The following is a 112,225-nucleotide window of genomic DNA, read 5'->3' on the forward strand; positions in this document are numbered from 1 at the left end:
CGTCGCCTCGCCGAACAAGACGCACGTCCCGGTCGCCACCGCCGCCCTCGAGGCGGGCCTGCCGGTCGTGGTCGACAAACCGGTCGCCGGCACGGCGGCCGAAGCGCGAGCGCTGGCGGCGCTGGCCGAGGAGCGGGGCCTGCTGCTCTCGGTCTTCCAGAACCGCCGCTGGGACAACGACTTCCTGACCCTCCGCAAGCTGCTAGCCGAGGGTGAACTGGGCGACGTCTGGCGCTTCGAGTCCCGTTTCGAGCGCTGGCGCCCGAAGCCCAAGGGCGGCTGGCGGGAGTCCGGCGACCCCGCAGAGATCGGAGGTCTGCTGTACGACCTCGGCAGCCATGTCGTCGACCAGGCGCTGGTCCTCTTCGGCCCCGCCGCCGCGGTGTACGCCGAGTCGGACGTCCGGCGCCCGGGCGCGGAGGCGGACGACGACACGTTCATCGCACTCACACACGCCAGCGGCGTCCGCTCCCACCTGTACGTCTCCGCGACGGCGGCCCAGCTCGGCCCCCGCTTCCGGGTCCTCGGCTCGCGGGCGGGATACGTCAAGTACGGCCTGGACCCGCAGGAGGCGGCCCTGCGCGAGGGCCTGCGCCCCGGCCCGGACTGGGGCCAGGAGCCCGTGTCCCTGTGGGGCCGCGTCGGTTCCGGCGAGTCCCCGCTGACCGGCGGCGGCCGCCTGGAGCCGACCCTGTCCGGCGACTACCCGGCGTACTACGCGGCGATCGCGAAGGCCCTGCGTGAGGGCGGCCCGAACCCGGTGACGGCCCTGGAGGCAGCCGAGGCCCTGGACGTCCTGGAAGCCGCGCGACGCTCGGCCCGCGAGGGCGTGGAGGTGCAGCTGTGACCGCCGTGACCCCGGAGATCCCGGAACTCGAGGAGCAGGAGCGCCGCCTGACGCTCACTCGGTTCACGTACGACGACGCCTGGCGGCTGGGCACGCTGCTGGTGGAGCTGGCGCGGGCCCGCCAGGCCCCGGTGGCCGTCGACATCCGCCGCGGCGGCCAGCAGCTCTTCCACGCGGCACTGCCCGGCTCGGCCCCGGACAACGACGCCTGGATCGACCGCAAGCGCCGCGTGGTCGAACGCTACGGCTGCTCGTCGCTGCTGGTCGGCTCTCGCTTCCGCGCCAAGGGCACGACGTTCGAGGAGTCCTCCCGCCTCGACCCGGACGTGTACGCGGCCCACGGCGGCTCTTTCCCGATCAGGGTGGAGGGAGCCGGGGTGATCGGCACGGTGACGGTGTCGGGCTTGCCGCAGGTCGAGGACCACCGGTTGGTGGTCGAAGCGTTGGAGAGGCTCACAGACCAGGGGTCGGGGAGCGCCCCCTAAAGGGGCGCGGGGAACTGCGCGACCAGCCGACGACGACCCACAGTCGACGAACCGCCGCAGTTCCCCGGCCTTCCAGCGGAGCGTCTACGCGTCCTTCAACTCCTGCCGCTGCCGTCCGAGCCCCTCGATCTCCAGCTCCACGACGTCCCCGGCCCGAAGGAACGGCTTCGGCTCAGGCCGCCCCAGCGCCACCCCCGCCGGCGTACCGGTGTTGATGACGTCACCGGGATACAGGGTCATGAACCGGCTGACGTACCGCACGACTTCGGCGACCGGGAAGATCTGCTCGGCCGTGGTCCCGTCCTGCTTCAGCTCCCCGTTGACCCAGAGCTTCAGGGAAAGGGCCTGCGGGTCCGGCACCTCGTCCGCCGTCACGAGCCAGGGCCCGAGCGGATTGAACGTCTCGCAGTTCTTCCCCTTGTCCCACGTCCCCCCGCGCTCGATCTGGAACTCGCGCTCGGAGACGTCGTGCGCGACGGCGTACCCGGCGACATGCGCCAGCGCCTCCTCATGGGACTCCAGGTAGCGGGCGGTCCGCCCGATGACGACCGCCAGCTCGACCTCCCAGTCGGTCTTGGTGGACCCGCGCGGCACGAGCACGGTGTCGTTGGGCCCGACGACCGTGTCCGCCGCCTTGAAGAAGATCACCGGCTCGGCGGGCGGCTCGGCACCGGTCTCGCGGGCGTGGTCGTGGTAGTTCAGCCCGATGCAGACGATCTTGCCGATCCGGGCGAGCGGCGGCCCGATGCGCAGCCCGGTGGGGTCCAGCGCGGGCAGCTCACCGCTCCCGGCCGCGGCGCGGATCCGGCCGAGCGCCGCGTCGTCGGCGAGCAGCGGTCCGTCGATGTCCGGGACGAGACCGGACAGGTCCCGCAGGGTTCCCTCGGCGTCGAGCAGCGCGGGCCGCTCCGCCCCCGCCGTACCGACTCGCAGCAGCTTCATGGTCACAGTCTCCCTAGATCGCGGGCAGCCGCCGAAGGGTGCGGCCAGATGCGGCCAGGTGCGACCGGGGGGCGCAGCCATCGGAGGACTGGTCGATCCTCCAAGGTCGTCGGTCAGTCCGCAATACCCCGTTCACGGACTGGACCGCCGACGACCGTCCGGCGCGCTCAGCGGTAGAGCACCGCCCGCTCCACCGCGCTCCACGTCGTACTGGTGACCACGTACAGTGCGGCGGCCAGCGGCACCACCGCCACGGTGACGAGGGTGAAGAAGGACAGGAACGGCATGGCCTTGGTGACCGCGCCGAGCCCGGGCACCTGCTCCTCGCCGCTCGCCTGGACCGGGCTCTCGGCCATCGTCCGCTTCGTACGCCGGTAGTTGAAGGTGGCGACGGCCGCGACGAGTGCGAACAGCCCGAGGTAGACGAGCCCGGCCGGCCCGAGCGGCCCGCCGTGGGCGAGGGCGTCGGCCCACCGGTCGCCGAGCGGGGCGGCGAACAGGGCGTGGGCGAGCAGGCCGTTGGCCTCGCCGCCGATCGTCGTGGTCGAGAACAGGTGGTAGAGCAGGAAGAAGGCGGGCAGCTGGAGGAGGCTCGGCAGCAGGCCGGACAGCGGGGAGACCTTCTCCTGCGCGTGCAGGGCGAGCACCGCCTTCTGGAACTTCTCCGGGTCCTTCGCGTGCTTCTTCTTCAGCTCGGCGATCCTCGGCTGCAACCGGGCGCGCGCCTGCTGTCCGCGCGCTGCGGCGCGGGAGAGGGGGTGGACGAGGAGTCGTACGAGCGCGGTGAACAGGACGACCGCGGCGGCCGCGGCGAAGGCGTGGAACAGCGGCTGGAGCAGGTCGGCGAGATGCTCGACCAGGCGGGCGAAAACGGACATGAACGCGGACAAGGCTGAGCCCTCCGGGGTCTCGTCGTGCCGGGGTGGGATGGTGTCGGCATGACGACCCGCGCGGGGTCACGGACGTACGGGACAGACGTACGGGAAGGCCGTACGCAAGAGACGTACGGAACGGCCGTACGGAAGACGTACGAGGAAGACGTGCCCTACGCGGCGGTCGCCGGGAGGGCGCGCCCCGGTGCCCGCGGTCGCCTACGGCCCGGGGCGTCGGGGTCCCGTTGCGGCAGGAACGCCGTACGGTGCTCCCGGTCCCGTATCGCCGTACGCACCCGGGTCGGCGGCACGGCGGGCACGCTGCGGGCGGCGATCAGCGCGCAGACGGCGAGGGCGGAACCGGCCGCGGCGGTCGCGGCGAAGGCGACGGCGGCGTAGAGACTGCCGGTGTCGAGGAGCGCGACCTCGAGCAGCAGGAGCAGCAGCACGGCGGCGGGGCGCAGCTGCGCCCTGGTCCTGATCATCCGCTCCCCTCCCCCAACTCGCTTGCCCCTCGCTGCTTTCACACGGGCTCGCTGCCTTTACAGTCTCCCTGCCCTTTATACAGGCTCGGTCTCGAGCGGCCGCAGCAGCCTCTTCGGCTTCAGCAGCGCCCGGCTGACCGGATCGGCCGGATCGGGATCGAGCCCCGGCCCCGGCAGCATCTCAACGTCCTCGGCGGGCACGATGGTTCCGCAGGCGGGGCATTCGCCGTACGGCCCGAGTTCCTCGTCCGTGCCGCAGGTCGCGTGCCGGAAGATGCGCAGCTGCGTTTCGGAGTAGTGCTCGCGCCCCCACCGGCCGAGCGCGCGCAGGGTGGGCCACAGGGCGATGCCGCGCTCGGTGGGGACGTACTCGTCGCGCGGCGGGGAGTCCTGGTAGCGGCGCTTCTCGAGGATGCCCTCGGCGGTCAGGGTCTGGAGGCGGGCCGCGAGGACGGCGCGCGGGATGCCGAGGTGGGCGAGGAAGTCGTTGTAGCGCCGTACGCCGTAGAGCGCGTCGCGCACGACGAGCAGCGTCCAGCGCTCGCCGATGATCTCCAGCGCGCGGGCGATGGAGCACTCCTGCGTCGCGTAGTCCTTGCCGAGAGCCATGAGCTCACTGTAGCGAGTTTCCGATGCATGAGTTCAATCAGTGAACCGACTTTCCGAAAACTTGGTTCAATGACCGAACCGGTGCTGCTAGCGTCACCTTCCTACCCAAGGTTCAATGACCGAACCTTGCGATCCGACCCCGCCCCGGAAGGGCAGGCCATGCCACAGCTGCCACGCACCGAACCGACCACGGCACCCCGCACCTCCCCCACCGCCCACGAGACCCCGCGAGCGACCGCCACCCTCGCCCTGACCAGCGCGGCCACGGCCGTGGCACTGATGACGTACACCGCGCCCGCGGTCACGCTCCCCGCCACCGTCGCCGCCCTGCACACCCCGCTGTCCGCGCAGGCCTGGCTGCTCAACGGCACTCCGCTCGGCCTCGCCGCCCTGCTCCTGGTGGCCGGCAGCCTCGCCGACGACTACGGCCGCCGGCGGATCTTCGTGGCCGGCACGGTCGCCCTCGGCATCACCACCGTGCTCGGCGCCTTCGCGACCTCGACGTGGCTGTTCACGCTGGCCCGGATCGCGCAGGGAGCGGCGAGCGCGGCGCTCCTCGCCAGCAGCCTCGGCCTGATCGTGCACGCCTTCCCGACCCCGCGCGGCCGGCTGCACGCGACCGGCGTGTGGGGCGCCTTCGTCAGCGGCGGCATCGCGGTGGGACCGCTGGTCGCGGGGGCGCTGCCCGGCTGGCGGCTCGCATACGGGGTGCTGGGCACCGCGGCGCTGATCGTCGCGGCCCTGTCCGCCCGGGCGCTGACGGAGTCCCGCGCGCCCCGGGGCGGGCGGCCGGACCTGGCGGGCGCCCTGGTCTTCAGCCTGGCCCTCGTCTCCCTGGTGGCGGCGCTCACGCTGGGCCGGGACGGCTGGCTGCGCACACCGGTGGCGCTGCTGCTGGCGGCGGCCGTGATCCTGATCGCGGCCTTCGCCCTGATAGAACACCGCACCCGCACCCCGATGATCGACCTGTCCCTGCTGCGCCGCCCGCGCTTCCTCGGCTCCGCGGCGGGCGGTCTGTTCACGGGCCTGGCGGTGATCGGCCTGTTCACCTTCCTGCCGACGCTGCTCCAGCGGACGCTGGGCCTGAGCCCGATCGCCACGGCGTGGCTGTTCCTGCTGTGGTCCGGGCTGTCCTTCGTGGTCGCGCTCCAGGTGAAGCGGCTGCCGGGCCACTTCGCGCCCCGCCACCAGCTGGCCCTCGGTTTCGCGCTGCACGCCGTCGCCGTCCTGACGCTGCTCGGCGCGGTGGGTTCCGGCTCCTGGACGCGCGTGCTGCCCGGCCTGGTGATCGGAGGCGTGGGCAGCGGCCTGCTGAACGCCGCGCTCCCCCTGGTCGCCGTGGAGTCGGTCGCCGCCGAGCGCGCGGCGATGGGCTCGGGCGCCCAGCAGACGTTCCGCTACATCGGCTCCTGCGCGGGCGTGGCCCTCACCATCGCCCTCGCCACATCGGGCGGCCCCGGCTCACTGGCGCACGGGGCGAACGTCGCCGCGGTCGTCTCGGCGGGCCTGGCACTCGTGGGCGCGGTCGCCGTCCTGGTGCTGCGGGAGCGGGCGTGAGGACTTCTTGAACCACCGGGGCTCGGGCTGGGGACTCCCCGACTCACCGGGGCTCGGCGTGAGGGCTTCCCGACTCACCGGGGCCGCATGGACAGGAGCTTGCCCCACACCACCAGCCGGTACCGGGAGGTGTATTCGGGGGTGCACGTGGTGAGGGTGAGGTAGTACCCGGGGTCGCCGTAGCCGTAGGCGGGCTTGACGACGGAACGCGGCACGGGCCGTACGACGCCCGAGTCGCGGGCCGAGGTCTCCGGCAGGACCTGGTCGACCGCGTACGTGTACACGGCCGCCCCGGTCTCCACCTGGACGACGTCCTTGACCCGCAGCCGGTTCAGGTACCGGAACGGCTCCCCGTGCGTGTTCCGGTGCCCGGCGACGGCGAAGTTCCCGGCCTGGCCCGGCTGCTGGGTGCCGGGATAGTGGCCGACGTATCCCTTGTTCAGCACCTCCGCCTTGTCCACGCCCTCGGCGACGGGGACGCGGAGGTGCAGACGCGGGACGACGAGGACGGCGTAGGCCTGGGAGCGGGCCGGACTCAGCTGCCGGAAGCCCTCGTCCTGCGGGCCGCCGCCTCGGCGCCGCATTTCGGAGGCGGCCGGCGCCCCGGAACCGTCCCCGGCCCCGCCGGTGTCCGCTCTCCCGGTCGCCGCCGCCCCCGCGGTCGCCGCCGTGCCCGCACTCGGCGCCGTACCGGTGGTCGGCGCCGTTCCCCACTCCCGCTCCAGGGCCTCCACTTCCCGCTCGGCCCCCTGCCGGGCCTCTCGGTCGGTCCACCACACCTCGTGCACGACGAGCAGCAGAAGCGCGAGGCCGACGGTGACGAGGAGTTCCCCACCGGTCCACAGCACACGCCGGCGGAGGGCACGGCGCCGCCGGGTGCGGTGCACGACGACGGAGGCCCGCAGAGTCGGCAGAGCCCGCATGCGTACGCCTCCTTCGCCGGGAGCCCCGCCACGCGGCCAGGTACGCGCCGCCGGGGCCGCCCGCACGATAGAAGAGGCACCTTCAAGTCACCAGGCCCATACGCCCGGTACTCCCGTCCCCTTCCCCGTCCCTTCCCCGCGCCTCCCTTTCCTCTCCGCTCCCCTGCCCCTGCCACCCCACTTCGTCTACCGGTTTTAGAAAGGGCCGTCACAACCCTCGACAACCCCGTAAGCCACACCCGATCCTTCGTGTTGCATCCAGCGGAACCGGTCGACGCCGGGGGGACGACTCGGCGTTCGAGCGGCACGAAGAGGCGGAGAAGCCCATGATCCGACGCAGAGCTCTGCTGGCCGCCGCGGGCGGCACGTTCCTCGGAAGCGCCCTGGCGACCGGCACCGCGCACGCGGACGCGACCATCGCGGTCAGCCCGGGCACCACATACGGAAGCTGGGAGGGCTGGGGCACGTCCCTCGCCTGGTGGGCGAACGTCTTCGGGGCGCGGGACGACTTCGCCGACATCTTCTTCACCACCAAGTCGGTGTCGTACAACGGCAGGACGCTCCCCGGCCTCGGCCTGAACATCGCCCGCTACAACCTCGGCGCGTGCAGCTGGAACAGCGTGGGCGGCGCATCGATGGTCGCCTCTCCCAACATCCCGTCCTTCAAGCAGATCGAGGGCTACTGGCAGGACTGGAACAACGAGGACCCGACCTCCTCGGCCTGGAAGTGGACGGCGGACGCCACCCAGCGCGCGATGCTGGTCAAGGCGACGCAACGCGGCGCGATCAGCGAGCTGTTCGCCAACTCGCCCATGTGGTGGATGTGCCTGAACCACAACCCCTCGGGCGCCTCCGACGGCGGCAACAACCTCCAGTCCTGGAACTACCGCCAGCACGCCTCCCACCTGGCCTCCGTGGCCCTCTACGCCAAGAACAACTGGGGCGTGAACTTCACGACGGTCGAGGCCTTCAACGAGCCGTCGTCGGGCTGGTGGAAGGCGGACGGCACCCAGGAGGGCTGCCACATGGACGCGACCGTGCAGTCGGCCGTCCTGCCGTACCTGCGCAGTGAGCTGGACAAGCGGGGCCTGACGGGCACGAAGATCTCGGCGTCGGACGAGACGAGCTACGACCTGGCGCGCACGACGTGGGGTTCCTTCAGCTCGACGACGAAGGGCTACGTCAACCGCGTCAACGTCCACGGCTACCAGGGCTCCGGCGGCCGCAGGGACCTCCTCTACACCGACGTGGTGAAGACGTCGGGCAAGGCCCTGTGGAACTCGGAGACGGGCGACGGCGACGCCACCGGCCTCACCCTGGCGAGCAACCTGCTCCTCGACTTCCGCTGGCTGCACCCGACGGCGTGGGTGTACTGGCAGGTGATGGACCCGACGGCGAGCTGGGCGATGATCGCCTACGACGCGAGCACGCTCCAGCCGGGCGCGGTGCAGACGAAGTACTACGTGATGGCGCAGTTCAGCCGCCACATCCGCCCCGGCATGACAATCCTCGACACGGGGGTCGACTACGCGGTCGCGGCCCTGGACAAATCGGCGAAGCGCCTGGTGATCGTGGCGGCGAACAAGTCCACCTCCGCCCAGACCCTGACCTTCGACCTCTCCCGCTTCACGACGGTGACGGGCGGCACGGGCGGCGTGGTCCCGCGCTGGAACACGGTCACCGGCGGTGGCGGCGACCTGTACACGGCACACTCGGACACGTTCCTGAGCGGCAAGACGCTGAGCGTGCCGTTCGCGGCGGGCGCCGTGCAGACGCTGCAGGTGGACGGGGTGGCCGTGTAGACGGCTACCGCTGGAGGGGGGCGGCGAGGGTTCTGTGAACCCTCGCCGCCCCGCCTTTCCCCACCAGGCCACCCTCCGCTCAAATAGCAGTCATGATCACAGGCACACCGCGGGCGGGGGCCCGAAGCAGGCAGCTGCGGCGGATAGCGGACCGCCGAGCGCGAGCGGAACGAGGCAGCGGACAAGGCCCCAGGGCTCCCCTCGGCGCACGCCGCCCGGGCCACCGCCGCGGAGCACCCCAGCGAACGGCCGTCGCCGGCGGGCCCGACCACACCCCACCCCCGGAGACGAGCACCTGGGGCAACCGGCTGGCTGCGACGGCCGCGATGCTCCCGGGCCTCGCCGCGGTCGCCGCACTGGTCTTCACCTGGGTGTCGGTGACCCAGGTGTCCAGGGAACTGGCCATCTCGGAACAGGGACAGATCGCCGACCGGTACGACAGGGCCCTGGAACGCCTGGACAACGACTCCGCGACCATCCGCCGAGGCGCAGTCTTCTCCCTGCAGGGCATCATGGAGGACTCCCCTCGGGATCAACCGAAAATAATCACCACACTGTCCGCGCACATCCGCACCCATGCCACCAAGAAGCTGTCGACACCTGAGAAGGCTCCCGACGTCCAGGCGGCACTGTTCGTACTCGCCCACCGCGATCCGGTCCACGACGGCGCCACACGTCTCGATCTCAGAGATGCCTATCTGATCGGCGCGAGCCTCCAGGGTGCCGACCTGACCAAGGCGGACCTCACCGGTGCGGTGCTGACGAACTCCGACCTCCAGGACGCGGACCTGTCAGGCGCGATCCTGCGCCGCGCCTCGCTGAAACAGGCCAAATTACAGGGCGCCGCCCTCACCGGAGCAGACCTGACCAGCGCAGCCTTGACGGGGGCCAACCTCACAGAGGCAAACCTGGCCGACGCCCGCCTGCACTCGGCCGACCTGAAATCGGCCACCTTGATGCACGCCGACCTGCGCAACGCCTCCCTCAACAAGGCGGGCCTGCGCCAGGCGGATCTGACGGACGCGAACCTCGGTGGAGCATCTCTGGTCGGAGCGGACCTCGCCGAGGCGGAGCTGGGCACCGCACGCCTCGACGACACGGTCCTGACGGACGTCCACCGCCCCGAAGGGGACTTGCCGCCGTCGTCACCGCCGCCCACGTCCCCTCCGTTCACTCCGTCAACCGACCCGCGAACCAGGCATTCGTAACAATGCCCTCCACGCTGCCCACTGACCTGCGGGTATCTGATGTTTGTCGGCCAACGGCAGTACCGTGTCCCCCATGCGCCCCGACACGCCTGCCGAGAACGTCGACCACAACGCCGAAGCAGCACGCCTGGAGCGGACTGCCGGCCTGTATCCGGAGGACGCCGAACACCTGCTGCTGCAGGCCGCGGCCCACCGGGAACTGGCCGGCGACCGCCCCGGCGCGACCGCGCTGTACGACCGCCTGCTGTCCTCCGGCGAACCGCTGGAGAACCCCCACCTGGTACGCGCCCTGAAGGCGTCCAACCTGTGGGAGTACGACCACGAGGCGGAAGCGCGGGCGATCATCGAGGGAATCCGCACGGCCGCCCCGCGGCATCCGGCCCCCTGGGTGATCGTCGCGGAGTCCCTGGAGTCGCACGACGAGCTCGAGGCGGCCGAGAAGACGTTCACGGAGGGCCTACGGCTCCTGGTGGGCGACGGGACGCAACCGCCGCAGTCCACGCACCCCCTCCTCTACGGCCGCCACCGGGTCCGCCGCATGCTGGGCGCGGCCCACGACGAGTGGGACGCCCTGGCGGACACCGTCCACTCCTCCTCCATCACCCTGGACGAGCTGCACGACCCCAAGCGCATCTGGACCCTCGGCTCGAACAACCCGGCGGAACTGAAGGCGGAGATCACCCGCCTCCGAGCAGAACTGGGCGCCTACCGGGAGGCCCTGTCCCGCCCGTTCCCGGTGGCGGTCCTGCACTGGCCGGCGGGCGAGCTGGCGGAGCTGGTGGCGATGTACCCGTCGCTGGCCGCCGAGTACCCGTCGCACGAGGAGCACCTGGCGACGATAGAGGGCTCACTGAGGGAACTGGCGTCCTCCGGGACCGGGAACCTGGGGATCGTGTCCGGGACGGTGCCGTCGTACGAGGCCTTCGCGGCGTCGGAGGGCACGTCACCGGGGGATACGGCACTGCTACCGCAGTACGCGACGATCTTGGCCGCACGGGGGCGGGCTGTGGCTTGGCCTCCGGAGCGGGGGGATGGGTGTTGGTGCGGGTCGGGGGCGGTTTATGAGGGGTGCCACGGGGCTGGGTGACCCCGTGGCCGCTCACCGTACGCCCCAGCCCTACTGTGTCGGGCTGGGGACGGCCGATTCCTCCCACAGTTCACGGTGGTAGCGGATGTAATCCGGGTCCACTTGGTGCCAGCCTTTCCTCCGCAGCTTCGGCAACACATCGGCACCGAACGCACCGGCCCGCACGATGACCGACTCACTTCTGTCAACAGGTAACCGTGACTGACCAGTTACAGCGCATGGAGCTTCTGAGACGCCACCCTGGCCTGAGTGTCGGTGGCGTCTGTTACACATAGGCACCACGAAGATCGGGGGGCGATGTGACTGGACAGCGAGACCTGGCGCACCCTGTCGCGGGTGTCTACGAAGAGCTCATCACGCTGCGGTTCGAGCAGAAGCTGAAGGAGCTCTCCGCGCTTGGGTGGCACCCCGTGAGCGAGCCGGTTGGGCCAGAGTCGGTGCCGCACGTGCTTGCACGACATGTGGCCCGGACGGTACGGCACGTGCTGCACGGCCTGCCGCCAGAGGAGCGGGTCCATGCGGCGAATCACATCTTGGAATCCATCAGCACGCTTCAGGGAGCACGGGAGTGGGTGGATCTGGTAGCCGCCGGACCTCGCCAACTCCTCGCGCTGGCCAAGCAAGAGGCTCCAGGCGTCTTCGCCCTCCGACCCGCCACCCCACTGTCCGACACGGCCCTGCTCACGAACTCCCCGGAAGACCCAAGCCTCGGTTTCGAGCTGCGAGCCGAGTTGGCCACCGCCGACCGAGTCGACCTGCTGTGCGCTTTCGTGAAGTGGCACGGACTGCGGATCATAGAACAGTCCCTGAAGGCCGCCCAGAAGCGAGACGTACCGATACGCGTCATCACCACCACGTACATCGGGGCGACCGAGCGGCGCGCCCTGGACCGGCTGGTGGAAGAGTTCAACGCCCAGGTGAAGGTCAACTACGAGACGCGGTCGACTCGGCTTCACGCCAAGGCTTGGCTGTTCCGGCGCGAGAGCGGTTACGACACGGCGTACGTCGGCAGCTCCAACCTCTCCAAGGCTGCACTGTTGGATGGCCTCGAGTGGAACGTTCGGCTCTCCTCCATTGCTACGCCTGACGTGCTGCGCAAGTTCGAGGCGACCTTCGACGCGTACTGGAGCGACCCGTCCTTTGAGGCCTATGACCCGAAGACTGACGGGAAGCGCCTCCAAGAAGCCCTAGCGATTGCGGGAGGCGCCACCTCAATCACCACAGCGGACCGCGGTATCACCCTGTCCGGCCTCGAGGTGCGCCCATACCCACACCAACGCGACATGCTGGAGCGGCTAGAAGTCGAACGCGAGGTGCATGACCGGCACCGGAACCTGCTGGTGGCTGCGACCGGCACCGGCAAGACGGTGATGGCGGCGCTCGACTACAAACAACTACGCAAGAAGCATGGCCGGGACCTTCGGCTCCTGTTCGTGGCCCATCGCAAGGAGATTTTGCAGCAGTCGCTCCGCACGTACCAAGATGTCTTGGTGGACGCCAACTTCGGCGAGTCCCTGCACAGCGGGGAGATCCCCGAACGCTGGACCCACGTCTTCGCCAGCGTGCAGTCACTGAATGAGCGCGCCTTGGGCCGGCTTGCTCCGGAGCACTTCGATGTGATCGTGATCGACGAGTTCCACCACGGGACGTCACCGACGTATCGCAAGATCCTGGACCACTTCGAGCCGCTAGAGTTGCTGGGACTCACCGCGACCCCGGAGCGCATGGATGGCAAGAACATCCAAGACGAGTTCTTCGACGGACGGATCGCCGCCGAGATGCGCCTGTGGGAGGCCTTGGAGAACGACCTCCTAAGCCCCTTCCACTACTTCGGTATCAGCGACACCACGGATCTGAGCGCGGTCGAGTGGAAGCGGGGCGCGTACGATGCAACTGCTCTGAGCAATGTGCTGACCGGTAACGATGCGCGAGCGCGCCTAGTCATCAAAGCCGTAGAAGAGAAGATCGCCGATCCTGGCGCCATGCGGGCACTGGGCTTCTGCGTCTCGGTTGCGCACGCACACTTCATGGCGCGGTACTTCCGGGCCGCCGGCCTAAACGCCGTGGCACTGGCAGGTGACACTCCGGCCGGTGATCGCAAGCAAGCCCTGGCGGACCTCACATCGGGATCACTCCAGGTGATCTTCTCGGTGGACCTCTTCAACGAGGGCCTTGACATCCCCGACGTGGACACGCTGCTTCTGCTGCGCCCCACGTCCAGCGCGACGGTGTTCTTGCAACAACTCGGCCGCGGACTGCGCCGCAGCGAGAACAAGGCAGTCTTGACCGTCCTGGACTTCATCGGCCAACACCGCAAGGAGTTCCGCTTCGAGAACCAGTTCCGCGCTCTCACCAACCTCACGCGTAAGCGGCTCTTGGACAACATCGAGCACGACTTCCCGCAGCTTCCCTCCGGTTGCCAGATCATCCTGGAGGAGAAGGCGAAGAGAACGATCATAGCCAACATCAAGGAGCAAATCGGGGTCAACGTGACGGCCCTAGCTCGTGAGGTCGCCGCCTACGCCGAACCGAAGTTGAGCCGCTACCTCTCCGAGAGCGGGCGTGAGCTCAAGGAGATCTACCGAGGCAATGGGAACTCATGGACCGGCTTGCTCCGCCGCTCCGGCCTCTTGAAGGACGAGGCACCGGAAGGAGAAGCGGCGCTGCTTAAAAGAGTTTCCGCCTTCCTCCACGTGGACGACCCACTGCGCGTGGCCGCGTACACGAGGATGCTGGAGGATGACGCCCCGCCCTACAGTGCCCTTGACGAGCAACAACAGGCCTACGCCCGCATGCTCTTCTTCCAGCTGTGGCCCTTGGGCGGCGTCACCCGCAAGGGCTTCGCGGACTACGACACCGCCTTTGAATCCCTGCGCAAGCAGCACGCCGTACGGAGCGAGTTGCGACAGGTGCTGGAGTACAACCTCGCCCACACGGAACACGTCCCCATCCCACTCTTTGGAATCGGCGGCACCAACGGTGTCCCTCTGACCGTGCACGCCTCATACAGTCGCGAGGAGATCCTCCCTGCGCTGGGCCAGTCCTCTATCGGTGGCTTCATGCCGGGTGACTTCCGAGAGGGCGTCAAGTGGTGCGAGTCCATCAAGACAGATGCGCTGCTCATCACCTTGGAAAAGGACGAGAAGGACTTCTCCCCGCAGACTCGCTACCACGACTACGCACTCAGTGAGAGCCTCTTCCACTGGGAGTCCCAGAACCAGACGTCGGAGACATCGCCCACTGGACTTCGCTACCAGCATCACGTTGCGGAAGGCAGCCATGTCCTCCTCTTCGTACGCCGCTACAAGAACACTGACATCGGCGGCGCCCAGCCGTGGATGCTGCTCGGTCCCGCTGAGTACGTCGATCACAAGGGGAGCAAGCCGATGGCCATTACATGGCAGCTGAAGCACCCGATCCCAGCGGACGTGTGGGCGTACTCGGCCATCGCGGCCGGCTGACGGCTATACACCGCCTCCAGAGGCGCCAACTTGGGCCTCAAAGCGCATCTGGGCCTGGTCGAGCGCTTCATCCGCGTCTCGGCCATGAGCTTGGAACCAGTGGAGGAGGTCGACGATGACCTGGATCGCCGCTTCCTCCGCCGTGACTCTGCACAACCTGGTCGGACGAGTGGCAGGCGGCTCCCTGACCTCGTCGTAGAAGCCGAGCACAGCTTCGGCACGTGTAACGCGCTGGTCCCCGGGGCGACTGGTGGCTAACTCACACCAAGTGACCTTCTGATCAGCAAAGAGTTGAACACCCCAGCGGTCAGCAAGCGCGTCGACCAGCGTCATGCCGCGCCCGCTCTCCGCCTCGACTCCCGCGTCAACGAGGGTGGGGAGGGCGCGGGGGTCGGGATCGCGCACCTCAATACGCAAGTGAGTGCCGTTGACGGAGACAGCCAAGGTGGTCGGGGTGCCGCGACCGACATGATTGATCACGTTGGCGACGAGTTCGCTGACGCACAGCTCGGCGGCGTCCACTACGTCGTGCAGGCCCCATACGCTCAGGTGCGTTCGCAGGACACGACGCAGACCGGCGACTTCTTCGGGCTCTGCCAGGAAGAGCAGTTCCCAGGGCTTCTTCTGCGTCGATGCGGCGCTTTGCATGCGTCTCCCCTCCACCCCGACCAAGTGCGGAATGCACTCAGTCGCACACTTAGAGTTGCACTGAGACTCTCAAAATGAAACTCTCATCGCAGCTTGGTTGGAGCGAAGCAGCATCTCGCACGCCCCCGGCGTACACCGCCTTGCCGCTGCGGTCGCACACCCAGGACGATCTGTTGGACCGACATGAAGGGCCAAACCATGCCAGTTGGACCCACGACTCGTAGGCGTCAGCTAGGCGCTGACCTGCGCCGCCTCCGCGAGCTGAAAGGCTTGACCCTGGAGGAGGCAGGCGCGCGCGTCGGCATCTCCAAGGCCACTCTCAGCCGCTACGAGACGAAAGAGGGCTCGGTGAAGTGGCCGGCCGTCGACGCTTTATGCCGTGAGTACGGCGCATCCGACGAAGAGCGCTTGGCTCTCGTGGAGTTGGCAAAGGGAGCGAAGATCCAGGGCTGGTGGCGCTCTCTGGCTGATCCCATCCCCGAGTCCATGAACCTCATGCTCACCCTCGAGGACGAGGTCGTGCGCGAGGACCACTACGCCTGCATGTACATCCCTGGCCTCCTGCAGACCCGCAGGTACGCCGAAGCTGTACACCGCGCCTCCGAAGTGCAGTGCCCGGAACGGGAGGTACAGCACATGGTCGACATCCGCATGAAGCGGCAAGAGCTCTTGGAGAGGGACGAACCGCCGCACCTCTGGTGTGTGATTGACGAGGCAGCGATCCGGCGTCGAGTGGGTGGCGGCCAGGTCATGCAGGAACAGCTCAAGCATCTTCTTGCCCTCGCGCAGCGACCCAACGTGACGATGCAGGTGCTGCCCTTTTCAACAGGAGCCCACGCCGCGTCGGTGGGTAGCTTCGCGATCCTGCGTGGTCAGAGCCCCGAGCTGGACGTCGTGTACATGGATCTCCTCGGCGGTGGGCTCTTCATGGAGAAGCCGCAGGAACTGGAGCGTTATAGGTTGGCGTTCGAGTATCTCAGCGCCCAGGCCCTCGACTTGGAGTCCTCGGCTGAGCTCGTCGACCGTATAAGCCAGGAGATCGCGTGACGGCAGCCATAGCGAACCAGTGGTTCAAGTCTTCGTACAGCGGCGGCAGCGGGACCGAGTGCGTGGAGTGTGCGCTTGCCCTCGACGGCATGCTGGTAAGAGACTCAAAACTGTCGGGGGGCCCTGTTATCTCTGTCGGGGGCGGGGCCTGGCGCTTCTTTGTACGTGCGGTGCGCCAGACCGCACTACCTGTCCAGCCTTCACCGCGGCAAGAGCTGTAGGCCACTCCGCGCCATCGTGAGCACTGCCTCAGGATCAACCCAAGGCGTCGATGGCCTTCACGATCAACGCGCGAGCCTCCGCACCATACACGGCCATCCTGCGCAGCTTCTCGAACGCCTTCACGTACAGCGCGACCTCGGACGGCTGGGTGACCTGGACACGCGCCGACAGCAGCTCGACCGAGACGAGGGTGTTGTCGTAGACGTGGAACAGCTCCTGCGGCCACAGGGCCCGTTCCGAGATCGCACTGGGGATGATGCCGAGCGATACCGACGGCAGGGCGCCTGCGGTCAGCAGGTAGCCGAGTTGTGCGGCCATCGCTTCGCTGTCGCCCAGTTGGTAGTAGAGCACCGGCTCCTCGATGACCATCGAGAAGCGGTGGCCCGGCTCGTGGATGATCCGGGACCTTTCGAGGCGCGCGGAGACGGCTTCCGCCACGTCGTCGGGGATGTCGCGGAACCTCGTGATCGAGGACATCAGCCCCATCGCGTAGCCCTCGGTCTGGAGGAGTCCGGGGACCAGGGTGGGTGAGTAGATGCGGAACAACTTCGTGGACTTGAAGAGCGGGACGTAGCTGTTCTGCAGCTGCCTCAGACCCGTGCGGACCTTGCGCCGCCACTCCACGTACAGGGACTCGGCGTTGCGGGACTGGGCGATGATGTCGTCCGCCTGGCCGGAGGCGCCGCACGCCTCGCACCAGCGCCTGATGTCATCAGCGGAGGGCGGCGTGCGGGCCCCTTCGATCCGATAGGTCTTCGGATGGCTCCAGCCGCAGCGCGCGGCCAGCTCAGGCCCGGTGATCCCGGCGTCGGCGCGGAGTTCCCGCAGGCGCTGGGCGACTGCTTCGCGGGCGGCCTGCGCCGAGGAGGACGGGGAGATGGGCATGAGCCGGCCTGGTCACTTTCGCCTAGCTGATCTTGTAGTTCTCGTGCGGGATCGCTCGTGCCCACACCGCCTCGAAGGCGTCGGCGCACAGTTTCGCCGCGGCGGGGTCCTCGCTGATCTCGCCGCCCGCGGAGGCGCCCTCGCCGGTGAAGTGGTTCCACCGGATCAACTGACCGTCGATCAGCCAGAAGTCGTTGCCCGGCAGGGCGATGTCCGAGGCGCGCCGGCGCGGCAGCCAGCGCACCTGTTCACCTGCGGCGACGTTCGTGAAGGTGCCGTCGTAAAGGAAGCGGGTGTACTCGCTGACGGGCTCGGAGACGATCCGGGCCCGGCGAACGACGACCCCACGGCTCACCGTCTCCTGGATCAGGTCGAGCCACGGTCGCCACCACGATGCACGGTCGGCCGGGTCGTGACGGAAGCCCGCTCGCCACTGGGCGAAGGGCCCCTTCTCGTAGTCGACGGCGTAGGAGTCGCGCATCTCCAGGTGGACGGCTGACCGCTGCGCCGCGCCGAGCAGTTCAGGCCACGGGGGGACGCTCGAGGGCATCACACGCCTCCCTGATCATGTGCGCCATCCTGGCCGGAATCCTGATCACCGCTTCGTTCTCCGGGATGCCCACAGCGTGCCCGGGGACCTCGAACGCCGCGCACTCCGCTTCCAGTTCCGGGCTCGGCTTCCAGCCCTGAAGCACGAGTTCGTTCCTCTCCTGGTCGACCCACACCGTGGGGCTTTCGCCATCACCGGTGTTCGGATCGATCCCGATGAACCGTAAGGGCACGATCGCCTCCCGCGCCTTTTGGTGTTCAGCTTCGTACATCACTGTTTTGGGCGGAGGTGCCGCAGGTCAAGACCGCATACAAGGCGCGTGCACATCGCTGCACATTGCTGGAGTCAGTGAACGCCGCGCTCGTACCGTCAGAGGTCATCAAGAACCCCGCGAGGCGGTGAGCCCTCGCGGGGTGCGGCCAACGCTGCCAGGAGCGTCGACATCGTGCATGCCAGAGCCCACCCACCTGCCGGGGCAGAACAACCAACACAGACGGAGCGCGCCGCGCTCGACCGGGCCGCTGAAGCCTTGGCCGCGAAGCCGTCGTACGCGGCCTACAAGGCGCTCATGACCCACTACGAGCACTGTCACGGCTGCGCGTACGCCACCGCCCCATGCGCCGAGGGCCGACAGCTGCGGCGAGCGTGGGTGGCGGTGCGCTGGTCATGAACAACACGACGATGGGCAAGGCCGTTCATCTGTTGCCGCCGCCCGAGTGGCCGAAGCCCGGACCGGGCTGCGGTGTGTGCGCTGCATTGGCCAAGCAGCGAGACGAAGCCGCAAGAGCCGGAGACCGATCGAAGGTATCGGACTGCAACGTCGAGATCCGCGAACACAAGGACGCACACCCCAGGCGGCGACCGTGAACCGCGCAGAACGGGCCGGAGTACGAGGACCACGGGCCCGGCGCTGACCTCAAACTCCCCCTCAGTCACCGGCCCGGCATGCCAGACCTCAATCCACAGCTGTAGACAAGTCGGTGACCTCGGAGTCCAGAGGGTTCCTTCTCGCTTACGCGCAAGCGTGCCGACAGAAGCCACACACGGCCGCTGTGCCGCTCAGTGCGGCCGTCGCAGGAACGCGATGAGCGCCGCCGTCAGTTCCGCGGCGGCGTCCTCCTGGACCAGGTGGCCCGCGCCGGCGATCGGCTCCCACTGCGCGTCCGGGATCAGAGACGCGAGCTCTCGTCCCTTCGCCACGGGAATCCAGGTGTCGTTCTCGCCCCAGCAGATCAGCGTCGGGATGCCGATCTGCGCGTACCGGTCCTGGATCTCGTCGGTCCAGCGCTGGTCGCCCTGGGCGATCTGCCGGTAGAAGGCCGCCTGGCCCGGGTCTCCGAGCCAGGGCTGGACGAGCCGGTCGAGAACCGCGGGGTGCAGGCCAGGGCTGCTGGCGGAGCTGACGTACTCGCGGACGAGGGCCTCGTGCAGTGCGGGCGGCAGCTGCTCGAAGACTTCGGCGTGCTCTTGGACGAGCCGGAAGAAGGGGGAGCCCCACGGAGCCAGCGCCACCGGGTCGACCAGGGCGAGGGCCCGGTAGCGGGCGCCGTGCAGCACGTGTGCCCGCAAGGCGACCGCGCCGCCGAAGTCGTGGGCGACCACGAGCGGTTCCTCCAGCCCCCAGTGGTTCAGCAGCTCGGTGAAGACCCGGCCCTGGGCGGCCAAGGACACGTCCTGGCCTGCGGACTTCTCCGACAGCCCGTATCCCGGCATGTCCCAGACGAACACCTGGTGGTCACGTGCGAGCGAACGCGCTATGGCACGCCATACGTACGAGGAGAACGGGGTCCCGTGGAGAAGGACGACCGGCTGCCGGTCGGAGTGCCCCAGGCGGTCCCAGCGGACGCCACCGGAGGAACTGGTGAACGTCCGGGTCAGCTGCCATTCGGTCATGGATGCCGTTCCTCTCGGTCGGGTCTGTGCGGCAGGCAGGTCACCAACGGGGACGATCCGGCCGACTCCTCTTGCCGTCGGTGGTGTGCGAACGTTTCTGCGGAACGCTCGTGCAGAACGTTCATCCGGCGTTGCGCACCCCGGGCCGAGCCCCGGACGGACGCGCCCGTCCGATGGCCATCCGTGCCCCGCCCTTCGGCACTCACACGCCGTGGCGCGCCTCGGGGCACCCGACCGCCACATGACCGGCCGCATCACCGGGCTTCCCGGAGCCGGCCACCACGGCCGGACCGTCTCGGCACGTTGGCGGCGGTGAGATGGATTCCTCACCGGAGTCACTTCGTCTCGCTCGCCGGAGGTGAGGGAGAAGGGCATGGCCGCGTGTGGGTTAGGGTGTTCGCGACCAAATCGGCTACTGGCCGGTAACAAAACTGCCGATCCGGCACGGGGAATCAGGACCGACGCGCGGTGACAAGCCGCGTGCGCCGGTCAAGGAATGCATGCACCACAACTTCAGATCGAGAATCGCGGCGTTCTTCGTCGCCTTGGCCATCGTGTGCACCGGCTGCGTGGGATCCGCAGCCGGCGCCCAGGCCGCAGAGCAGAGCCGCGTGGAAAGGCTTGCGGAGATCGTCCGCAAGGTGGCCCAGTACGCGAACTGCGACCGTCTGCCGCTCCTGGAGAGGCCGGCGTGCCTGAAGCAGTTTGCGGGCAAGGCCATCGCGCTCGGCGTCGGAGTGGGGGTGTTCCTCTACACCGCACAGGACGCCATGAAGGATCACGGAGCGAGTTTCAAGGCCCTCGACAAGAACATCAAGGACCTCGAAGCCCTCAAGCCGCTGGACCTCGTGGACCCGAACAAGTCGCCGGACCCCGCCCAGCAGGTGAAGCTGCTGCAAAAGGCCGTCGATACCTTTAAGAGCGCCGAGCCGCACCTGGACAAGCTGGGCAAGAACCTGGCAAGGGCGGACTCCCTGCTCGGGGACCAGAACGACTCCCTGCTCGCTCTGACCTTCCTGACCGTCGCGCTGGGCGAGTACTTCCCCGAGCCGAAGAAGTACCCGGAGGCCAAGCCCGTCTTCGACTTCGAGAAGGAGCTGGACGAGCTCAACGACGCGCTCGACCAGATCAACGCAGGCTTCGACAAGATGAACCGCGGCCTGGACACCATGAACTCCGGCGTCCGCGACGTCAACAAGGGCCTGTCGGAAGCCAACAAGGGCATCAACAAGGCCAACAAGGGCATGAAGGAGCTCAACGACGGCATTCGCCAGGCCAACCAGGGAGTGGACGAGGCGAACAAGCACGTACCCGGGATCAAGAAGGGTGCCGAGAAGCTCCGCGACATTTCGGGGCTCGACTTCGACTTCTCCCGCATCGGGGACAGTTGGGCCTCGGGGAAGTCCCTCCTGGACGATGCCGAGCAGCAGCGCAGGATGTCACTGCTGCTGGACCTGCTGCCCGGTGTCGGCGACGGCAAGGGGATAGTCGAAGCACTCGTCGGTAAGGACCTGGTCACCGGCCAGAAGCTGACCACGGAAGAGCGCATGCTGGGCGGGCTGTCCGTTCTGGACTGGTTGCGGGCCGGCGACAGGCTGCTCACTGCGGACGAGGTACGCAAGGCACGCAAGGGCGAACAGGCCGTCACCTGCAACAGCTTCCCCGACGGCACCAAGGTGCTGATGGCGGACGGATCACAACGGCCCATCCAGCAAGTCAGGGAAGGCGACCGCGTCCTGGCCGCCGACCCTGCAACCGGCCGCCAGCAGCAAGAACCGGTCACCGCCCTGATCACCGGTCAGGGCGAGAAGGACCTCGTCGACATCACCGTGCAGACCGACCAGGGCCCCTCCAAGGTCACCGCCACGGACGGGCATCCGTTCTGGGTCGACGACCTCGAAGCCTGGGCGACAGCCGGCCAACTGCAGCCGGGTGCCTGGCTCCGAACCGGCGCGGGCACGCGCGTGCAGGTCAGCGCTGTAAAGGCCTGGACCGCCCCCGAGGTGACTGTCCGTAACCTCACCGTCGGTGACCTGCACACCTTCTATGTCATGGCCGGCAGCACACCGCTGCTCGTTCACAACACCAACGGCTGCGGCCCATGGAAGGCCGAGTACGACGCCCTTCCCAACGGCAAGCAGAAGCACGTCAAAGAGATAGCAACCGCCGCAGAACTGCGAAAGACCTTCGAGCGGTGGACCAAGGGCGCCGAGCGGCTGCCGGCCCGCGGACCAAAGATCCCGGATGTATACAAGCTCCCCGACGGCACGATCATTCAGTGGCGTGCGTCATCCGCCTCGGGTGGGGAGACCATCGACATCTTCCCCGTGACAGGCAAGGGAAAGAAGGTGCACCTGCCCAGTGAACACTGAGTACATCATCGGGGAACTTCTGGAAGAAGGACTGGACGACTGGGTACCTGTCGACCGACTGGTCGGACTGGCGCAGGAGACAGTCGAGCACTCCGGCCGCGACTTCCGCGAGGTGGCCACGGAAACGCTCACCCAACTGGTGAGCGGCGGGCTGATGCAAGTGGGAGACCTCGGCGACAGCGGCTTCGAAGCGTGGAGCGGAACTCCCGACGACATCGTGAGGCGAGTCGTATCCACACTCGAGGAATTCGGCTGGCGGCCGCAGGGCGGCGCCTGCTGGCTCGCCAACACGGCGCACGGCAATAGCCGAGCGCCGCGCTAGAACCGGATTCTCGACTGCGCACACCGCGCCACTCGCACTCGGGGGGTGGCGCGGTGTGCACAGCCGCACGCCCAGGAAGAACACCCGCAGCAGGATGTCGCTGCGGGTGTTCCGCTGTGGTGCGGTCCCGGTCAGCCAGTGCCGCAGCTCGGCCATCCCCTGCTCGGTGACGGCGTACTCCTTGCGGCCTCGCGGTCCCTCGGCGGCGACGGCGATCAGTCCGGCGTCCGCCAGCTTGGTCAGCTCGGTGCAGATCTGGCTCTGCGTCGCCGGCCAGACGGTGGCCAACGAGGTGTCGAACAGCTTCAGCAGGTCATAGCCGCCGGCGGGCCGCTCGGACCTGCCACCGGTCCGATTACCCACCTCTTGTCCGCATCGGTCCCTCCCGGAGGGGCCAGGTGTAACACTTCCGGCCGAGTCGGCTCTTTCAAGACAGTCGACCGACTCGGCGGACCAGCCAGGTCAGGGAGCACGACCACTCGTGCAGTTGACGGACGAAAGCGGCAGAACGTACGGCAGAAATCCGTACGGCTGTGTCCGCTACGACGGCTTCCGGCAGCCCACTCCGCACGAGACGAACGCAGTGGTATTGAGAGACAGGGACCCGAACACATGAGCGGACACCGACGCCGACCGCCGCAGCGCACCATCGGCGGCAGCCGTGCCGCCGGTGACCGCGCCACGGGTCGCCGGGCCTCACCGTCCCAGGGGGCCCCTGGGACAGACGGGTCGCGCCGCGCCCGGAGAGCGGCGCCGCAGCGGAAACGGTGGATCGACTACCCGCGCGGGGGCAGGACGGGTCCGCGCCGCTGGCTGCCGTCGGTGCGTCAGCTGCTGGGGCTGTTCCTGTTCTGCTTCGGCGCCACGGTGGCGGCCGTCGGTTACGCCTACGCCACGGTCACGATCCCCGACCCCAATCCATCGACGCTGCTGCAGAACAACGTCTACTACTGGTCCGACGGCACCGTCCTGGCGACCGACGGCAGCGTCAACCGGCAGAACGTCACCCTCGCGCAGGTCCCCGCGGACGTGCAGTGGGACTTCATCGCCGCGGAGAACGCGTCCTTCTACACCGACCCGGGCATCGACCCGCAGGGCATCCTGCGCGCCGTCGTCCACATGGCCGAGGGCGGGTCCGTTCAGTCCGGATCGACGATCACGCAGCAGTTCGTCAAGAACACCTACCTCGATCAGTCGCAGACGCTCTCGCGCAAGGTCAAGGAACTGCTGATCTCTTCCAAGATCGGCGCGGTCATGAGCAAGCAGCAGATCCTCCAGGGGTATCTGAACACCTGTTTCTTCGGCCGTCAGGCCAACGGCGTCCAGGCCGCCGCCCGCATGTACTACGGCCTCCCGGTCGAGAAGCTCAACGCGAGCCAGGGAGCGTTCCTCGCGGCAGCGGTCAACGAGCCGAGCCTCTTCCAGTACGCCGACTCCGATCCCACGGCCAGGGCGCAGGCCAAGGCCCGCTGGTCCTGGGTGCTCGACCGGATGGTGGCGATCGGCAAGCTGACTCCGCAGCAGCGAGCCCGGTACTCGGCCGCCGGTTTCCCGGCGCCCAGGAAGTGGGCTCCCGGTTCGGGGTTCACCGGCCAGGTCGGCTACCTGGTCCAGCTGGCCAGGTCGTACATCCAGGCGCACGACCCGAACATCACCGAAAGCAGCCTGAGCCGGGGCGGTTACCAGATCCACACCACCTTCGACAGGAAGAAGACGGCGGAACTGTCCCGGGCCGTGGCGAAGGTACGCAAGGACCGCCTCGACCCCGCACACCGGTCGGTCGACCGGGACGTGCAGGTCGGAGCCGCCTCGGTGGATCCCAGGACCGGAAGGATCCTGGCCGTCTACGGCGGTGCCGGTTTCGACCAGGCCCACTACGCGGACAACGCCGACACCTCCGGCGTCCCGGTGGGCTCGACCTTCAAACCGGTCGTGCTGGCCGCCGCGCTCCAGTACGGAGCCGTCCTGCAACCCGGCAAGTTCCCTCAGCCGATCACCCCGGCCAGCAAGTTCGACGGCGACGACGGCATCCAGATCAAGGACCAGCAGGGCAACTACGTCACCGACGACAAGGACCCCACCGGGCTGCTCCACCAGCACAACGACACCGACCAGCGCTGGGGCTACATCTCCCTGCGCAAGGCGATGGAACAGTCCGTCAACACGCCGTACGTGCAGCTCGGGGAGGACGTCGGCTACGGGAACGTGGCGAGCACGGCGGAAGCCCTCGGGCTGCGCTCGAGTAGCCTCGCCGCCCCCAGCGCCGGCTTCTACATCGGCACCTCGACACCGAGCGCCATCCGGATGGCGGGTGTCTACGCGACCTTCGCCGCCGATGGGATGCGGGCCACCCCGTACTCGGTGACCCGGGTGACCCACAACGGCTCGCCGCTGACCGGCTTCACCGCACCCGCCCCCGTACGGGCCCTGCCGGCGGCGGTCGCCGACAACGTGACCGACGTGCTCCGGGGCGTCATCGCCCGGGGTACCGGCACCAAGGCGCAGGCGCTCGGCAGGACCGCTGCCGGCAAGACCGGAACCACCGACGACTACCGGTCGGCCTGGTTCATCGGCTACACCCCGCAACTCGCCACCTCCGTCGTCCTCTTCCGGGAGGATCCGAAGCACCCGCAGTTGCAGTCACTGGTCGGTGTCGGCGGCCTGCAGAAGGTGTTCGGCGGCGACATCCCCACCGAGATCTGGACCCGGTACATGCGCGACGCCCTCGCCGGCCTGCCCGACGCCTCCTTCCCCGCGCCGGCCCCACTCGGCCACGGCGCCGACGAGCTCGGCGCGCCGTCCCCCTCCCCCTCACCCTCCCGCAGCACGCCCCCTGTCAAGCGGGGCGGCAGCACCGGCAAGAAGACGACCGCCCCCCGGAACGCCCCGACGGCCAGCCCCGTCTGCCGCCATCGGAAGTGCCGTTGACCCGTCCTCCCGCTCGCAGGGTGGGAGGCCCCCGGGAAGGGCCGCCGCATCGTCGGCGGACGCCACGCCCTCGACGCCGAGCGGCGGCACGCGGCCGGCTGGGAGTACCGGGCGCTCGGCCGTCCCAGACCCTCTACCCGATCTGGCCGGCCGCCCACTCGGCCCAGTCGCGGCGCATGGCGTTGAACCGCAGGCCGTATTCCAGAACGATCCGGCCGTAGGTCGAGAGGTTGTCGTCGTCCCAGTCGATGGATTCGGCCAGGTGGCGCAGGCTCTCCTCCCCCTGGGCGGACATCTCCACCAGCTCCGTGAGGTAGGCCCGCGCCTGGCCGGGAGTCAGCACGCCCAGGAAGAACACCCGCAGCAGGATGTCGCTGCGGGTGTTCCGCTGCGGTGCGGTCTCGGTCAGCCAGTGCCGCAGCTCGGCCATCCCCTGCTCGGTGACGGCGTACTCCTTGCGGCCTCGCGGTCCCTCGGCGGCGACGCTGATCAGTCCGGCGTCCGCCAGCTTGGTCAGCTCGGTGTAGATCTGGCTCTGCGTCGCCGGCCAGACGGTGGCCAGCGAGGTGTCGAACAGCTTCAGCAGGTCATAGCCGCTGGCGGACCGCTCGGACAGAAGCCCCAGCAAGGCGTGTCGAAGGCTCATGCCCCCACCTTACCTTCCACTGTTGACATGTGACTACGGGAACCTCTAGCTTCGACATGTCAGAAACGGAATGTCAGTGGAATATCGAGAATTTCGAAACGGGGAGCCACCATGTCCTATCTGCGCACCTTCCTCCCGTGGATCGTCTTCGCCGTGCTCCCGTCCGGCCAGTGGCAGTGGGCCGCGCCGGCCGCCCTGGTGGTCGCGGTGGCGGTGATCGTCCAGCAGCGCCGGGCCGGTGCCGGATTCGACGCCCTGATCATCGAGACGGGCTCGGCGGCCTTCTTCGCGGTCCTGGCCGTGATCGCCTTCGCCGACCCGCACTCGGCTGTGCACGACTACTCGGCGGCCGCGTCGTCCGGCACGCTGGCGGTCATCGCCGGGGTTTCGCTCGCCATCGGCAAACCCTTCACTCTGGGCATCGCCAAGCGCACCACACCTCGCGAGCTGTGGGGGCTGAAGCCCTTCATCCGGACCAACGTCGTCATCACCGCCGTGTGGACCGCCGCCTTCGCCGTGACCGCCGTCCTGCTCGCCGTCGTCGCGCACGCCGGGAACGCCCACTCCACCCCGGCCACCCTCATCCAGGTCGCCGGGTTCGTGGTCCCGATGGTGTTCACGGTCCGCTACGTCGCCGCCGTCCAGGCCAGGGCCGGCGCCGCGTGAAACGGATCGGTCGGCCGGCCCTGACCGGCCGGCCCCGGAGGCTACCTCTGGACCCAAAGACAGAAGGGGTGCCCCGCCGGGTCGTACAGGACGCGCACGTCGTCCTGGGGCTGGAAGTCCGCCACCGTGGCGCCGAGGGCCCGGGCGTGCTCGACGGCTGTGGGGAGATCGTTCACCTCGATGTCCAGGTGCATCATCATCTGCTGGTCGGACGGGGTGGAGGGCCAGCACGGGCGTGTGTAGGACGGCTCTGTCTGGAACGACAGGCCGGCTGTGTCGTCGGGTGGCGCGATCTCGACCCAGCCGGGTTCCTCCTTCCGCACCGGCCAGCCGAGCAGGTCCCGGTAGAACCGGGCGAGTTCGTGCGCGTTCGGTGCGTCGAGGGTGGTCGCGGACAGCGTGAAACGCGGTCGGGGCTTCATACGGTACTGGTGCCCCGTTTCCGCGCCAGGAGGCCGTCCGTGCGCCCCAAGCGGGCCGTGGTGCCGTCACTTGGGCGCTCTGGGCCGTGGGCCTGAGTATTCCTACTCAGGCCCACGGCCGCCTTTCACAGGAGTCTGTAGGCATGGACACGCCCTACACAGAGCCCAGGCCCATCGTGCCGCGCGTATCCGGAGCGGCTGTCACCGGCGCGGTATTGGCCTACGGTGCCTGCCGCTTCTTCTCCTGGGTCAGGCACTACAGCAAGCAGGCCTGCGAGACGACGGACGTCCTCTGCATCACCTGGTGGGATCTCGCCGTCGTCCCCCTCACCTTCGCGACAGCGCTGATCACTCTGATCGTCGTCTACAAGCAGCTGGGCATCAGGCCACGGCTCGCGGTCCTCCCGCCGACGATCGTGCTGGCGCCCCTGCCCCTCTCCGCCGCTCAGACGAGCGCCGGCGGGTGGGCCGCCACCGTCACGGGCGGGGCGTGGGCGTGCTTCCTCGCGCTTGCCGCGTGGAGCCGCTACAGAATCCTGGGCCTCTCCGTCGCAGCCGCACTCCTCCTCGGATCGCTTGTGGTGCTGTACGGCTGACCCGGCCTCGCCGCGGCGATCGAAAGCACCCCCAGGTCCTGACGGGTCTCACCGCGCCGACCGATCCGCCCTTCGCCAGGCGACCGTTACGGCCAGAGCACGCAAGCCCCGTGCGGAGGGTGAGCCCGGGTCCGCCGTGATCAGCAAGGGCGATCGGCGCTCGGCCGCCTCAGGCGTCGTGTGAGGGTCGGCAGGCGCCGCTACGGCGGAACAGGGCCGCCCAGAGGAACGGTTCGCCGAAGTGCGGGGAATCCGGTGCCTCGTCGTGCATGCGGCGCAGCTCGATCTCCTCCAGGTCGCAGAAGATCCGGCGCAGGGACTCCGGAGTGTAGGCCAGACCGCCCTTGAGGCCCTCCCCGCGGTAGAAGTCGATGTCGTCGAGTTCGGAGCCCATCGCACCGGCCGCGAAGCACGTGAGGACGAGGTGGCCGCCGGGGGCCAGGGCCCGCTGCAGGAGGGCGAGGTAGCTGATGCGGCGGTGCGGCGGCAGGTGGTGGAAGCAGCCGGAGTCGTAGATCAGGTCGTAGGGGCCGCGCAGTTCGGTGTCCGCGAGGGTGAACGCGTCGCCGCAGAGGAACCTGACCTCGACTCCCTCCTTCTGGGCGCGCTCCTCGGCCCAGGCGACGGCCGTCGGGGACAGGTCGACGGCGTCCACCTCGAAGCCGGCGGTGGCGAGGTGGAGGGCGTTGCGGCCGGGACCGCAGCCCAGGTCGAGGGCGCGGCCCGGGGTGAGCAGGCCGCGTTCGAGATAGGAGACGAGGTTTTCGTCCGGCTTGGCCACGAAGAACGGCACGGGCTTGGAACGGTCGGCGTAGAAGCCGTCCCACCAGGAGGCCGCGCCTGCCGTCCAACGGTCGGCCGCGGGCGCGAACAAGGCGTCCAGAAGCTTGAGTACGTCGTCGACCGTGCGGATGCCGCGGTCCATCCGGTCCCCCTTTCCCGTGCGGCGATCCTAGGGCGGGTCAGCGCTCTTACACAGGTGGGACGTTGGGGGCCGGATGCCCTGGCCGGACTTGTGCGAGGCGCCGGTGAGGAGGGGAAGGGCAGATGTCGGCGGTCGGGGTGGAGCGCCGCACATGACCGGCTCAACGACCGCCACGGGGGCGTTTCCAGCCTCGCCGAGCCGGGTTTCTCACGGAGTCGGGAACGCTGCCGGACACTGCCGCCGAGTTTCCTTGTGGAGTTACGCGTCCTCTTCGCCGTTGAGGCGCCGGAGCAGGCCGAGCAGCGCCTCCCGGTCCGCGTCCGACAGCACGGCGAAGCACCCGGCCAGTACCTCGTCGGCGACCTTGCCTCCCTTCGCCAGGACCTGTTCGCCGACGGGTGTCAGGTGGTGCTCGATGCGGCGGCCGCGGCCCGGGCGGCGCTCGATCAGGCTCTGGGTGGCCAGGCGGGTCGCGAGCGTGCCGAAGGCCTGTTCGGTCTGGAAGGTCGCCGCGGCCAGTTCCCGGGCCGACGCCCCGGGAGAGCGGCCGATCGCCCGCAGGGCGTCCCACTGGGCGAGCGTCGTCCCGACGGCCGCGAGGGCGCTGTCGAGCGCTCGGTGCTGCCGGTACTGGGCTTGTTTGACCGCCCTGCCGAGGGCTTGCAGGTCACCGTGCGTGGAGTGCATGGAAGAAGTCTACGCGCTGACTAAGCTAGCTTAAATAAGCATCCTTAGTTAGTGTGGCGGGCATGCAGACGGACACCACAGCGGTCGTTCACGACGGCCTGACCCTCACCTTGTCGGAAGCCGGCCACGGCAGGCCGGTCCTGATCCTGCACGGCGGCGGAGGGCCGGCCACGGTCGCGGGCCTCGCCGAGCGCCTCTCCCGGGTGGCGCACACCCTCACGCCCGTGCACCCCGGTTGGGACGGCACCAACCGCCCCGGCCGGCTCACCGGCGTCGACGACCTGGCCCTCGCCTATCTGCACCTGCTGGGCGACCGGGCGCTGGACGACGTCCTCGTCGTCGGATCGTCGCTCGGCGGCTGGATCGCCGCGGAGATGGCCGTGCGCGACACCGCCGGGATCATCAGCAGCCTCGTCCTGATCGACGCCGTCGGCGTGCACATCGAGAACGAGCCGATGACCGACTTCTTCGCCCTCGACGCCCGCGGCGTCGCCGAGCACTCCTGGCACGACCCGGACCGCCACTACGTCGACCCGGCCGGCATCCCGTCCGACCAACTCGCCGTCCGGAAGGGCCAACATGGCCACTCTGCGCACCCTGGCCGGCGACCCCTACATGCACGACCCCGAACTGCTGCGCCGGTTGGGCCGCGTCCGGGTTCCCGCCCTCCTGCTCTGGGGCGAGAGCGACCGCATCGTCACCCCCGCCTACGGCGCCGCGTACGCCGCGGCCTTCGGCGACGGCCGGCTCGAGGTCATCCCGGAGGCGGGCCACCTGCCGCAGATCGAACAGCCGGACGCCACCTTCGCGCACATCGCCGCCCACATGGAGGGGCGGGGCGCCGCTCGTCGCGTACGAGTGGCACCCGCCCCTCCGGGCTGCGCCTCCGGGCGTCAGCCGAACATGCCCGGCCGGTAGTCCCCCGCCGGCTGCCGGACGATGACGTTCAGACGGTTGTAGGCGTTGATCAGGGCGATCAGGGACACCAGGGCCGCGAGCTGTTCCTCGTCGTAGTACTTGGCCGCGTTCTCCCACGCCTCGTCAGTGACGCCGCCGGCCGCGTCCGCGATGCGGGTGCCCTGCTCGGTCAGCTCCAGGGCGGCGCGCTCCGCGTCGGTGAAGACCGTGGCCTCCCGCCAGGCGGCGATCAGGTTGAGGCGGACGGAGGTCTCCCCGGCGTGGGCGGCGTCCTTGGTGTGCATGTCGGTGCAGAAGCCGCAGCCGTTGATCTGGCTGGCGCGGATCTTCACCAGTTCCTGGGTGGCGGCCGGGAGCGCCGAGTCCGACACGACCTTGCCCGCGGAGTTGATGTGGCGCAGGAACTTGGCCGCGATCGGGCCGCCGAAGAGGTTGAGACGGGCGTCCATGGTGATCTCCCCTACCTTGCCGTGTCGATGGTTACGCAGCAAGGACGGGACGACCCGGTGCGGATGTGACACGCGGACGGGCGGGAATGGTGTGATGCGCGTCACCCGCCGGTCTTCAGGGCGCGCTGATGGCCGCGTGCAGGCGTTCCGGCTGGTCAGCGCGGTTTCGACACGACGGCGGGGTGGCGGGCGGGCGCGTCGGGAGGAGGTGGTTGCCGCCGCGGGGCGAGGAGCCGGCCGCCCGGGGGCGCCGGTCCTCGCTCCGTGGTCAGGGAGTCGATCTCATCTACGACGGCGGCGGTGCGGTGTCACACCGCCGGAGCCAGCTCAGCCTTTCCGAACAGGAGCGCGTACCCGGAGGGGAGCTGGCGGAGCAGACGAGTCGTCAGGTCGTCGCCCACCAGGGCGGGCAGCGTGCTGAGGACCGCACTGACGTCCCAGCGTGCCGTCGCCGGTGTGGCGCCCTCGATACGGGTCGCCACCGCGTCCACGAACTCGGGCGCCGTCAGCGGCCGTGTCACCGGGATCTGCGACGCGATCAGACGTGCCGCTTCCTCGGGGAGGCGGCGGGCCAGTTCCACGCGCTCGTCGCCGATCACATGTCCGCCGAGGGCGGAGAGCACGATTCGGGTGATGCGCTCGGCCTCCTTGGTGGTCGTGTACTGGCCGGACTCCTGCACCGCGTCGACCAGCCGGGACCAGTCGGGCCGGGTCGTCGCCTCCACCGCGCTCGGCGGGTCCACCATGATCGCCGTATCGATCGCGCCCATCGTCGCCGCTCCGGTCGCCGCCGCCGCTCTCGTCGTGGTCGTACTCATCGTGCGGGTACTCCTCCGTTTCGCTTCCCCACCCGGTCCCCTCCCGGGTACCCGATTGTCGACGCCCGTCCCGTGGGTGTTTTCGGACACGGGACGGGCGCTTTCTTGCCGGCGGACGGTCAGCTGCTGAGCTGCTTGCGCTTGTCGCCGCCCGTGATCTGGATGCGGCGGGGCTTGGCCTCTTCGGCGACGGGGATGCGGAGAGTGAGGACGCCGGCGTCGTACGAGGCGTCGATGCGCTCCGTGTCCAGGGTGTCGCCCAGGAACAGCTGGCGGGTGAAGGTTCCGGTGGGGCGCTCGGCCACGACCATGTCGGCGCCTTCGGGGGCCGCGGAGCGACGCTCGGCGCGGACGTTGAGGACGTGGCGTTCGACGTCCAGGTCGATCGACTCGGGGTCGACGCCGGGGAGGTCGAAGTGGACGACGAGTTCGTCACCGGAACGGTAGGCGTCCATCTGCATCGCCGCGGGGCGGGCGGTGGTGCCGAAGACCTGCTGCGTGAGCCGGTCGAGCTCGCGGAACGGGTCGGTGCGCATGAGCATCACAGGTCACTCCCTTCGTGAGGCACTGCTGTGCGATGCCCTTTACGACTTCTTATATAGCGCGGAGGCAGAAAGTTGACAAGCTCCGACTCAAGTTGCTGGGAGGGCAGTGTTTGCGCAGGTCATGACGGGGGTGCGGGGTCGGGGGTGACCGCGCGTGCGGGAGCGCGGTTGCGGCGCGCCGGGCGCGCACCCCGCGCCGTGGCGCGTCCGCGCGCGGGGCTAGCCTCGACAACCGAAGGTTCCCACAGCTCTGGTCGCCGCGAGCGGGCTCGTCGGCGGGTACGGGGTCGCCCGCTGGACCAGGAAGCGGCAGTTGGGCGGGGCCGTGCTGGCCGTCGCGGGCGCCGCGGCCGCGCAGCAGTGGCGGCGGCAGGCCGGGGGTGTGGCGGCCGGGGCGCTGACCGCCGCATACGTCGCCGCGTTCGCCGGGTCGCACCCGCTGGCCAAGAAGGTGGGGGCGTGGCCGTCGGTGTTCGGGGTGGCCGGAGCCGTCGCGCTGGCGTCCTGGGCCGTGGCCGACCGGCGCGGCTAGGAGAGGCCGACGGGCCCGCTCGGCTCGGCTGAAAGGCACTGTTCCGCGCAGCCGCCCTGATCCGGAGGACAGGCCCTGGCCAAGTCCCGGACCTTCCCGAAGGACAGGCCCTGGCCAAGCCCCGACCTCACAAGGGGTTCGTGAGCGTGAGCTCCTCCCCTTCCTTCGCCCACTCCCCCCGGAACGCCCGCGCCACCCCCGCCGCGACCAGTACCCCGGCCGCGATCAGCAGCGTGAAGAAACCCCAGGCCAGGGGCCACAGGGAGGCGTCCGGGCCCGGGTGGGCGCGAAGGGAGACGTGCATCAGCGTGGCGGGGGGTGCCGCCACGAGCAGCAGGGGCCAGCCGAGGCCGTCCCAGTGGCCGAAGTAGGCCGCGAGGAGCAGCAGGGTCAGCGCGAGGGACAGGACGCCGACGACCGTCACGGGCGTCGTCTCCTCGGTGACCCCGGCGGCCGTGGCGCGGTTGCGCAGGTCCCACGGGAGGCACAGGAGGTACGCCCCGGCCGCGAGCGCGGCGCCGAGCAGGCGGATCAGCCAGCGCTCGGGCCAGGGGCGCGCTCGCATGGGGCGGAACAGCTTCTCGGTCATACGTACGAGGGTGGCCGCGGAGCGGCGGGGTCGGGAGAGTACGGATACTCAGATCCTCACCGCTGCGCGGCCACCGGGGCCGCCTCTTACGGCGTCGCCTGTGCGGCCCCTTACGGCGTCGCCTGCGCCCCTCGCGTCGTCGTCGCCGCCGTCAGCGGCCGGGCGATGTCCTCCAGCGAGCGCCGTTCCGCGCGTACCGCGAGCAGGGCCGCGACCAGGCCCGCCGCGCACATCACGGCCGCGCCGATCTGGAAGGCGAGGACCGTGTCGGCGACCTTGCCGGTGCCGGTGAGGTCCGCGAACAGGATCGGGCCGCTGACACCGCCGGCCGCGGTGCCGATCGCGTAGAAGAAGGCGATGGACATGGCCCTGGTCTCCATCGGGAACACCTCGGAGACGGTCAGGTAGGCGCTGGAGGCGCCCGCCGAGGCGAAGAACAGCACCGCGCACCAGCAGGCCGTCAGCGTGCCCGCCCCCAGCGAGCCCTGGCCGAACAGCCACGCCGTGCCGAACAGCAGTACGCCGGAGATCAGGTACGTCGAGGAGATCATCACCCGGCGGCCGACCGTGTCGAACAGCTTGCCGAGCAGCAGCGGGCCCATGAAGTTGCCGATCGCGATGACGGCGAAGTAGTAGCCGGTGTGGTCGGCGGGCACGTCGAAGAACTTGGTCAGGATCGCGCCGAAGCCGAACGTGATCGCGTTGTAGAGGAACGCCTGGCCGATGAAGAGGGAGAAGCCCAGCACGGAGCGCCTGCGGTAGTCGCGGAAGACCGTGCGGGCGATGACGCCGAAGCCGATGCTCTCGCGCTGGTGGATGGTGATCGTGCCCTCGGGCTCCGGAAGCCGCTCCCCCCGCTCCTCCTCGATCCGCTGTTCGATGCCGGAGACCACCTGTTCCGCTTCCTGTTCCCGGCCGTGGATCAGCAGCCAGCGCGGGCTCTCGGGGACGTGCCGCCGTACCAGCAGGATGACCAGGCCGAGGACGACGCCGAGGGCGAAGGTCAGCCGCCAGCCCACGTCCTTGGGCAAAATAGCGGTGTTCAGGGCGACGATCGAGAGCAGCGCGCCGCCGACCGCTCCCACCCAGAAGCTGCCGTTGATGATCAGGTCGACCCGGCCGCGGTACTGCGCCGGGATCAGTTCGTCGATCGCGGAGTTGATGGCCGCGTACTCACCGCCGATGCCGAAGCCGGTCAGGAAGCGGAAGAGGAAGAACCACCAGGAGTTGAAGGACACCGCGGTCAGGGCGGTGGCGCCGAGATAGACCGCGAGAGTGATCATGAAGAGCTTCTTGCGGCCGAACCGGTCGGTCAGTCGGCCCCAGAACAGGGCTCCTGAGCAGGCGCCCGCCACATACAGGGCGGCCGCCAGACCGGTGACCTGGCTCGAGCTGATCGCGAGGCCGCTGCCGGGCTCGGACAGACGGCTGGCGATGTTGCCGACGACCGTGACCTCCAGGCCGTCGAGGATCCACACCGTGCCCAGGCCGATCACGATCGTCCAGTGCCAGCGTGACCAGGGCAGACGGTCGAGACGGGCGGGTATGGCGGTGGTGACCGTGCCAGGGCGTGGCGCGGTGATCGACATGGCTCCCTCCTCACGGGCGCCGGGGGTGACGCCGCATGCGCCCCGGGTTCCCGCGCCGGCGCCGGTTACGCCCCCAGCGCCCGCGACACCGTGTAGATCAGCAGCCCGGCGAGCGAGCCCACCACCGTGCCGTTGATCCGGATGAACTGCAGGTCGCGGCCGATGTGCGCCTCGATCTTGCGGGTGGTGTGGCCGGCGTCCCAGCTCGCGACCGTGTCGGTGATCAGGGAGGTGATCTCCTTGCGGTAGGTGGTCACGACGTGCACCGCGGCGCCCTCCACCCAGGAGTTCACCTTGCCCTGCGTCCTCGGCTCGGTGGCCATGCGGGCGCCCAGGGACAGCAGCGAGGCACGTACCCGGAGCCGCAGTTCGCTGCGCTCGTCCTCCGCCGCCGAGACGATCATGGAGCGGACGGCCGTCCAGGCGGAGGCGATCAGGTCCTGCACCTCGCCGCGGCCCAGCACCTCGCCCTTGAGCCGCTCCACGCGTGCCCGGGTGTCGGTGTCGGACTGCAGGTCGGAGGCGAAGTCGGCGAGGAACCGGTCGAGGGCGCCGCGCGCCGGGTGCGTGGGCGCGTCCCGCATCTCGGTGACGAAGCGGAGCAGCTCCTTGTAGACCCGCTCGCCGACCTTCTTGTCCACGAAGCGGGGTGTCCAGCCGGGGGCGCCGCCCTGGACCGCGGCCATCACCTGGTCGTCGTGCAGGACGAGCCAGTCGTGGGCGCGGGCGCAGACCAGGTCGACGATCCGTCTGTGGCCGCCGTCCGCGACGACGCGCTCCAGCAGCTTGCCGAGCCCGGGCGCGATCTCCTGGGCGTCGGCGCGGCGGGTGATGGCCTCGCCCACCACCGCCTGCACGTCGGAGTCGCGCAGCACGGTCAGGGCACCGCGCAGGGCCGTGGCCAGCTCCGCCGTCACCCGGTCGGCGTGCTCCGGATCGGCGAGCCAGGCACCCAGACGGCTCGCTATGCCGACGGCGCGCAGCCGCTGCCGTACGACCTCCTGGGACAGGAAGTTCTCCCCGACGAACTCACCGAGGGAGACGCCGAGCTGGTCCTTCTTGTTCGGGATGATCGCCGTGTGCGGGATCGGCAGGCCGAGCGGGTGACGGAAGAGGGCCGTGACCGCGAACCAGTCGGCGAGCGCGCCGACCATGCCCGCCTCGGCGGCCGCCGCCACATAACCCGCCCAGGGCCCCGCGCCCGCGTTCTGCGCCCATCTGGCCAGCGCGTACACGACCGCGACGAGCAGCAGCAGCCCGGTCGCCGTGCCCTTCATCCGGCGCACGCCCCGGCGCTTCTCCTCGTCGGCCGGGCTGAAGGACGTCATCGCCCGGCCGGCGGCGACGCCCGGGCCGGACGGCTGCCGCACCGTCACCTCGTCGTCCGTCTTCGTCCGTTCCATCCACTCCACCCGTCCGCGTCCCCCGTACACATTGTCCCTTCCCGGCCGACTCATGGAACGGAACAGGAGTTCCCGACGTCTTGTCCGGAGAGGGAAGATTCGGGGGCTTTCCATGGTTACGTCGGGGGTTTCCCCAGGGGGCCGGCCCAGGGCCGCGCCGGTTCCCTTCCGCCCCATGACGCATCATGGGAATGATCAATACGGAGCCCGGGGCTCCGCTCGCCCTAGGAGACAACGCACCGCATGACCAGGAAACACGGTTATGCCCTGCTGGCGGCTGTCCTGACGATCGTTCTGGCCGTCTCGGCCGCCATATACACAGCCGTCGCGGCCGGTGACGGCAGCCGCCGCAGCACTCCGGCCGCCGGCCGGCCGACCCCGCCGAACGCCGCCGAACCCGCCTCCACCGGCATCTGGGTGGGCGCATGGGCGGCCTCGCCGTCCGGCGCCGAGCCCGGGACGCGGACGACGGGCATGGCGGGCAGGTCCGTCCGCAACGTCGTACACGTCGGCGTCGGCGGGACGAGTGCCCGCATCACGCTGTCCAATCTCTACGGCGGACAGCCGCTGAGCGTCACGCACGCCTCGATCGGCCTCGCCGCCACGGACGACACCGCCCGGGTGGCCGCCGGCACCATGCGCCGGCTCACCTTCGGCGGCCTCCCCTCGGTCGTCATCGCCCCCGGCGGACAGGTGGTCAGCGACGCCGTACGGATCGTCGTCCCGCGCGACGCGGACGTGCTGGTGACCACCTACTCCCCCACGCCGTCCGGCCCGGTCACCTACCACCGGCACGCCCGGCAGGTCTCCTACGCGGCCCAGGGCGACCGCACCGAGGACACCAGCGGCGCCCCCTTCACCGCCCCCACCCTCTCCTGGCGCTATCTGACCGCGCTCGACCTGCTCAGCAACGAGGCGACGGGCGCCGTCGTCGCGCTCGGCGACTCGATCACCGACGGCATCACCTCCACCGTGGGCGCCGACCGCCGCTGGACGGACGTGCTGTCCGAGCGGCTGCGCGAGGCGGCCGGATCGGGTGACGTGCCCCGCTACAGCGTGGTCAACGAGGGCATCAGCGGCAACGAGGTCCTGGTGAGCGGCGGAGGCCGGCCGGCCGACAACCCGAGCGGTCTGAGCCGCTTCGGCCGCGACGTGCTGGAGCGCACGAACGTCAAGGCCGTCGTCATCGACCTCGGCGTCAACGACATCATCCACAACCCCGGCCAGGCCGACCCGGACCGGATCACCGCGGGGCTGCGCACCCTCGTCCACGAGGCCCACGCACGCGGCCTGAAGGTCGTCGGCGCGACGCTGATGCCGTTCAAGGGCCACCGCGTCTACCGGGCCGACCGCGAGCAGGTGCGCCAGGCCGTCAACGCGCAGATCCGCTCCGGGACCGTGTTCGACGCGGTCGTCGACTTCGACCGGGCGCTGCGCGACCCCTACGACCCGCACCGCCTGCGCTCCGACTACGACTCGGGCGACCACCTCCACCCCAGCGACAAGGGGTTCCGGAGGATGGCGGAGGCCGTCGACCTGGCCTCGCTCAAGGGCGCCGCGCCCGCCGAGCTGTAACCCGGCTCACCGAGCCGCGATCCCGCTCACCAGCCGCCGTGACGGCGCCGGTCGCGCTCCTCGCGCCGCGCCTCACGGCGCTCGCGGTGCTCCTCCCGCCGCTCCTCGCGGCGTTCGCGTGTCCAGTCGCGGTGCTCCTCGAGCGCCTTGTGGACGTCGAGCAGGCGCTCCACGCCCTCACGGGGGGAGTCCTCCAGTTCCCGGCGACCGGCCTTGCGCTCCAGCTTCTCCTGGCGCCGCTGCTCCTTCAGCCGCTGCCGCTCGGCCTTGGTCAGCTTGCGCTCGACACCGACCCCGCCCCAGAACGCGAACCCGGTGATGACCACGCGCGGCGCGCCCGGCTCCCCCGGCACGCCCTCCTCACGGTGGTCGAAGCCGCCCATGATGCCGATGCCGCGCACGACCACCTCGACGCCGGGCGGCACGATGACGTTCATCCCGCCCATGATCGCGACGCAGTTGATCACGACCTCGCGGTCCGCGAAGTCCGCCTCCCTGAGGTCGATCTCACCGCCGCCCCAGAAGGCGAAGCAGTTGAACCGCCTGGGCACCCGCCAGCGGCCCTTGCGCTGGAACCCGGACATCACGGCGACCGCCCACGTGGACGACCCCTCGCCACCGGTGATCCGCTCGGACCAACGGCCGCTCTGCACGGGCTCCTTGGTCAGGGACACGGCCGGCGGCGTGACGCCCGCGGCCGGCAGGTCCCGGGTGATCGGCGCCAGTTCGCGGTACGTCCGCGCCTTGTACGTCGACTCCAGCCGCTCCTCGAACTCCTCCATGTCGAGACGGCCCTCCGCGAGGGCGTCCCTGAGGACCTCGGCGACTCGTTCGCGATCGGCGTCGGAGGCGCGCAGATCCGGATCCGGGACCGGGGTGTGCGGCGCCGGCCGCTGCTCGTCGCTTCCCCCGTGAGACACAGCGTCGGTCATGGGCGCCAGCCTACGAGTTCGCGGCGCCCCGGACCACGCCGCGGACCTCCCCGGCCGCGTGCACCTCCGTGCGCTACTCCGCGGGCACCTCCGTGCGCTCCTCCGCAGGCACCTCCGTGCGGTTCCCCGCAGGCACCTCCGAGGGCACCTCCGTGTGCTTCTCCGCGTACATCTTCGCGATCACCGCCTCGATGTCCGGCTCCCGCACCGACAGGTCCACCAGCGGATACTCCGCCGCGACCCGCGCCACCAGCGGCGCCGCCGACTGCGACGCCGGGAACGCGAGCCACTGCCGCGGCCCCTCCACCCGCACCACGCGCGCGGGCGGCGCCTGGATCGGCGGCAGCTCCCGCTCCAGGTCGACCACCAGGGTGCGTTCGCTGTCGCCGACCTCGTGCAGCCCGGCGAGCGGGCCGTCGTACATCAGGCGGCCGTGGTCGATGACCATCACGCGGGAGCACAACTGCTCGATGTCCTGGAGGTCGTGCGTGGTCAACAGCACCGTCGTACCGCGCTCGGTGTTCACCTCCCGCAGGAACTCCCGCACCTTCGCCTTGGAGATGACGTCCAGCCCGATCGTCGGCTCGTCCAGGTACAACACCTCGGGGTCGTGCAGCAGCGCCGCCGCGATGTCGCCGCGCATCCGCTGTCCCAGCGACAGCTGCCGCACCGGCACGTCCAACAGGGCGCCCAGCTCCAGCAGTTCGACCAGGCGGTCGAGGTTCTCGCGGTAACGGGCGTCCGGGATGCGGTACATGCGGTGCATCAGGTGGTAGGAGTCGATCAGCGGCAGGTCCCACCACAGGGTCGTACGCTGCCCGAACACCACGCCGATGCGCTGCGCGAGCCGGGTCCGTTCCCGTGAGGGGTCGATGCCGGCGACCCGCAGCCGGCCGCCGCTCGGGGTCAGGATCCCGGTCAGCATCTTGATCGTGGTGGACTTCCCGGCGCCGTTCGGCCCGATGTAGCCGACCATCTCGCCGCGCGCCACGGTGAAGGAGATCGAGTCCACGGCCCGCACCTGCCGCCGCTCGCTCTTCAGGAACCCGGTCCTCTTGCGCACGTCGAAGACCTTCTCGACGCGGTCGAGTTCGATGAAGCCGCCGCTCATGAATCCCTCTCAGTTCCCCGTGCTCTGGTACGAACGCAGTCCGACCCGCCACGCCAGCCCCGAGAGCGCACAGCAGCCCGCCGCCACCAGCGGCGGGGCGAAGGCGGCCCAGGACGGCAGGTCGAGCGGATAGGGCCGCCCCAGCACGTACAGCGCGGGCAGCCAGTTGACGAAGGCGAGCGGCAGCACGAACGTCACCCCGCGCAGCAAGTCCTTCGCGAACACCGTGGGCGGGTACTGCAACAGCGTCTGCCCGCCGTACGTGAAGGAGTTCTGCACCTCGGAGGCGTCCTGCGCGACGAACTGGAACGCCGCGCCCGCCACGAACACCGCGCAGAAGATCCCGGCGCCGCTCGCCAGCGCCAGCGGGACCATCAGCACCTTCAGCGGGGTCCAGGAGACGTCCAGGGCGGCGACGGCGTACCCGAGGACCAGCACGCCCTGGGTGACCCGGCCGAGGCGGCGCAGCCCGAAGCGGTCCGCGGCGACCTGCGCCAGCACCGGCACCGGGCGCACCAGCAGCGTGTCCAGCGTGCCGTCGCGCACCCGCCGCCCCAGCCGGTCCATCGAGCCGAGCGCGAGGTCGGCGAGACCGAAGGCGGTCGCGGACAGGCCGTACAGGAACGCGACCTCCGGCAGGCTGTAGCCGCCGAGCGTGTCGATCCGCGAGAACATCAGCATGATCGCGACGAAGTCCAGCGCGGTGCCGGCGAAGTTGCCGAGCGTGGTCATCGCGAAGGAGGCGCGGTAGGCCATGGTGGAGCGGATCCACATGGCGGTGATCAGACGGTAGGCGCGCAGACCCTCGCGCACCCGGCCGTAGGCCTCCGCGCGCGCCGGGCCGTACGGCTCCGTGCCCCTGGACGTGGTGTCAGCCACGCTGGACTCAGCCACCCTGGACTCAGCCACCCTGGACCACCACCCGCCGGGTCGCCGCCGACTGCACCAGCCGCCCCACGGCCAGCAGCACCACCGCCCACGCGCCCTGGAAGGCGTACGTCGACAGGGGGTCCGCCGTGCCGAGCAGCACGTCCAGAGGGGCCTGGAGCAGCGCCGACCAGGGCAGCACGCGGACGATCTCGCCGAGCGCGCCGGGGAAGACGTTCAGCGGCAGCAGCATGCCCGAGCAGAAGACCGCCAGCAGCCAGGACAGCTGGGCCACCCCCGCCCCGTCCAGCAGCCAGAACGCGCAGAGCGCCACGACGAACCGGACCGCGAAGCTCACCACCACCCCGAACCCGACCGCGACCAGGAAGGCCAGCCAGGTCAGCGGGCTCGTGGGCAGCGCGAGCGGGAACAGCAGCGCGCCCACCACCAGCGGCACCACGCCCCGGCCGAGCAGGTGGAACAGCGCCCGCCCCGCGTCCGCGGACAGCCACCACAGCTGGAGGTCGGCGGGCCGGTACAGGTCGATCGCGATGTCACCGGTGCGGATGCGCTCGATCAGCTCGTCCTCGAAGCCACCGCCCATCGCCGAGACCGTCATCAGCAGCGCCTGCCCCGTCCACACGTACGTCAGCGCCTGACCCTCGTCGTAACCCCCCAGGTGCGGCCGTTCGTGCCACAGGGCCATATAGGTGTATGCCAAGATCAATCCGAAGACTGTGTTGGTGAACACCCCCGCCGCGGTCGCGGTCCGGTAGGTCGCGTACCTCCGGAAACCACCGGCGGCTACAGCGGCGTACAACCGCCCTGCCCCCACGGGAGTCCTCCCTTCGACGCGTTCCGGGCGAAGCGCAGGAGCCTAGCGCGCGGACGAAGTGGTGTACCACACGTTTTCCCGCGCGGAACGTCCCTCGTGCCGGGAACTGGAACGCAAGGTGCGACAGTCTTCATCAGGGGATGCAGATGGCGTACGAGGACGTACGGGAACGTACGACGCGAAACGGGAGTCCGGCACCACGATGAGCGACGAGCCACAGCCGCAGAAGAGCAGCCAGGTCGTGGCGACCGGAGAACCGCGGACGGCACCTGTCGCCGCGCTCCCCGGCGGCGGCCCCAAGCGGCCGAAGCGCACGGGATGGCGCCGGCTGGTCCCCACCTGGAAGACGGTGCTCGGCACCCTCGTGGTGGGCCTGCTGCTCCTGGTGGGACTGTTCGCCCTCGGCTACTACACGGTCAAGATCCCGGCGGCGAACGCGGCGGCCACCAAGCAGAGCAACGTCTACCTGTACGCGGACGGCAGCGAGCTGGCCCGCGACGGCACCGTCAACCGTGAGAACGTCAAGCTCGCGCAGATCTCCAAGGCCGCCCAGCACGCCGCGCTCGCCGCCGAGGACCGCGACTTCTACACCGAGTCCGCCGTCGATCCCAAGGCGATGGTCCGCGCGGCCTGGAACACCGCCACCGGCAAGGGCAAGCAGTCCGGCTCGACGATCACCCAGCAGTACGTGAAGAACTACTACCTGGAGCAGCAGCAGACCGTCACCCGCAAGGTGAAGGAGTTCTTCATCGCGATCAAGCTGGACCGCGAGAAGAGCAAGGACAGCATCCTCGAGGGCTACCTCAACACGAGCTACTTCGGCCGCAACGCCTACGGCATCCAGGCCGCCGCCCAGGCCTACTACGGCGTGGACGCCAAGGACCTCGACGCCGGCCAGGCCGCCTACCTCGCCGCCCTGCTCAACGCACCCAGCGAGTACGACGTGATCGCGCACCCCGAGAACAAGGGCGCGGCGCTGGCCCGCTGGAACTACGTCCTCGACGGCATGGTCAAGAAGAACTGGCTGAGCGCCGCGGAACGCGGAAAGGTCACCTTCCCCACGCCCCGCCAGCAGGTCCACGCCTCCGGCATGTCCGGGCAGCGCGGCTACCTGGTCGAGGCGATCAAGGACTACCTCACCGGCAACAAGATCATCGACGAGGACACCCTGGGCCGCGGCGGCTACCGCATCACCACCACGCTGGAGAAGTCCAAGCAGGACGCGTTCGTCAAGGCCGTCAACGACCAGGTGATGAGCAAGCTCGACAAGAAGAACAACAAGGTCGACCGGTACGTCCGCGCAGGCGGCGCCGCCATCGACCCGGCCACCGGCAAGGTCCTCGCGATGTACGGCGGCATCGACTACACCAAGCAGTACGTCAACAACGCGACCCGCCGCGACTACCAGGTCGGCTCCACGTTCAAGCCGTTCGTGTTCACCTCGGCGGTGCAGAACGGCTCCCGCACCCAGGACGGCGTCACCATCACCCCGAACACGGTGTACGACGGCACCGACAAGCGGCCCGTGCAGGGCTGGTCCGGCGGGGCGTACGCGCCGGAGAACGAGGACAACGTCTCCTACGGCCCGATCACCGTCCGCAAGGCCACGGACAAGTCCGTGAACGCCGTGTACGCGCAGATGGCGGTGGACGTCGGCCCGTCCAGGGTCAAGCAGACCGCGATCGACCTGGGCGTGCCCGCGAAGACGCCCGACCTGCAGCCGTACCCGTCGATCGCGCTCGGCACGGCCACCGCGAGCGTCCTGGACATGACGCAGGCGTACGCGACGCTCGCCAACCACGGCAAGCACGGCTCGTACACGCTGGTCGAGAAGGTCACCAACGGCACGCAGAACATCGCGCTGCCGCAGCAGTCCACGAAGCAGGCGGTCAGCCGGGAGGCGGCGGACACCACCACGTCGGTCCTGCAGAGCGTGGTCGACAACGGCACCGCGACCGCCGCACAGGGCGCCGGCCGACCCGCCGCCGGCAAGACCGGCACCGCGGAGGAGGACCAGGCGGCCTGGTTCGCGGGCTACACCCCGCAGCTGGCCACCGTGGTCGCGGTGATGGGCCAGGACCCGGACACCGGCAAGCACAAGTCGCTCTACGGCGCGATGGGCCTGCCCCGTATCAACGGCGGCGGCGCGCCCGCGCAGATCTGGGCGCAGTTCACCAAGGACGCGCTGCAAGGGCAGCCGGTGAAGGACTTCGACCTGCAACTCCAGGCGGGCGCGGACCAGACGCTGGAGCCCCCGAGCACCGGGCCGACGGACCAGCAGCCCGGCACCACGGGCGACCAGTCGAACGGCGGCACGACGGGCGACCAGTCCACCACCCCGGGCCAGGACCAGGGCCAGACCCAGGGCCAGACGACGGGCGGGACCCCGGGCACGGGCGGTACGACGACGGGCGGCACACCCGGCACCGGAGGCACGACGACCGGCGGCGGCGCGACGGGGACGGGCGGCACCACGGGCGACGGCGGCACGACCGGCACCGGAGGCACCACCGGCGACGGCGGCACGACCGGCACCGGAGGCACGACGGGCTCGGGCGGCGCAACCGGCACCGGCGGGACCACCGGGGACGGCGGCACGACGGGGAGCGGCGGGACGACGACCGGGGCGGGGCGCTGAGCACACAGGGCTGGAGGCCGTAGCGGCAGGGTCCTCGCCGTACGAGACGGCCCGCACCGGATCAGAAGTCAGACCGGTGCGGGCCGTTCGCATGCGTGGGAGGCGGGACGGTCAGAGGCCCAGATCCTTGATGATCTTCGCCACGTGGCCCGTCGCCTTCACGTTGTACAGGGCGCGCTCGACCTTGCCGTCCTCGTCCACGATCACCGTGGAGCGGATGACGCCGACGACCGTCTTGCCGTACAGCTTCTTCTCGCCGAAGGCGCCGTACGCCTCCAGTACCTTCTTGTCGGGGTCGGCGAGGAGGGTGACCTTCAGGGACTCCTTCTCGCGGAACTTCGCGAGCTTCTCCGGCTTGTCCGGGGAGATGCCGATGACCTCGTAGCCGGCGCCCGCCAGCAGCTGGAGGTTGTCCGTGAAGTCGCACGCCTGCTTGGTGCAGCCGGGGGTGAGCGCCGCCGGGTAGAAGTACACGATGACCTTGCGGCCCTTGTGGTCGGCCAGGGAGACCTCGTTGCCGTCGGCGTCCGGCAGGGTGAAGGCGGGGGCGGTGTCGCCGGGCTGGAGTCGCTCGCTCATCGGTACCTCACGGGGCAAGGGGCGGATCACGCCGATCACGCGGTCAGCGGTTTACCCGACGAGCCTAATCTCCTTCGGGCCCTCCACGGGGGTGCCGATGGGTGCCTTCGGCATGAAGCTGACAGACTGTCCAGCACAGAATCAGGAAATTGCGCGGAACACGTCGCACACGACCACGGAGGAAGCGCGGTGACGGACACGTCGAGCACACCGGACACCAGGACTCCGGCCGAGATCGAGGCGGACATCAAGCGCCGCCGCGAAACGCTGGCCGAGACGCTCGACGAGATCGGCGTCCGGGTGCACCCGAAGACGATCGTCGGGGACGCCAAGGCCAAGGTCATCTCCAACATCGACCACACGTTCGGGCGGGCCTATGTGGGCGTCAACCGGGTCGTCAGCGACGTCAAGGGCCAGTTGGTCACCGAGGAGGGCGCGCCGCGGCTGGAGCGCATCGTGCCCGTGGCGCTGGTCGTGGTCGGCGTCGTGGGACTGTTCGCGCTGGGCTCCCGGCGGCGCAGGGCCTGACCCGGCCGCGCGCGAAGCCGACGAAGGCAGGTAGGTTCAGGGCGTGAGCGAGAAGACCCACCACGACAAGTTGCCCATCCGGATGCTGCACGACCGTGTGCTGGTGCGGCAGGAGACCGGCGAGGGCGAGCGCCGCTCCGGCGGCGGCATCCTCATCCCCGCGACCGCGGCCGTGGGCCGGCGCCTCGCCTGGGCCGAGGTGGTCGCGGTCGGGCAGAACGTACGGACCGTGGAGCCGGGCGACCGGGTCCTGTTCGACCCGGAGGACCGGGCCGAGGTGGAGGTGCGCGGCATCGCGTACGTCCTGATGCGCGAACGCGACCTGCACGCCGTGGCGGCGGACCGCTTCGAGGGGGCGGAGGACTCCACGGGGCTGTACCTGTAGATCAACGGCGTTCACCCGAAAGGGGCTGGTGACCATCGTCACCAGCCCCTTTTGCCGTGGCTTTCCGTGACTGTCCGATGAGCGGTTCGTTACTCCGTACGAGATCACGAACGCGTGGTCGAGAACGGAGGGGGCATGGCCACGACGGACAAGTACCAACGGAACACGCTCGCGGAGGCAGTCGCCGAGTCCCATACCTGGAATGACCTCATGCGCCGTCTGGGGCTCAAGCCGAGCGGCGGACAGCGGCGCGTGCTGCAGCGGCAAGTCGCCGCCCATGGGATTGACACCGCCCACTTCAAGCAGCGGAGCCCCTGGCGCAGATATCCGGACGCCGCGATCGCCGCAGCGGCGGCATCGTCCACAACGTTGCGTGAGGTCGCATTGAAACTCGGGGCCACACCGGCAACCGGAACCCTCGCGCACATCCGACGCCGTATCGCCGCTGCGGGGATCGACATCAGCCACTTCCCAGGCATCGACCGCGCGCATCCGGACCTGCCGTTCACCGACGAGGAACTGCGGGCAGCGGCCGCATCCGTCCACAGCCTGCGGGGAGCGGCCGCGGTTCTGGGAGTCCCCGACGACAGCCGGTCACGCAGCGTACTAGGGCGCATGTTCCGAGAGCGGGGCATTGACACGTCCCACTTCAGGAACGCCCGCTTGGCGATCCCTGAGCAGGAGCTGCGCTTGGCGGTACCCGCAGCCACGAGCTACGCCGATCTCATGCGCGCCCTGAAACTCGACGTGAACGACACGAATCACAGACGCATCCGCCGTAAGGTCGCCGAGCTCGGCCTGGACACAAGCCACTTCACTCGACGCCCCTGGGGCTCAGTGCAGACAAGCCCGCGCACGGCCATGAGGGAGAAGGTACTTGTGGTCCTTCCGCCCGGATCCGCGCGTCCGAACCGGGCACGGCTGCATGCGGCCTTGCAAGATTCAGGGATTCCCTGTCAGTGCGCCACCTGCGGAAACCCGGGCCAGTGGCTGGGGCAACCGATCACACTCCAGATCGACCATATCAACGGTGACTGGCTGGACAATCGCGTCGAGAACCTGAGGTATCTGTGCCCGAACTGCCATGCTCTGACAGCCACATGGTGTCGCCGGAAAGTCGGGCGCCGTACAAAGCATCCGGACCCACCCGTACACTGAGCAACGCGAAACGACACAGGAAGATAAAGTGTCCGTTTTATCGCGGTCGTGGCGAAATGGCAGACGCGCGGGCCTTAGGAGCCCGTGGGAGAAATCCCGTGTGGGTTCGAGTCCCACCGACCGCACACAGACGTGGCATGACGAAAGGCCCGGTCCGGGCAAGGGACCGGGCCTTTCGCGCAGCCTGTGTCAGCCCAGCAGTTCCCGCACCACCGGTACCAGCGCGCGGAACGCCTTGCCGCGGTGGCTGATCGCGTTCTTCTCCTCGGGGGTCAGTTCGGCGCAGGTGCGGCTCTCGCCCTCCGGCTGGAGGATCGGGTCGTAGCCGAAGCCGTTCGTGCCGGTGGGCTCGTGGCGGAGGGTGCCGCGGAGTTGGCCCTCGACCACCCGTTCCGTGCCGTCGGGGAGGGCCAGGGCGGCCGCGCAGGCGAAGTGGGCGCCGCGGTGGATGTCGTCGATGTCCGCGAGCTGGGCCAGCAGCAGGTCCAGGTTCGCCTTGTCGTCGCCGTGCCGGCCCGCCCAGCGCGCGGAGAAGATGCCGGGCGCGCCGCCCAGGACGTCGACACACAGGCCGGAGTCGTCCGCGACCGCGGGCAGTCCCGTGGCCTCGGCCAGGGCGTGGGCCTTGAGGAGGGCGTTCTCGGCGAAGGTGACGCCGGTCTCCCTGACGTCGGGGATGTCGGGGTAGGCGTCGGCTCCGACCAGGTCGTGCGGGAGGCCCGCTTCGGCGAGGATCGCCCGGAGTTCGGTGATCTTTCCGGCGTTGCGTGTGGCGAGGATCAGGCGGGTCATGGGACCAGTATCCGTGGGCGGTCCGTGGCCGCGGCGCCCGCCTGCGGGCTAGGACGAGGTGCAGACCTTCGTCAGTTCGCCCGCCGCGTTCGTCACCGGCGCCACGTCGGGGGTCTTGTCGCCGTTCTTCATCGCGTCCCGGACGCCCGTGACCGCCTTGCGCAGGTCATCGACCGCCTTGTTGACGTCGACGTCGTCCGTCCTGTCGCCGATCTTGTCGAGGTTCTTCTCGATGGAGTCGAGGGCCTCGTCCGTCTGCGTCGGGTCGTTCGCCGCGTTCTCGACGGCCTGCTGGAGGCCGGTGACGCTGTCGGCTATGGCGTCGGCTGTCTGGACGCAGTCGATGGCCTTGTTCACGGCGTCGCAGCCCGCGCTCGCGCCGACGGCGGCGAGGACGGCGACGGCCGCGAGGGCGGCGGTGGCGATGCGTCGGCGGTGGCGCGCGGCCATGGAGCGGTTCCCTCTCCGTGGGTGGTGACGGTGGGGCGCGCGGTGTCGTCCGTGCGCCCCACCGGGGTCACTCCTGAAAACGCCGGATCGCGCTACGCGGTTGCCTCCAACGCCGCCCGCTGGATCGCCGTGAGCTGTTCGCAGCCCGCCATCGCGAGGTCGAGGAGGGCGTTCAGTTCTCCGCGGTCGAAGGGTGTCGCCTCCGCCGTGCCCTGGACCTCGACGAAGCGGCCGTCGCCGGTGCAGACGACGTTCATGTCTGTCTCCGCGCGGACGTCCTCCTCGTAGCAGAGGTCGAGGAGCGGCACGCCGGCCACGATGCCCACGGAGACGGCCGAGACGGTGCCGGTCAGCGGCTGCCGGGTGGCCTTGATGAGCTTCCTGCGCTGCGCCCAGGCGACGGCGTCGGCGAGTGCCACGTATGCGCCGGTGATCGCGGCGGTGCGGGTGCCGCCGTCGGCCTGGAGGACGTCGCAGTCGAGGACGACGGTGTTCTCGCCGAGTGACTTGGTGTCGACGACGGCGCGCAGGGAGCGGCCGATGAGGCGGCTGATCTCGTGCGTACGGCCGCCGATCCTGCCCTTGACCGACTCGCGGTCGCCGCGGGTGTTGGTGGAGCGGGGCAGCATGGCGTACTCCGCGGTGACCCAGCCCTCTCCGCTGCCCTTGCGCCAGCGCGGCACGCCTTCGGTGAGGGAGGCGGTGCAGAGGACCTTCGTGTCGCCGAAGGAGACGAGGACGGAGCCCTCGGCGTGCTTGCTCCAGCCGCGCTCGATGGTGACCGGGCGGAGCTGTTCGGGGGTGCGGCCGTCGATTCGAGACATGGCGCCGAGCCTATCCGCAACTGCGTCAGGGGCTTCTCCCACGGTGGGAGAAGCCCCTGGCCATCTGCGTCCGCGTACTGGTGTGTGAGCCGGCGGGCTCACATCATGTCTTCGATCTCCGCGGCGATCGGGTCGGCGTCGGTGCCGATGACGACCTGGATGGCGGTGCCCATCTTGACAACGCCGTGCGCGCCGGCGGCCTTCAGGGCGGCCTCGTCGACCAGCGAGGCGTCGTGGACCTCGGTGCGGAGCCGGGTGATGCAGCCCTCGATCTCGTCGATGTTGTCGATGCCGCCGAGCCCGGCAACGATCTTCTCAGCCTTGCTGGCCATGTCCTTACTCCCTGAGCCGAACCGCTGTGTCGAAAGCTGGTCTACACCACCCCGGGAACGCCCGCAAAGCGCCGGGCCAGAAGACAGCGCCCGGCTACGTGGCCTTTATCACGAGTGCGGCATTTGCTCCCCGTCTGTCCGAGGCCACAGAATTCATGGGTTCCTTATCCCGCCTTCACCGTGCTACAACAGGTCTACACCACAGGTGGTGTAGACCACACGGGGCTGTTTCCCCCGTTCCACTCCCCCTTCCCGTCCCCCGGCAGCCCCGGCACATGGAGGAAGTATGAGCACCGCCACCGAGACAACGGCGGCCCCCGCGAAGAAGCGGGGTTCCGGTCTGTTCCAGGGCCTGCAGAAGGTCGGCCGCAGCCTGCAGCTCCCGATCGCCGTACTGCCGGCGGCGGGCATCCTGCTCCGGCTGGGGCAGCCCGACGTGTTCGGTGACGACGGACTCGGCTGGCACAAGGTCGCCTCCGTCTTCGCGACCGCGGGCGGAGCCGTGTTCGACAACCTGCCCCTGCTCTTCTGCGTCGGCGTCGCCATCGGCTTCGCCAAGAAGTCGGACGGCTCCACCGCGCTCGCGGCCCTGGTCGGCTTCCTCGTCTACAGCAACGTCCTCAAGGCGTTCCCGCTGTCCGAGCAGCACATCGAGAACGGCAAGATAGTCGAGGCGACGTACAACAACCCGGGCGTCCTCGGCGGCATCCTCCTGGGTCTGCTGTCCGCTGTGCTGTGGCAGCGGTTCCACCGCACCAAGCTGGTGGACTGGCTCGGCTTCTTCAACGGCCGCCGGCTCGTCCCGATCATCATGGCGTTCGTCGGCACGGTCTTCGGCGTCTTCTTCGGCCTGGTCTGGGAGCCGATCGGCAACGGCATCTCCGACGTCGGCAAGTGGATCACCGGTCTCGGCGCCGTGGGCGCGGGTCTGTTCGGCCTGATCAACCGCGCGCTCATCCCGGTCGGCATGCACCAGTTCGTGAACGCCGTCTCCTGGTTCCAGATCGGCGACTACAAGAACTCCGCGGGCGTCATCGTGCACGGCGACCTGAACCGCTTCTTCGCCGGTGACCCGACCGCCGGACAGTTCATGTCGGGCTTCTTCCCGATCATGATGTTCGGTCTGCCGGCCGCCGCGCTCGCCATCGCGCACACCGCCCGCCCCGAGCGCCGCAAGGCCGTCATGGGCCTGATGCTCTCGGTCGCGCTGACGTCCTTCGTCACCGGTGTCACCGAGCCCATCGAGTTCTCGTTCATGTTCATCGCCCCGGTGCTGTACGGGATCCACGCGGTCCTCACCGCGCTGTCCATGGCGATCACCTGGGCGCTCGGCGTCCACGCCGGTTTCACGTTCTCGGCCGGTGCGATCGACTACCTGCTGAACTGGAACCTCGCCACCAAGCCCTGGCTGATCATCCCGATCGGCCTGGTGTTCGGAGCGATCTACTACTTCGTCTTCCGGTTCGCCATCGTCAAGTTCAACCTCACCACCCCGGGCCGGGAGCCCGAGGAGGAGGTCGAGGACCTGACGAAGGCGTAACAGCCCCGGACGCGGGAGGGCCCCGGAACCTCGACGGTTCCGGGGCCTTCGTGCGTCTGCGTACGCAGGTCGGGTCGTTCGGGGCCTCTGGTGTGGCGTTCGAGCTCTTCGGACGGACGGGTCAGATCTCGTACGTCGTCCGTGGCGCCGCCAGTTCGACCGGCCCCGGGTAGACCGCGCGGGCGTCCGTCAGGTTGACCTGGGGGTCCGTCCACGGCGGGATGTGGGTGAGGACGAGGCGGCGGGCCCGGGCGCGGGTGGCGGTCTCGCCCGCCTCACGGCCGTTCAGGTGGAGGTTCGGAATGTCCTCCTTGCCGTGGGTGAACGCGGCCTCGCACAGGAACAGGTCGGCGTCGCGCGCGAGTTCGTCCAGCGCCTCGCTCACACCGGTGTCGCCCGAGTAGGTGAGCGAGCTGCCGCCGTGCTCGATCCGGATGCCGTACGCCTCCACCGGGTGGCGTACGCGTTCCGTGTGCACGGTGAACGGGCCGATCTCGAACGTGCCCGGTTTGACCGTGTGGAAGTCGAAGACCTCGCTCATCGAGGAGGCCGAGGGCGTGTCGCCGTAGGCGGTGGTCAGGCGCTGTTCGGTGCCCTCAGGGCCGTAGACCGGGATGGGGGCGCAGCGGCCGCCGTCGTGCCGGTAGTAGCGCGCGACGAAGTACGCGAGCATGTCGATGCAGTGGTCGGCATGCAGGTGGCTCAGGAAGATGGCGTCAAGGTCGTAGAGACCGCAGTGGCGCTGCAACTCGCCCAGGGCGCCGTTGCCCATGTCGAGCAGCAGCCGGAAGCCGTCGGCCTCGACGAGGTAGCTCGAGCAGGCCGATTCCGCGGACGGAAACGACCCCGAGCAGCCGACGACGGTGAGCTTCATAGAGCTGGAACCTCCGTGGCGGGACGTGCGCAAGGCAGGGGCGGGGAACGGTGACGGGGGTCGTGCGGTCCGTCGAGCGTAAGGCGCAAAAGGGCGGGTCGCTCCTCCGCCAGGGGCCGTTGTGGGGGAACTCACCTGTGGTGTCACCGGTTCGGCTGGAACAAGGGCGCGCGCGGCGCACGATACGGCGCACTTGAGTTGCAGAAGGCGGGCAGTGAGGCCAACGCGCCGGTACCGTCATCCATATGGACACGTCGTGGTGGCTCGCGCTGGCGGCAGTGGTGCTGCTCGCGCTGGTCGCGACGCTGGTGGACGGATGGGGGCGCGGGCGGCGTCACCGTGCCGCGGCCGCGCGTCCGCCGGGGCGTGCCCGGGTGCATCCGCGGCCGGCCGAGATCTGGTGGGCGAGCGTGCCCCACGGGGACCGGCCTGGCGGCAAGGAGCGGCCGTGCCTGGTGCTGACGGTGCGCGGGGACAGCGCGACGGTCGCGCGGATCACCAGCCGGTACCACGACGGGCGGACGGGCGTGATCCCGCTCCCGCCGGGATCGGTCGGCGACGCCCAGGGGAGGCCCAGCTTCCTGGAGACGGACGAGCTGCGGGACGTGCCGCTGTGGGACTTCCGGCGCCGGGTGGGGGTGGTGGACCCCGCGCTGTGGGACCAGGTGCGGTACCTGGCCGGGTGAGCGTGTTCATGGCGGGCCTCATGGCTTGGTCACCGTGACCGTGACGGTCCACCGCTGGATGCCCAGGCACGACGTCTGGCCGGGGTGCTTGGCGCACAGCGGGCGGGTGGCGCTCAGCTGTGCGGTGCCGGGCGCGACGGCGTCGAAGGCGGCCACGGCGTCGCCCGGCTGAACGACGAATCCGGCGTTGGCGGCCTTCAGCGCCGCGCCGGTGGCGGTGACGGGGGTCCAGGGGCGGTCCTTGGTGCCGTCCAGGGTGAGGCGGATCTGTCCGCCGGTGCTCAGGCACACGGTGCGGCCGCTGTCGGCGGCGGTGAGCTGGACGTGAGGGGTGCAGCCGGTGGGAGTGGCCGTGGGGGCCGCCGCCCCGGAGGAGGGCGCCGAGGGGGAGGCCGGGGACGCGGATCCGGACTCGGGCACCGACGGGGACGCCGGTCCCGAGGCCGACCCGGACACCGACGGGGACGGCGACACCGCGCCGCTGCCGGCCGCTCCCGGCCCACTGTGCGCCCCGCAGCCCGTGAGGAGGAGCGCCGCTGCCGCGACGGCGATGACAGTGGTCCGCTGAGCGGTGGTACGGCGCATGAGGGCCGCCTCTCGTTACTCGTGCCCGTGTGTGCCGGTGTGACGTTTCTCCAGCGCATCAGGATCCCCACGCGCTCGCAAACGGGCCCCGGCCCACACGCCCGGCCGGGGCCCCTTCGCGCACAGGTGCGTCAGCTCGTCGTCAGGGCGGTGTCGTCGATGACGAAGCTGGTCTGCAGCGAGGAGTCCTCCACGCCGCTGAACTTCAGGGTGACCGTGGACCCCGCGAACGAGGACAGGTCGAAGGACTTCTGGGTGTAACCGGAGGCCGCGTTGACGTTCGAGTACGTCGCCAGCGTGGTCGACCCGGCGGTCACCGTCAGCTTGTCGTACGCGGTGCTGCCGGTCTCCGCGGTGTCGATGTGCAGGTAGAAGGTGAGGGTGGCCTTGCAGCCGGACGGGATGGTCACCGACTGGGACAGCGTGTCGGTGTGCGAGGAGCCGTATCCGTCGAGCCAGGCGTAGTAGGAGCCGCTGTGCGCCGCCTCACCGCTGCCGTTGGTGATCACGCCGCTGGAGGCGCTCCAGGTGGTGTTGCCCGACTCGAAGCCCGGGTTCCCGAGCAGCTGCGCCGAGGAGCAGGTGCCGCCGGAGGAGCCGACCGTCCAGGTGAAGGAGGTGGAGCCGGAGGCGCCGGTTGCGTCCTTGGCGGTGACGGTCACGCTGTAGGTGCCCGCGGTGGAGGCGGTGCCGGAGATCAGGCCGGTCGAGCTGTTGATCGACAGGCCGGTGGGCAGTCCGGTGGCGCTGTAGGTGAGGGTGGCGCCCGCGCTGTCCGTCGCCTTGATCTGCAGGCTGGCCGAGCTGCCGGTCGTGGTGGACTGGTTGCCCGGGTTGGTGACGGTCACCGTGTTGCCGGTGCTGCTGCCGGAGGAGAAGGCGGTCGTGCCGTGGGGGGTGCCCCAGCCGGTCGGGCCGTCGTAGCCGGTGCCCGCGGTGCAGAAGTACGAGGTCGAGCAGGAGCCGTTGCTGCCGCTGGTGACGTCGTACAGGTTGCTGGTGTGCGAGTAGGGGTACCTCGCCGGGTAGTCGCTGGAGCCCGGGGTGCCCGCGAGGGCGTAGACGCCGGCGATGATCGGGGCGGAGGCGCTGGTGCCGCCGTAGACCGCCCAGCCGGAGCCGCCGTAGGTGTCGTAGACCGCGACGCCGGTGGCCGGGTCGGCGACCGCCGAGACGTCGGCCTCCATGCGCTTGGAGCAGCCGGTGTCGGTCTGCCAGCTCGGCTTCGGGTCGTAGGCGGAGCAGCCGGAGCCGGTGCCCTCGGTGGAGCTGGTGTGCCAGACGCTCTCGCTCCAGCCACGGGAGTTGGAGGCGGTGGTCAGCGCGGTGCCGCCGACGGCGGTGACGTACTGGGAGGTCGCCGGGTACTCGGCGCCGTAGGCGGAGTCGCCCGCGGAGACCGTGATCGCGACGCCCGGGTGCTTGAAGTAGGAGGTGTCCTCGCTGGTCTGGGAGGAGGACTCGGAGCCGCCCCAGCTGTTGGAGACGAACTTGGCGCCCAGCGAGACGGCCTCGTTCTCGGCGATGCCGAGGTCGGTGTCGTTGGCGGAGTTGGCCTCGACGAGGATGATGCTGCAGTTGGGGCAGACGGCGCTGACCATGTCGACGTCCAGCGCCTCCTCACCGGCCCACCCGGAGTCGTTCGTGGGCAGCGAGGTGGTCGAACCGGTCTGGCTGACCTGCTTGAAGCAGCCGTTGGCCTTGGTGCACGCCGACAGGCCGTAGGTCGAGCGGTAGGTGGCCAGGTCGGACTCGGCGTTGGGGTCGTTGTAGGCGTCGACCACCGCGACGGTCAGGCCGGAGCCGCCGGTCGAGGGCAGGTTGTAGGCGCTGTGCAGGTTGGCGGGGCTCAGGCCGGAGGGCGCCGCGGCGGCGAGGGCCGAGGCCAGCCGCTGCTTGATGTCGGTGCGGCGCTGGGCGAAGCAGGACGCCTGGCCGGGCTTCGCGGTGGCGCACAGGTGCTGGGTCGGGACCTTCTGGCCGGCCTTGCCGGTCGAGTGGACGGTCTGCCGCTGGGGGTCGGTGAGCGCCTTGGCGTTCTGGGACGTGCGCGTGGTGTGCGCGGTGGCGGCGGGCGCGGTCTGCGCGCCCGCGGACGGGGCCGCCAGGAACCCGGCGACGGTGAGGGTGAGGGCCGGAACGGCGGCGGTCAGGAGTCTTCGAAGACTCCGGCGCCGCTTGTCGGGGCGTGACTCACGCATGGGGGTGTTGCCTCCATCGGTCGAGGCCGGCACCGCGCGTGCCTGGGTGGGGCCGTACGCGGAACCACAGCCGGAAGTGGGGATTCGCGAGCCGAGTGCAGGCCGTGACGCGCGTAGCGGCGGTGGGACGCGCGTCATGGGCATGACACTTAGAACACCCTGCGATGCCTATGAGCGCGACATGACAGGACGGGCAGAACGTAGCCCCGTCCGCCCCCGAAAGGCTCCCCCGGGAGAAGATCTTTGCCGCACCGTAGGCAACGCTTAGCCCCCTCATAGGAGGGGGTTGGCGCTTCGATGAGAGGCGGGCCCTGCCAAGGGCTCAGGCCCAGAGCTGGCCCTGGAGCGTCCCGATGGCCTCTTCCGTGGTGGCGGCCGTGTAGACGCCGGTCGACAGGTACTTCCAGCCGCCGTCGGCCACGACGAAGACGATGTCGGCGCTCTCGCCCGCCTTGACGGCCTTCTTGCCGACGCCGATCGCTGCGTGCAGCGCGGCGCCGGTGGAGATGCCCGCGAAGATGCCCTCCTGCTGGAGCAGTTCACGGGTCCGGGTCACCGCGTCCGCCGAGCCGACCGAGAAGCGGCTGGTGAGGACGGAGGCGTCGTACAGCTCCGGCACGAAGCCCTCGTCGAGGTTCCGCAGGCCGTACACCAGGTCGTCATAGCGCGGTTCGGCGGCGACGATCTGCACGTCCGGCTTGTTCTCGCGCAGGTAGCGGCCCACGCCCATGAGGGTGCCGGTGGTGCCGAGCCCGGCCACGAAGTGCGTGATGGACGGCAGGTCGGCGAGGATCTCGGGGCCGGTCGTCGCGTAGTGCGCGCCCGCGTTGTCCGGGTTGCCGTACTGGTAGAGCATCACCCAGTCCGGGTGCTCGGCCGCCAGCTCCTTGGCGACGCGCACGGCCGTGTTGGAGCCGCCCGCCGCCGGGCTGGGGATGATCTCGGCACCCCACATGGCGAGCAGCTCCCGGCGCTCCTGCGAGGTGTTCTCGGGCATCACGCACACCATGCGGTAGCCCTTGAGCTTGGCCGCCATGGCCAGGGAGATGCCGGTGTTGCCCGAGGTGGGTTCGAGGATCGTGCAGCCGGGGGTGAGGCGGCCGTCCTTCTCCGCCTGCTCGATCATGTGCAGCGCGGGGCGGTCCTTGACCGAGCCGGTCGGGTTGCGGTCCTCCAGCTTGGCCCAGATACGGACGTCGGGGGACGGCGACAGCCGCGGCAGGCGCACCAGGGGGGTGTTGCCCACCGCGGCCAGCGGGGAGTCGTAGCGCATCGGTGATCAGCGACCGTCGGGCTCAGGCCATGCCGCCGGCGACGGCCGGCAGGATCGTCACGTTGTCGCCGTCGGCGACCTTGGTGTTGATGCCGTCGAGGAAGCGGACGTCCTCGTCGTTCAGGTAGACGTTCACGAAGCGGCGCAGCTCGCCGCCGTCCACAATGCGGGCCTGGATGCCCGGGTGGCGGGTCTCGAGGTCGGCGAACAGGTCGGCGAGGGTCTCCCCGGAGCCTTCCACCGCCTTCTGGCCGTCGGTGTACTGGCGGAGGATGGTCGGGATGCGGACCTCGATGGCCATGGTTGCGGGCTCCTGTCGGAAGGATGGCTGGCTGGTGGGCGCGCGGCGGCGCGAGGGCGCGGTGGTACGCGGGTCGGGCGCCGCGGCTCACGGCCGTACGGCGGCAGGGACAGCGTCAACAGATGGCGCTGGCGAGCCTGCACAGGTCGACGTGCAGCCGCGCCACGAGCAGTGCGCCCGGCGTCTTGTCGCTCACGTCGTTCAGAACCATGCGCTCATCGTAACGATTCCCCACCCGCCCCTCGGAGTGTGATCTCGCTGTTCGGACAGATTTCATCCGAGGCGCGAGACGGGACGTCTGCCACCGGGATCAGGGGCGGATGACCGTGGGGTCAGTACGACTCCACGATCTTGACCTCTTCCTCCGTGACCTCGCCCTCCACGATCCGGAACGAGCGGAACTGGAAGGGGCCCGCGCCGTCGGTGTCGGCGGTGGAGACCAGGACGTAGTGGGCGCCGGGCTCGTTGGCGTAGGAGATGTCCGTGCGGGACGGGTAGGCCTCGGTCGCGGTGTGGGAGTGGTAGATGACCACCGGGTCCTCGTCGCGGTCGTCCAGCTCGCGGTAGAGCTTGAGCAGGTCGCCGGAGTCGAACTCGTAGAACGTGGGCGAGCGGGCCGCGTTCAGCATCGGGACGAAGCGCTCGGGGCGGTCGGAGCCGGCCGGGCCGGCGACGACGCCGCACGCCTCGTCGGGGTGGTCCTGGCGCGCGTGGGCGACGATCTGGTCGACGAGGGCCTGGGTGATGGTCAGCATGACGGTCAGCATAAGCAGAAGGGCCGTCCCGTACCGAAGGGTGGTACGGGACGGCCCACATGGTGAGCTACGCGTGAGTCGGGAGACTCAGGGGAGACTCAGCGGACCTTCTCCAGCTCCTGCTCGCGGCGCTGGGTGACCTGCGGGTTGCGGGCCTTCAGCACCGCCCAGCCGACGGCCAGGGCGGCCGCCCACACCGCCATCACGTACAGGCAGACGCGGGAGTCGGCGTCGTAGGCGATCAGGCAGGTGACGAAGAGCAGGAACGCGATGGCGATCCAGCTGCACACCGCGCCGCCCGGCGCCGGGAAGGAGGAGGCGGGCAGCCGGCCCGCGTCCACCGCGCGGCGGTAAAGGACGTGGCTGACCAGGATCATCAGCCAGGTCCAGATGCCGGCCGCGGTGGCCACCGAGGTGACGTAGCCGAACGCCTTCTCCGGGACGACGTAGTTGAGGACCACGCCGATGCCCATGAAGGCGACCGAGACCGTGATGCCGAGGGCCGGGGTCTTCGAGGCGGACAGCTTGCTGAAGACGCGGGGCGCCTCGCCGTTGTCCGCCAGGGTGCGCAGCATGCGGCCCGTGGAGTACATGCCCGAGTTGCAGGACGACAGGGCTGCGGTGAGCACCACGAAGTTGACGATGCCCGCCCCGGCCGGGATGCCGATGACCGCGAAAGCCTTCACGAAGGGGCTGACGCCCGCCGCGAACTCGGTCCACTTCACCACGCACAGGATCACGGTGAGGGCGCCGACGTAGAACAGGGCGATGCGCCAGGGCAGGGTGTTGATCGCCTTGGGGAGGGTCTTCTCCGGGTCCTCGGACTCGCCCGCGGTGACACCGACCAGCTCGACGGCGAGGTAGGCGAACATGACGCCCTGCAGGGTCATCAGCGAAGAGCCGATGCCCTTGGGGAAGAAGCCGTCGAACTGCCAGAGGTTGGAGACCGTGGCCGTGTCACCGGCCGCGCTGAAGCCGAAGGTCAGCACGCCGAGACCGATGACGATCATGCCGATGAGCGCGGTGACCTTGACCATCGAGAACCAGAACTCGATCTCGCCGAACAGCTTCACCGAGATCAGGTTGGCCACGAACAGGACCACCAGGAAGACCAGCGCCGTGACCCACTGCGGGATCGACGGGAACCAGTAGTGGACGTAGATCGCGGCGGCCGTCAGCTCGGCCATGCCGGTCACCACCCACATCAGCCAGTACGTCCAGCCGGTGAAGTAGCCGAAGAACGGGCCGAGGAATTCCCGGGAGTACTCCGCGAAGGAACCCGACACCGGGCGGTACAGAAGCAGCTCGCCGAGCGCCCGCATGATGAAGAAGATGATCACGCCGGCGAGGGCGTACATGAGGATCAGGCTGGGCCCGGCCTTGGCGATGTTCGCCCCCGCGCCCAGGAACAGGCCGACGCCGATGGCGCCGCCGATCGCGATCATCTGGACCTGACGGCTGCCGAGCCCGCGCTCGTACCCCTCCTCAGGGGTGTTCTCGTTCTCGACCTGCGCTGAGGTCATGTGTGGTGCGCCTTTCTCCATGCCGACCCGGGCCTCTCGTCGGCCGCGGATCGTCTCGATCCCCCCGGATTGATGGAGCGAGCGGGCACGGGCTTTCCCGGGTCCGCTCATGCCTGGCCGACGGTCGTCGGCTCGGTGGCGCACCCGGCGCGACATGGGTGGTGTTCGCCGGGCGGTCGTGAAGATTTATCACGACCGCAACACTGATCACCTGGACGTCATGTGGCGCAGCACACAGCAAGAAGCGGACAAAGTACGCACGAATGGCGCATACATGGCCGCAATGGTGACGCGATCGTTATCCGGATTTGAGCGTCCGCTGAGCGAACACGAAATCCACACAGGTCAGGGCATAAGGGTGGTGACGAGCGTCTCCTGGAGACCGCCGAGCCACAGATACGCCATCACCATCGGCTTGCGCGGGTCCTCGTCCGGCAACCGGTACAGCTCGTCGGCGTCGTCCTCGTCGGCGACCTCGAGCCGGGAGCCGATCGCCAGGCGCAGGTCGTTCAGGGCGCCGAGCCACTGCTCGCACTCCCCGCGCGACAGCTTGAGCACGCCGCCCTCCCGGCTCACCGAGGTCAGCGCGTCCAGGGTGTGGATCACCGCCAGGGCGTTCTCGCGTTTGCGGGCGCGCAGGTCGTTCTCGGTGAAGCGGCGGAACTCGGCGGAATGGGCGCGCAACTCATCGGCCTCACCGGGCGTGACGGGCTCGCTGCCCGGGTCGCCGTACGCGTCCGGGAACAGCCGGCGCAGCACCGGGTCGGCGGGCGGTTCGCTCGGGCCCTCGGCGAACAGCTCCGCGAGCGGATCCTCGGGGGCGTCCTCGGCGGGGCCCGGCCCGATGAGTTCCAGCAGCTGTACGGCCAGCGAGCGGATGATCGAGATCTCGACGTCGTCGAGGGCGACGGCCGCGCCGCCGCCGGGGAGCGGTTCGAAGTGTCCTGACATGAAGGGAGGTCGCTACTTCCGGTCCTGCTGGAGGGTGGCCCACAAGCCGTAGCCGTGCATCGCCTGCACGTCGCGTTCCATCTCCTCGCGCGTGCCGCTGGAGACGACCGCCCGGCCCTTGTGGTGGACGTCGAGCATGAGCTTGGTGGCCTTGTCCTTGGAATAGCCGAAGTACGTCTGGAAGACGTACGTCACATAGCTCATGAGGTTGACCGGGTCGTTGTGGACGATCGTGACCCAGGGGACGTCGGGCTCGGGTACGGCGAACTCTTCCTCCGCCGACTGCGTTCGTTCGATCTCTACGGGAGCGGGTGACGTCACAAGCCCCATGCTGCCACCCGAGGGGGGGCGTCGCACAAACGGGCACCTCCACCCGGCCCGCAAATCGTCAGACTGACGAGATGAGGAGTACGATCGACTGTCCCAGGCACTTGTGGCACCGATGGGTGCACCCGAACAGTCGTGTGTGAGGAGAGCTTTGGTGGGCGTTGCGGATCTTGGGTTGCCGGTGGACGTTCCCTCGACGGCGCTCTTCACCGACCACTACGAGCTGACGATGCTGCAGGCCGCCCTCAGGGCGGGCACCGCCGAGCGGCGCTCGGTCTTCGAGGTCTTCACCCGGCGGCTGCCCGACGGCCGCCGCTACGGCGTGGTGGCCGGTACCGGGCGCGTCCTGGACGCGGTGGAGAACTTCCGCTTCGACGCGGGCGTCCTCGGCTTCCTGCGCGAGCGCCGGGTCGTCGACGAGGAGACGCTGGACTGGCTCGCCGGGTATCGCTTCAGCGGCGACATCTGGGGCTACCCGGAGGGCGAGGTGTACTTCCCCGGCTCCCCGATCATGCGGGTCGAGGGCTCCTTCGCCGAGTGCGTGCTGCTGGAGACCGTCGTCCTGTCGATCCTCAACCACGACTCGGCCGTCGCGGCCGCCGCCTCGCGCATGGCCTCCGCCGCCGGGGGCCGGCCGCTGATCGAGATGGGTGCCCGGCGCACCCACGAGCTGGCCGCCGTGGCCGCCTCCCGCGCCGCGTACGTCGGCGGCTTCACCACCACCTCGGACCTGGCGGCCGGCTTCCGGTACGGCATTCCGACGGTCGGGACGTCCGCGCACGCCTTCACGCTGCTGCACGACAGCGAGCGGGACGCCTTCCGGGCACAGGTGGAGTCGCTGGGGCGGGGCACCACACTGCTCGTGGACACCTACGACGTCACGGAGGCCGTCCGGCTGGCCGTCGAGGTGGCCGGGCCCGAGCTGGGTGCCGTGCGCATCGACTCGGGCGACCTGCTGCTGGTCGCGCACCGGGTGCGGCAGCAGCTGGACGCGCTGGGCGCCTCCCACGCGAAGATCATCGTGACCTCGGACCTGGACGAGTACGCCATCGCCTCGCTTGCGGCGGCGCCCGTGGACGCGTACGGCGTGGGCACCCGGCTGGTGACGGGATCCGGGCACCCGACCTGCTCGATGGTCTACAAGCTGGTCGCCCGCGCCGAGTCGGCGGACCCGAAGGCGCCGCTGGTGCCGGTGGCGAAGAAGTCGACCGGCGGCAAGACGTCCGTCGGCGGGCGCAAGTGGGCGGCGCGGCGGCTGGACGAGCACGGGGTGGCCGAGGCCGAGGTCGTCGGCGTCGGGCCGGTGCCGGACGGGCTGGCGGACCGGCAGCTGCTGGTGCAGCTGGTCAAGGGGGGCGAGGTGATCTCCCGGGAGCCGCTGGACGTCGTCCGCGACCGGCACGCGGCCGCCCGCGCCAACCTGCCGATGTCGGCGACGCAGCTGTCGCACGGGGAGCCGGTGATCCCGACCGAGTACGTCTGACGCCTCGCTGTTGACGCGCCGGGAGGACCATGGAGGAAGGGGCGGACCGCGGCTTCGGCCGCTGCTCGCCTGAGGGCGCAAGAACGGACGACGGGCGGGTATGCGACGGCAACGCACCCCGCGCACCCGGCCGACCGCCCGATGCCCTCTCCCGCCCGGTCCCCGAAGTCTCTAGGCTCGGTAGGTCATGTAGTTCACGGACGGCCGGGCCCGCACCCTCCACACCCGAACCGCTGCCAAGCCGAAGGACACCGACCATGCGCCGCGCCTTGATCGTCGTAGACGTGCAGAACGACTTCTGTGAGGGTGGCAGCCTCGCGGTGGCCGGGGGTGCCGATGTGGCCGCCGCGATCACCGAGCTGATCGGGCAGGCTCCCGCCGGGTACCGCCATGTGGTGGCCACCCGGGACCACCACATCGCCCCCGGGGGCCACTTCGCCGACAACCCCGACTACGTCCACTCGTGGCCCGCACACTGCGTGGCGGGCACGGAGGGTGTGGGCTTCCACCCGAACTTCGCCCCGGCGGTCGCCTCCGGCGCGGTCGACGCCGTGTTCGACAAGGGGGCGTACTCGGCGGCGTACAGCGGGTTCGAGGGAGTCGACGAGAACGGGGTCGTGCTCGGGGACTGGCTGCGGGAGCGGGAGATCGACGAGGTGGACGTGGTGGGGATCGCCACGGACCACTGCGTGCGCGCCACCGCGCTCGACGCGGTGCGCCAGGGCTTCCGCACGCAGGTCCTGCTGGACCTGACGGCCGGGGTGGCCGAGGAGACCACGGAGCGCGCGCTGGAGGAGCTCCGGGAGGCGGGCGTGGAGCTGTCCGGCAAGCCGGTGGTGTCCTGACCCCCGCCGCGCCCCGCACCCGCGTCCCCCGGCTCCCGCGCGCCTCAGCGGGTCACGGCTGGGCCGTCCGTCTCAGCAGGGACCTGATCGGGTGCCACAGCTCGACCGACAGGTCCTGTGCCGCGGTGTCCGGGGCCGTGCGCCATATCAGGCCGTCGGGGTGGTGCAGGACCGCCGTGACCTCGTCCGGGGACGGCGGGGCCGCGTTGCCGCGCAGGTAGACCGAGCGCAGACCCAGGTTGCGCAGACGCGTCAGGGCACGGGCGCGGTTCTGGGCGTGGACCAGGACGCGCACCGAACCGGCGCCCGAACCCGGGCTGGGCAGGTTCAGAGCCACCACCACACTGCCGTGCGGCAGCTTGCAGAATCCTCCTGCGGCCATGCGCGTCATACCCCCGTGAGACCTGGTGTCAATAAGAGAGCCACAGCAGGCACCTAAACACGATCGGCGGCCGCCCGCCAAGGGGCTGCCGCCGATACGCTTCTGACCTGCGGAAATGCCGACTACTTCACCGCGGGTCCGACTTCCAGCTCGACCGTCGAGCCGTTCACGCCCTGCTTGACGATCTCGATCTTGGTGTTGGTGTCAGTGATCTTGACCCCGGCCGCCGGGTTCGACGCGTCGTAGTAGGTGCTGGTGTGGTCGTTGAAGACCGACACACCCTTCGACGACTTGATCTTCGTCGCGACGCCCTCCTTGTGCAGGGTGATGCCGTCGGTGCGCTCCAGGCTGAAGGGTGAGTCGTAGGCCTGGATGCGGTTGCGCATCAGCGTGCCGTCGGACCACTTCAGCGGGGTGGGGTGCGAGTCGATCGGCAGGATCAGGCCGGTGCCGGCGTGGTCCTTGGTGTTGTCGTCCGCCTGGGAGGTGTCCCACTTCCAGATCAGCAGGCCGTTCTGGTACGGGTAGTGCTCCACCCAGTCCGGACGGGCCGGCGCGAAGCCGAAGTTGTACGGGCCGACCTTGAGGGTCTTGTCGTACGACACGTACTGGCGGTTCTCGGCGATGTAGTACTGCTTGTAGTCCTTGGTGAAGGACGCGCCGATGCGGGAGAAGCCGTTCGCGGTCCAAGCGGCGTCCGCGCTCTCGGCGTTGTCCGAGAAGAACACCGAACTGTCGGCGGTCAGCGTGATCTCGTCGGCCGCGAAGCCCTTCAGGGCCACACCGCCGTCCGTCTGGTAGCGGAAGCGGAGCTGGATCTTCTTGCCCGCGTAGGCGTCGAGGGGGTACGAGAGCTTCTTGTAGCCGTCGACCGTGCCGGTCAGGGCGGGGGTGTTGCTGGCGTCACGCGGGATGGCCTGGCCGTCCACCGTGCCGTCCAGCGCGGTCCAGTTGGCACCGCCGTCGGTCGACACCTCGGTGTAGAGGTAGTCGTAGCCCGCCTCGATGTCGTAGTAGCCGTCGAGGGTCAGTGTGGCCGAGGACTTGCCGGTGAGGTCCACGGAACGGGTCAGCGTGTTCTTCAGGTCGTTGCCGCTGCCGCTCCACCACTGGGTCGAGCCCTGCGCGGGGGTGACGACCTGGGTGGTGACCGCCTTGTCGGGCAGGTTGACCACCAGCGCCTGCCGGTACTTGGTGTTGTACTCGGCGACGCCCAGCTTGTGCCAGGACTTGATGCCGGCCTTCGCGGTGTCGTAGTTGAGCCAGCCCAGCTGGAGCTTGTCCCAGGCGTTCATGTCGCCGGGGAGGTCGCCGATGGCCTCCTTGCCGGTGCCCAGCCAGGAGCCGGAGGACATGAGCGTCCAGAAGCCGGTGGAGTTCTCGCCGCCGTTGGTGTCGTACTCGTCCGGCAGGCCGAGGTCGTGGCCGTACTCGTGGGCGTAGACGCCCAGACCGCCGTTCTCCGGCTGGATGGTGTAGTCGCCGACCCAGATGCCGCTGTCGCCGATCTGCGTGCCGCCGAGCTTGTTGCCCGCCGGGCCGGTGGCGCCGGCGTCGGTGCCGAAGGCGTACCAGCGGTGGGCCCAGATCGCGTCGGTGCCCTGGACGCCGCCGCCCGCGGACTCGTCCTCACCGGCGTGCACGATCTGGAAGTGGTCGATGTAGCCGTCGGGCTCGTTGAAGTTGCCGTCGCCGTCGTGGTCGTAGCGGTCCCACTGGTCGAACCGCGCCAGGTCCGCCTTGATGTCCGCGTCGGACTTGCCGGCCGCCTTCTGCTGGGCGACCCAGGCGCTCACGCCGTCGCTGACGACGTTCCACACGCTCGGGCAGTTGGTGGAGCCGCAGGCGTTGTTGCCGTAACGGGCCTCGTTGTACGGGACCTTGACCCAGTCGGCGACCTCGCCGTCCACCGAGTAGCGGCCCGAGGACTGCTTCTCGTAGTACTTCTTCACCGACTCGACGTTGCTGCCGGTGCCGAAGTACAGGTCCTGGAAGTGCTTCTGGTTGTAGTCCTTCTGCCAGGCCGTCGAGTTGTCCTTCGTACGGTCCGGCGCGGCTATCTGGTTGTGCAGGGGGCCCGCCGTGCCGCCGAAGTTGGGGTCGGCCTTGTCGCCGAACTCGACCAGGATGGTGAAGATCTTGTCGGTCTTCTCCCGGCTCAGCTCGACGTACTTGGGGTCGCCCTTCTTGCTCTTGAGCTCGACGACCTTCGAGCCGTTGCGCTCCTTGGCCTGGGCCTTGCCGGATATGACCTGGTTGAGGGCCTCCTGGCGCTGGGCCTCCTGGGTCTTGCTCAGCGGGCCGTCGAGGTCGTGCTCCTGCTGCTTCACCGGCGCCGGATCGTGCCGGGTGGCGGCAGCGGCCTCGGCGGTGGTGCTCGCCTCCGCGACGGCGAAGGTGGAGAACGTGGCGGAGGCCGCCGCGAGCGCGACGCCTATCGCGGCCGCTCTGAACGTCCAGGGTCTGCTGGTCACTTGAGTTCCTCCCCCGCGCCAGGGCGCACGGAAGGGGGTCCTGGTCATGGAGGGGCCCGTGCGCACCGATCAACGCGTGTAGTCAAGTGACGACATTTGACCGGAGGTTTACAAGAAAAAACAGACCTTGACTTGGACAGGTCAAGTGCATTAACGGGACGAGATGTTCGCTATACGAACGAGCACGGTCGGCATAATCCCCCGTCAACCGGCGCGCGCACGTGTCCAGTTGCTGGAACGCATGACTCCGTGCGCCCCTTGTGCTTCGGAACCGTGGGTTAGGTCACGCTTACCAGCCGTTCCACTCGGGCATGGTGGCGAATAGAGTCGGCGGGTGGAGCGCCGGAATGGCGGCGGTTTGCCCTGTCGACACCGTTGTCATTCCCGCGATTCCGTGGTTGTACGTCCAAGTGCCCTGTTTTTGCCCGCAGTTGTCCGCATTCTCCCCCATCACGAGAGGCACGGGGGGAGTCCCCACCCCGAGGAATGGCCATGCCTCGTCCGAACGCCGCACAGCTCGCCTACGGTTCCTGCACCGTGATCTTCTCCACCCTCGCCATGCTGTTGCTGTCACAGACGAGTTCGGGCCTGGGGATCGCCGTGATCGCCCTGTCGGCGCTCGCGCTCGGCCTGCTCGTCGCCGTGACGGTACCGCTGCCGAAGTCCGCGCCGGCCGCCGCGGAGCGGCCCGCCACGCGGCAGTACGCGCCGGCGGGGCGCCCGACGGCGTCGGTCGGATCCACCGCGGCCACCGAGCCCGTCCGGGAGACGGCGAACCCCTGAACCGTGCGCGCGTACGCACAACTTCACATCGAGCACTCGAACCGGCGGGCCCGTGATGCACGGGCCCGCCGGTTCATGCGTACGCCACCGCCCTCTCTCAGACCGCCGTGCTGACCTCCACCGTCCTCGCCGCCTTGTCGTGCAGCCCCTGTTTGTAGGGCCGGTCGAAGAAGCTCCAGCCGCCGCAGATCGCGGTCCACACGCAGGCGCAGCAGAAGGCGAACGGCAGCCACAGCACCAAGGCGCGGATCAGGGACGCCTGGAGGGACGGGTTCGAGCCGTCGTCGAGGTTGGCCACGCGCATGTTCAGCAGCCTCTTGCCGAGCGTCTGCCCGGTTCTGCTGATCAGGATCGTGTCGTAGGCCGTGTAGAGCACGGCCGCGATCACTGACTGGCCGAGGGACTTGCCGGTGTCGACCTTGGTGGCCTCGACGTTGTACTCGACCGTGTGGAACGCCCAGGACAGCAGCCAGACGACCACGCCGACGAGGATCATGTCGATGATCCGCGCGAGGACGCGCTTGCCGCTGTCGGCGAGCGGGGGCATACCGGCGAGCGGGTCGGTGCCGTCGTAGGGGCCCTGCGGGCCCCCGCCGCCGTACGGGCCGCCTCCGCCGTACGGGCCACCGCCCTCGGGGCCACCACCGCCGTACGGGCCACCGCCCTCGTGAGGACCGCCCGGGTGGGGAGGGGGTGTGCCGTACGGGGGGCTGCCGTCGGACGGTCGGCCGCCCGGTGGTTCCCCGCCGGGTGGTTCGCCCCCGGGAGGGGGCTCGCCGCCGGGAGGCTCGCCGTGGGGCGGTCGGCCGCCGGGAGGGGGCTCGCCGTGGGGCGGCTCACCGCCGGGCGCGGACGCACCAGCCTGCGCAGGTCTGCCGCCGAGCCGTACGGCCGCGGGCGTGAGGGACGCGGCCCGGCGGCCGGGCGGTGGTGCCTCGCCGGGCGCCGAGCCACTGCCGGGCCCGGGCGGTGCCGGGTCGCCGGCAGACGGTCGCCGGTCGGGGTCCGGGGCGTCTCCTCGGCCGGGGGGTGGCGGTTCGGTGCTCATGGCCCGAGTCGACCGCGAACCCTCCGGCTCCGCATCCCTACAGGTCCGTCCGGGTCAGCCCGCCACGAACGTGTGGGCGGCCTTGTCGTGCCAGCACTGGCGCCACGGGCGGTCGAACACGCACCACAGGACGCCGACCACGCCCACGACGAGCACACCGGGGACGCTGTAGACCAGCCAGCGGCGCAGGGCCTGGCCGAAGGTCGGGGGCTCGTGGGCCTCGATGTCCCGTACCTCCAGACCGCAGACCTTCTTGCCCAGGGTGCGCCCCCACTTGGCGGTCGGCAGCGCCTCGTAGAGGACCCCGAAGCCCAGCAGCACGGCGAGCACGATCGCGAGGTAGACCGACGTCGTGCCGTCGAGCAGCCAGACCGTGACGGTCTGCCCGGACAGCTTCGCCGCGTCGATCTTGCCGTTGATGTGGTCGATCGCCTTCGTGCCGAGCGGTACCGCGGCCGCGCCCGTGACCGCCGCCAGGACCAGGGTGTCGAGCAGCCGCGCCGCGAGCCGCTTGCCGAGTCCCGCGGGCCGGGCCGCCGCCTGTGCCCGGGCGGCGGCCTGGAACGGGTCCTCCACCGGCGGCTTCCAGGGTGCGACGGGCCGGTCGCCCTCGGGACCCGGGCTCGCCAGCTGGTGCACCTGCTGCGCCCAGGAGGGCTGGCCGCCGCCGGGGCCGCTGGTCAGGGGCGTGGCGACCGGCGCCGTCTGCTGCGGGGGCACCCCCGCCGCGGGCCTCGCAGGCGCAGGGACGGACGGCTGCTGCGGTGCCGGGACGGGGCTCGGGGCCTCCGGGTCCAGGCCCAGCGCCTGACGGGCCGCGGCCTGGGTGCTCGTCGGGCGCGCGGCGCCGGGCTGCGCCGCACCGGGGCCGGTGCCGGCACCGGCCGCCGCCGTGCCTGTGCCCTGCTCCCCCGGCCGCGGGGAGACCGCGCGGAACTTCATGGTGCCCTCGGAGGGGGCGGGTTCGTCGGTACCGGCGGTGCCCTCCGGGCGCGCAGGCCGGCGGAGCGCCGTCGTGCCGGGTGAGCCCGGGGACTCCTCGGGGTCGGCAGCCGGCAGCCGCGGGTCCGCGGCCTGGGCGGCGCCCCAGGACACCCGGCGGTCCTGCTCGCCACCGAAGCCGGACTGCTGGGAGCGGTCGGCGCCCCAGGCCGGGGCGGGCCCCGGGTGGCCGTCGGCCTCGGCGCCGCGATCGGGTTCACCGACCGGGTCCTCGTCGAAGAAGTGCGGCCCGGTCTCCTCCACCGAGGGCTGCGCGGGGCGCGCGCCCGCCGGCGGGGAGAGCGGCTCGCCGTCGGTGGGAGCCGGCCGGCTGGTGCCCGGGACCCAGGAGACACCGTTCCAGTACCGGACATATCCGGGAATGGAGGGGTCCGGGTAGTAGCCTTCGCGGGGCCTGTCGTCGCCGGGTGCCGGGGTTGGGGCGCTCATGTCCGTCGTCCCGTATCTGCTCGGGGGGTCGTGTGAGGCTCCACATCTATCAGAAGTGTGCAGGCGGCATTGCCGGTCCGCCGGTACCCACCCCTTTCCGGGCGACACCGTGCACGCCCTTCACACGCTCGGGACACACCCCGAAAGAGATTCTCCGAACCCGTGTGGTCGTCCCGCGCCGCCTGCCCTGCGGCTGGTTCCGCCGGGCTCCGGGTCCGGGCGGCTCGGCCTCGGCGGCGGCCTGGCCGCCCGCCCCGCTCGCCCCGGCCCCTGCCGACGACGGGTGAGGCGGCTGGGCCGAACGGGTCAGAACAGCTTGCCCGGGTTGAGGATCCCCAGCGGGTCGAAGACCTGTTTGACGGCCCGTTGCATCTCCACGCCCACCGGGCCGATCTCGCGCGCCAGCCACTCCTTCTTCAGGACGCCGACGCCGTGCTCGCCGGTGATCGTGCCGCCGAGTCGCAGGCCGAGGGCCATGATCTCGTCGAAGGACTCGCGGGCGCGCCGGGACTCGTCGGGGTCCTGCGCGTCGAAGCAGACGGTCGGATGGGTGTTGCCGTCCCCGGCGTGGGCGCAGACGCCGATGGTGAGCTGGTACTTCTCGGCGATCCGCTCGACCCCGTCGAGCATCTCACCGAGCTTGGAGCGGGGCACGCACACGTCGTCGATCATCGTGGTGCCCTTGACGGCCTCGAGCGCGGTGAGCGACAACCGCCGCGCCTGCAGCAGCAGTTCGGACTCGGCCGCGTCGTCGGTCGGTACGACCTGGGTGGCGCCCGCGGCCTCGCACAGGGCGCCGACGGCGGCGAGGTCGGCGGCCGGGTCCGGGGTGTCGAAGGCGGCGAGGAGCAGCGCTTCGGTGCTCTCCGGGAGGCCCATGTGGGCGAGGGCGTTGACGGCCTTGACGGTCGTACGGTCCATGAGTTCGAGGAGCGACGGTACGTGCCCTCCCGCCATGATCCGGCACACGGCGTCACAGGCGGCCGCCGCGGAGGCGAACTCGGCTGCCAGGACGAGCTGCCGGGGCGGCTGCGGCTTCAGTGCGAGGATCGCCCGTACGACGATGCCGAGGGAGCCCTCGGAGCCCACGAAGAGCCGGGTGAGGTCGTACCCGGCGACCCCCTTGGCCGTACGGCGGCCGGTGGACATCAGGCGTCCGTCGGCGAGGACGACGTCGAGGCCGAGGACGTACTCGGCCGTCACCCCGTACTTCACGCAGCACAGGCCGCCGGAGGCGGTGCCGATGTTGCCGCCGATGGTGCACATCTCCCAGCTGGAGGGGTCCGGCGGGTAGTACAGGCCGTGTTCGTGCACCGCGCGGGAGAGCGCGGCGTTGACGACGCCGGGTTCGACGACGGCGATGCGGTCGACCGGGTTGATCTCCAGGATCCGGTCCATCTTGGTCAGGGAGAGCACGATGCAGCCGTCCGAGGCGTTGGCCGCGCCCGACAGGCCGGTGCGGGCGCCCTGCGGGACGACCGGGACGCGCAGTTCGGTGGCCGTCCGCATGACGTGCTGGACCTCTTCGACGGTGCGCGGCAGCACGACCACGGCCGGGGTGCCGGCCGCGCAGAAGCTCGCCATGTCGTTCGCGTACGAGGCCGTGACGTCGGGGTCGGTCAGGACGGCCTCGGCCGGCAGGCCGGCCTTGAGGCGGTCGAGGAGGTTGCCGGTGACTTCGTCGCGCGGGGCTTCGATACGGCTCATGATCACAGCGTCGCACCGAGGGGCGGCGGTGGGAAGCCCGGAGCGCGCCAGGAGGGCCTGGAGGGAGCACCAGGGGGGCGCTCCCTCCGGGGACGGTTTCCAGGGCGGGCCCGGGGACGTCCCAAGGGCGGCCTACAGGTTGCCGCGCTTGGCCTGCTCGCGCTCGATCGCCTCGAACAGGGCCTTGAAGTTGCCCTTGCCGAAGCCCATGGAGCCGTGGCGCTCGATGATCTCGAAGAAGACCGTCGGGCGGTCCTGGACCGGCTTGGTGAAGATCTGCAACAGGTAGCCGTCCTCGTCGCGGTCGGCGAGGATCTTCAGCTCGCGCAGGGTCTCGACGGGGACCCGGGTGTCGCCGACCCACTCGCCGAGGGTGTCGTAGTACGAGTCAGGGGTGTCGAGGAACTCCACACCGGCCGCCCGCATGGTGCGGACCGTCCGCACGATGTCGTTGGTGTTGAGCGCGATGTGCTGGACGCCGGGACCGCCGTAGAACTCCAGGTACTCGTCGATCTGGGACTTCTTCTTGGCGACGGCGGGCTCGTTGATCGGGAACTTGACCTTGAGCGTGCCGTCGGCGACCACCTTGGACATCAGGGCGCTGTACTCGGTGGCGATGTCGTCGCCCACGAACTCCTTCATGTTCGTGAAGCCCATGACCTTGTTGTAGAACTCCACCCATTCGTTCATGCGGCCGAGTTCCACGTTGCCGACACAGTGGTCGATGGCCTGGAAGGTGCGGTGGGCGGGCGGCTCGACGATCGGGTCGGCGGCGACGTAGCCGGGCAGGTAGGGGCCGTCGTAGCCGGAGCGCTCGACCAGGGTGTGGCGGGTCTCGCCGTAGGTGGCGATCGCGGCGAGGACGACGGTGCCGTACTCGTCCTTCAGCTCGTACGGCTCGGCGACGGAGCGGGCGCCGTGCTCGAGGGCGTACGCGTACGCGGCGCGGGCGTCGGGGACCTCGATGGCGAGGTCGACCACGCCGTCGCCGTGCTCGGCCACGTGCTGGGCGAGGAAGTGGCCCCAGGTGGTGGCGGGCTTGATGACGGAGGTGAGGACGAAACGGGCGGAGCCGTTCTCCAGGACGTAGCTCGCGGTCTCACGGCTGCCGTTCTCGGGTCCGGAGTACGCCACGAGCCGCATGCCGAAGGCGGTGGAGTAGTAGTGCGCGGCCTGCTTGGCGTTGCCGACGGCGAAGACGACCGCGTCCATTCCCTTCACCGGGAAGGGGTCGGCCTCGCGCGCGGTGTCAGGGGCGTGGTGTGTGGTCTGCGTCATAGCGGCAGCCTCGCCCGGCTCCGCATTGTGCGCAATAGTTTGCTTTCCGGCTGGGCAATCTGCCCAGTGAACAGCCCGTGTCGCCGGGCGTTCTGTACAGGATGACCATCGAGGAGCACGGCATGGCGATCGATCATCTGGACGCCCGGCTCATCGTGCTGCTGGCCCGGGAACCGCGCATCGGGGTGCTGGAGATGTCCCGGCGGCTCGGAGTGGCGCGCGGTACGGTCCAGGCGCGCCTTGACCGGTTGCAGGCGAACGGAGTGGTCCGCGGCTTCGGCCCGGAGGTGGACCCCGCGGCGCTCGGCTACCCGGTCACGGCGTTCGCGACCCTCCAGATCCGCCAGGGCCAGGGCGCGGACGTACGGGCCCACCTGGCGACGGTGCCGGAGGTCCTGGAGCTGCACACGACGACGGGCAGCGGCGACATGCTGTGCCGCCTGGTGGCCCGCTCGAACGCGGACCTGCAACGGGTCATCGACCGGGTGGTCGGCTTCGAGGGCATCGTCCGCGCCTCCACGGCGATCGTGATGGAGAACCCGGTACCGCTGCGGGTGATCCCGTTGGTGGAGCAGGCGGCGCGGGACCGGGAGGAGACCTGAGCGGGGCTGACCGGTGCAGTCACCCGCCGGAGTGGGCCGGGTCCGCCGTGGCGCGGAGCACCGGGTCGTTGCGCAGCCTGACGAAGGTGACGAGCAGGGTCACCGCCTGTAGTACGGCGCACGCCCCGATGACGTCGGTCAGATACGGCGGTGGGGTGACGGCGAGCAGGATGCCCGCCACCGGGAAGGGCAGCAGCAGGAGCAGGATCGTCAGGGAAAGCGTCGTGCCGAAGGCCGCGGGCGGGATGATCAACGAGCGCAGCGTGCGCAGCACTACGGTGAGCCCGCCGTCGGCGGCCATGAAGAGGGCCACGAGGGCCGTGTAGCTGAGGTAGGAGGGGGCCTGCGGCACGGCGAGGCAGGCGGCGGACGCTACGGTCGCACTGATCACGCCGACCCCCCACAGGCCCAGCCGGTCGAGCGCGAACCGGCAGCAGGTGACCGCGACCAGCGTGGCGGCGGCGGCGACCGACCAGAGCGTGCCGACGGCGGCCGGGGACCGGCCGAAGTGGCCCTCCACGAGGACGGGGCCGGCCGACTGCAGCAGGCCGAGCGCCAGGTTCGAGCAGGCGAGACCGGCCACGAGCCGCCGCAGGGAGGGCAGGGAACGCAGCGTCCGCCACCCTTCCCGCATGCCTCCGCGGCGTCCCTGTCCGCCGTGGCGTGCCGCACGCAGGGGTGTGGGCGGGGTCTGCAGGGCGAGGCCGGCGGAGAGGAAGGACAGCACGCTCAGGCACGCGAGCATGCGGGTCGGCCCGGTCAGGAGCAGGACGCCGCCCAGGGCGGGTCCGACGAGGGTGGCCGTCTGGTCGATGCCGATCAGCACCGGCTGCACCTTGTGGGAGCGTCCCTCGACGCGACGGCCGACGATGGCGCCCACCGCCTCGTTGGCGATGAAGCTGAACTGGGTGAGGGCACCGGTCACGGCGGCCAGTGCCATGACCGTGGCGGTCTCGGCCGTCCCCCGCGGCAGCATCACCAGCACGACGGCGGCGCCCGCCACCAGCAGGGCACGGGTGAGCGAGGCGAGAAAGCACACGATCGCCGCGCCGCTGCGGTCCACCAGGTCACCGGCGAATCCGAAGGCGGCCACCCGGGGTATCCACTCCAGCGCGAAGGCCAGGCCGGTCAGGGACGCGGAGCCGGTGGTCGCCAGCACGACGAGCGGCATGGCGTAGGTCGCCATGGAGTAGGCGAGCGCGTCGCAGGCGCGCGGCGCGTAGACCCGCCGGAACAGGCTGCCGGTGGGCACCGCGGCATGCCGGCCGGCCGGCTGGATCTCGTACAGGGAGACGGTCACGAAGTGAGGGGACTTTCAGTGAGCGGGTGCACGGACGGACGGCCGGAGCGTTCCCCGCCGGTCAAGCGGACGAGGGCGCTTCAGCCATTTCGGCCATGGGCATGACACAGCGCTGGGTCACGGGGAACTCCGCTCGGAAACGGGAGCCGAAGACAGGCAAAGACCGCGCCGGCAGGCCATGTTGAGGCGTTAACTACGGCGCGGTAACAAGATAGCGGAAGAGATCGCTCCCGCAGAGCCCCCGGGTTGCGTCGATTGGCTCGGGGTTTCGCGTCCCGGCCCGCCGGGGTCGTCGAGGTTCCCCGGGACCGTCGGCCGATCCCCCCAGGGCCGTCGACCGATCCCCCGGGGTCGTCGACCAGTCCTCGTGGTCACGGCGCTCGTCGCGCGCGGCTTCCTCAGCGAACAGCTGCGCGCCGTGCAGTGAGTCCGTGGCCTAGCAGCTCGGGACCGAGCCGTTCGCCTTCTCGAGGGACACCAGGGCGTCGATCGCGCTCTTGAGGGTGGTCACCGGGACCAGGCGCAGGCCCTTGGGCAGTTCGGCCTTCGCGTCGGCGCACTCCGCCCTCGGGACCAGGAAGACGGTCGCGCCGTCGCGCTTGGCGGCCTGCGTCTTGAGGGCCACTCCACCCACCGGGCCGACCTGGCCCGAGGGGTCGATCGTGCCCGTACCGGCGATCGTGCGGCCGCCCGTGAGGTCGCCGCCCGTGCCGTTGCCGTTCAGCTTGTCGATGATGCCGAGGGTGAACAGCAGCCCCGCGCTGGGGCCGCCGACGTCCGCGAGCTTCAGCGTGACCTTCACCTTCTCGTCACTGAGGTGCAGATACGACAGGGCCGCGCGGGTCGCCGCGTCCTGGGACTGCTTCATCTGCTCGGTGTTGTGCTGCTCGATCTCCTTGACCGTGTCGCCGCTCGGGTAGACCGCGTCGCGCGGCATCACCGCGCGGTCCGTGCGGAACCAGCCGTCGATCACATCGCCGAGTGAGACCTGCGCGTCGGGTCCCGTCGCCACGATCGTCGTCATCCGCAGCTGGCCGGCCGTCCTGCGGGTCGGCGCCCCGTTGATCGTGATCACCGCGGTGCCCTGGTTCTCGCCCAGCACGTTCGCGGTCATGCCGGGCTGCGCCACGGCGAACGGCAGCGGCGCGAGCACCGCCGTGGCGAGCAGAGCCACGACGGGCAGGGCGCAGACGGTGGCGGCCTTGGGACGGGAGAGGCGAGAGAGCACGGGATCAATCTAACGCGACGGCCACATTCGGCCAGGCGGCGGTCGGGCCCCCGGTCCTCGCTCAGGCCGCGTCAGACCCGCGTCAGACCCACGTCAGACCCGCGTCAGAGCCGCGTCAGGCCGTGTAGAGGTCCCTCCTTCCCGTCGAGAAGCGCCGTAGTGCCTCCGGCAGCGGTTCCACACCGATCCCGGGCGCGGACGGGACCGGCAGATGGCCGTCCTCCAGGACGAACGGCTCGGTGATGTCCTCCGCGAAGTAGCGGGCCGACGCCGAGGTGTCGCCCGGGAGCGTGAAGCCGGGCAGTGCGGCCAGGGCGAGGTTCGGCGCGCGGCCGATGCCCGTCTCCAGCATGCCGCCGCACCACACCGGCACCCCGTGCGCGTGCGCCACGTCGTGCACCCGCCGGGCCTCCAGGTAGCCCCCGACCCGCGCGGGCTTGACGTTCACCACGCGGCAGGCGTCCATGGCGATCGCGGAGGCGGTGTCGCGGGCGTTGTGCAGGGATTCGTCCAGACAGACCGGCGTGGCCAGGCGCTGCTGGAGCCGGGCGTGGGCGTACAGGTTGTTCTCGTCCAGCGGCTCCTCGATCAGCAGCAGCCCGAACTCGTCCAGCCGCCGCAGGTGTTCGGCGTCGGCGAGCGTGTACGCCGTGTTCGCGTCGACCTGGAGCGGCAGCGCGTCCCCGAACCGCTCGCGCACGGCCCGTACGGGCTCGAGGTCCCAGCCCGGCTCGATCTTCAGCTTGATGCGGACGTACCCCTCGGCCAGGTAGCGCTCGACGTCGTCCAGCAGTTCGGGCACGGAATCCTTGATGCCGACCGACACCCCGGCCGGTACCCGGTCCCGTACCGCCCCCAGGTAGGTCGCGAGCGGCATGCCGTGCGCGCGCAGCTCGGCGTCCAGGACCGCCGTCTCCAGCGCCGCCTTCGCCAGCTCGTGCCCCTTGACCTGCGCCAGGGCCGGGGCGAGCGCGGCCGTCGTCAGCCGCGGCAGGGCGGCGGCGCGCGGCAGCAGGAAGTCCCGCAGGACGATCTCGGCCCCGGCGACGAACTCGGAGCAGTAGCGCGGCTCCGGGTCGGCCGCGAACTCCGACCAGCCCTCGGCGGCGTCCGTGACGACGTGCAGCAGGAAGGTGTCCTTGGTGGTCATCGTCCCGAAGGAGGTGCGAAACGGGGTCACGAGCGGGATCGCCACATGGACGGTCTCGACGCGTTCGAGCTTCATGCCGGCGGTTCCTCCTCGCGGGTGAGCGTTCGGCTGAGCGTGTACCAGCCGTCCCTGGACATGCCCGTCGCCGTGAACCCCTCGGCGAAGGCCCCGGTGAAGACGTCGCGGACGGCGTGCCGCCAGCGCAGGGCCAGAGCGGGGTCGGCGGCGCGCAGGGCCACGATGTCGTCCGGTACGCGGCACCACACCTGCCGGTCGTCGCGGGAGCGGCGGGCGAGCGGGGCGCCGTCGGGGGCGAGGTGGGTGACGGGTGCGGCGGCGCGGTCGCCGGTCTCGCGCCCCTCGCGGGGCGCCGTCAGGTCCCAGGTCACCGTGAGCCGGTCGCTCTCGTCGCCCTCGTTCACGCCGTCGGCCATCCGGCCGTAGAAGTCGACCAGGTACTCGGTGCCCGTCGCGCCCAGCTTGACCAGGTTGAAGCGGGCGTTGCGGCCCACCAGCGGGTCGAACGTCCAGCGCAGGGTGCGCGCGCCGCGCTCTAGGAGCCAGCTGCGCTGCGCCTGCTTCACGGCGTACCCGACGCCCCGGTCGGCCGCCGCCACCAGGGAGTACGCGTCCACGGACGCCGGCGGGCCGAAGACGGCGACGCAGGCCCCGGCGAGCCGGCCCCCGTCCAGGGTGTACGCGGCGTGCACAGCGCCGCCCGCGTGCACCAGGCTGTGCATCACCTCGGCGGGCAGCGGCGGGGCCTGCCGCGGGGTCCGCCAGACGTCGCTGAAGAAGCCCGCCACGGCGGCGATACCGGTCACGTCGTGCACGGTGCGCACGGTGACCCCCGCCGCGCAGGCGGCGTGGTCGGCGTCGACCGCGTGGGGGTGTACGGGTGGTCGGTCCGTCTCTGCAGTCATGACACGAGTGTCGAAGGAGTGGCGGGCGTCGGCGTTGTGGAGAAGGACAACGTGCGCGTAGGTTGCTGAGGGGATCGGACAAGCACCCGGGGGCACTGCCATGGACGTCCGCACGCTCGGCGACTTGCTGGACGTCGTCGGCGAACCCTCGCTGCGCCTGCGCACCGCCCCCGCCGGGCTGACCGCGCCCGTCACCGAGGCACTGCTCCACGACCCCCACACCCCGCTCCCCCGCGCCCCGGGCGCCCTGCTGCTCGCGGTGGGCGTGCCGCCCCGGGCCGCCGGGCCGCTGGTGCGGGCAGCGGCGGAGGCCGGGATGACCGGCGTCGTCGTACGGGGTGAGGACGGGCCGGTCGCCGAGGCGGAGGCGGCCGGAGTCGCCCTGCTCGGCGTGGACGAGGACGCGGCCTGGCACCAGGTGCACCTGCTGCTGGCGTCGGCGCTCGCCGCGCGCCCGGCGGCCGGGAGCGGTGGGGACACGCGGGGGGAGCTGTTCGCGCTGGCCGACGCGGTAGCGGCGGCCGTCGGCGGGGCCACCGCGATCGAGGACCCGGGGCAGCGGATCCTCGCCTACTCGACGGTTCCCGGGCAGGCCACGGACGAGGACCGCCGCCAGGGCATCCTCGGCCTGAAGGTGCCGGAGATCCCGGACAACGCCGAGCAGTACCGGACCGTCCTCTCCGCCCCCGGCCCGGTACGGCTGCCGGCTCTCGCGGGGGCGCTGCCACGGCTCGCCGTCGCGGTACGCGCCGGCGGCGAGACCCTCGGGTCCCTGTGGGTGGTGGACGACGGCCGGCTCGCACCCGACGCCGAGGAGGCGCTGGCGCGGGGAGCGTCCACGGCGGCCCTGCTCCTGCTGCGGGCGCGTGCCGCGCGGGAACTGGCCCGGCACCAGGACGGCGCCCTGCTGCGCCGCGTCCTCGACGGCACCGCCGACCCGGCCGCCGCCGCCCACCGGCTGGGGCTCCAGGCCGTACGGGTCGCCGCGTTCGTCCTGGACTCCGACTCCACGGTGTCCGCGCCGTCAGCCCCGTCGGCACCGTCGGCACCGGATGACGAGCAGACCACGCTCCGGCTGCTGGACCTCGTACGGCTCCAGTGCGAGGCGCGGTACGGGCGGCACACGTGCGTGCTGGTCGACGGGGTGGTGTACGCGCTGCTGCCCGCTTCCGGGGAGCGTGGTGGTGCGCGGCACGTGCGGCTGGCGGAGGACATCGTGCGTCGGGCGGGGCGGGCGCTGCGGGTGCCGGTGCGGGCGGGGCTCGGGGAGGTGGTGCCCTCCCTTGCCGAGGCGGCCGCCTCCCGGCAGGACGCGGACCTGGTGCTGCGGGTGCTCGGGCCGGAGCAGCCGGTGGCGTCCGTGCGGCAGGTGCGGGCCCGGATCACGCTGCTACGGCTCGCAGAAGTGATGCGGGGCAGACGGGAGTTGGCCGCGGGCGCATGGGAGGAGGTCGTGGCGTACGACGTCGGACACGGCACGGAGTACGCGGCCACCCTGCTCGCGTGGCTGGAGGCGGGGTGCGATGTGGGGGGTGCGGCGGAACGGCTCGCCGTGCATCCGAACACGTGCCGGTACCGGCTGCGTCAGGTGCGGCGGCAGCTCGGGGTGGACCTGGACGACGCGGACGAACGGCTGGCGCTGTGGGTGCAGTTGAGGGTTCTGAACCGTTGAGGGTGTCGAACAGCCGAGGGTCCTGGACAGCCGAGGGTTCTGAACGCCGAGGTTCCTGGACAGCCGAGGATTCTGAACGCCGGCGGTCCTGGACAGCCGAGGCTTCTGAAAGCCGAGGGTCCTGGACAGCCGGCGTTCAGCGCAGTGCCTCCGCCACCTCCCGCGCCGCGTCCACCACCCGGGGGCCCACCCGCTCCGGTACCGAGTCCGCCAGCATCACGACGCCCACGCTGCCCTCGACCCCGGTCACCCCTATCAGCGGTGCCGCGGCCCCGCAGGCCCCCGCCTCCAGCTCACCGTGCGTGAGCGTGTACCCGGGCTCGGCGATGGGCTGCCGGCGGGCGGCGAGTATCGCTCGGCCCGCGGCTCCCCGGTCGAGGGGGTGCCGGAACCCGGCACGGTACGCCACGTGGTAGTCGGTCCACGAAGGCTCGACCACCGCGACGGCCAGCGCCTCCGCGCCGTCGACGAGCGTGAGGTGCGCGGTCGCCCCTATGTCCTCGGCCAGGGACCGCAGCGCGGGCAGCGCGGCCTCCCGCACCAGCGGATGCACCTGGCGGCCCAGGCGCAGTACGCCCAGCCCGACCCGGGCGCGGCCACCCAGGTCGCGGCGTACGAGGGAGTGCTGCTCCAGCGTGGCCAACAACCGGTACACCACAGTCCGGTTCACGCCCAGTTTGTGGGAGAGCTCGGTGACGGTCAGCCCGTGGTCGGTGTCGGCGAGCAGCTTGAGGACCCTGAGGCCCCGGTCGAGCGTCTGGGAAGTCTCCGCGGTCACGACGCCCACTCCTTAGTGGTGAGGTCGACGGCCCTCTTCGCGGCGGATGCGACGCCGAGTCCCGTCGGCGACGCGCTTCAGAGGCCGCCGATCGGCTGGCGGCCCGGGCGGCTCCCGGACTCTGTCGCTTCACGGCTGCGCTCCGCGGCGGCGCTGCCACGGGGCGTGTGCGTAGCGGGACAGTAGCGAGCCGGTTCGCTCAGCGGAAGGCTCCGTCCAGAATCCGGTCAGTGGCCGGTGGGGAGTGGTTCGTTTTGCGGAGATACGTCCCCTCGCCAACTGGTCCCCGGTCCTCCCGGTCCTCTCTGCTGACTCGGCGAGGGTGGGGGTCACTTCATCCGCGTGGCCCACTCCTGGACCTTCGCGATCCGCTGCCGCAACTGCCCGGCCGTGCACTCCGCGCTCGGCGGGCCCCCGCACACCCGCCTCAACTCGTTGTGGATCACGCCGTGCGGCTTCCCGCTCTGATGGACGTACGCCCCGACCATCGTGTTCAGCTGCCGACGCAGCTCCATCAGTTCCTTGTGCGTGACCACGGGCCGCCGTTCCGCGGGCAGTTCCAGCAGGTCGGCCTCCGCGTCCGGCTTCTTGCGGCTGTGCGCGATCTGCCGGGCCTGCCGCTTCTGCAGCAGCAACTGCACCTGTTCCGGCTCGAGAAGCCCCGGGATGCCGAGGTAGTCCTGCTCCTCCTCGCTGCCCGGGTGCGCCTGCATGCCGAACTCGGCGCCGTTGTACATGACCCGGTCGAAGACGGCGTCGGACTCCAGCGCCTCGAACGGCAGCATGTCCTGCTCGCCGGTGTCCTCGTCCTTCTCCCGGTTCGCCTCCTCCATCTCCTTCTCGGACTCGGCGTAGGGGTCTTCGGCCTCGCCGTCCTTCTTCGGCTTGTCGAGGACGTGGTCGCGTTCCCTCTCCATCTCGTTGGCGAAGGAGAGCAGGTCGGGCACGGTCGGCAGGAACACGGACGCGGTCTCGCCGCGCCGCCGGGACCGTACGAAACGGCCGACGGCCTGGGCGAAGAAGAGAGGTGTCGAGATCGTGGTCGCGTACACCCCGACCGCGAGCCGGGGCACGTCGACGCCCTCGGACACCATCCTGACCGCGACCATCCACCGGTCGTCGTTGTTGCTGAACTCGTCGATCCGGTCGGAGGCACCGGCGTCGTCGGACAGCACGAGGGTCGCCTTGTGCCCGGTGATCTCGCGGATCAGCTTGGCGTAGGCGCGGGCCGAGTCCTGGTCGGAGGCGATGACGAGGGCGCCCGCGTCCGGGATGGACTTGCGGACCTCGGTCAGCCGCTGGTCGGCGGCGCGCAGCACGCTCGGCATCCACTCGCCGCGCGGGTCGAGCGCGGTGCGCCAGGCCTGGCTGATGGCGTCCTTGGTCATGGGCTCGCCCAGCCGGGCGGCGATCTCGTCGCCCGCCTTGGTGCGCCAGCGCATGTTGCCGCTGTAGGAGAGGAAGATGACCGGCCGCACGACGCCGTCGGCGAGCGCGGAGCCGTAGCCGTAGGTGTAGTCGGCGGCCGAGCGCCGGATCCCGTCCGCCCCCTCCTCGTACGTCACGAACGGGATGGGGTTGGTGTCGGACCGGAACGGCGTGCCTGTCAGGGCGAGTCGGCGGGTCGCCGGCTCGAACGCCTCCAGGCACGCCTCGCCCCAGGACTTGGAGTCGCCCGCGTGGTGGATCTCGTCGAGGATGACGAGGGTCTTGCGCTGCTCGACGCGGTTGCGGTGCAGCATGGGCCGCACGCCGACGCCGGCGTAGGTGACGGCGACGCCGTGGTACTCCCGGCCGAGGGGGCCGGCGCTGTACTCGGGGTCGAGCCTGATCCCTATCCGCGCGGCGGCCTCCGCCCACTGCTTCTTCAGGTGCTCGGTCGGCGCGACCACGGTCACCTGCTGCACCACGTGATGGTGCAGCAACCAGGACGCGAGCGTCAGGGCGAACGTCGTCTTACCGGCGCCGGGGGTGGCGACGGCGAGGAAGTCACGCGGCTGCTCCTGGACGTACTTCTCCATCGCCCCCTGCTGCCAGGCACGCAGCTTGCCGGCGGTGCCCCAGGGGGCGCGGCCGGGGAAGGCGGGCGAGAGGTGGTGGGAGTGCGAGGAACTGGAGCTGGCGGCGGCGGTGGTACTCACGGTCTCCGTGTGGGTCGGGCGGCTCGGCTGCGTATGACAACCGGGCCACCCTACCGGCGCCCCGGTGCGGTCGACGCTCGGACAGCGCCGGGCCGGCCGGGGATGGGATTCAGCTCACATCACGCCCCGCACGCACCTCGGTCAGCGCGCGAAGCGCGGCAACTGGGCGGCGATCTTCGTACGTCCAGGGCGCCCTGGCACACGTCCAGCACGAACCGCTCGGCCTCGTCCACGTCGAAGTCCGCGTCCCGGTGTCAGCGGGATTCCGTCCGCAAGCGGGTCGTCACCCACGCCCCCACCAGCGCCACCATCGCCATCGGCAGGAACACCGCGGCGAACGCGGCCGGGTGGGAGCCTTGGGCGGTCGCCCCTTCGGTGGCGGTGTGGGCGACGGTCCCGCCGCCGAGCGCGGCGAACGCGGCGCCGCCCGCGGACAGGAGCACCACATTGGACAGGCCGTCGGAGATCTGCAGGGCGGCCGAGTTCGCGCCCGCCTCCTCGGGGGCGGACAGCTTCAGGAGCAGGACGCTGGTCGAGGAGATGACCAGGCCCATGCCGAAGCAGCCGAAACCCCAGGCGACCGCGACGATCCACGGGGGCACGGCGTGGATCAGCACGCTGGGCGCGGTGGCGATCGCGGCCGCGACGACCACCATGCCGAGCGTCATCAGCCGCTCCCGGTACGGCTCCAGGTGCGGCCTGGACTGGATGTACGAGCCCAGCGCCCAGGTCGCGCCGGCGGGGGCCAGTGAGAACCCGGCGAGGGTCGGCGACAGCCCGCGCTCGGTGACGAGCATGAGCGGGATGAAACTCTCCGCCGCGACGAAGGCGCCCGCCGACACACCGCGCAACAGCACCACGGACGGCAGGCCGCGCGCCGCCCGGTAGGTGCCGCGGGGCAGCAGGCCGAGCACCGCCGGGACGAGCAGGGCGGCGCCCGCGACACCGGGGACGAGGGAGACCCAGTGCAGGTCCTGGGCGGCGTACTGGAGGAGTCCGGCGCCCAGGGAGATGCCGAACGCCAGGCGGATGCGGCGCGCGTCGAAGGGGGCGACGGTCTCCGTGGCGGGACCGGCCGCCCGCCGCCGTATCTGCGGCAGGGCGAGCGCCAGGGGGAACACCACGAGCACGGGGATGCCGATGAACACCCAGCGCCAGCCGAGCTGTTCGGTCACCGCGCCCGACGCCAGCGGGCCGACCACCGAGGGGATCACCCAGCTCGCCGCGAACGCCGCCATGATCGCCGGGCGCAGCCGCTCCGGGTAGGCCCGGCCGACGAGGACGTACAGCGCGACGATCACCAGTCCGCCGCCGAGCCCCTGCACGGCCCGGCCCAGGATGAACAGCCACATCGCGCTTGCCGTCCCGGACACCAGCAACCCGGCCGCGAAGGCGGCGATGCCACAGGTCAGCGAGGAGAGAGGGCCGCTGCGATCGGACCACTGGCCGGCGAACACCATGCCGAACAGGCTGGTCGTGAAGTACCCGGAGAACGCGAAGGCGTACAGGGACAGTCCGTCCAGTTCCCGCGCGGCGACGGGCATCGCCGTACCGACGGCCGTGGCCTCGAAGGCGATGAGCAGCACGACGGAGACGATCCCGATGCTCAGGGCCCGGTAGGGCCGGCTCAGCACGCCGCCGGTGGCGTCGGAGAGGGAGGGAGGGGCGGCGGCGACGTCGGTGTCGCGGGGGTCCAGGGCGGTCATACAGGTCAGGGTAAGGGGCTCGATGGGGATTGGCTCCTGTCAGGAGCCGGGGACGGGCCGGGACCTTGGTCTTAGGACCGAGCCCGGTTTCATGAACGGCGTATGGCAGTCCCGTTGCAGGGCCGCCGATGCTCTTGAGCGGGTGACCCGCCCACTCCTACGGTCAGTGCATCAGGTCGGCACGAGCAAGCCGTACCGCACCTGGTCCCGGCCGTGTGCCCGAGTGGTTCAGGGACTCGCCTGCGCTGCGTCCATCAGCGGGCTCCGCCCGCGGGGAGTTACGCGGGTTCGATTCCCGCCACGGCCCGGGGTGAATGGCCGTGTGCCCGAGTGGTTCAGGGACTCGCCTGCAAAGCGAGTTACGCGGGTTCGATTCCCGCCACGGCCTCCGGAGTTCCGTGTCCGCACCGGCGCCTACCTCGGGTCGGTCGCTTCCGTCACCCTCTTGTCGCGGTGGGCCAGCCAGACCGTGAAGGCCAGGGTGGAGATGTCCGCGTCGAGCGGACGCAGGGTCGCGTCCGGCTCGCTCCAGCACAGGACCGCTCCGGTGGCGCCGTCGAGGAGCAGGCTCGTGTCCTCCAGCAGACAGCCGAGGCGTATCAGGTGGTCCGCCCGGTCAGGGAGGTCGTCCTGCGGGACGCCCTCGTCGTCCGCGTAGTACTCGGCCAGCGTCGGCAGCGGCAGGTCCGTGTCCAGTTCGAACCAGTAGCCGGTCTCCGGCAGGCCCACCTCGCGCAGGAAACGGCGGGTCGGTTCGTGCGTGAGTGTGCGGGGGAAGTCGACGTCCTCGAAGCGCACGATCGCGGCGGGGCCGAACTCCTCGTCCAGCAACCGCGGCGGCAGGTCCAGGGCGAGGCCCGTGCCGGGGCGGGCGATCCGGGCCAGAGGACGGATCAGGGCGTGCGAGGCGAACCCGCCCGCAGGGGCGGTCAGTTCGTCCGTCACCGCCGCGAGCCGCAGCAGCGCCTCCAGGGAGGGCGCGAGCGGCGAGAGGTCCATCGGGCCAGGGGTGCGCGGGGTTACGTACGTCGTGGGCACCCGCCCCGTGGCGCCGTCCAGCAGGAGCGACTCCAGGTCACGGTCGACGGTGCGCAGCGTCCCGATGACCATCTGGTCGCGCAGTTCCTCGGCGAGCCTCTCCGCGTCGTCGACCAGCTCGGCCGCCCGCCGCAGCACCGACCGCCCGCACGGCGTCCCCAACCCCTGGGCGTACGGATCCGTACCGGTCGGCGTGATCACGCCACAGGCGTCAGTCGTGCCCATCGTCTTCCCCCGGGTGTTTCGTGCCTGGCCCAGAGCGACCACAGGGCAGGACACATCGTCCTGCCGGGCAGCTCTCCCCCAACGCCGAGAACCTTACGCGGCACCACTGACAACGCCGCAGCAATAAACCGTCCTTGCGCGCCTCACCCGCTCCGCAGCCGGAGTCGGGCCAGGCCCTCGCCGTCCGAGCCCGGCTCGTGGTCCTCTCGGCCGGAGACGATCAGACGACGCCCTCCACCGGCGACGAGCTCACTGCGTCGTCACCACCGCCGCCTGCGGCCGGATCGGCAGGCGGTTGACCGGGCGGCCCGTGGCCGCGCGGACCGCCGATGCGATCGCCGCCGGGGATGTCACCACCGGTACCGCGCTGACCGCCTTCGCGCCGAAGGGGGCGACCACGTCCCGTTCCTCGACGAGCTTGACGATCTTGATGTCGGGGGCGTCCAGGGCCGTCGGCAGGGAGTAGCCCGTCAGGTCGGGGTGGCGGACCACGCCGCGGGCCGTGCGCAGGTTCTCCGTGAGCGCGATGCCCACGCCCTGCGTGACCCCGGCCTCGAGGCGCGCCGCCAGCTGCGCCGGGTTCAGCACCCGGCCCACGTCCTGGGCCAGCGCCAGCTCCACGACCCGTACCGAGCCGATCTCGATGTCCACGTCCACCACGGCGCGGATCGCGCAGAACGCGAGCCCCACGAAGGCGTCGCCCTGGCCCGTCTCGTTCAGCGGTTCGGTCGGGTGCGGGCGGCACTGGGCGGTGGCCCACAGTTCCTTGCCGTCCATGGCCTCCGTCACGGTGGTGGACAGGACCCCGTCGTACGACGTGATCTTGCCGTCCGTGATCTGGAGCAGCTCCGTGGACATGCCGAACTTGTGCGCCAGGGGCTGCAACAGCTGGGTGCGGACCATCTTCGCGGCCCGTTCGACCGCGCCGCCCGACACCCAGGTGTGGCGGCCGCGGCAGCCCGCGCCCGCCGGCGGCTGGTCGGTGTCGACGGGGGCCACGTGCACCTCGTCGATGCCGAGGGTCTCCTGGACGATCTGCCGGGCGAGGGTCGCGAAGCCCTGGCCGGTCTCCACCGCCGCGCACAGCACCGTGGCCACGCCGTCCTGGACCTTCACCGTCGCCGTGGAGACCTCGTCGGCGCCCTCCGCGCCGAGCATGTGGACCATGCCGAGGCCGTAGCCCACACCGCGCCGGACCGCGCCCGGTTCGCCCGCGCCCTCGGGGCCGCCCGGCAGCAGCCACTCCTCCTCGGGGGTGTCCTTGGGGAGCGGGGGCAGCGGGTGGTCGCGTACGGCCTCGAGCAGTTCGGCGACCGGCGCCGGGCACGTCACCGTCTGGCCGGTCGGCAGGACGTCGCCGGTCGCCATGACGTTGCGCATCCGCAGCTCCGCCGGATCGAGGCCGAGCTTCTTGGCGAGCTTGTCCATCTGTGCCTCGTACGCGGCGCACACCTGCATCGCGCCCTCGCCGCGCACATGGCCCGACGGCGGGTTGTTGGTGCGCACGGCCCAGCCCTCGATGAAGGCGTTCGGGACGACGTACGGGCCGCAGGCGAAGGAGACCGCGGCGGCGAGCGCGTCGGAGGAGGTGTCCGCGTAGGCGCCCGCGTCCAGCAGGATCTGCGCCTCGACCTTCACCAGCCTGCCCTCGGCGTCCGCGTGGTGGCGGTAGCGCAGCAGTGTGGGGTGGCGGTGGACGTGGCCGAGGAAGGACTCCTCGCGGTTGGCGGTCAGTTTCACCGGGCAGCCGGTCTTCAGCGCCAGCAGCCCGAGGGGCAGCTGGAAGCCCTGGTCCTCGCGGTCCGCGGTGGCGCCGGGCACTCCGGTGACGACGACCTTCACCCGGTCCGGTTCCAGGCCGTAGACGGCGGCGGCCCGGTCCCGGTCGGTGTGCGGGTCGGTGGAGGCGAGGTACAGCTCGACGCCGCCGTCGGGGCGGGGCACGGCGAGGCCGGCCTCCGCGCCGATGGGGGCGGGGTCCTGGCGGCCGATGCGGTACAGGCCCTCGACGACGACCTCGCCGACCGCGTCCGGATCGCCGTGGCGCAGCGGGATGTGGCGGATCAGGTTGCCGTCGGGGTGGAGCGGCTCGGCCTCGAAGGCCTGCTCGGGGTCGGTGACCGGGTCGAGCACCTCGTACTCGACGATGACGGCCGCGGCGGCCATGCGGGCGGTGTCGGGGTGGTCGGCGGCGACGGCCGCGATGGGCTCCCCGTGGTGGCGTACGACGTCGGAGGCGAAGACGGGGCGGTCGGCGGTACCGCGTCCGTGCAGCGTGCCCGCGGGCACGTCCTCATGGGTGAGGACGGCCCGTACGCCGGGCATCTCGCGCGCGTGGCTGGTGTCGATGGACAGGATGCGCGCGTGCGGGTGCGGCGAGCGCAGGACGGCCGCCCACAGCAGGCCCTCGGCCCAGAGGTCGGCCGCGTACGGGAAGGTGCCCTCGGTCTTGGCGCGGGCGTCGGCGGACGGCAGGGAGGCTCCGATGCCGTGCGGCAGCGGTTCGGGGGCGGGTGCGGCCGCCGGGGTGGTCGCGGTGGCGGCTTCGTTGCTCACGCCTGGCCTCCGTCCTGGCCGTACGGGTGGTCGTTCGGGGTCACGTTGCCGAACGCGTCGAGGTGGACGCCGCCCTCTCCGGGGCCCGCCTGGTGCGGGATGCGCGGTTCGTCGCCGTCCGCTGCCGGATCGGCCTCGGCGCGGTGCGCCTCCCGCTCGGCGACGACCTCCTGGACGGCCTGGAGGACGCCCCGGTAGCCGGAGCAGCGGCACAGGTTGCCGCACAGCGCCTGGCGGGCCTCGAGGTCGGTCGGCGCCGGGTTGCCCTCCAGCAGGTCGTGCACGGTCATCGCCATGCCGGGCACGCAGAAGCCGCACTGCACGGCGCCGCACCGGGCGAGCGCCCGCTGCACGTCGGAGGGCTGTCCGTCGACGGCGAGTCCCTCGACGGTACGGACCTCACTGCCCGCGGCGGTGACGGCGGGCACCAGGCAGGAGGCGACGAGCCGTCCGTCGACCTGCACGTTGCACGCGCCGCACTCGCCCTGCGAGCAGCCGTCCTTCGCGCCGGCGAGGCCGAGCCGCTCGCGCAGCACGTACAGCAGCGACTCGCCGATCCAGGCGTCGGTGACGGGCCGGTCGGCGCCGTTCACCCGCAGGACGTACGAGGCCAGGGGGTGCTCGTCGTGCGGGGCGGCGGGCTCGGCGGCCCGATCCGGGCGCGGGTCCTGGGCGTCGGCGGTCCCGGGGGCCGGGTCGGGCTCGGGGTGCCGGCCGGCTTCGGGAGCGGGTGCCTCCTCGACGCCCGAGGTGCCGTCGGAGGTGTCGTCGGCGGCGTCAGAAGTGCCGTCGGCGGCATCGGCGGGCTCGGACGGCTCCTGGGCTACCTCTGGGGCCTCGGCAGCACCCTCGGCCCTGGAGTCCTCGTACGCCTCGTAGGCCTCGTACGGCCCGTCGGACGGCTCCCCAGGGGCCTCCTCGGGCGTCTGCGCGGCGGTCTCCTGCCCGTGCCACGACGGTACGGGCGCCTCCGTCGCCCAGGGCGCGGGCGCGCCGCCCGGCAGGGTCGCGGGCGGGGTGCCGCCCCACTGCTCGACGAGCGAGGACGTGGTGAACTCCCCCGACTCGTCCGGGAGATCGCCGCCCGCGACCGGGATCGACCACTGCCCGGTGACGTCGTGCCCGGGCGCGGGCTCCCGCGCGGCCTGGGCCTCCTCGAAGCTCCACTGCCCGGTCGCGCCGGGGTTGTACGTGAACCGGTCCCCCGTACCGTCCTGCGTGGCGCCCGGCCAGTGGGCGTCCTCGGCGGGCGCACCCCAGTTCCCGCCGTGCTCCTCGGCGCCCGTGCCCTCCTGCGGGGTGAAGGTCGGCGGCACATAGCCGTGGCCCGGCGCGGCCAGCGGGCTGTCGGAGGCGAGGAGGGCGTCGATCCCACCCTCCGGGAGCTGGACGAAGGCGGTGGCGCCGTCGTCGTAGTCCCCTTGCGGCAGCCGCTCCCAGGAGCCGTTGGTGCCCTGCCGGCGGGCTTCCTCCGGGTGCTGGTCGTCCGTCACGACAGTGCCCTCCCCAGTGCTCGTCGGGCCAGCGCGGCGACCGTGCGCCGCAGGTGCAGTACGGCGGGCGGAAGCTGCTGCACGGTGCCGTCCTCCGCGGGCGCCGGATCGGGGATGCAGGCCGCGGCGACGTACTCCCCGAAGGCGTTCAGGGCCTCCGGGACGATCGCGCGGTTGTTGTCCCAGTCGATGAGCTGCGCGACCCACTGCTCGGCCTCCAGCGGGCGCAGCGGCATCGGCGCTATGGCACCGACGGCGCAGCGCACCCCGCGCCGGGCCGGGTCCAGCACCAGCGCCACCGACGCCATCGCCCGCCCGGGTCCGGTGCGGCCGGTCGCCTTCAGGAAGACCTGGGGGGCGTGCAGCAGCGGCACGCGCACGTAGCCGATGAGTTCACCGGCGCGCAGCATCTCCACGCCCGCCAGCAGGTGCGAGACCGGGATCTCCCGGCGTGCCCCGCCCGGGCCGGCGATGATCAGCGTGGCCTCCAGGGCGGCGAGCACCGGAAGCGCGTCCCCGGTGGGGGCCGCCGACGCGATGTTGCCGCCGAGGGTGCCGGCGTTGCGGATGTGCGGCGGGCCTGCCGCGCGCGCCGCCGCCGCGAGGGCGGGGATGAGCGCCGCGAAGTCGGGGCGCCCCATGCGCGCGTGGGTGAGGCCGGCGCCGAGCAGCGCGTGGCCGTCCAGGTACTGCCAGCCGCGGATCTCGCTGATGCGGCCGAGGCCGACCAGTGCGGCGGGCCGCAGCTGCCCCGAGTTCACGGCAGCCATGAGGTCGGTACCGCCCGCCACGGGGACGGCGGCCGGATGGGCGGCGAGGGCCGCCACGGCCTCGTCCAGCGAGGCGGGCAGCGTCACGGCCTGCGCCGCCTGCGGTGCCTGCGTGGTCAAACCGGCTGCCCCTTCCCGCTGCCCCCTGGTCCCACCTGTGTTGCCGTACGGTACGTGCTGACAGGGCGGACGTGGCAACTCTGGCACATCTTTCACGGCCTCCGACGCGGGGGTCCGCTAGGAGGCATTCACCCCTCCGACCAGGGAGATGGACCGTTTTGCCACGACATCCCCGATGGGGGTGCATTGCGGCTCTTCGACGCTCCTTGCACTGCTTTTCCCATGCAGGGGTGCGTTTCCAGCCGACCCGGCGCCTCGCCTGCCCTCTGTCCGCCACCTCACACGTTCGGGGGCGCACCCTCGATCGGGCGTCCGAGCACCCCGGGGCGCCGCTGCCACGGCAGCGGGCCCGTGGGCGGCCGGTAGGCGACCCCCAGGGCCTCCAGGCGGCGGTAGTGGGCGGCCATGCGCCGCTCGAAGTCCGAGAAGTCGCGCTCGGCCGGGACGGGAAGGGCGCTCCAGGCGACCTCGGCGAATGCCGCGAGCCGGGGAAACACCTGATAGTCGACGCGCCCCTGATCCTCCGTCACCTCGGTCCAGATGTTGGCCTGGGTGCCCAGAACGTGCCGCGCCTCCTCCGGCGTCAGCTGCGGTGGAACGGGCTCGAACCGGTAGACGTCCTCCAGGGTGCGCACGTACCCGATGGGCACCGGCTCGTCGGCGCCGCCGTCCTGACGGTGGTCCAGATACACCTGCTGCTCCGGGCACATGACGACGTCGTGGCCGGCGCGCGCCGCCGTGATCCCGCCGGCGTACCCGCGCCATGATGAGACGGTCGCACCGTCCGCGAGGCCGCCCTCGAGGATCTCGTCCCAGCCGACGAGCCGGCGTCCGCGTGCGGTGAGCCAGGTGTCGAAGTGGCGCACGAACCACGCCTGGAGCTCGTCCTCGTCCGCGAGTCCCAGCTCCTTGATGCGCGCCTGCGCGGCCGGCGAGCGCCGCCACTGGTCCTTGGGGCACTCGTCGCCGCCGATGTGGACGAAGGGTGACGGGAAGAGTTCCAGGACCTCCTCGAACACCCCCTCGTAGAACCGCAGGGTGGTGTCGGTGGGGGCTAGTACGTTGGGGTTGATGCCCCAGTCGTCCCAGACCGTGAGGGAGGTCGTGTCGATGACGTCGGAGTTGCCCAGTTCCGGGTACGCGGCGATGGCCGCCTGGCTGTGCCCGGGGACGTCGACCTCGGGGACGACGGTGATATGCCGCTCGGCCGCGTACGCGACGATCTCGCGGATGTCGTCCTGCGTGTAGAAACCGCCGTGCGGCTTCTCCTCCCACAGCGGCGAGGCCCGGTGGCCGAATCTGGTGCGCGCCCGCCAGGCACCGACCTCGGTGAGCCTCGGGTAGCGCTTGATCTCCAGCCGCCAGCCCTGGTCGTCGGTGAGGTGGAGGTGGAGGACGTTGAGCTTGTGGGCGGCCATCAGGTCCAGGTAGCGCAGGACGCCGTCCTTGGGCATGAAGTGCCGGGCCACGTCGAGCAGGAGGCCGCGCCAGCGGAAGCGGGGGGCGTCCTGGACCGTCACCGCGGGCACCTCCCACTGACGTCTCCCGGTCACCGGGGCGCGGCGGAAGGCCTCCGGCCCGAGCAGCTGGCGGAAGGTCTGGGCGCCCCAGAACAGGCCGGCCTCGCTCGCGCCGTCGATGACGACGTCATGGCCGTCGGCGGTGAGGCGGTACGCCTCGGGGCTGCCCAGCTCCTCCCCGAGCCCGGGGACGAGGCGCAGCAGGACCCGGTTGCCGTGGTCGCCGGCCGGCGGCAGTGGAAGCCCGGTCGCGGCGCCGACGGCCGCCCGCAGCCACCGCGCGACGCGCTCGGCGCCGGGCCCCGTCGTCTCGATCCGGGTGTCCTCGTCGACGATGCATCCCGTGCCGCCGCCGATCGAGGGGGACATGCGGGTGGGGGCGGGGACCAGGTGCACGTCGAGCCCCGGGGGGAAGGAGTACGCAGACTCAGGCATGCCGCCAGTCTTCACCGCCCGGCCCGGTCCCGAGGGTGGATTCACCGCACTTCGGAGACGCACTCCCGATCCGCCGGCAGCGGGCACAAAGGCTCCCGGGACGCTTCGGACACGCGTCCCGGGAACCCAGCGGTCGTCACGCAGCCGAGCGGTCGGCTACTTGTCGCCGCCCTTGCCCTCGTCGCCGCCGCTGCCCATGGAGTCGTAGATCTCCTTGCACATCGGGCAGACGGGGTACTTCTTCGGGTCGCGTCCCGGGACCCACACCTTCCCGCACAGCGCCACGACGGGAGTGCCGTCCAGGGCGCTCGCCATGATCTTGTCCTTCTGGACGTAGTGGGCGAAGCGCTCGTGGTCGCCGTCGCCGTGCGACACCTGCGGCGTCGGCTCTACGAGGGTCCCCGTACCGGTGCCGCGCTCGGGCTCAAGAGTGCTCATAGGGCCAAGCGTACTGAAGCCCGCACGTATCAGTTGAGCGTAGGGTCGTCCGGGTACGTCGCCACCATCGCCAGCTCGCTGCGCTGGCGTCGCAGCACGTCGCGCCAGAGTTTTTCCGGGGCCGGGGACGAGACGTCGCCGGGTTCCGACTCGACGACGTACCACGCCCCGTCGACCAGCTCGTCCTCCAGCTGGCCCGGCCCCCAGCCGGCGTATCCGGCGAAGATGCGCAGGGAGCCGAGCGCCTTGGCGAGCAGTTCCGGAGGGGCCTCCAGGTCGACCAGGCCGATCGCGCCGTGCACCCGCCGCCAGCCGAGCGGGGCGTGTTCCGGGGACGCGCCGCCGGGGATCACCGCGACACCGAGCGCCGAGTCCAGCGACACGGGTCCGCCCTGGAAGACGACACCGGGCTCGCCCGCGAGGTCCGCCCAGCCCTCCAGGATGTCGCCCACGTCGACGGGCGTGGGGCGGTTGAGGACCACGCCGAGCGAGCCCTCCTCGTCGTGGTCGAGGAGCAGCACCACAGCGCGGTCGAAGTTCGGGTCCGCCAGGGCGGGGGTGGCCACGAGCAGCCGCCCTGTGAGCGAGGACACCTCGGTCATGGCAGACATGATCCCGCATCTTGCCTTCGGATGGGGAGGCAACGGGTGTACGTGGGTGAATGCAGCTCAGGGCTCATGGGGGCGCTGCGGGCGCACGTACGCCCCGGTAACCCCTCGCGTCCGCCTCCGCACCGTTCGTGTTGTGGCAAAGCTATGACCTTCGTTGGGGCCACTTGGGCTTACTGAAGGGGGGTACGCGGCCATTACGCTTACGTCTTCGGCCCCTGCCCCACTCCACGGAACGCGAGATTCATGACCGTCAACGACGATGTCCTCCTTGTCCACGGCGGCACCCCGCTCGAGGGCGAGATCCGTGTCCGCGGTGCGAAGAACCTCGTACCGAAGGCCATGGTCGCCGCCCTCCTGGGCAGTGCCCCGAGCAGACTCCGCAACGTGCCCGACATCCGCGACGTGCGCGTCGTCCGGGGGCTGCTGCAGCTGCACGGCGTGACGGTGCGTCCGGGCGAGGAGCCGGGTGAGCTGGTGCTCGACCCGACGCACGTCGAGAGCGCGAACGTCGCGGACATCGATGCCCACGCGGGCTCGTCGCGCATCCCGATCCTGTTCTGCGGTCCGCTGCTGCACCGGCTGGGCCACGCGTTCATCCCGGGTCTCGGCGGCTGCGACATCGGCGGCCGGCCGATCGACTTCCACTTCGACGTGCTGCGGCAGTTCGGCGCGGTCATCGAGAAGCGGGCGGACGGCCAGTACCTGGAGGCGCCCAAGGGGCTGCGCGGCACGAAGATCCGGCTGCCGTACCCGTCCGTCGGCGCGACGGAGCAGGTGCTGCTGACGGCGGTGCTCGCCGAGGGTGTCACCGAGCTGTCCAACGCGGCGGTGGAGCCGGAGATCGAGGACCTGATCTGCGTGCTGCAGAAAATGGGCGCGATCATCGCGATGGACACCGACCGCACGATCCGCATCACCGGCGTGGAGAAGCTCGGCGGCTACACCCACCGCGCCCTCCCGGACCGGCTGGAGGCCGCGTCCTGGGCGTCGGCGGCGCTGGCGACCAACGGCAACATCTACGTCCGTGGCGCGCAGCAGCGGTCGATGATGACGTTCCTGAACACCTACCGCAAGGTGGGCGGCGCGTTCGAGATCGACGACGAGGGCATCCGGTTCTGGCACCCGGGCGGGCAGCTGAAGTCGATCGCGCTGGAGACGGACGTGCACCCCGGCTTCCAGACGGACTGGCAGCAGCCGCTGGTCGTGGCCCTGACCCAGGCGACGGGCCTGTCGATCATCCACGAGACGGTGTACGAGTCCCGCCTCGGCTTCACCTCCGCGCTGAACCAGATGGGCGCGCACATCCAGCTCTACCGCGAGTGCCTCGGCGGCTCCGACTGCCGCTTCGGGCAGCGCAATTTCCTGCATTCCGCGGTGGTTTCGGGCCCGACGAAGCTGCAGGGCGCGGACCTGGTCATCCCCGACCTGCGCGGCGGTTTCTCCTACCTGATCGCGGCCCTGGCGGCCGAGGGCACGTCCCGCGTCCACGGCATCGACCTGATCAACCGCGGCTACGAGAACTTCATGGAGAAGCTGATGGAGCTGGGCGCGAAGGTCGAACTGCCCGGCAACGCACTCGGCTGAGGTCCACCGACGGCTGGGGGTCCGGGGGTCGTCCCCCGGGCAGGCACAGCATGGAGAAGCTGATGGAGCTGGGCGCGAAGGTCGAACTGCCCGGCAACGCACTCGGCTGACCTCCCGCGGAGCGTCGCCCATGCGAAGGGGCGGTCACCCTGATCCGGGTGACCGCCCCTTTTGGCCTTGCTGGGCCCGTACGCCGTCGCGAGGAGCTTGCCGGGCTCGTCACTCGCCGTCCCGTGGCGGTACGGCCTCGTCACGCCGTCCCTGCGACGGGCTCGGCCTCGTCACGCCGTCCTACGGCAGGTAGGGCCTCGTCACGCCGCCCTGCGGCGGTCGGGCTTCGTCGCACCGCCCTGTGGCGGTGCGGCGGCCTTGCTGCGCCGTCCGTGGCGTCACGGTGTCGTACGCCGTCCCGTGGCGCACGAACGGCAAGATCACTTGCCCTTGGCGGCTTCCTTGAGCTTGGAGCCCGCGGAGACCTTCACGCTGTAGCCGGCCGGGATCTGGATGGGGTCGCCGGTCTGCGGGTTGCGCGCGGTGCGAGCGGCACGGTGGGTGCGCTCGAAGGTGAGGAAGCCAGGGATGGTGACCTTCTCGTCGCCCTTGGCGACGACCTCGCCGACGGTCTCGGCGAACGCGGCCAGCACGGCGTCGGCGTCCTTGCGGGTCACCTCGGCGCGGTCGGCCAGCGCGGCCACCAGCTCACTGCGGTTCATGTTGTTACTCCCGTGTTCTTCTTGCCGTTGAGGCGTGCCACGCGGCGGAGCCGCATGTTGGGCACGGCGAAGCCGATGCTGCCAGGGTCCTCGGTGAGTCCCCGGACCCGGGTCCGTCGTCAGACCCTCGCGCCCGAAGACGCATCCTGCCCCCACCTGCGGCGGGAAAGCCAATCCGGCACCCGTAGGAGTCGTGAGAACACCCTTGGGAGTCACACGAAGGGCGCCACCGCCATGCGGCGGTGACGTTTCGCCCTCTTTCCGCGACAGATCGCAGGTTCTGGGGGGTCCGAGCCCGGCCGCCACCATAGAGGTCGGCCGGGCACCCGGGGTTCCGCGACGCGCCGGTCGGCCGCCACCGTGGCGATGGTCACAGCAGCGGCACGGAATCCCTACTCGTCCGCCGTCGCCGACGCGCCCGCCGCCTTCGCGGCCTCCCGCACGGCTCCGGCGACCGCGCCCGCGACCTTGTCGTTGAAGACGCTCGGAACGATGTAGTTCGGGTTCAGCTCGCCCTCGGTCACCACGTCCGCGAGGGCCTGCGCGGCCGCCAGCATCATCTCCGTGTTGACCGTGCGGGACTGCGCGTCCAGCAGACCGCGGAAGACGCCCGGGAACACCAGCACGTTGTTGATCTGGTTCGGGAAGTCGGAGCGCCCGGTGGCCACAACAGCCGCCGTCTGACGGGCGATTGCGGGGTCGACCTCGGGGTCCGGGTTCGCGAGCGCGAACACGATCGCGCCGTCCGCCATGGCCGCCACGTCGTCGCCGTCGAGCACGTTCGGCGCCGAGACACCGATGAAGACGTCGGCGCCCCGCACCGCTTCCTTCAGCGTGCCGGTCAGGCCCTCCTGGTTGGTGTTGTCGGCGATCCAGCGCAGCGCCGAGTCCGGCGCGGCGTCCACGAGGTCCTCACGGCCGGCGTGCACGACACCGTGGATGTCGGCCACCACCGCGTTCTTCACGCCCGCCGCGAGCAGCAGTTTCAGGATCGCCGTACCGGCCGCGCCGGCGCCCGACATCACGACGCGGACGTTCTCGATCTCCTTGCCCACCACGCGAAGTGCGTTGGTGAGGGCGGCCAGCACCACGATGGCCGTGCCGTGCTGGTCGTCGTGGAAGACGGGGATGTCGAGCGCCTCGCGCAGCCGGGCCTCGATCTCGAAGCAGCGCGGCGCGGAGATGTCCTCGAGGTTGATGCCGGCGAACCCGGGGGCGATCGCCTTGACGATCTCGACGATCGCGTCGGTGTCCTGGGTGTCGAGGCAGATCGGCCAGGCGTCGATGCCGGCGAACCGCTTGAAGAGGGCCGCCTTGCCCTCCATGACGGGCAGCGCGGCCTTCGGGCCGATGTTGCCGAGGCCCAGCACGGCGGAGCCGTCCGTCACAACCGCAACGGAGTTGCGCTTGATCGTGAGGCGGCGGGCGTCCTCGGGGTTCTCGGCGATCGCCATGCACACGCGCGCCACACCCGGCGTGTAGACCATGGACAGGTCGTCACGGTTGCGGATGGGGTGCTTCGACGCCATCTCGATCTTGCCGCCGAGGTGCATGAGGAACGTACGGTCCGAGACCTTGCCCAGCGTGACGCCCTCGATGCCGCGCAGCTTCTCGACGATCTCCTGCGCGTGCGCGGTGGAGGTGGCGGCGATGGTGACGTCGATACGGAGCTTCTCGTGGCCGGACGCGGTGACGTCGAGGCCGGTCACCGAGCCTCCGGAGGACTCCACGGCGGTGGTGAGCTGCGAGACGGCGGTTCCGCTCGCGGGCACCTCCAACCGGACCGTCATCGAGTAGGAGACGCTGGGCGCCGTTGCCATGGCCGACTTCCTCTGCTTTCACCGTGTCGCGGATATGCCGTCCGATCGTCGCACCTACCGGAGAGTACGTGGTAGCCGCCCCGCATTTGCGAACGTTTTGTTCGTCGGCACGGGCTAGCTCCGGAAAGCGACTTCCACGATACGAGAGGTCAGAGGTGGACGCAGAGGCACGCCGTACAACGAGAGAGGTCCGCGTCACACAGGACGCGGACCTCTCCACAAGTCAGTGACACCGACCCGCCATGCTCGCCTCGCGGCAAGTGGTCGCTCGTAGCGACTAAGGTTGGGCCCGGGGGCTTGGATCGGGCCGGTGCCACACCCAGGCTAACAAACGGATCCGGTAAGGCCATTCCCGTACCCGGAGTTCATCTCGCGTACAGGGCGGCTCCGCCCGGGCCTCAGTCCCGCAGCAGGTCCGGCACCCCGGCCGCGTCCGGCTCGTCCCGCTCGCCCGAGACCACCGTCAGCTGCTGCGTCGCCCGGGTGAGCGCCACGTACAGCACGCGCAGCCCCGCGGGGCTCTCGTCGGCGATCTCCGCGGGAGAGACGACGACCGTCGCGTCGTACTCCAGGCCCTTGGCCTCCAGGCTGCCGAGGGCCACCACCCGGTCGCCGAGGCCGTCCAGCCAGCGGGCCGCCTCCTCGCGCCGGTTCATGGCGACGACGACGCCGACCGTGCCGTCGACGCGGTCGAGGAGCCGGGCGGCCTCCGCGCGAACGGTCTGCGCCATCGAGTCCCGTATCACCGTGAAGCGCGGCTGGACGCCGGTGGAGCGGACGGCCGTGGGGGCGGTGGAGCCCGGCATGGCGAGCGCGAGGACCTTCGACGCCAGGTCGGCGATCTCGGCGGGGTTGCGGTAGTTGACCGTGAGCGTGAAGCGGCGGCGCGGGCGGGTGCCCAGGGCCTCGTCGCGGGCCTCGGCCGCCTCGTCCGGGTCGGACCAGGACGACTGGGCCGGGTCACCGACGACGGTCCAGGTCGCGTGCCGGCCGCGACGCCCGACCATCCGCCACTGCATCGGCGTGAGGTCCTGCGCCTCGTCGACGATCACGTGCGCGTACTCGGTGCGCTCCTGCGCCAGCCGCTCGGCGCGCTCACGCTGCGACTCCTCGCGGACGGGCATCAGCTCTTCGAGCCCGGTCAACTGGTCGAGCGGGTCCAGCTCGCGCCTCTTCTTCGGGCGGGCCGGCAGGCCGAGGACGGCCTGGAGCTCGTCGAGCAGGGCGATGTCGTGCACGGAGTACCCGTCCCGCTTCAGCGAGCGCGCGACCCTGCGCACCTCGCCGGGGGTGAGGACGCGCCGCGCCCAGCGGCCGAGCCGCCTCTCGTCGGCCATCGCCGCAACGACCGACCGGGGGGTCAGCTCGGGCCACCAGGCGTCCAGGAACGCGATGAAGGAGTCCTCGGAGGTGATGTCCTCGTCGAAGGAGGACCGCAGCTCGGCGGCCAGCTCGGGGTCGGCGTGCCGGTTCGCCCCGCCGGACTGCGCCCACAGGGCGTCCAGGAGCAGCTTGCGGGCGCGCGGACGCAGCAGGTTGACGGGCGCCGTACCGGTGAGGGCGGTGCGCCGGATCCGTTCCAGCTGCTCCGCCTCCAGCTCCAGGCGGCGGCCGAAGGCGACGACCCGCAGCCGCTCCGGTGCGCCGCTGCGCTCCAGGGCGCCGCGGGCCGCCTTGCGCAGCACCTTGAGCATGCGGGAGGAGCCCTTGGCGCGGGCCACGGACGGGGAGTCGTGGAGCGTGGCCTCGACGCCGTCGACGAGCGAGCCGATGGCGCGGATCGCGACCTGGCCCTCCTCGCCGAGCGACGGCAGGACGCCCTCGGTGTAGGCGACGAGCAGCGGGGTGGGCGAGACGATCAGGATGCCGCCCGCGTAGCGGCGCCGGTCCTGGTACAGCAGGTACGCGGCCCGGTGCAGGGCGACGGCGGTCTTGCCGGTGCCGGGGCCGCCCTCGACGTGGGTCACGGAGGCGGCGGGGGCGCGGATGACCAGGTCCTGCTCCGCCTGGATGGAGGCCACGATGTCCCGCATGGTGTGGGTGCGGGCCTGGCCGAGGGCGGCCATCAGGGCGCCGTCGCCGATGACGGGCAGCTCGTGGCCGTCGAGGAAGGCCGTCAGCTCGGGGCGCATCAGGTCGTCCTCGACGCCGAGCACCCTGCGCCCCTTGGAGCGGATGACCCGGCGGCGCACGACCCGCCCGGGGTCGACCGGCGTGGAGCGGTAGAAGGGGGCGGCGGCGGGTGCCCGCCAGTCGATGACCAGCGGCGCGTAGTCCTGGTCGAGGACGCCGATGCGGCCGATGTGCAGGGTCTCGGCGATGTCGGCGGTGTTGTCGGAGCGCACCGCGCCCTCGGCGGGCTCGACAGCCGTGTACGCACCGTCGGGTCCCTTCTTGCCGTCCTTGCCGAGCAGCAGGTCGATCCGGCCGAAGAGGAAGTCCTCGAACTCGTTGTTGAGCCGGTTGAGGTGGATGCCGGCCCGGAACACCTGGGCGTCGCGCTCGGCGAGCGCGCCGGGCGTGCCGACCTGGCCGCGCTGGGCGGCGTCGTTCATCAGGAACTCCGCCTCGTGGATCTTCTCCTCGAGGCGCCGGTAGACCCGGTCCAGGTGTTCCTGTTCGACGCTGATCTCCCGGTCACGGAGCGAGTCGTGCGCGGACCTGCCGACCGGGCCGAGCGCGGTTTCCTGTTGAACCTGAGCGGCCACCGGGCCCCCTTCTGACGTGCTGAGCAGCCGTCCACCGTACGCGAAGGGGGACCGGGGAGGCTACGGCGCGCCCCGAACCACCGCGGCCCTGTCGCCGAACTCCCGACCGCCCTGCGGGCGGACGACGGGAATGTGACGACAGGACCGCACACGTCGACCCGCGGCGTGACTCGGACGCACGCCGCGGGAAGCGCTCAGACCGGTGGTGGCGGCTACGCCTTCACCTCCACCAGCTTCTTCCCGTCGAACGTCATGAGCTCGAAGTGGTCGATCTGGTTCGGTGTGAAGGCGGCGGCGCCGCTCACGTAGAGCGGGTTCTTCGACTCCTCCGTCTTGCCGTCGGGGATGCCGTAGCCCCACTGCGGAACGGACCAGGAGGCCAGTGTCTCGCGCTCGCCGTTCTTGCCGACGGCGACCCACGAGCACTTGAGCGGGCCCTTGACGCCCTTCACCTCGATGGCGCCGCTGGTGCCCCAGTCCTTGGCCTGCATCGCGATCGTGGCGCTGACCCCGGTGGTCGGGTCGGTCGCCGAGACCTTGTCGGTCATGGACTGGAAGGCGGCCTTGGCGGGCGAGACCGCCGCCACCGTGTGTCCGGTGTTGGCGTCATCGCCGCCGTTCACCGCCATCACGGCGACCGGGCCGCCGATGATCAGCGCGGCGGCGGCCGCGACGAGGTAGAAGCTGCGCCGCCGCTTCTGGGCGCGCCGCTCGGAGACCTCGTCGACCAGCCGCTCGACGAGCCGTGGGCTGGGTTTGGCGGACAGGGATTCGCCGATGGCGGGGGTGCCGTGGCTGTCCGGCATGTCGGCGAGCGCGGCCAGCATCGGTTCCATGCCGGCCAGGTCGTCGAGTTGCTGGGCACACCAGTCGCAGGTGGCGAGGTGCGCCTCGAAGGCGGTCGCCTCCGCGTCGTCCAGGATGCCGAGGGCGTAGGCGCCGACGGTTTCGTGGATGTCGCCCTGCCCCTGGGGACCGCCTCTCACGGCCCCGGGGCCACCAGTGCCGAATCCCCCGTACAGGTTGCTCATGCCGTCACCCCCCGCTCCTCCAGTGCCAGCTTCATCGACCGCAGGGCGTAGAACACCCTGGAGCGCACCGTTCCGCTGGGGATGCCGAGCGTTTCGGCCGCCTCATTGACCGTACGCCCTTTGAAGTACGTTTCGACCAGGACCTCCCTGTGGGCAGGGGTCAGGTCTTCCAGCGCGTCCGACAGTGTCATCAGCCACAACGCCTTGTCGATCTCGTCCTCCGCGGGGATGACCTCCAGCGGCGACGGGTCGACCTCCTGCGGCCGGGCCTGCCGGCTGCGGTGGCCGTCGATGACGATGCGCCGGGCGACCGTCACCAGCCAGGGGCGTACCGAACCGGTCGCTCGGTTGAGCTGGCCGGCGTTCTTCCAGGCACGGATGAGCGTCTCCTGCACGACGTCCTCGGCGCGCTGCCGGTCGCCCGCGACCAGGCGCAGCACGTAGGCGAGCAGGGGTCCCGCATGTTCTCGATACAGGGCACGCATCAGCTCCTCGTCCGGCTCGGTCGAGGACGCCGAGGACGAGGTCATGCGATGTCGGGCCCTGGGCCGCTTTCGTTCATCAGCCACGGCGGAATCCTTGCGCACGCCTACCTCCGGTGTCCGGGGGTTCCCCCAGTCGGTCGCTCACATCCGGGTACGCGCGAGTAGGCCCACGTGTTCAAAGCGACACCAGAAATTTCTTGGAGAAGGTGTGGAAGCCCTTGTTCCCGGGCACCCATTTCTCCCCCAACGGGACATACGGCCGCCGGAGCGAAGAGACCCAGGTCACACCGGCAGATGCTTCACTCCCGGACTCACCAAGATCGCCGTGTGAAAATTTGGCTGGACTTCGGTGGAGGAATTGTCGAGATCAGGGGGCGCACTGCCCGATTTCAGCCAAATTTTTCGGTAACTCTCTTTTTTCGCGAGCTATGCGGATGGCCTCCCTTTCCGTTGTTTCCTCGGCTTCCTTTCCTTTCGGAGTTTTCAGGGCGTTCATGGTGCTCAGCGCGTTCAGCGCGTCGAGAACGTCCAGTAGTCACGCTCGGGGAGCTCGACCCACACATCCGGGGGGCCGACGACGGCGCGCGCGTCGGTCGGCCGCAGGCCCGCGTAGGCGCACGAGTAGGCGGGCGCGTTGCGCCGGTAGAGATAGGAGGCCAGGACTTCCTCCGGCGGGGCCTCCGGGTCCGGTGCGCCGCCCGGGTGCAGGTCCCAGCCTTCGATGACCCCGTCGCGGGCGATGCTGCCCTGGTTGCCGCTCTTGGGGTTGGCGTAGAGGCCGTAGCAGACGGTGCCGAGGGACAGCGGTCTCAGCACGCCCGGCATCTGCGGCGCGTATCCCCAGGGCTGGGAGACGACGCAGCCGCCCGGCACGGTGGTGACGCCGACGATCCGCAGGGTGTCGTCCAGGTCGTACTCGTACGGGTCCTCGAGCAGCTCCTGAAGTTCCTCGCTTCTCGCCGGCGTCGCCCCCAGGCGGTGTATCGCCTCCTCGGCGTCGATCCCGGCCACGCACGCCAGGCCCGTGCCGTCGTAGTGGATGTCCCCCAGCGCCGCGACGAGCCGCCTGCCCTCCTCCGCCGCCGCGCGCTCCGCCTCGGACAGCCCGCGCTCGCCCTCGGGCACCTCGAACAGCTCCGGCGTCGGCCCGGCCAGCCCGAGCCGCCCCGGGGACCAGCCGCCGAGCAGGGGCCGCCAGGGATCCGCGCCGGCGGCGACAAGAGCCCGTGCGTTGTCCGGACGGTCGGACAGGACGGCCTCCCACAGCGCGGTCGTCCCGTGCTCCAGCGCGTCCACGTCCGCGACCCGCCGCGCCAGCTCGGCGACGACCTCCGGCGAGCCGCACCACGCCGCCCGGTGCAGCGGCCGTCCCCCGCCCCACGCCTCCGGATCCGCGCCCTGATCCAGGCGCCGCCGGATGACCTCGGCGTCGCGCCAGTCCTGATGGGCCAGGCCTGCCCAGCCGTCGCCGCGTTCCGCCACCGCTCCCCCTCCAGCACCGATCCGGGCGGCACCCGGACCGCCCCCCGTACGCACACCATGGCAGACGGGTCTGACAACGCCCGGTCGCCGCCTCACCGCGCCCCTTCCCAGCCCGTGAGAGCAACGTTCCCTTCCGGTCACCCGGTGCCACAGGGCGGAAACGCGTCCTCCCTACCTTCGGGACTCATCACCGCGTAACGACACCCGGGCACCGCAGAACCGTGGAGGCGTCATGACAGCCCCGAGCACAGCCCCCGCCGCCGGCAGGGGAGGCCGCTGGATCCAGCAGTGGGATCCCGAGGACGAGACGTTCTGGAACGAGGCCGGGGAGAAGATCGCCCGGCGCAACCTGCTGTTCTCCGTCTTCTCCGAGCACATCGGGTTCTCGATCTGGACCATGTGGTCGGTCCTCGTGCTCTTCATGGGGCCGAAGTACGGGCTGACCCCCGCCGACAAGTTCATGCTCACGTCCATGGTCACGCTCGTCGGCGCCGTCGTCCGCGTCCCCTACACCTTCGCGGTCGCGATCTTCGGCGGGCGCAACTGGACGATCATCTCCGCGAGCCTGCTGCTCATCCCGACGATCGCCGCCTTCGCCGTGATGAAGCCGGGGACCTCCTTCTCCACCTTCCTGGTCGTCGGCCTGCTCGCCGGCATCGGCGGCGGCAACTTCGCGTCCTCGATGACCAACATCAACGCCTTCTTCCCGCTGCGGAAGAAGGGGTGGGCCCTCGGCCTCAACGCGGGCGGCGGCAACATCGGCGTGCCGGTCATCCAGCTCGTCGCCCTTGCGATCATCGGCGCGAGCGGCGGGCCGCGCGTGCTGCTCGGGATCTACATCCCGCTGATCGTCGTCGCCGCCGTGCTCGCCGCCCTCTTCATGGACAACCTCGCCTCCGTGAAGAACGACACCGGCGCCGCCAAGGACGCCGCGAAGGACGCGCACACCTGGATCATGTCCTTCCTCTACATCGGCACCTTCGGCTCGTTCATCGGTTACAGCTTCGCCTTCGGGCAGGTGCTGCAGAACCAGTTCGGGCGCACCCCGCTGCAGGCGGCGTACGTCACCTTCATCGGCCCGCTGCTCGGTTCGCTGATCCGTCCCGTGGGCGGCTGGCTCGCCGACCGCTACGGCGGCTCGAAGATCACGCTGTGGAACTTCGTCGCCATGGGCGCGGCCACCGCCGTCCTGGTCTTCGCGAGCATGCAGAAGTCGCTGCCGCTGTTCACCGCCGCGTTCGTCGTCCTGTTCGTGCTCAGCGGGCTCGGCAACGGGTCGACGTACAAGATGATCCCCGGCATCTTCCAGGCCAAGGCCGTCGCCAAGGGGCTCGAGGGTGAGGAGGCCGCCGCGTACGGCCGGCGGCTGTCCGGCGCCTCCATGGGTCTCATCGGCGCCGTGGGCGCGCTCGGCGGCGTCGGCATCAACCTCGCCTTCCGGCAGTCCTTCCTCTCCTACGGCTCCGGCACCGGCGCCTTCGTCGCCTTCCTCGCCTTCTACGCCGCGGCCTTCGCGGTCACCTGGGCCGTATACCTTCGCCGCCCGGCCGTGCAACCTCAGGCCAACGCCTCCACCTCCGAGGCGAACCAGCAGCTCAGCTACGCCGAGGTGTGACGTAACACCAGCGACATGAAGCCGAACCGAGCCTGTCACGAGCCGTTGACAGGCTCGGTCGGCATGTAGGCAGGACGCGTACGACCGGTGTTCACGACCGCGTGACCACCGGTATGCCGACTCGAGTGCGGGACGAGAGCCATGTACGACAACCAGCAGCGACCAGAACACGGGCCTCTCGAGGGGTTCACCGTGGGCGTGACGGCCGCGCGACGGGCCGACGAGCTGGGGGCCCTGCTCCAGCGGCGCGGCGCGTCCGTGCTGTACGCGCCGGCCCTGCGTATCGTGCCGCTCGCCGACGACGGAGAACTGCTCGCCGCCACCAAGGAGTTGATCGACCGGGTACCGGACATCGCGGTCGCCACCACCGCGATCGGCTTCCGCGGCTGGGTCGAGGCCGCCGACGGCTGGGGGCTCGGCGAGGATCTGCTCGCCCGGCTGCGCGGGGTGCGGCTGCTCGCACGCGGCCCGAAGGTCAAGGGCGCCATACGGGCGGCCGGGCTGACCGAGGAGTGGTCGCCCAGCTCGGAGTCCATGGCCGAGGTGCTCGACCGGCTGCTCGAGGAAGGCGTCGACGGCCTCCGTATCGCCGTCCAGCTGCACGGCGAGCCGCTGCCGGGCTTCGTGGAGGCGCTGCGGGAGGGGGGCGCCGAGGTGGTGGGGGTGCCGGTGTACCGGTGGATGCCGCCGGAGGACGTCGGGCCGATGGACCGGCTCCTCGACGCGACCGTCAGCCGGGGCCTGGACGCCCTCACCTTCACCAGCGCGCCCGCTGCCGCGTCCCTGCTCTCCCGGGCCGAGGAGCGCGGGCTGCTGCCGGAACTGCTCGCCGCCCTGAACCACGACGTGCTGCCCGCCTGCGTCGGCCCCGTCACCGCGCTGCCGCTTCAGGCCCGCGGCATCGACACGGTCCAGCCCGAACGCTTCCGGCTCGGCCCGCTCGTCCAGCTCCTGTGCCAGGAACTGCCCGCCCGGGCCCGTACGCTGCCCATCGCCGGCCACCGGGTGGAGATCCGCGGGCACGCGGTGATGGTGGACGGCGACCTGCGGCCCGTACCGCCGGCGGGGATGTCCCTGCTGCGCGCCCTGTCCCGGCGGCCGGGCTGGGTGGTCGCCCGCTCCGACCTGTTGCGCGCGCTCCCGGGCGCCGGGCGCGACGAGCACGCCGTGGAGACGGCGATGGCCCGGCTCCGGACGGCCCTCGGGGCGCCCAAGCTGATCCAGACGGTGGTCAAGCGCGGCTACCGGCTCGCGCTCGACCCGGCGGCGGACTCCAAGTACGCGGACGTGTGAGCCGCCTTTCCCGGAGCAGGGCCCGCGCAGGGCCGCCTCCCTGGAGAGCGCCCGGACGAAGCAGCCCTCCCTGGAGAGCGCCCGGGCGAGGCAGGCCGTGCCGGGGTCGGCGGCGGGCCCGTACGGCCGGTTTGGCGGCCGCTTCGGGCGCGCGAGGGACGTCGCCGGGACGCGCGGGCGCATCGACAGGCGTCCACCGTGGAGTTCGGGGGCGTACGGGGCCTTCCCCGAGGCCTGTGCGGGCGGGCACTGTAGAGGGGGTGACCGCGGCGACTCCAAGGCGGTGACAGGCACATGGCATCCGGCACGGCCACGGCCACGGCCTCCTACGCGTTGCGGTTCGGCTCCGGGCGGATCTGCCTGGACCTGCTGACGACGACGCATCCCGAGGAACGCCTCGACTCGGCGGACCGGTTGCGGGCGTGGATCACCGGGTCCGGGCTGGTGCCGCCGGGTACCCCGCTGACCGGGGTGGACGCGGGCTGGCTGCGGGCGTTCCGCGAACTGCGTGAGCACGTCGGCCTGTTGGTGGGTGGCGAACTGGACGGGCGCCCGGCGGACGGGGCGCTGATCCGGGTCAACGCCGCGGCCCGGGGCGCACCGCCCGCGCCGTGCGCGGTCCGTACGGAGGACGGCGCGCTGGTACGACGACTGCGTGCACTGCCCACCTGCGAGGACCTGCTGGCCGCGGTGGCCCGCGAGGCCATAGAACTGCTGACCGATCCGAAGGCCAGGGCGAGCCTGCGGCGGTGCGAGGGCGACAACTGCCCGATCGTCTACCTGGACACGTCCCGGGGCCGACGCCGCCGCTGGTGCTCGAGCGAGGTGTGCGGCAACCGGGAGCGGGTGGCCCGCCACCGCCGGCGGGCGGCGCTGACACGGACGTAGGTCGCAGGTCGTGCCGGGCACCCTCCCGCCTGCTACGGGATCACATGCCTGCCTCGGTCACCACGTCGCCGGTGGGCGCGGGGGGTGCGGTGGTCGCGCGAGGGATCAGATGGGTGGGCAGCACGACGTGGCGCGCGCGGTCGGCCTCGGGGTCGTCGATCAGCTTCAGGGCGAGTTCCCCGGCCACCCGGCCCATGTCCGAGGGTGACTGGGCGACCGTGGACAGATCGAACCACTCGGCGATCTGGTGGTCGTCGAAGCCGATGACGGACATCCGCTCGGGCACCTGGATCCGCGCCGCGCGCAGGGTGTGTATGACAGCGACGGCCAGCTCGTCCTGCTCGGCGAAGACTGCGGTGGGGGGCTCCCGCAGGCTCAGCAGCGCGCCTATCCCTGCGGCGAGACCGCGCTTGTCCTCGACCGACATGGTGACCACCAGCTCGTCGTCCAGGGGAATGCCGGCCTCGGTGAGCGCCTGCCGGTAGCCGAGCAGCCGTTCGCGCGAGCTGAAGGTGAAGCCGGTGGCGCCCACCGTCGGCACGAAGGCGATCCTGCGGTGGCCGAGGTTGAGCAGGTGCCGGGTGGCCTTGCAGCCTCCGGCCACGTCGTCGACGTAGACGCTGGGGCGGCTCTTGGCGTGCTGGCTGACGTAGATGACCGGCATCCCGAGGTCGTCCAGCCGTGCCGTCTCCTCGCCGGTGAGGTCGAAGCCGAAGACGAGGAGCGCGTCGGCGTTCCGCCGGGCCGGGAGGTGCTCGAAGAACGAGGTGCGCTCGGCCATGTCCGGGATGACGTAGACGTTCAGCTCCATGCCGGCCGCGCGCAGCAGCGGGCCCAGGCTGGACAGCGCCGAGCCCATGAACCACGAGTTGAGCGTGGGCACGAGCACCGCAACGACCCCGGTCTTCCCCGTGACCAGGCTCGCCGCCTGCCGCGAGACCGCGAAGTTCAGCTCGCGGGCGGCCTGTTCGACGCGTACGCGGACGTCCGCCGAGACGGACGTCAGTCCGCGCAGGGTGCGGGAGACCGTGGACGGGGAGACGCCGGCCCGTTCCGCGACGTCGGCCATCGTGGGGTGCCGCTGAGCTGGTGGCATGAGCGGAAGTTAGCACAGAGGCGGGTGTTTGACAGCTGGCTTGTGAAAGCGCTGCCATAGCTCAACCATGGGGTATTTTGCCCCGTTTTGCTGTAAAAACAGCTGCGGTACGCACCTAAAACTGTCTGAATCGTCGGCGACTTATGGATTGACTTCCCCCAACTGCACTCCTAGCGTGCAAGCGTTGTCACGGCGGCGTGCAAGGTGTTTTCGTGTAGCCAGCCTTGAGGGCTCCGACCTGCGCTTTTGAAGGATCTTCGCGCCGTGACAGCACTGTCAGCCGCGCCTTCGGTTCCGCACGACCAGGAGAGAGACAGTGATGACCAGGACCACCAGAGCCCTTCAGTGTTCGGCGACGCTCGCCGCCGCCGGGCTGCTCCTCACCGCCTGCGGCTCGTCCGGGGGCAGCGGCGGCAGTTCCGGGCAGAACGCCCAGAGCACGTCGTTCACGGGCCGTGGCCCCATCACGTATGTGGCCGGCAAGGACACCACCGGCACCGTCCAGACGATCATCGACCGCTGGAACAAGCTGCACCCGAAGGAGAAGGTCACTTTCATCCAACTGCCGACGGACGCGGACTCGCAGCGGCAGCAGATGATCCAGAACGCGGAGACGAAGTCCGACGCCTACACGGTGCTCTCCCTCGACGTCGTGTGGACGTCGGAGTTCGCCGCCCACCAGTGGATCGACCGCCTGCCCGACAACCGGTTCCCGCTGCAGAACATGCTGAAGCCGGTGGTGGAGACCGCGAAGTACCGCGAAGGTCTGTACGCGGTACCGGGCAGCTCCGACGGCGGCCTGCTGTACTACCGCAGCGACCTGTTGAAGAAGGCCGGCATCACCAGCCCTCCGGCCACCTGGTCCCAGATGACGGCCGCCTGCGCCAAGGTGAAGAGGCTGCCCGAGGCCAAGGACATGTCCTGCTACGCCGGGCAGTTCCAGAAGTACGAGGGCCTGACGGTGAACTTCTCCGAGGCCGTGAACTCGGCGGGCGGCGTCGTCACCGACGCGAACGGCAAGCCGGACGTCGACACGCCCCAGGCGAAGAAGGGCCTGGACTTCCTCGTCGACTCCTTCAAGGACGGGACGATCCCCAAGGAGGCCATCACCTACCAGGAGGAGGACGGCCGCCAGGCCTTCCAGTCCGGCAAGCTGGTGTTCCTGCGCAACTGGCCGTACGTGTACGCGCTGGCCCAGAAGAGCCCGATCGGGGGGAAGTTCGCGGTCGCGCCGCTGCCCGGCCTGAACGGGACCGGCTCCTCCAGCCTGGGCGGTCACAACCTGGCCCTGTCGTCCTTCGCCAAGAACAAGGCGACGGCCCTGGACTTCATGAAGTTCTTCAGCAGTGAGGAGAGCGCGAGCTACTTCCTGAAGAACGCCTCCCTCGCCCCGCCGTACACGAACCTGTACGACGACGCGTCGCTGGACAAGCAGTATCCGTATCTGCCCGTCCTCAAGCAGTCCATCCTGCACGCCGTGCCGCGCCCGCGGGTCGTGCAGTACGGGGACGTGACGTCGGCGATCGAGAAGGAGGCCTACGCCGCCCTGTCCGGCAGCAAGAGCAGCTCGCAGGCTCTGAAGGATCTGCAGGCGGACCTGCAGAAGCTGACGGCGCAGTGAGGATCCGGGTCATGGCCGACACCAAGATCCCGTCCGCAACCGCCGCACGGGAGCCCGGGGCGGTCGACCGCCCCGGGCGGCCCTCCGCGCCGCTGAACCGCCGGCGCGCCCGGGCCGGTGCGACCACGGGCACCGGCCGGCTGGCGGCGCTGCTGGTCTCCCCCACGCTCCTGGTGCTGACGATCGTCGTGATCTATCCGACGCTCATGGCCCTCGACGAGTCGCTGTACGGGCCGAAGGGGCTGGATCCCAAGACCGGCTTCATCAGCGACACCGAGCCGTTCGTGGGCCTGAAGAACTACACCGACATCTTCACCCAGGCCGGTGACCGGTTCTGGAACGCCTTCTGGAACACCACCCTCTTCACCGTCGTCACCGTGCTGCTGGAGACGGTGATCGGTGTGGCCATGGCACTGATCATGCACAAGGCGTTCCGGGGCCGGGCCGTGGTGCGGGCGAGCATCCTCGTGCCCTGGGCGATTCCCACGGCCATCTCCGGCCTGCTGTGGCGGTGGATCTTCAACGCCGACGGAATCGCCAACGTCCTCGTCGGACACCAGGTCCTGTGGACCGCCGACGGCTTCGCAGCCAAGATCGCGGTCATCATCGCCGATGTGTGGAAGACCGCCCCGTTCATCGGGCTGCTGGTCCTGGCCGGACTCCAGGTGATCCCGAAGGAGGTCTACGAGGCGGCCCGGATCGACGGAGCGAGCGCCCTCAGGCAGTTCTGGCACATCACCCTGCCCCTGGTGAAGCCCGCGCTGCTGGTGGCGGTGCTGTTCCGGTGCCTGGACGCGCTGCGGATGTTCGACCTGCCCTACATCCTCATCGGCGCGCAGAAGAACTCGGTGGAAACCCTGTCGATGCTCGCGCAGAACGAGGCGTCCAACGTCCGCTTCGGACCGGCTTCCGCCTACGCGGTGCTCCTCTTCCTCTATGTCTTCCTCATCGCGCTCGCCTTCGTCCGGTTGCTGGGCGCCGACCTCGTCGGCGACGGCGGCGTCCGTAACGGACGCGAGCGCAGGACCGGGCGCCGGGGTGCCGTGGCACTGCGCCGTGCGGAGGTGACGGCATGACCCTCGCAGCCACCTGGCGCCGACGGCTGCCCTACGTGGGTGTCGCCGCGGTGGTCGCCTACTGCCTGGCCCCGTTCTACTGGATGGTGGTCTCCAGCCTGCGGAGCAACGACGACATCTTCAGCACCTCGTTGTTCCCCTCGCCGCTGTCGTTCGACAACTACCGGGCCGTGTTCAGCCCCTCCCAGGGGTTCTCGCGGGCACTGCTCAACAGCCTGATCGTGGCCGGCATCACCACGGCACTGGCGCTGCTGCTGGCCACGTTCACCGCGTACGCGATGGCCCGGCTGGACTTCCGGTTCAAGCGGCTGATCCTCACGCTGATCATCGCCACCTCGATGTTCCCGGTGGTGTCGATCGTCGTTCCGCTGCTGAAGCTGTTCACGGACATCGGCTGGATCAACACCTACCAGGCCATGATCGTGCCGAGCATGTCCTTCGCGCTGCCGCTCGCGGTGTGGAACCTGACCACGTTCTTCCGCCAGATGCCGGACGAGCTGGAGCACGCCGCGATGGTCGACGGCTGCACCCGCGGCCAGGCGTTCCGCAGGATCATCATCCCGCTCGCCGCGCCCGGCATCTTCACCACCGCGATCATCACGTTCATCGCCGCCTGGAACGAGTTCCTCATCGCCCTGTCGATGACCAACAAGCCCGGCATGCAGACCGCGACGGTCGCCATCTCGAAGTTCTCCGGAGCCACGACGTACCAGACGCCGTTCGGCAGCCAGATGGCGGCAGGCGTCATCGTCACGATCCCGCTGGTGATCATGGTGCTGCTCTTCCAGCGCCGTATCGTCGCCGGACTCACCACAGGCGCGGCCAAGTAGGCACCGGCGCCGCGCCACCCCTTCCCGACGTCCAAGGAGCAACGCACTCGTATGTCCGGTACCGCACCGTGGTGGCGCAGCGCCGTCATCTACCAGATCTACATCCGCAGTTTCGCCGACGGAAACGGTGACGGCGTCGGCGACATCGCCGGCATCCGCTCCCGTCTGCCGTATCTGAAGTCGCTCGGTGTCGACGCCATCTGGATCAACCCGTGGTACAAGTCGCCGATGGCGGACCACGGTTACGACGTGGCGGACTTCCGTGAGATCGACCCGCTGTTCGGCACGGTGGCCGAGGCGGAGGAGCTCATAGAGGAGGCGCACCGGCACGGGATCCGCGTCATCCCCGACATCGTGCCCAACCACACCTCCGACCGGCACGCCTGGTTCCAGGCGGCCCTGGCGGCGGGGCCGGGCAGCCCCGAACGCGAGCGTTACGTCTTCCGGCCCGGCCGCGGGCCCGACGGCGCCGAGCCGCCCAACGACTGGGTCTCCTGCTTCGGCGGCCCCGCCTGGACACGGCTGCCCGACGGGGAGTGGTACCTGCACCTGTTCGCCCCCGAGCAGCCCGACCTCAACTGGGAACACCCGGAGGTCAGGGCCGAGTTCGAGTCGATCCTGCGGTTCTGGTTCAGCCGGGGCGTGGACGGCTTCCGTATCGATGTGGCGCACGGACTGATCAAGCACCCCGAGCTGCCCGACCTGCCGCCGCGCCCCGAACCGGCGGGGGTGCTCGGACCGCTCTCCCGCCGGGACGACACGCAGGAGCGGGTCCGGCAGCACGTCGACCACCCCCACTGGGACCGCGACGAGGTCCACGAGATCTACCGCGCCTGGCGCAAGGTGGCCGACGAGTTCCCCGGCGACCGGTCCTTCGTCGCCGAGGCCTGGGCGGACACCCCCGAGCGGCTCGCCGCCTACGTACGCCGGGACGGCCTGCACACCGCGTTCAACTTCGACTTCCTGATGGCGAGCTGGGACGCGAAGGACCTGCGCGCGGTCATCGACGACTCGCTCGCCATGCTCGGCGCGGTCGGCGCACCGGCCACCTGGGTGCTGTCCAACCACGACGTCATGCGCCACGTCAGCCGCTACGGCCGCAGGACCGTCAAGCGGTGGCTGGCCAACGAACGATACGAGCCCGAAGGCCCCCTGGACCTGGAACTGGGCATCCGGCGCGCCCGTGCGGCCGCCCTGCTGATGCTCGCCCTGCCCGGCGGCGCCTACGTCTACCAGGGCGAGGAGCTCGGCCTGCCCGAGGTCGAGGACCTGCCCGAGTCCGTCCTGCAGGACCCGATCTGGGAGCGCTCCGGACACACCGAACGCGGCCGTGACGGCTGCCGGGTTCCGATCCCCTGGTCCGGGCACAGCGCGCCGTTCGGCTTCAGCCCCGAGGGGGCCTCCGCCGCGCCCTGGCTGCCGCAGCCCGCCGACTGGGGCGAGCGCAGCGTGGAGGCGCAGACCGGCGACGAGACGTCGATGCTCGAGCTCTACCGCCGCGCCCTGCGCGTGCGCCGCGAGCACCCGGCGCTCGGCGACGGCACTCTGGCCTGGCTGGACGCTCCCGCCGGAGTCCTCGCCCTGCGCCGCGAACCCGGCTTCGTCTGCGTGGTCAACCTCTCGTCCGAGGCGTACCGGCTGCCCGACCACACCTCGGTCCTGCTGGCGAGCGGTCCCGTGCAGGACGGCCTGCTGGCACCGGACCAGGCGGCCTGGCTGGCGGTGTAGCCGTCCATCAGAGACCAGGGCCGTCCGGTGCGTCCCCGCTCACCGGACGGCCCTGGTTCTGCCCGGGTCTCACACGGACCCGGCCCGCCTGCGTCCCGCCGTTTCGTTCCGTCCCGCCGTCCCGTCCCGTGCCGCCGTCCTGTTCCGTCCCGCCCCGTTCGGCCAC

At 70.6% G+C, this 112,225-nt stretch carries 102 protein-coding genes, 3 tRNA genes and 4 pseudogenes (2 of these 109 running past the window's edge); 40 read left to right on the forward strand and 69 right to left on the reverse strand.

Annotated elements, in window-relative coordinates; genetic code table 11:
- Window positions 1–847: the 3' portion of a Gfo/Idh/MocA family oxidoreductase gene (locus SY2F82_RS04625; RefSeq protein ID WP_200417601.1), read on the forward strand. It extends 239 nt beyond the left edge of the window; the window shows 847 of its 1,086 coding nt (coding positions 240–1,086); the start codon falls outside the window, past its left edge; it ends in the stop codon at window positions 845–847.
- The gene (locus SY2F82_RS04630) at window positions 844–1,332 is read left to right on the forward strand and encodes a heme-degrading domain-containing protein (protein WP_200417602.1); all 489 of its coding nucleotides are present in this window, start codon (window positions 844–846) and stop codon (window positions 1,330–1,332) included. Before SY2F82_RS04625 ends, SY2F82_RS04630 begins: the two co-directional genes overlap by 4 nt.
- 84 nt (window positions 1,333–1,416) lie before the next feature.
- Here the strand turns inward: SY2F82_RS04630 and SY2F82_RS04635 are convergent, their stop codons facing one another.
- The 4 genes from SY2F82_RS04635 to SY2F82_RS04650 all read right to left on the reverse strand — a co-directional run bounded on the left by SY2F82_RS04635 (window position 1,417) and on the right by SY2F82_RS04650 (window position 4,240).
- Complete coding sequence (locus SY2F82_RS04635) at window positions 1,417–2,274, reverse strand: fumarylacetoacetate hydrolase family protein (RefSeq protein WP_200417603.1); 858 nt, start codon at window positions 2,272–2,274, stop codon at window positions 1,417–1,419.
- Between the two features lie 167 nt (window positions 2,275–2,441).
- On the reverse strand, window positions 2,442–3,152 hold the full coding sequence (yidC, locus tag SY2F82_RS04640; RefSeq protein WP_200417604.1) for a membrane protein insertase YidC: 711 nt from the start codon (window positions 3,150–3,152) through the stop codon (window positions 2,442–2,444).
- 167 nt (window positions 3,153–3,319) lie between these two features.
- Window positions 3,320–3,631 (reverse strand): DUF6412 domain-containing protein, encoded by a 312-nt coding sequence (locus SY2F82_RS04645; RefSeq protein WP_200417605.1) that lies wholly within the window; start codon window positions 3,629–3,631, stop codon window positions 3,320–3,322.
- Window positions 3,632–3,706: 75 nt separating this feature from the next.
- Complete coding sequence (locus SY2F82_RS04650; RefSeq protein ID WP_200417606.1) at window positions 3,707–4,240, reverse strand: helix-turn-helix domain-containing protein; 534 nt, start codon at window positions 4,238–4,240, stop codon at window positions 3,707–3,709.
- Between the two features lie 159 nt (window positions 4,241–4,399).
- On the opposite strand from SY2F82_RS04650, the gene SY2F82_RS04655 reads away from it, so the two are divergent.
- Window positions 4,400–5,797, forward strand: a complete 1,398-nt coding sequence (locus SY2F82_RS04655; RefSeq protein ID WP_200417607.1) for an MFS transporter — start codon at window positions 4,400–4,402, stop codon at window positions 5,795–5,797.
- A 74-nt stretch (window positions 5,798–5,871) separates the two neighbouring features.
- Here SY2F82_RS04655 and SY2F82_RS04660 read toward each other — a convergent pair whose 3' ends face one another.
- A complete protein-coding gene (locus SY2F82_RS04660; RefSeq protein ID WP_200417608.1) occupies window positions 5,872–6,720 on the reverse strand; it encodes a class E sortase in 849 nt (282 codons plus the stop codon).
- Between the two features lie 326 nt (window positions 6,721–7,046).
- Here SY2F82_RS04660 and SY2F82_RS04665 point away from each other — a divergent pair, with 326 nt between their 5' ends.
- From SY2F82_RS04665 to SY2F82_RS04680, 4 genes are all read left to right on the forward strand, one after another.
- On the forward strand, window positions 7,047–8,522 hold the full coding sequence (locus SY2F82_RS04665) for a glycoside hydrolase (protein WP_200417609.1): 1,476 nt from the start codon (window positions 7,047–7,049) through the stop codon (window positions 8,520–8,522).
- A 326-nt stretch (window positions 8,523–8,848) separates the two neighbouring features.
- On the forward strand, window positions 8,849–9,730 hold the full coding sequence (locus SY2F82_RS04670) for a pentapeptide repeat-containing protein (protein WP_200417610.1): 882 nt from the start codon (window positions 8,849–8,851) through the stop codon (window positions 9,728–9,730).
- 73 nt (window positions 9,731–9,803) lie between these two features.
- Window positions 9,804–10,817, forward strand: coding sequence for a hypothetical protein (locus SY2F82_RS04675; protein WP_200417611.1), 1,014 nt, complete (start codon window positions 9,804–9,806; stop codon window positions 10,815–10,817).
- A gap of 299 nt (window positions 10,818–11,116) precedes the next feature.
- Window positions 11,117–14,278 carry a DUF3427 domain-containing protein gene (locus SY2F82_RS04680; protein ID WP_200417612.1) on the forward strand — a complete coding sequence of 1,054 codons (3,162 nt, stop codon included), beginning with the start codon at window positions 11,117–11,119 and terminating at the stop codon, window positions 14,276–14,278.
- Between the two features lie 3 nt (window positions 14,279–14,281).
- Here the strand turns inward: SY2F82_RS04680 and SY2F82_RS04685 are convergent, their stop codons facing one another.
- Window positions 14,282–14,926, reverse strand: a complete 645-nt coding sequence (locus SY2F82_RS04685) for an ATP-binding protein (RefSeq protein ID WP_200417613.1) — start codon at window positions 14,924–14,926, stop codon at window positions 14,282–14,284.
- A 198-nt stretch (window positions 14,927–15,124) separates the two neighbouring features.
- Between SY2F82_RS04685 and SY2F82_RS04690 the strand changes: the two genes are divergently transcribed.
- Both SY2F82_RS04690 and SY2F82_RS04695 read left to right on the forward strand, forming a co-directional pair.
- Window positions 15,125–15,973 (forward strand): helix-turn-helix transcriptional regulator, encoded by an 849-nt coding sequence (locus SY2F82_RS04690; protein WP_200417614.1) that lies wholly within the window; start codon window positions 15,125–15,127, stop codon window positions 15,971–15,973.
- Complete coding sequence (locus tag SY2F82_RS04695) at window positions 15,970–16,194, forward strand: DUF397 domain-containing protein (protein ID WP_200417615.1); 225 nt, start codon at window positions 15,970–15,972, stop codon at window positions 16,192–16,194. Before SY2F82_RS04690 ends, SY2F82_RS04695 begins: the two co-directional genes overlap by 4 nt.
- 34 nt (window positions 16,195–16,228) lie before the next feature.
- On the opposite strand, the gene SY2F82_RS04700 is transcribed toward SY2F82_RS04695, so the two are convergent.
- From SY2F82_RS04700 to SY2F82_RS04710, 3 genes are read right to left on the reverse strand one after another with little or no spacing between them, the layout of a single operon-like run.
- Window positions 16,229–17,080, reverse strand: a complete 852-nt coding sequence (locus SY2F82_RS04700) for a helix-turn-helix transcriptional regulator (RefSeq protein WP_200417616.1) — start codon at window positions 17,078–17,080, stop codon at window positions 16,229–16,231.
- A gap of 22 nt (window positions 17,081–17,102) precedes the next feature.
- Complete coding sequence (locus SY2F82_RS04705) at window positions 17,103–17,630, reverse strand: DUF6879 family protein (protein WP_200417617.1); 528 nt, start codon at window positions 17,628–17,630, stop codon at window positions 17,103–17,105.
- Window positions 17,602–17,862 (reverse strand): hypothetical protein, encoded by a 261-nt coding sequence (locus tag SY2F82_RS04710; RefSeq protein WP_200417618.1) that lies wholly within the window; start codon window positions 17,860–17,862, stop codon window positions 17,602–17,604. Before SY2F82_RS04710 ends, SY2F82_RS04705 begins: the two co-directional genes overlap by 29 nt.
- Window positions 17,863–18,159: 297 nt before the next feature.
- Between SY2F82_RS04710 and SY2F82_RS04715 the strand changes: the two genes are divergently transcribed.
- On the forward strand, window positions 18,160–18,300 hold the full coding sequence (locus tag SY2F82_RS04715) for a hypothetical protein (RefSeq protein WP_200417619.1): 141 nt from the start codon (window positions 18,160–18,162) through the stop codon (window positions 18,298–18,300).
- 389 nt (window positions 18,301–18,689) lie between these two features.
- Here the strand turns inward: SY2F82_RS04715 and SY2F82_RS04720 are convergent, their stop codons facing one another.
- On the reverse strand, window positions 18,690–19,523 hold the full coding sequence (locus SY2F82_RS04720; protein ID WP_200417620.1) for an alpha/beta fold hydrolase: 834 nt from the start codon (window positions 19,521–19,523) through the stop codon (window positions 18,690–18,692).
- 500 nt (window positions 19,524–20,023) lie between these two features.
- Here SY2F82_RS04720 and SY2F82_RS38675 point away from each other — a divergent pair, with 500 nt between their 5' ends.
- On the forward strand, window positions 20,024–21,895 hold the full coding sequence (locus SY2F82_RS38675; protein ID WP_236041130.1) for a polymorphic toxin-type HINT domain-containing protein: 1,872 nt from the start codon (window positions 20,024–20,026) through the stop codon (window positions 21,893–21,895).
- Window positions 21,885–22,217: a hypothetical protein gene (locus tag SY2F82_RS04730; RefSeq protein WP_200417827.1), complete on the forward strand. Its 333-nt coding sequence runs from the start codon at window positions 21,885–21,887 to the stop codon at window positions 22,215–22,217. The genes SY2F82_RS38675 and SY2F82_RS04730 overlap by 11 nt, the downstream gene beginning before the upstream one ends.
- Window positions 22,218–22,283: 66 nt before the next feature.
- On the opposite strand, the pseudogene SY2F82_RS04735 reads toward SY2F82_RS04730, so the two are convergent.
- A pseudogene (locus tag SY2F82_RS04735) lies at window positions 22,284–22,580 on the reverse strand (PadR family transcriptional regulator); the annotation flags it as partial.
- A 249-nt stretch (window positions 22,581–22,829) separates the two neighbouring features.
- Between SY2F82_RS04735 and SY2F82_RS04740 the strand changes: the two are divergent.
- Window positions 22,830–25,145 carry a transglycosylase domain-containing protein gene (locus SY2F82_RS04740; RefSeq protein ID WP_200417621.1) on the forward strand — a complete coding sequence of 772 codons (2,316 nt, stop codon included), beginning with the start codon at window positions 22,830–22,832 and terminating at the stop codon, window positions 25,143–25,145.
- 133 nt (window positions 25,146–25,278) lie between these two features.
- Here SY2F82_RS04740 and SY2F82_RS04745 read toward each other — a convergent pair whose 3' ends face one another.
- The gene (locus SY2F82_RS04745) at window positions 25,279–25,791 is read right to left on the reverse strand and encodes a PadR family transcriptional regulator (protein ID WP_200417622.1); all 513 of its coding nucleotides are present in this window, start codon (window positions 25,789–25,791) and stop codon (window positions 25,279–25,281) included.
- Window positions 25,792–25,902: 111 nt separating this feature from the next.
- Here SY2F82_RS04745 and SY2F82_RS04750 point away from each other — a divergent pair, with 111 nt between their 5' ends.
- Window positions 25,903–26,457, forward strand: coding sequence for a hypothetical protein (locus tag SY2F82_RS04750; RefSeq protein ID WP_200417623.1), 555 nt, complete (start codon window positions 25,903–25,905; stop codon window positions 26,455–26,457).
- Between the two features lie 41 nt (window positions 26,458–26,498).
- Here the strand turns inward: SY2F82_RS04750 and SY2F82_RS04755 are convergent, their stop codons facing one another.
- Window positions 26,499–26,879 (reverse strand): VOC family protein, encoded by a 381-nt coding sequence (locus tag SY2F82_RS04755; protein WP_200417624.1) that lies wholly within the window; start codon window positions 26,877–26,879, stop codon window positions 26,499–26,501.
- A gap of 143 nt (window positions 26,880–27,022) precedes the next feature.
- Here SY2F82_RS04755 and SY2F82_RS04760 point away from each other — a divergent pair, with 143 nt between their 5' ends.
- A complete protein-coding gene (locus SY2F82_RS04760) occupies window positions 27,023–27,475 on the forward strand; it encodes a hypothetical protein (RefSeq protein WP_200417625.1) in 453 nt (150 codons plus the stop codon).
- A gap of 169 nt (window positions 27,476–27,644) precedes the next feature.
- Here SY2F82_RS04760 and SY2F82_RS04765 read toward each other — a convergent pair whose 3' ends face one another.
- Both SY2F82_RS04765 and SY2F82_RS04770 read right to left on the reverse strand, forming a co-directional pair.
- Entirely contained in the window at window positions 27,645–28,400 is a 756-nt protein-coding gene (locus SY2F82_RS04765) for a class I SAM-dependent methyltransferase (RefSeq protein ID WP_200417626.1), read from the reverse strand.
- 258 nt (window positions 28,401–28,658) lie between these two features.
- Window positions 28,659–29,087: a MarR family winged helix-turn-helix transcriptional regulator gene (locus SY2F82_RS04770; RefSeq protein WP_200417627.1), complete on the reverse strand. Its 429-nt coding sequence runs from the start codon at window positions 29,085–29,087 to the stop codon at window positions 28,659–28,661.
- Window positions 29,088–29,149: 62 nt separating this feature from the next.
- Between SY2F82_RS04770 and SY2F82_RS04775 the strand changes: the two are divergent.
- Window positions 29,150–30,005, forward strand: a pseudogene (locus tag SY2F82_RS04775) (alpha/beta fold hydrolase).
- Here the strand turns inward: SY2F82_RS04775 and SY2F82_RS04780 are convergent.
- The 3 genes from SY2F82_RS04780 to SY2F82_RS04790 form a co-directional block, all read right to left on the reverse strand.
- The gene (locus SY2F82_RS04780; RefSeq protein ID WP_200417628.1) at window positions 29,981–30,454 is read right to left on the reverse strand and encodes a carboxymuconolactone decarboxylase family protein; all 474 of its coding nucleotides are present in this window, start codon (window positions 30,452–30,454) and stop codon (window positions 29,981–29,983) included. The pseudogene SY2F82_RS04775 and the gene SY2F82_RS04780 overlap by 25 nt on opposite strands.
- A 308-nt stretch (window positions 30,455–30,762) precedes the next feature.
- Window positions 30,763–31,200 (reverse strand): DUF2267 domain-containing protein, encoded by a 438-nt coding sequence (locus SY2F82_RS04785; protein ID WP_236041184.1) that lies wholly within the window; start codon window positions 31,198–31,200, stop codon window positions 30,763–30,765.
- A gap of 191 nt (window positions 31,201–31,391) precedes the next feature.
- Window positions 31,392–31,814 carry an Hsp20/alpha crystallin family protein gene (locus tag SY2F82_RS04790; RefSeq protein ID WP_200417629.1) on the reverse strand — a complete coding sequence of 141 codons (423 nt, stop codon included), beginning with the start codon at window positions 31,812–31,814 and terminating at the stop codon, window positions 31,392–31,394.
- 253 nt (window positions 31,815–32,067) lie between these two features.
- Between SY2F82_RS04790 and SY2F82_RS04795 the strand changes: the two genes are divergently transcribed.
- Window positions 32,068–32,349, forward strand: a complete 282-nt coding sequence (locus SY2F82_RS04795) for a hypothetical protein (RefSeq protein WP_200417813.1) — start codon at window positions 32,068–32,070, stop codon at window positions 32,347–32,349.
- A gap of 127 nt (window positions 32,350–32,476) precedes the next feature.
- Here SY2F82_RS04795 and SY2F82_RS04800 read toward each other — a convergent pair whose 3' ends face one another.
- From SY2F82_RS04800 to SY2F82_RS04810, 3 genes are all read right to left on the reverse strand, one after another.
- The gene (locus tag SY2F82_RS04800; protein WP_200417630.1) at window positions 32,477–32,938 is read right to left on the reverse strand and encodes a hypothetical protein; all 462 of its coding nucleotides are present in this window, start codon (window positions 32,936–32,938) and stop codon (window positions 32,477–32,479) included.
- Window positions 32,939–33,048: 110 nt separating this feature from the next.
- On the reverse strand, window positions 33,049–34,527 hold the full coding sequence (locus tag SY2F82_RS04805; RefSeq protein ID WP_200417631.1) for an MFS transporter: 1,479 nt from the start codon (window positions 34,525–34,527) through the stop codon (window positions 33,049–33,051).
- Window positions 34,528–34,592: 65 nt separating this feature from the next.
- Window positions 34,593–35,930 carry a DUF445 domain-containing protein gene (locus SY2F82_RS04810; RefSeq protein WP_236041132.1) on the reverse strand — a complete coding sequence of 446 codons (1,338 nt, stop codon included), beginning with the start codon at window positions 35,928–35,930 and terminating at the stop codon, window positions 34,593–34,595.
- A 243-nt stretch (window positions 35,931–36,173) separates the two neighbouring features.
- On the opposite strand from SY2F82_RS04810, the gene SY2F82_RS04815 reads away from it, so the two are divergent.
- Window positions 36,174–37,505, forward strand: coding sequence for an SGNH/GDSL hydrolase family protein (locus tag SY2F82_RS04815; RefSeq protein WP_200417633.1), 1,332 nt, complete (start codon window positions 36,174–36,176; stop codon window positions 37,503–37,505).
- A 26-nt stretch (window positions 37,506–37,531) separates the two neighbouring features.
- Here SY2F82_RS04815 and SY2F82_RS04820 read toward each other — a convergent pair whose 3' ends face one another.
- The 4 genes from SY2F82_RS04820 to SY2F82_RS04835 all read right to left on the reverse strand — a co-directional run bounded on the left by SY2F82_RS04820 (window position 37,532) and on the right by SY2F82_RS04835 (window position 41,250).
- On the reverse strand, window positions 37,532–38,437 hold the full coding sequence (locus SY2F82_RS04820) for a DUF1707 domain-containing protein (RefSeq protein WP_200417634.1): 906 nt from the start codon (window positions 38,435–38,437) through the stop codon (window positions 37,532–37,534).
- A 73-nt stretch (window positions 38,438–38,510) separates the two neighbouring features.
- Window positions 38,511–39,548, reverse strand: coding sequence for an ATP-binding cassette domain-containing protein (locus SY2F82_RS04825; RefSeq protein WP_236041142.1), 1,038 nt, complete (start codon window positions 39,546–39,548; stop codon window positions 38,511–38,513).
- A 9-nt stretch (window positions 39,549–39,557) separates the two neighbouring features.
- The gene (locus SY2F82_RS04830) at window positions 39,558–40,427 is read right to left on the reverse strand and encodes an ABC transporter permease (RefSeq protein ID WP_374707121.1); all 870 of its coding nucleotides are present in this window, start codon (window positions 40,425–40,427) and stop codon (window positions 39,558–39,560) included.
- 22 nt (window positions 40,428–40,449) lie between these two features.
- The gene (locus SY2F82_RS04835; protein ID WP_200417635.1) at window positions 40,450–41,250 is read right to left on the reverse strand and encodes an ABC-2 family transporter protein; all 801 of its coding nucleotides are present in this window, start codon (window positions 41,248–41,250) and stop codon (window positions 40,450–40,452) included.
- 202 nt (window positions 41,251–41,452) lie between these two features.
- Between SY2F82_RS04835 and SY2F82_RS04840 the strand changes: the two genes are divergently transcribed.
- The gene (locus SY2F82_RS04840) at window positions 41,453–43,888 is read left to right on the forward strand and encodes a transglycosylase domain-containing protein (protein WP_200417636.1); all 2,436 of its coding nucleotides are present in this window, start codon (window positions 41,453–41,455) and stop codon (window positions 43,886–43,888) included.
- 111 nt (window positions 43,889–43,999) lie between these two features.
- Here the strand turns inward: SY2F82_RS04840 and bcp are convergent, their stop codons facing one another.
- Window positions 44,000–44,467 carry a thioredoxin-dependent thiol peroxidase gene (gene bcp / locus SY2F82_RS04845; RefSeq protein WP_200417637.1) on the reverse strand — a complete coding sequence of 156 codons (468 nt, stop codon included), beginning with the start codon at window positions 44,465–44,467 and terminating at the stop codon, window positions 44,000–44,002.
- Window positions 44,468–44,656: 189 nt separating this feature from the next.
- Here bcp and SY2F82_RS04850 point away from each other — a divergent pair, with 189 nt between their 5' ends.
- The 4 genes from SY2F82_RS04850 (at window position 44,657) to SY2F82_RS04865 (ending at window position 46,663) form a co-directional block, all read left to right on the forward strand.
- Window positions 44,657–44,995: a DUF3618 domain-containing protein gene (locus SY2F82_RS04850; RefSeq protein ID WP_200417638.1), complete on the forward strand. Its 339-nt coding sequence runs from the start codon at window positions 44,657–44,659 to the stop codon at window positions 44,993–44,995.
- 43 nt (window positions 44,996–45,038) lie between these two features.
- Window positions 45,039–45,380 (forward strand): co-chaperone GroES, encoded by a 342-nt coding sequence (locus SY2F82_RS04855; RefSeq protein ID WP_181139332.1) that lies wholly within the window; start codon window positions 45,039–45,041, stop codon window positions 45,378–45,380.
- A 135-nt stretch (window positions 45,381–45,515) separates the two neighbouring features.
- Entirely contained in the window at window positions 45,516–46,538 is a 1,023-nt protein-coding gene (locus SY2F82_RS04860) for an HNH endonuclease (RefSeq protein WP_200417639.1), read from the forward strand.
- Between the two features lie 42 nt (window positions 46,539–46,580).
- A tRNA-Leu gene (locus SY2F82_RS04865) sits at window positions 46,581–46,663 on the forward strand.
- 64 nt (window positions 46,664–46,727) lie between these two features.
- Here SY2F82_RS04865 and rdgB read toward each other — a convergent pair.
- The 4 genes from rdgB to SY2F82_RS04885 all read right to left on the reverse strand — a co-directional run bounded on the left by rdgB (window position 46,728) and on the right by SY2F82_RS04885 (window position 48,936).
- A complete protein-coding gene (gene rdgB, locus SY2F82_RS04870) occupies window positions 46,728–47,330 on the reverse strand; it encodes an RdgB/HAM1 family non-canonical purine NTP pyrophosphatase (protein ID WP_200417640.1) in 603 nt (200 codons plus the stop codon).
- A gap of 48 nt (window positions 47,331–47,378) precedes the next feature.
- Window positions 47,379–47,780: a hypothetical protein gene (locus SY2F82_RS04875; protein WP_200417641.1), complete on the reverse strand. Its 402-nt coding sequence runs from the start codon at window positions 47,778–47,780 to the stop codon at window positions 47,379–47,381.
- A gap of 92 nt (window positions 47,781–47,872) precedes the next feature.
- Window positions 47,873–48,604, reverse strand: a complete 732-nt coding sequence (gene rph / locus SY2F82_RS04880) for a ribonuclease PH (protein WP_200417642.1) — start codon at window positions 48,602–48,604, stop codon at window positions 47,873–47,875.
- Window positions 48,605–48,702: 98 nt separating this feature from the next.
- On the reverse strand, window positions 48,703–48,936 hold the full coding sequence (locus SY2F82_RS04885) for a glucose PTS transporter subunit EIIB (protein WP_043440579.1): 234 nt from the start codon (window positions 48,934–48,936) through the stop codon (window positions 48,703–48,705).
- A gap of 286 nt (window positions 48,937–49,222) precedes the next feature.
- Between SY2F82_RS04885 and SY2F82_RS04890 the strand changes: the two genes are divergently transcribed.
- Entirely contained in the window at window positions 49,223–50,476 is a 1,254-nt protein-coding gene (locus SY2F82_RS04890; protein ID WP_200417643.1) for a PTS transporter subunit EIIC, read from the forward strand.
- Window positions 50,477–50,597: 121 nt separating this feature from the next.
- On the opposite strand, the gene SY2F82_RS04895 is transcribed toward SY2F82_RS04890, so the two are convergent.
- Window positions 50,598–51,350 (reverse strand): MBL fold metallo-hydrolase, encoded by a 753-nt coding sequence (locus SY2F82_RS04895; RefSeq protein ID WP_200417644.1) that lies wholly within the window; start codon window positions 51,348–51,350, stop codon window positions 50,598–50,600.
- Between the two features lie 245 nt (window positions 51,351–51,595).
- On the opposite strand from SY2F82_RS04895, the gene SY2F82_RS04900 reads away from it, so the two are divergent.
- On the forward strand, window positions 51,596–52,036 hold the full coding sequence (locus SY2F82_RS04900) for a type II toxin-antitoxin system PemK/MazF family toxin (RefSeq protein ID WP_200417645.1): 441 nt from the start codon (window positions 51,596–51,598) through the stop codon (window positions 52,034–52,036).
- 18 nt (window positions 52,037–52,054) lie between these two features.
- On the opposite strand, the gene SY2F82_RS04905 is transcribed toward SY2F82_RS04900, so the two are convergent.
- From SY2F82_RS04905 to clpS, 9 genes are all read right to left on the reverse strand, one after another.
- Window positions 52,055–52,621 (reverse strand): hypothetical protein, encoded by a 567-nt coding sequence (locus tag SY2F82_RS04905; protein WP_200417646.1) that lies wholly within the window; start codon window positions 52,619–52,621, stop codon window positions 52,055–52,057.
- A 131-nt stretch (window positions 52,622–52,752) separates the two neighbouring features.
- On the reverse strand, window positions 52,753–54,822 hold the full coding sequence (locus SY2F82_RS04910; RefSeq protein ID WP_200417647.1) for a putative Ig domain-containing protein: 2,070 nt from the start codon (window positions 54,820–54,822) through the stop codon (window positions 52,753–52,755).
- 322 nt (window positions 54,823–55,144) lie between these two features.
- Window positions 55,145–56,095 carry a PLP-dependent cysteine synthase family protein gene (locus SY2F82_RS04915; protein ID WP_200417648.1) on the reverse strand — a complete coding sequence of 317 codons (951 nt, stop codon included), beginning with the start codon at window positions 56,093–56,095 and terminating at the stop codon, window positions 55,145–55,147.
- A 22-nt stretch (window positions 56,096–56,117) separates the two neighbouring features.
- Complete coding sequence (locus tag SY2F82_RS04920) at window positions 56,118–56,396, reverse strand: MoaD/ThiS family protein (protein ID WP_200417649.1); 279 nt, start codon at window positions 56,394–56,396, stop codon at window positions 56,118–56,120.
- Window positions 56,397–56,511: 115 nt separating this feature from the next.
- Entirely contained in the window at window positions 56,512–56,607 is a 96-nt protein-coding gene (locus tag SY2F82_RS39790) for a winged helix-turn-helix domain-containing protein (RefSeq protein WP_216825713.1), read from the reverse strand.
- A gap of 121 nt (window positions 56,608–56,728) precedes the next feature.
- On the reverse strand, window positions 56,729–57,151 hold the full coding sequence (locus SY2F82_RS04925) for a Mov34/MPN/PAD-1 family protein (protein WP_103845074.1): 423 nt from the start codon (window positions 57,149–57,151) through the stop codon (window positions 56,729–56,731).
- Window positions 57,152–57,249: 98 nt separating this feature from the next.
- Window positions 57,250–58,674 carry an amino acid permease gene (locus SY2F82_RS04930; protein WP_200417650.1) on the reverse strand — a complete coding sequence of 475 codons (1,425 nt, stop codon included), beginning with the start codon at window positions 58,672–58,674 and terminating at the stop codon, window positions 57,250–57,252.
- Between the two features lie 345 nt (window positions 58,675–59,019).
- Window positions 59,020–59,625 (reverse strand): DUF2017 domain-containing protein, encoded by a 606-nt coding sequence (locus SY2F82_RS04935; protein WP_200417651.1) that lies wholly within the window; start codon window positions 59,623–59,625, stop codon window positions 59,020–59,022.
- Window positions 59,626–59,637: 12 nt separating this feature from the next.
- Window positions 59,638–59,955 carry an ATP-dependent Clp protease adapter ClpS gene (gene clpS, locus SY2F82_RS04940; RefSeq protein ID WP_200417652.1) on the reverse strand — a complete coding sequence of 106 codons (318 nt, stop codon included), beginning with the start codon at window positions 59,953–59,955 and terminating at the stop codon, window positions 59,638–59,640.
- Window positions 59,956–60,106: 151 nt separating this feature from the next.
- Between clpS and SY2F82_RS04945 the strand changes: the two genes are divergently transcribed.
- Window positions 60,107–61,435 (forward strand): nicotinate phosphoribosyltransferase, encoded by a 1,329-nt coding sequence (locus SY2F82_RS04945; RefSeq protein ID WP_200417653.1) that lies wholly within the window; start codon window positions 60,107–60,109, stop codon window positions 61,433–61,435.
- A gap of 257 nt (window positions 61,436–61,692) precedes the next feature.
- Complete coding sequence (locus SY2F82_RS04950) at window positions 61,693–62,280, forward strand: isochorismatase family protein (protein WP_200417654.1); 588 nt, start codon at window positions 61,693–61,695, stop codon at window positions 62,278–62,280.
- Window positions 62,281–62,332: 52 nt separating this feature from the next.
- On the opposite strand, the gene SY2F82_RS04955 is transcribed toward SY2F82_RS04950, so the two are convergent.
- Together SY2F82_RS04955 and SY2F82_RS04960 are read right to left on the reverse strand one after the other, a co-directional pair.
- Window positions 62,333–62,662 carry a hypothetical protein gene (locus tag SY2F82_RS04955; RefSeq protein WP_200417655.1) on the reverse strand — a complete coding sequence of 110 codons (330 nt, stop codon included), beginning with the start codon at window positions 62,660–62,662 and terminating at the stop codon, window positions 62,333–62,335.
- Window positions 62,663–62,784: 122 nt separating this feature from the next.
- A complete protein-coding gene (locus tag SY2F82_RS04960; RefSeq protein WP_200417656.1) occupies window positions 62,785–65,136 on the reverse strand; it encodes an immune inhibitor A domain-containing protein in 2,352 nt (783 codons plus the stop codon).
- Window positions 65,137–65,628: 492 nt separating this feature from the next.
- Here SY2F82_RS04960 and SY2F82_RS04965 point away from each other — a divergent pair, with 492 nt between their 5' ends.
- Entirely contained in the window at window positions 65,629–65,919 is a 291-nt protein-coding gene (locus SY2F82_RS04965) for a hypothetical protein (protein ID WP_200417657.1), read from the forward strand.
- 97 nt (window positions 65,920–66,016) lie between these two features.
- On the opposite strand, the pseudogene SY2F82_RS04970 reads toward SY2F82_RS04965, so the two are convergent.
- The 4 genes and pseudogenes from SY2F82_RS04970 to hppD form a co-directional block, all read right to left on the reverse strand.
- A pseudogene (locus SY2F82_RS04970) lies at window positions 66,017–66,724 on the reverse strand (RDD family protein); the annotation flags it as partial.
- Between the two features lie 297 nt (window positions 66,725–67,021).
- On the reverse strand, window positions 67,022–68,398 hold the full coding sequence (locus SY2F82_RS04975) for an RDD family protein (RefSeq protein ID WP_200417659.1): 1,377 nt from the start codon (window positions 68,396–68,398) through the stop codon (window positions 67,022–67,024).
- Window positions 68,399–68,704: 306 nt separating this feature from the next.
- Window positions 68,705–70,111, reverse strand: a complete 1,407-nt coding sequence (locus SY2F82_RS04980) for an FAD-binding oxidoreductase (RefSeq protein WP_200417660.1) — start codon at window positions 70,109–70,111, stop codon at window positions 68,705–68,707.
- Between the two features lie 126 nt (window positions 70,112–70,237).
- Complete coding sequence (hppD, locus tag SY2F82_RS04985; RefSeq protein ID WP_200417661.1) at window positions 70,238–71,383, reverse strand: 4-hydroxyphenylpyruvate dioxygenase; 1,146 nt, start codon at window positions 71,381–71,383, stop codon at window positions 70,238–70,240.
- A gap of 122 nt (window positions 71,384–71,505) precedes the next feature.
- Between hppD and SY2F82_RS04990 the strand changes: the two genes are divergently transcribed.
- Window positions 71,506–71,985 carry an Lrp/AsnC family transcriptional regulator gene (locus tag SY2F82_RS04990; RefSeq protein WP_200417662.1) on the forward strand — a complete coding sequence of 160 codons (480 nt, stop codon included), beginning with the start codon at window positions 71,506–71,508 and terminating at the stop codon, window positions 71,983–71,985.
- Window positions 71,986–72,004: 19 nt separating this feature from the next.
- Here the strand turns inward: SY2F82_RS04990 and SY2F82_RS04995 are convergent, their stop codons facing one another.
- The 4 genes from SY2F82_RS04995 to SY2F82_RS05010 all read right to left on the reverse strand — a co-directional run bounded on the left by SY2F82_RS04995 (window position 72,005) and on the right by SY2F82_RS05010 (window position 76,586).
- On the reverse strand, window positions 72,005–73,285 hold the full coding sequence (locus tag SY2F82_RS04995) for an MFS transporter (protein WP_200417663.1): 1,281 nt from the start codon (window positions 73,283–73,285) through the stop codon (window positions 72,005–72,007).
- Between the two features lie 436 nt (window positions 73,286–73,721).
- Entirely contained in the window at window positions 73,722–74,513 is a 792-nt protein-coding gene (locus SY2F82_RS05000) for a S16 family serine protease (protein ID WP_200417664.1), read from the reverse strand.
- A gap of 115 nt (window positions 74,514–74,628) precedes the next feature.
- Entirely contained in the window at window positions 74,629–75,738 is a 1,110-nt protein-coding gene (gene menC / locus SY2F82_RS05005; RefSeq protein WP_200417665.1) for an o-succinylbenzoate synthase, read from the reverse strand.
- Window positions 75,735–76,586, reverse strand: a complete 852-nt coding sequence (locus SY2F82_RS05010) for a chorismate synthase (protein WP_236041146.1) — start codon at window positions 76,584–76,586, stop codon at window positions 75,735–75,737. The genes menC and SY2F82_RS05010 overlap by 4 nt, the downstream gene beginning before the upstream one ends.
- A 100-nt stretch (window positions 76,587–76,686) precedes the next feature.
- On the opposite strand from SY2F82_RS05010, the gene SY2F82_RS05015 reads away from it, so the two are divergent.
- Window positions 76,687–78,258 carry a CdaR family transcriptional regulator gene (locus SY2F82_RS05015; protein ID WP_200417666.1) on the forward strand — a complete coding sequence of 524 codons (1,572 nt, stop codon included), beginning with the start codon at window positions 76,687–76,689 and terminating at the stop codon, window positions 78,256–78,258.
- A 136-nt stretch (window positions 78,259–78,394) separates the two neighbouring features.
- On the opposite strand, the gene SY2F82_RS05020 is transcribed toward SY2F82_RS05015, so the two are convergent.
- The 4 genes and pseudogenes from SY2F82_RS05020 to SY2F82_RS05030 form a co-directional block, all read right to left on the reverse strand.
- Complete coding sequence (locus tag SY2F82_RS05020; protein WP_200417667.1) at window positions 78,395–79,036, reverse strand: IclR family transcriptional regulator; 642 nt, start codon at window positions 79,034–79,036, stop codon at window positions 78,395–78,397.
- Window positions 79,037–79,365: 329 nt separating this feature from the next.
- Window positions 79,366–81,177, reverse strand: a complete 1,812-nt coding sequence (locus SY2F82_RS05025; protein ID WP_200417668.1) for a DEAD/DEAH box helicase — start codon at window positions 81,175–81,177, stop codon at window positions 79,366–79,368.
- Between the two features lie 141 nt (window positions 81,178–81,318).
- Window positions 81,319–81,425, reverse strand: a pseudogene (locus SY2F82_RS38685) (death-on-curing protein); the annotation flags it as partial.
- A gap of 6 nt (window positions 81,426–81,431) precedes the next feature.
- A complete protein-coding gene (locus SY2F82_RS05030) occupies window positions 81,432–82,883 on the reverse strand; it encodes an MFS transporter (protein ID WP_200417669.1) in 1,452 nt (483 codons plus the stop codon).
- 209 nt (window positions 82,884–83,092) lie between these two features.
- Between SY2F82_RS05030 and SY2F82_RS05035 the strand changes: the two genes are divergently transcribed.
- Both SY2F82_RS05035 and SY2F82_RS05040 read left to right on the forward strand, forming a co-directional pair.
- Window positions 83,093–83,189 (forward strand) — tRNA-OTHER (locus tag SY2F82_RS05035).
- A gap of 10 nt (window positions 83,190–83,199) precedes the next feature.
- Window positions 83,200–83,271 (forward strand) — tRNA-Cys (locus SY2F82_RS05040).
- Between the two features lie 26 nt (window positions 83,272–83,297).
- Here the strand turns inward: SY2F82_RS05040 and SY2F82_RS05045 are convergent.
- The 7 genes from SY2F82_RS05045 to SY2F82_RS05075 form a co-directional block, all read right to left on the reverse strand.
- Entirely contained in the window at window positions 83,298–84,146 is an 849-nt protein-coding gene (locus SY2F82_RS05045; protein WP_200417670.1) for an SUKH-4 family immunity protein, read from the reverse strand.
- A gap of 249 nt (window positions 84,147–84,395) precedes the next feature.
- Window positions 84,396–86,702 carry a xanthine dehydrogenase family protein molybdopterin-binding subunit gene (locus SY2F82_RS05050; RefSeq protein WP_200417671.1) on the reverse strand — a complete coding sequence of 769 codons (2,307 nt, stop codon included), beginning with the start codon at window positions 86,700–86,702 and terminating at the stop codon, window positions 84,396–84,398.
- Window positions 86,699–88,195: a 2Fe-2S iron-sulfur cluster-binding protein gene (locus SY2F82_RS05055; protein ID WP_200417672.1), complete on the reverse strand. Its 1,497-nt coding sequence runs from the start codon at window positions 88,193–88,195 to the stop codon at window positions 86,699–86,701. The genes SY2F82_RS05050 and SY2F82_RS05055 overlap by 4 nt, the downstream gene beginning before the upstream one ends.
- The gene (locus tag SY2F82_RS05060; protein WP_200417673.1) at window positions 88,192–89,085 is read right to left on the reverse strand and encodes a xanthine dehydrogenase family protein subunit M; all 894 of its coding nucleotides are present in this window, start codon (window positions 89,083–89,085) and stop codon (window positions 88,192–88,194) included. The genes SY2F82_RS05055 and SY2F82_RS05060 overlap by 4 nt, the downstream gene beginning before the upstream one ends.
- A gap of 278 nt (window positions 89,086–89,363) precedes the next feature.
- Window positions 89,364–91,040, reverse strand: coding sequence for a beta-N-acetylhexosaminidase (locus SY2F82_RS05065; protein ID WP_200417674.1), 1,677 nt, complete (start codon window positions 91,038–91,040; stop codon window positions 89,364–89,366).
- A gap of 156 nt (window positions 91,041–91,196) precedes the next feature.
- Window positions 91,197–91,478 carry a DUF3039 domain-containing protein gene (locus SY2F82_RS05070; protein WP_103841003.1) on the reverse strand — a complete coding sequence of 94 codons (282 nt, stop codon included), beginning with the start codon at window positions 91,476–91,478 and terminating at the stop codon, window positions 91,197–91,199.
- Between the two features lie 29 nt (window positions 91,479–91,507).
- Entirely contained in the window at window positions 91,508–92,080 is a 573-nt protein-coding gene (locus tag SY2F82_RS05075) for a YqgE/AlgH family protein (protein WP_200417816.1), read from the reverse strand.
- Between the two features lie 252 nt (window positions 92,081–92,332).
- Between SY2F82_RS05075 and murA the strand changes: the two genes are divergently transcribed.
- Window positions 92,333–93,673: a UDP-N-acetylglucosamine 1-carboxyvinyltransferase gene (gene murA, locus SY2F82_RS05080; protein WP_200417675.1), complete on the forward strand. Its 1,341-nt coding sequence runs from the start codon at window positions 92,333–92,335 to the stop codon at window positions 93,671–93,673.
- A gap of 431 nt (window positions 93,674–94,104) precedes the next feature.
- On the opposite strand, the gene SY2F82_RS05085 is transcribed toward murA, so the two are convergent.
- From SY2F82_RS05085 to SY2F82_RS05110, 6 genes are all read right to left on the reverse strand, one after another.
- The gene (locus tag SY2F82_RS05085; RefSeq protein ID WP_007498188.1) at window positions 94,105–94,386 is read right to left on the reverse strand and encodes an HU family DNA-binding protein; all 282 of its coding nucleotides are present in this window, start codon (window positions 94,384–94,386) and stop codon (window positions 94,105–94,107) included.
- Between the two features lie 392 nt (window positions 94,387–94,778).
- Entirely contained in the window at window positions 94,779–96,206 is a 1,428-nt protein-coding gene (locus SY2F82_RS05090; protein ID WP_200417676.1) for an NAD-dependent malic enzyme, read from the reverse strand.
- A gap of 398 nt (window positions 96,207–96,604) precedes the next feature.
- Complete coding sequence (locus tag SY2F82_RS05095) at window positions 96,605–98,914, reverse strand: UvrD-helicase domain-containing protein (RefSeq protein WP_200417677.1); 2,310 nt, start codon at window positions 98,912–98,914, stop codon at window positions 96,605–96,607.
- A gap of 212 nt (window positions 98,915–99,126) precedes the next feature.
- Complete coding sequence (locus SY2F82_RS05100; RefSeq protein ID WP_200417678.1) at window positions 99,127–99,945, reverse strand: anti-sigma factor; 819 nt, start codon at window positions 99,943–99,945, stop codon at window positions 99,127–99,129.
- On the reverse strand, window positions 99,942–100,532 hold the full coding sequence (locus SY2F82_RS05105) for a sigma-70 family RNA polymerase sigma factor (protein WP_103841015.1): 591 nt from the start codon (window positions 100,530–100,532) through the stop codon (window positions 99,942–99,944). Before SY2F82_RS05105 ends, SY2F82_RS05100 begins: the two co-directional genes overlap by 4 nt.
- Before the next feature lie 408 nt (window positions 100,533–100,940).
- Window positions 100,941–101,912 carry an ankyrin repeat domain-containing protein gene (locus SY2F82_RS05110; protein ID WP_200417679.1) on the reverse strand — a complete coding sequence of 324 codons (972 nt, stop codon included), beginning with the start codon at window positions 101,910–101,912 and terminating at the stop codon, window positions 100,941–100,943.
- A 232-nt stretch (window positions 101,913–102,144) separates the two neighbouring features.
- Between SY2F82_RS05110 and SY2F82_RS05115 the strand changes: the two genes are divergently transcribed.
- From SY2F82_RS05115 to SY2F82_RS05125, 3 genes are all read left to right on the forward strand, one after another.
- A complete protein-coding gene (locus tag SY2F82_RS05115) occupies window positions 102,145–103,527 on the forward strand; it encodes an MFS transporter (RefSeq protein WP_200417680.1) in 1,383 nt (460 codons plus the stop codon).
- A gap of 141 nt (window positions 103,528–103,668) precedes the next feature.
- The gene (locus SY2F82_RS05120) at window positions 103,669–104,820 is read left to right on the forward strand and encodes a uroporphyrinogen-III synthase (protein ID WP_200417681.1); all 1,152 of its coding nucleotides are present in this window, start codon (window positions 103,669–103,671) and stop codon (window positions 104,818–104,820) included.
- Window positions 104,821–105,114: 294 nt separating this feature from the next.
- Window positions 105,115–105,708 carry an ABATE domain-containing protein gene (locus SY2F82_RS05125; protein ID WP_200417682.1) on the forward strand — a complete coding sequence of 198 codons (594 nt, stop codon included), beginning with the start codon at window positions 105,115–105,117 and terminating at the stop codon, window positions 105,706–105,708.
- Window positions 105,709–105,748: 40 nt separating this feature from the next.
- Here the strand turns inward: SY2F82_RS05125 and SY2F82_RS05130 are convergent, their stop codons facing one another.
- Window positions 105,749–106,804: a LacI family DNA-binding transcriptional regulator gene (locus SY2F82_RS05130; protein WP_308437744.1), complete on the reverse strand. Its 1,056-nt coding sequence runs from the start codon at window positions 106,802–106,804 to the stop codon at window positions 105,749–105,751.
- Window positions 106,805–107,123: 319 nt separating this feature from the next.
- On the opposite strand from SY2F82_RS05130, the gene SY2F82_RS05135 reads away from it, so the two are divergent.
- The 4 genes from SY2F82_RS05135 to SY2F82_RS05150 are packed head-to-tail and all read left to right on the forward strand — an operon-like array spanning window position 107,124 to window position 112,059.
- Window positions 107,124–108,425 (forward strand): ABC transporter substrate-binding protein, encoded by a 1,302-nt coding sequence (locus tag SY2F82_RS05135; RefSeq protein ID WP_200417683.1) that lies wholly within the window; start codon window positions 107,124–107,126, stop codon window positions 108,423–108,425.
- Window positions 108,426–108,436: 11 nt separating this feature from the next.
- A complete protein-coding gene (locus SY2F82_RS05140) occupies window positions 108,437–109,501 on the forward strand; it encodes a carbohydrate ABC transporter permease (protein WP_200417684.1) in 1,065 nt (354 codons plus the stop codon).
- On the forward strand, window positions 109,498–110,331 hold the full coding sequence (locus tag SY2F82_RS05145; protein ID WP_200417685.1) for a carbohydrate ABC transporter permease: 834 nt from the start codon (window positions 109,498–109,500) through the stop codon (window positions 110,329–110,331). Before SY2F82_RS05140 ends, SY2F82_RS05145 begins: the two co-directional genes overlap by 4 nt.
- 51 nt (window positions 110,332–110,382) lie before the next feature.
- On the forward strand, window positions 110,383–112,059 hold the full coding sequence (locus SY2F82_RS05150) for a glycoside hydrolase family 13 protein (protein WP_200417686.1): 1,677 nt from the start codon (window positions 110,383–110,385) through the stop codon (window positions 112,057–112,059).
- Between the two features lie 69 nt (window positions 112,060–112,128).
- Here the strand turns inward: SY2F82_RS05150 and SY2F82_RS05155 are convergent, their stop codons facing one another.
- Window positions 112,129–112,225, reverse strand: partial view of an acyltransferase gene (locus SY2F82_RS05155; protein WP_200417687.1) — the end only. 1,202 nt of this gene lie beyond the right edge of the window; 97 of the gene's 1,299 nt are visible here — the last part of the coding sequence; its start codon lies off the right edge, out of view; its stop codon occupies window positions 112,129–112,131.

The organism is Streptomyces sp. Y2F8-2, from assembly GCF_014905555.1.
GTDB classification, from domain to species: domain Bacteria; phylum Actinomycetota; class Actinomycetes; order Streptomycetales; family Streptomycetaceae; genus Streptomyces; species Streptomyces cynarae.

Coding starts and splice junctions, on each gene's coding strand:
- SY2F82_RS04635 (WP_200417603.1), bottom strand. CDS start 2,274: ATGAAGCTGCTGCGAGTCGGTACGGCGGGGGCGGAGCGGCCCGCGCTG.
- yidC (WP_200417604.1), bottom strand. CDS start 3,152: ATGTCCGTTTTCGCCCGCCTGGTCGAGCATCTCGCCGACCTGCTCCAG.
- SY2F82_RS04645 (WP_200417605.1), bottom strand. CDS start 3,631: ATGATCAGGACCAGGGCGCAGCTGCGCCCCGCCGCCGTGCTGCTGCTC.
- SY2F82_RS04650 (WP_200417606.1), bottom strand. CDS start 4,240: ATGGCTCTCGGCAAGGACTACGCGACGCAGGAGTGCTCCATCGCCCGC.
- SY2F82_RS04655 (WP_200417607.1), top strand. CDS start 4,400: ATGCCACAGCTGCCACGCACCGAACCGACCACGGCACCCCGCACCTCC.
- SY2F82_RS04660 (WP_200417608.1), bottom strand. CDS start 6,720: ATGCGGGCTCTGCCGACTCTGCGGGCCTCCGTCGTCGTGCACCGCACC.
- SY2F82_RS04665 (WP_200417609.1), top strand. CDS start 7,047: ATGATCCGACGCAGAGCTCTGCTGGCCGCCGCGGGCGGCACGTTCCTC.
- SY2F82_RS04670 (WP_200417610.1), top strand. CDS start 8,849: ATGCTCCCGGGCCTCGCCGCGGTCGCCGCACTGGTCTTCACCTGGGTG.
- SY2F82_RS04675 (WP_200417611.1), top strand. CDS start 9,804: ATGCGCCCCGACACGCCTGCCGAGAACGTCGACCACAACGCCGAAGCA.
- SY2F82_RS04685 (WP_200417613.1), bottom strand. CDS start 14,926: ATGCAAAGCGCCGCATCGACGCAGAAGAAGCCCTGGGAACTGCTCTTC.
- SY2F82_RS04690 (WP_200417614.1), top strand. CDS start 15,125: ATGCCAGTTGGACCCACGACTCGTAGGCGTCAGCTAGGCGCTGACCTG.
- SY2F82_RS04700 (WP_200417616.1), bottom strand. CDS start 17,080: ATGCCCATCTCCCCGTCCTCCTCGGCGCAGGCCGCCCGCGAAGCAGTC.
- SY2F82_RS04705 (WP_200417617.1), bottom strand. CDS start 17,630: ATGCCCTCGAGCGTCCCCCCGTGGCCTGAACTGCTCGGCGCGGCGCAG.
- SY2F82_RS04720 (WP_200417620.1), bottom strand. CDS start 19,523: ATGACCGAATGGCAGCTGACCCGGACGTTCACCAGTTCCTCCGGTGGC.
- SY2F82_RS38675 (WP_236041130.1), top strand. CDS start 20,024: ATGCACCACAACTTCAGATCGAGAATCGCGGCGTTCTTCGTCGCCTTG.
- SY2F82_RS04740 (WP_200417621.1), top strand. CDS start 22,830: ATGAGCGGACACCGACGCCGACCGCCGCAGCGCACCATCGGCGGCAGC.
- SY2F82_RS04745 (WP_200417622.1), bottom strand. CDS start 25,791: ATGAGCCTTCGACACGCCTTGCTGGGGCTTCTGTCCGAGCGGTCCGCC.
- SY2F82_RS04750 (WP_200417623.1), top strand. CDS start 25,903: ATGTCCTATCTGCGCACCTTCCTCCCGTGGATCGTCTTCGCCGTGCTC.
- SY2F82_RS04755 (WP_200417624.1), bottom strand. CDS start 26,879: ATGAAGCCCCGACCGCGTTTCACGCTGTCCGCGACCACCCTCGACGCA.
- SY2F82_RS04760 (WP_200417625.1), top strand. CDS start 27,023: ATGGACACGCCCTACACAGAGCCCAGGCCCATCGTGCCGCGCGTATCC.
- SY2F82_RS04765 (WP_200417626.1), bottom strand. CDS start 28,400: ATGGACCGCGGCATCCGCACGGTCGACGACGTACTCAAGCTTCTGGAC.
- SY2F82_RS04770 (WP_200417627.1), bottom strand. CDS start 29,087: ATGCACTCCACGCACGGTGACCTGCAAGCCCTCGGCAGGGCGGTCAAA.
- SY2F82_RS04780 (WP_200417628.1), bottom strand. CDS start 30,454: ATGGACGCCCGTCTCAACCTCTTCGGCGGCCCGATCGCGGCCAAGTTC.
- SY2F82_RS04785 (WP_236041184.1), bottom strand. CDS start 31,200: ATGGTGGACCCGCCGAGCGCGGTGGAGGCGACGACCCGGCCCGACTGG.
- SY2F82_RS04790 (WP_200417629.1), bottom strand. CDS start 31,814: ATGCTCATGCGCACCGACCCGTTCCGCGAGCTCGACCGGCTCACGCAG.
- SY2F82_RS04800 (WP_200417630.1), bottom strand. CDS start 32,938: ATGACCGAGAAGCTGTTCCGCCCCATGCGAGCGCGCCCCTGGCCCGAG.
- SY2F82_RS04805 (WP_200417631.1), bottom strand. CDS start 34,527: ATGTCGATCACCGCGCCACGCCCTGGCACGGTCACCACCGCCATACCC.
- SY2F82_RS04810 (WP_236041132.1), bottom strand. CDS start 35,930: ATGGAACGGACGAAGACGGACGACGAGGTGACGGTGCGGCAGCCGTCC.
- SY2F82_RS04815 (WP_200417633.1), top strand. CDS start 36,174: ATGACCAGGAAACACGGTTATGCCCTGCTGGCGGCTGTCCTGACGATC.
- SY2F82_RS04820 (WP_200417634.1), bottom strand. CDS start 38,437: ATGACCGACGCTGTGTCTCACGGGGGAAGCGACGAGCAGCGGCCGGCG.
- SY2F82_RS04825 (WP_236041142.1), bottom strand. CDS start 39,548: ATGAGCGGCGGCTTCATCGAACTCGACCGCGTCGAGAAGGTCTTCGAC.
- SY2F82_RS04840 (WP_200417636.1), top strand. CDS start 41,453: ATGAGCGACGAGCCACAGCCGCAGAAGAGCAGCCAGGTCGTGGCGACC.
- bcp (WP_200417637.1), bottom strand. CDS start 44,467: ATGAGCGAGCGACTCCAGCCCGGCGACACCGCCCCCGCCTTCACCCTG.
- SY2F82_RS04860 (WP_200417639.1), top strand. CDS start 45,516: ATGGCCACGACGGACAAGTACCAACGGAACACGCTCGCGGAGGCAGTC.
- rdgB (WP_200417640.1), bottom strand. CDS start 47,330: ATGACCCGCCTGATCCTCGCCACACGCAACGCCGGAAAGATCACCGAA.
- SY2F82_RS04875 (WP_200417641.1), bottom strand. CDS start 47,780: ATGGCCGCGCGCCACCGCCGACGCATCGCCACCGCCGCCCTCGCGGCC.
- rph (WP_200417642.1), bottom strand. CDS start 48,604: ATGTCTCGAATCGACGGCCGCACCCCCGAACAGCTCCGCCCGGTCACC.
- SY2F82_RS04885 (WP_043440579.1), bottom strand. CDS start 48,936: ATGGCCAGCAAGGCTGAGAAGATCGTTGCCGGGCTCGGCGGCATCGAC.
- SY2F82_RS04890 (WP_200417643.1), top strand. CDS start 49,223: ATGAGCACCGCCACCGAGACAACGGCGGCCCCCGCGAAGAAGCGGGGT.
- SY2F82_RS04895 (WP_200417644.1), bottom strand. CDS start 51,350: ATGAAGCTCACCGTCGTCGGCTGCTCGGGGTCGTTTCCGTCCGCGGAA.
- SY2F82_RS04900 (WP_200417645.1), top strand. CDS start 51,596: ATGGACACGTCGTGGTGGCTCGCGCTGGCGGCAGTGGTGCTGCTCGCG.
- SY2F82_RS04905 (WP_200417646.1), bottom strand. CDS start 52,621: ATGCGCCGTACCACCGCTCAGCGGACCACTGTCATCGCCGTCGCGGCA.
- SY2F82_RS04910 (WP_200417647.1), bottom strand. CDS start 54,822: ATGCGTGAGTCACGCCCCGACAAGCGGCGCCGGAGTCTTCGAAGACTC.
- SY2F82_RS04915 (WP_200417648.1), bottom strand. CDS start 56,095: ATGCGCTACGACTCCCCGCTGGCCGCGGTGGGCAACACCCCCCTGGTG.
- SY2F82_RS04920 (WP_200417649.1), bottom strand. CDS start 56,396: ATGGCCATCGAGGTCCGCATCCCGACCATCCTCCGCCAGTACACCGAC.
- SY2F82_RS39790 (WP_216825713.1), bottom strand. CDS start 56,607: ATGGTTCTGAACGACGTGAGCGACAAGACGCCGGGCGCACTGCTCGTG.
- SY2F82_RS04925 (WP_103845074.1), bottom strand. CDS start 57,151: ATGCTGACCATCACCCAGGCCCTCGTCGACCAGATCGTCGCCCACGCG.
- SY2F82_RS04930 (WP_200417650.1), bottom strand. CDS start 58,674: ATGACCTCAGCGCAGGTCGAGAACGAGAACACCCCTGAGGAGGGGTAC.
- SY2F82_RS04935 (WP_200417651.1), bottom strand. CDS start 59,625: ATGTCAGGACACTTCGAACCGCTCCCCGGCGGCGGCGCGGCCGTCGCC.
- clpS (WP_200417652.1), bottom strand. CDS start 59,955: ATGGGGCTTGTGACGTCACCCGCTCCCGTAGAGATCGAACGAACGCAG.
- SY2F82_RS04950 (WP_200417654.1), top strand. CDS start 61,693: ATGCGCCGCGCCTTGATCGTCGTAGACGTGCAGAACGACTTCTGTGAG.
- SY2F82_RS04955 (WP_200417655.1), bottom strand. CDS start 62,662: ATGGCCGCAGGAGGATTCTGCAAGCTGCCGCACGGCAGTGTGGTGGTG.
- SY2F82_RS04965 (WP_200417657.1), top strand. CDS start 65,629: ATGCCTCGTCCGAACGCCGCACAGCTCGCCTACGGTTCCTGCACCGTG.
- SY2F82_RS04975 (WP_200417659.1), bottom strand. CDS start 68,398: ATGAGCGCCCCAACCCCGGCACCCGGCGACGACAGGCCCCGCGAAGGC.
- hppD (WP_200417661.1), bottom strand. CDS start 71,383: ATGACGCAGACCACACACCACGCCCCTGACACCGCGCGCGAGGCCGAC.
- SY2F82_RS04990 (WP_200417662.1), top strand. CDS start 71,506: ATGGCGATCGATCATCTGGACGCCCGGCTCATCGTGCTGCTGGCCCGG.
- menC (WP_200417665.1), bottom strand. CDS start 75,738: ATGAAGCTCGAACGCGTCGAGACCGTCCATGTGGCGATCCCGCTCGTG.
- SY2F82_RS05010 (WP_236041146.1), bottom strand. CDS start 76,586: ATGACTGCAGAGACGGACCGACCACCCGTACACCCCCACGCGGTCGAC.
- SY2F82_RS05015 (WP_200417666.1), top strand. CDS start 76,687: ATGGACGTCCGCACGCTCGGCGACTTGCTGGACGTCGTCGGCGAACCC.
- SY2F82_RS05030 (WP_200417669.1), bottom strand. CDS start 82,883: ATGACCGCCCTGGACCCCCGCGACACCGACGTCGCCGCCGCCCCTCCC.
- SY2F82_RS05045 (WP_200417670.1), bottom strand. CDS start 84,146: ATGGGCACGACTGACGCCTGTGGCGTGATCACGCCGACCGGTACGGAT.
- SY2F82_RS05065 (WP_200417674.1), bottom strand. CDS start 91,040: ATGCCTGAGTCTGCGTACTCCTTCCCCCCGGGGCTCGACGTGCACCTG.
- SY2F82_RS05070 (WP_103841003.1), bottom strand. CDS start 91,478: ATGAGCACTCTTGAGCCCGAGCGCGGCACCGGTACGGGGACCCTCGTA.
- SY2F82_RS05075 (WP_200417816.1), bottom strand. CDS start 92,080: ATGACCGAGGTGTCCTCGCTCACAGGGCGGCTGCTCGTGGCCACCCCC.
- murA (WP_200417675.1), top strand. CDS start 92,333: ATGACCGTCAACGACGATGTCCTCCTTGTCCACGGCGGCACCCCGCTC.
- SY2F82_RS05085 (WP_007498188.1), bottom strand. CDS start 94,386: ATGAACCGCAGTGAGCTGGTGGCCGCGCTGGCCGACCGCGCCGAGGTG.
- SY2F82_RS05090 (WP_200417676.1), bottom strand. CDS start 96,206: ATGGCAACGGCGCCCAGCGTCTCCTACTCGATGACGGTCCGGTTGGAG.
- SY2F82_RS05100 (WP_200417678.1), bottom strand. CDS start 99,945: ATGAGCAACCTGTACGGGGGATTCGGCACTGGTGGCCCCGGGGCCGTG.
- SY2F82_RS05115 (WP_200417680.1), top strand. CDS start 102,145: ATGACAGCCCCGAGCACAGCCCCCGCCGCCGGCAGGGGAGGCCGCTGG.
- SY2F82_RS05120 (WP_200417681.1), top strand. CDS start 103,669: ATGTACGACAACCAGCAGCGACCAGAACACGGGCCTCTCGAGGGGTTC.
- SY2F82_RS05125 (WP_200417682.1), top strand. CDS start 105,115: ATGGCATCCGGCACGGCCACGGCCACGGCCTCCTACGCGTTGCGGTTC.
- SY2F82_RS05130 (WP_308437744.1), bottom strand. CDS start 106,804: ATGCCACCAGCTCAGCGGCACCCCACGATGGCCGACGTCGCGGAACGG.
- SY2F82_RS05135 (WP_200417683.1), top strand. CDS start 107,124: ATGACCAGGACCACCAGAGCCCTTCAGTGTTCGGCGACGCTCGCCGCC.
- SY2F82_RS05140 (WP_200417684.1), top strand. CDS start 108,437: ATGGCCGACACCAAGATCCCGTCCGCAACCGCCGCACGGGAGCCCGGG.
- SY2F82_RS05145 (WP_200417685.1), top strand. CDS start 109,498: ATGACCCTCGCAGCCACCTGGCGCCGACGGCTGCCCTACGTGGGTGTC.
- SY2F82_RS05150 (WP_200417686.1), top strand. CDS start 110,383: ATGTCCGGTACCGCACCGTGGTGGCGCAGCGCCGTCATCTACCAGATC.